The sequence below is a fragment of the Campylobacter concisus genome (genome assembly GCF_003048445.1).
GTDB classification, from domain to species: domain Bacteria; phylum Campylobacterota; class Campylobacteria; order Campylobacterales; family Campylobacteraceae; genus Campylobacter_A; species Campylobacter_A concisus_BF.
The window spans coordinates 1-95,396 of the sequence record NZ_PIQW01000011.1 but is presented as its reverse complement, the minus strand read 5'-3'; the positions used below and the strand labels follow the sequence as shown (position 1 = coordinate 95,396).

The 95,396-nt window shown below is 40.2% G+C and carries 85 protein-coding genes, 1 other RNA gene and 4 pseudogenes; 65 read left to right on the top strand and 25 right to left on the bottom strand.

Features of this window, described 5'->3' with window-relative positions:
- Window positions 1–568 precede the first annotated feature (568 nt).
- Window positions 569–2,065 (bottom strand): C69 family dipeptidase, encoded by a 1,497-nt coding sequence (locus tag CVT14_RS08020; protein WP_021088714.1) that lies wholly within the window; start codon window positions 2,063–2,065, stop codon window positions 569–571.
- A gap of 200 nt (window positions 2,066–2,265) precedes the next feature.
- Here CVT14_RS08020 and rpmI point away from each other — a divergent pair, with 200 nt between their 5' ends.
- Both rpmI and rplT read left to right on the top strand, forming a co-directional pair.
- Window positions 2,266–2,457: a 50S ribosomal protein L35 gene (rpmI, locus tag CVT14_RS08015; RefSeq protein ID WP_012000969.1), complete on the top strand. Its 192-nt coding sequence runs from the start codon at window positions 2,266–2,268 to the stop codon at window positions 2,455–2,457.
- A 100-nt stretch (window positions 2,458–2,557) separates the two neighbouring features.
- Entirely contained in the window at window positions 2,558–2,914 is a 357-nt protein-coding gene (gene rplT / locus CVT14_RS08010; RefSeq protein WP_004317321.1) for a 50S ribosomal protein L20, read from the top strand.
- Window positions 2,915–3,336: 422 nt separating this feature from the next.
- Here the strand turns inward: rplT and dapF are convergent, their stop codons facing one another.
- Entirely contained in the window at window positions 3,337–4,080 is a 744-nt protein-coding gene (dapF, locus tag CVT14_RS08005) for a diaminopimelate epimerase (RefSeq protein WP_107850081.1), read from the bottom strand.
- Between the two features lie 75 nt (window positions 4,081–4,155).
- Here dapF and CVT14_RS08000 point away from each other — a divergent pair, with 75 nt between their 5' ends.
- Window positions 4,156–4,776 (top strand): DNA alkylation repair protein, encoded by a 621-nt coding sequence (locus CVT14_RS08000; RefSeq protein ID WP_107850080.1) that lies wholly within the window; start codon window positions 4,156–4,158, stop codon window positions 4,774–4,776.
- Here the strand turns inward: CVT14_RS08000 and coaE are convergent.
- Window positions 4,766–5,368 (bottom strand): dephospho-CoA kinase, encoded by a 603-nt coding sequence (gene coaE, locus CVT14_RS07995; protein ID WP_107850079.1) that lies wholly within the window; start codon window positions 5,366–5,368, stop codon window positions 4,766–4,768. The genes CVT14_RS08000 and coaE overlap by 11 nt on opposite strands.
- Before the next feature lie 79 nt (window positions 5,369–5,447).
- Here coaE and purM point away from each other — a divergent pair, with 79 nt between their 5' ends.
- From purM to CVT14_RS07980, 3 genes are read left to right on the top strand one after another with little or no spacing between them, the layout of a single operon-like run.
- The gene (gene purM, locus CVT14_RS07990; protein ID WP_107850078.1) at window positions 5,448–6,431 is read left to right on the top strand and encodes a phosphoribosylformylglycinamidine cyclo-ligase; all 984 of its coding nucleotides are present in this window, start codon (window positions 5,448–5,450) and stop codon (window positions 6,429–6,431) included.
- Window positions 6,431–6,721, top strand: a complete 291-nt coding sequence (locus tag CVT14_RS07985; protein ID WP_107850077.1) for a hypothetical protein — start codon at window positions 6,431–6,433, stop codon at window positions 6,719–6,721. Before purM ends, CVT14_RS07985 begins: the two co-directional genes overlap by 1 nt.
- A 1-nt stretch (window position 6,722) precedes the next feature.
- Window positions 6,723–7,142 carry an RDD family protein gene (locus CVT14_RS07980; RefSeq protein ID WP_107850076.1) on the top strand — a complete coding sequence of 140 codons (420 nt, stop codon included), beginning with the start codon at window positions 6,723–6,725 and terminating at the stop codon, window positions 7,140–7,142.
- A gap of 295 nt (window positions 7,143–7,437) precedes the next feature.
- Here CVT14_RS07980 and CVT14_RS07970 read toward each other — a convergent pair whose 3' ends face one another.
- Complete coding sequence (locus CVT14_RS07970; protein ID WP_009295127.1) at window positions 7,438–7,872, bottom strand: hypothetical protein; 435 nt, start codon at window positions 7,870–7,872, stop codon at window positions 7,438–7,440.
- Window positions 7,873–7,985: 113 nt separating this feature from the next.
- Here CVT14_RS07970 and ffs point away from each other — a divergent pair.
- An RNA gene (ffs, locus tag CVT14_RS07965) (signal recognition particle sRNA small type) lies at window positions 7,986–8,083 on the top strand.
- Here the strand turns inward: ffs and CVT14_RS07960 are convergent.
- From CVT14_RS07960 to dnaA, 5 genes are all read right to left on the bottom strand, one after another.
- Entirely contained in the window at window positions 8,070–9,305 is a 1,236-nt protein-coding gene (locus CVT14_RS07960) for an HD domain-containing protein (RefSeq protein WP_021085664.1), read from the bottom strand. The genes ffs and CVT14_RS07960 overlap by 14 nt on opposite strands.
- Entirely contained in the window at window positions 9,305–9,922 is a 618-nt protein-coding gene (gene queF, locus CVT14_RS07955) for a preQ(1) synthase (RefSeq protein WP_234403120.1), read from the bottom strand. The genes CVT14_RS07960 and queF overlap by 1 nt, the downstream gene beginning before the upstream one ends.
- A gap of 17 nt (window positions 9,923–9,939) precedes the next feature.
- On the bottom strand, window positions 9,940–12,249 hold the full coding sequence (gene gyrB / locus CVT14_RS07950) for a DNA topoisomerase (ATP-hydrolyzing) subunit B (RefSeq protein ID WP_021087013.1): 2,310 nt from the start codon (window positions 12,247–12,249) through the stop codon (window positions 9,940–9,942).
- A gap of 17 nt (window positions 12,250–12,266) precedes the next feature.
- Complete coding sequence (dnaN, locus tag CVT14_RS07945) at window positions 12,267–13,334, bottom strand: DNA polymerase III subunit beta (RefSeq protein ID WP_107850074.1); 1,068 nt, start codon at window positions 13,332–13,334, stop codon at window positions 12,267–12,269.
- Between the two features lie 153 nt (window positions 13,335–13,487).
- Window positions 13,488–14,798: a chromosomal replication initiator protein DnaA gene (gene dnaA, locus CVT14_RS07940; RefSeq protein WP_002940543.1), complete on the bottom strand. Its 1,311-nt coding sequence runs from the start codon at window positions 14,796–14,798 to the stop codon at window positions 13,488–13,490.
- A 122-nt stretch (window positions 14,799–14,920) separates the two neighbouring features.
- Here dnaA and ruvC point away from each other — a divergent pair, with 122 nt between their 5' ends.
- From ruvC to CVT14_RS07905, 8 genes and pseudogenes are all read left to right on the top strand, one after another.
- Window positions 14,921–15,400, top strand: a complete 480-nt coding sequence (ruvC, locus tag CVT14_RS07935; protein WP_087581269.1) for a crossover junction endodeoxyribonuclease RuvC — start codon at window positions 14,921–14,923, stop codon at window positions 15,398–15,400.
- Window positions 15,401–15,416: 16 nt separating this feature from the next.
- A complete protein-coding gene (locus CVT14_RS07930; protein WP_107850073.1) occupies window positions 15,417–16,106 on the top strand; it encodes an MOSC domain-containing protein in 690 nt (229 codons plus the stop codon).
- 105 nt (window positions 16,107–16,211) lie between these two features.
- Window positions 16,212–16,946: pseudogene (locus CVT14_RS11075) on the top strand (cache domain-containing protein); the annotation flags it as partial.
- A 54-nt stretch (window positions 16,947–17,000) separates the two neighbouring features.
- Window positions 17,001–18,137 carry a methyl-accepting chemotaxis protein gene (locus CVT14_RS11070; RefSeq protein ID WP_413784379.1) on the top strand — a complete coding sequence of 379 codons (1,137 nt, stop codon included), beginning with the start codon at window positions 17,001–17,003 and terminating at the stop codon, window positions 18,135–18,137.
- Window positions 18,138–18,242: 105 nt separating this feature from the next.
- The gene (luxS, locus tag CVT14_RS07920; protein ID WP_012140684.1) at window positions 18,243–18,758 is read left to right on the top strand and encodes an S-ribosylhomocysteine lyase; all 516 of its coding nucleotides are present in this window, start codon (window positions 18,243–18,245) and stop codon (window positions 18,756–18,758) included.
- A 1-nt stretch (window position 18,759) separates the two neighbouring features.
- The gene (locus CVT14_RS07915; protein ID WP_107850071.1) at window positions 18,760–19,866 is read left to right on the top strand and encodes a DNA adenine methylase; all 1,107 of its coding nucleotides are present in this window, start codon (window positions 18,760–18,762) and stop codon (window positions 19,864–19,866) included.
- A gap of 64 nt (window positions 19,867–19,930) precedes the next feature.
- Window positions 19,931–20,161 (top strand): hypothetical protein, encoded by a 231-nt coding sequence (locus CVT14_RS07910; RefSeq protein WP_021088739.1) that lies wholly within the window; start codon window positions 19,931–19,933, stop codon window positions 20,159–20,161.
- Window positions 20,161–20,436 carry a type II toxin-antitoxin system YafQ family toxin gene (locus tag CVT14_RS07905; protein ID WP_012140681.1) on the top strand — a complete coding sequence of 92 codons (276 nt, stop codon included), beginning with the start codon at window positions 20,161–20,163 and terminating at the stop codon, window positions 20,434–20,436. The genes CVT14_RS07910 and CVT14_RS07905 overlap by 1 nt, the downstream gene beginning before the upstream one ends.
- 47 nt (window positions 20,437–20,483) lie before the next feature.
- Here CVT14_RS07905 and thyX read toward each other — a convergent pair whose 3' ends face one another.
- From thyX to CVT14_RS07880, 5 genes are all read right to left on the bottom strand, one after another.
- Entirely contained in the window at window positions 20,484–21,113 is a 630-nt protein-coding gene (thyX, locus tag CVT14_RS07900; protein ID WP_035169738.1) for an FAD-dependent thymidylate synthase, read from the bottom strand.
- 92 nt (window positions 21,114–21,205) lie between these two features.
- Window positions 21,206–23,650 carry a flagellar hook protein FlgE gene (flgE, locus tag CVT14_RS07895; RefSeq protein ID WP_021088768.1) on the bottom strand — a complete coding sequence of 815 codons (2,445 nt, stop codon included), beginning with the start codon at window positions 23,648–23,650 and terminating at the stop codon, window positions 21,206–21,208.
- 117 nt (window positions 23,651–23,767) lie between these two features.
- Window positions 23,768–24,040, bottom strand: coding sequence for a type II toxin-antitoxin system RelE family toxin (locus tag CVT14_RS07890; protein ID WP_021088726.1), 273 nt, complete (start codon window positions 24,038–24,040; stop codon window positions 23,768–23,770).
- A complete protein-coding gene (locus CVT14_RS07885; protein ID WP_021088839.1) occupies window positions 24,040–24,330 on the bottom strand; it encodes a hypothetical protein in 291 nt (96 codons plus the stop codon). Before CVT14_RS07885 ends, CVT14_RS07890 begins: the two co-directional genes overlap by 1 nt.
- A 38-nt stretch (window positions 24,331–24,368) precedes the next feature.
- Window positions 24,369–25,736, bottom strand: a complete 1,368-nt coding sequence (locus tag CVT14_RS07880; RefSeq protein ID WP_021088800.1) for a Na+/H+ antiporter NhaC family protein — start codon at window positions 25,734–25,736, stop codon at window positions 24,369–24,371.
- A 119-nt stretch (window positions 25,737–25,855) separates the two neighbouring features.
- Here CVT14_RS07880 and pyrE point away from each other — a divergent pair, with 119 nt between their 5' ends.
- From pyrE to CVT14_RS07795, 18 genes and pseudogenes are all read left to right on the top strand, one after another.
- Window positions 25,856–26,464, top strand: coding sequence for an orotate phosphoribosyltransferase (pyrE, locus tag CVT14_RS07875; protein WP_002940584.1), 609 nt, complete (start codon window positions 25,856–25,858; stop codon window positions 26,462–26,464).
- Between the two features lie 198 nt (window positions 26,465–26,662).
- Window positions 26,663–27,517 (top strand): annotated as a pseudogene (locus CVT14_RS11065) (cache domain-containing protein); the annotation flags it as partial.
- Between the two features lie 351 nt (window positions 27,518–27,868).
- Window positions 27,869–28,058: pseudogene (locus CVT14_RS11060) on the top strand (methyl-accepting chemotaxis protein); the annotation flags it as partial.
- A 485-nt stretch (window positions 28,059–28,543) separates the two neighbouring features.
- Window positions 28,544–29,233 carry a response regulator transcription factor gene (locus CVT14_RS07865; protein ID WP_107850069.1) on the top strand — a complete coding sequence of 230 codons (690 nt, stop codon included), beginning with the start codon at window positions 28,544–28,546 and terminating at the stop codon, window positions 29,231–29,233.
- Window positions 29,223–30,650, top strand: coding sequence for a DUF3365 domain-containing protein (locus CVT14_RS07860; RefSeq protein ID WP_107850068.1), 1,428 nt, complete (start codon window positions 29,223–29,225; stop codon window positions 30,648–30,650). The genes CVT14_RS07865 and CVT14_RS07860 overlap by 11 nt, the downstream gene beginning before the upstream one ends.
- Window positions 30,651–30,745: 95 nt before the next feature.
- Window positions 30,746–32,812 (top strand): cytochrome C, encoded by a 2,067-nt coding sequence (locus tag CVT14_RS07855; protein WP_103601250.1) that lies wholly within the window; start codon window positions 30,746–30,748, stop codon window positions 32,810–32,812.
- A gap of 44 nt (window positions 32,813–32,856) precedes the next feature.
- On the top strand, window positions 32,857–33,615 hold the full coding sequence (locus tag CVT14_RS07850) for an FKBP-type peptidyl-prolyl cis-trans isomerase (protein ID WP_107850067.1): 759 nt from the start codon (window positions 32,857–32,859) through the stop codon (window positions 33,613–33,615).
- Window positions 33,616–33,634: 19 nt separating this feature from the next.
- Entirely contained in the window at window positions 33,635–34,306 is a 672-nt protein-coding gene (locus CVT14_RS07845) for a 4Fe-4S dicluster domain-containing protein (RefSeq protein WP_035143353.1), read from the top strand.
- 1 nt (window position 34,307) lies between these two features.
- Window positions 34,308–35,237, top strand: coding sequence for an NrfD/PsrC family molybdoenzyme membrane anchor subunit (nrfD, locus tag CVT14_RS07840; protein WP_107850066.1), 930 nt, complete (start codon window positions 34,308–34,310; stop codon window positions 35,235–35,237).
- Between the two features lie 16 nt (window positions 35,238–35,253).
- The gene (gene ccsA / locus CVT14_RS07835) at window positions 35,254–37,872 is read left to right on the top strand and encodes a cytochrome c biogenesis protein (protein ID WP_107850065.1); all 2,619 of its coding nucleotides are present in this window, start codon (window positions 35,254–35,256) and stop codon (window positions 37,870–37,872) included.
- A gap of 8 nt (window positions 37,873–37,880) precedes the next feature.
- Complete coding sequence (locus CVT14_RS07830; RefSeq protein ID WP_107850064.1) at window positions 37,881–38,702, top strand: SEL1-like repeat protein; 822 nt, start codon at window positions 37,881–37,883, stop codon at window positions 38,700–38,702.
- Window positions 38,702–39,241, top strand: coding sequence for a hypothetical protein (locus tag CVT14_RS07825; RefSeq protein WP_107850063.1), 540 nt, complete (start codon window positions 38,702–38,704; stop codon window positions 39,239–39,241). The genes CVT14_RS07830 and CVT14_RS07825 overlap by 1 nt, the downstream gene beginning before the upstream one ends.
- Window positions 39,238–39,696 (top strand): nitrous oxide reductase accessory protein NosL, encoded by a 459-nt coding sequence (locus CVT14_RS07820; RefSeq protein ID WP_107850062.1) that lies wholly within the window; start codon window positions 39,238–39,240, stop codon window positions 39,694–39,696. The genes CVT14_RS07825 and CVT14_RS07820 overlap by 4 nt, the downstream gene beginning before the upstream one ends.
- 1 nt (window position 39,697) lies before the next feature.
- A complete protein-coding gene (locus CVT14_RS07815; protein WP_021084005.1) occupies window positions 39,698–39,883 on the top strand; it encodes a hypothetical protein in 186 nt (61 codons plus the stop codon).
- Window positions 39,873–40,982: an ABC transporter permease gene (locus tag CVT14_RS07810; RefSeq protein ID WP_107850061.1), complete on the top strand. Its 1,110-nt coding sequence runs from the start codon at window positions 39,873–39,875 to the stop codon at window positions 40,980–40,982. The genes CVT14_RS07815 and CVT14_RS07810 overlap by 11 nt, the downstream gene beginning before the upstream one ends.
- A complete protein-coding gene (locus tag CVT14_RS07805; protein ID WP_107850060.1) occupies window positions 40,979–41,647 on the top strand; it encodes an ABC transporter ATP-binding protein in 669 nt (222 codons plus the stop codon). The genes CVT14_RS07810 and CVT14_RS07805 overlap by 4 nt, the downstream gene beginning before the upstream one ends.
- Entirely contained in the window at window positions 41,644–42,597 is a 954-nt protein-coding gene (locus CVT14_RS07800) for a hypothetical protein (RefSeq protein WP_107850059.1), read from the top strand. Before CVT14_RS07805 ends, CVT14_RS07800 begins: the two co-directional genes overlap by 4 nt.
- Window positions 42,594–43,103 carry a hypothetical protein gene (locus tag CVT14_RS07795; protein ID WP_107850058.1) on the top strand — a complete coding sequence of 170 codons (510 nt, stop codon included), beginning with the start codon at window positions 42,594–42,596 and terminating at the stop codon, window positions 43,101–43,103. The genes CVT14_RS07800 and CVT14_RS07795 overlap by 4 nt, the downstream gene beginning before the upstream one ends.
- Window positions 43,104–43,153: 50 nt before the next feature.
- Here CVT14_RS07795 and CVT14_RS07790 read toward each other — a convergent pair whose 3' ends face one another.
- From CVT14_RS07790 to rsmA, 5 genes are all read right to left on the bottom strand, one after another.
- Entirely contained in the window at window positions 43,154–43,885 is a 732-nt protein-coding gene (locus CVT14_RS07790; protein ID WP_107850057.1) for a tetratricopeptide repeat protein, read from the bottom strand.
- Between the two features lie 195 nt (window positions 43,886–44,080).
- Entirely contained in the window at window positions 44,081–44,854 is a 774-nt protein-coding gene (locus CVT14_RS07785) for a pseudouridine synthase (protein WP_107850056.1), read from the bottom strand.
- Between the two features lies 1 nt (window position 44,855).
- On the bottom strand, window positions 44,856–45,809 hold the full coding sequence (locus CVT14_RS07780; RefSeq protein WP_107850055.1) for a KpsF/GutQ family sugar-phosphate isomerase: 954 nt from the start codon (window positions 45,807–45,809) through the stop codon (window positions 44,856–44,858).
- 9 nt (window positions 45,810–45,818) lie between these two features.
- The gene (locus CVT14_RS07775) at window positions 45,819–47,972 is read right to left on the bottom strand and encodes a ribonuclease J (protein WP_199907330.1); all 2,154 of its coding nucleotides are present in this window, start codon (window positions 47,970–47,972) and stop codon (window positions 45,819–45,821) included.
- Window positions 47,938–48,780 carry a 16S rRNA (adenine(1518)-N(6)/adenine(1519)-N(6))-dimethyltransferase RsmA gene (rsmA, locus tag CVT14_RS07770; protein ID WP_103613551.1) on the bottom strand — a complete coding sequence of 281 codons (843 nt, stop codon included), beginning with the start codon at window positions 48,778–48,780 and terminating at the stop codon, window positions 47,938–47,940. Before rsmA ends, CVT14_RS07775 begins: the two co-directional genes overlap by 35 nt.
- A 106-nt stretch (window positions 48,781–48,886) precedes the next feature.
- On the opposite strand from rsmA, the gene CVT14_RS07765 reads away from it, so the two are divergent.
- From CVT14_RS07765 to rlmN, 4 genes are read left to right on the top strand one after another with little or no spacing between them, the layout of a single operon-like run.
- Window positions 48,887–52,165: a DEAD/DEAH box helicase gene (locus tag CVT14_RS07765; protein WP_107850054.1), complete on the top strand. Its 3,279-nt coding sequence runs from the start codon at window positions 48,887–48,889 to the stop codon at window positions 52,163–52,165.
- Window positions 52,166–52,167: 2 nt separating this feature from the next.
- Window positions 52,168–52,923 carry an imidazole glycerol phosphate synthase subunit HisF gene (hisF, locus tag CVT14_RS07760; protein ID WP_107850053.1) on the top strand — a complete coding sequence of 252 codons (756 nt, stop codon included), beginning with the start codon at window positions 52,168–52,170 and terminating at the stop codon, window positions 52,921–52,923.
- Entirely contained in the window at window positions 52,923–53,603 is a 681-nt protein-coding gene (locus tag CVT14_RS07755; protein ID WP_107850052.1) for a purine-nucleoside phosphorylase, read from the top strand. The genes hisF and CVT14_RS07755 overlap by 1 nt, the downstream gene beginning before the upstream one ends.
- On the top strand, window positions 53,600–54,745 hold the full coding sequence (gene rlmN, locus CVT14_RS07750; RefSeq protein ID WP_107850051.1) for a 23S rRNA (adenine(2503)-C(2))-methyltransferase RlmN: 1,146 nt from the start codon (window positions 53,600–53,602) through the stop codon (window positions 54,743–54,745). Before CVT14_RS07755 ends, rlmN begins: the two co-directional genes overlap by 4 nt.
- Before the next feature lie 218 nt (window positions 54,746–54,963).
- Here the strand turns inward: rlmN and CVT14_RS07745 are convergent, their stop codons facing one another.
- Both CVT14_RS07745 and CVT14_RS07740 read right to left on the bottom strand, forming a co-directional pair.
- Complete coding sequence (locus tag CVT14_RS07745; protein WP_021089919.1) at window positions 54,964–55,278, bottom strand: hypothetical protein; 315 nt, start codon at window positions 55,276–55,278, stop codon at window positions 54,964–54,966.
- Window positions 55,279–55,422: 144 nt separating this feature from the next.
- The gene (locus tag CVT14_RS07740; protein WP_107850050.1) at window positions 55,423–56,343 is read right to left on the bottom strand and encodes a pseudouridine synthase family protein; all 921 of its coding nucleotides are present in this window, start codon (window positions 56,341–56,343) and stop codon (window positions 55,423–55,425) included.
- Window positions 56,344–56,531: 188 nt separating this feature from the next.
- Here CVT14_RS07740 and purB point away from each other — a divergent pair, with 188 nt between their 5' ends.
- On the top strand, window positions 56,532–57,863 hold the full coding sequence (gene purB, locus CVT14_RS07735) for an adenylosuccinate lyase (protein ID WP_107850049.1): 1,332 nt from the start codon (window positions 56,532–56,534) through the stop codon (window positions 57,861–57,863).
- A gap of 341 nt (window positions 57,864–58,204) precedes the next feature.
- Window positions 58,205–60,580 carry a ribonucleoside-diphosphate reductase subunit alpha gene (locus CVT14_RS07730; RefSeq protein ID WP_107850048.1) on the top strand — a complete coding sequence of 792 codons (2,376 nt, stop codon included), beginning with the start codon at window positions 58,205–58,207 and terminating at the stop codon, window positions 60,578–60,580.
- A 61-nt stretch (window positions 60,581–60,641) separates the two neighbouring features.
- Here the strand turns inward: CVT14_RS07730 and CVT14_RS07725 are convergent, their stop codons facing one another.
- A complete protein-coding gene (locus CVT14_RS07725) occupies window positions 60,642–61,085 on the bottom strand; it encodes a hypothetical protein (protein ID WP_103609384.1) in 444 nt (147 codons plus the stop codon).
- Window positions 61,086–61,388: 303 nt separating this feature from the next.
- On the opposite strand from CVT14_RS07725, the pseudogene CVT14_RS07715 reads away from it, so the two are divergent.
- The 12 genes and pseudogenes from CVT14_RS07715 to CVT14_RS07655 all read left to right on the top strand — a co-directional run bounded on the left by CVT14_RS07715 (window position 61,389) and on the right by CVT14_RS07655 (window position 71,366).
- Window positions 61,389–63,671 (top strand): annotated as a pseudogene (locus CVT14_RS07715) (ribonucleoside triphosphate reductase).
- Between the two features lie 87 nt (window positions 63,672–63,758).
- Window positions 63,759–64,433: an anaerobic ribonucleoside-triphosphate reductase activating protein gene (locus tag CVT14_RS07705; RefSeq protein ID WP_107850044.1), complete on the top strand. Its 675-nt coding sequence runs from the start codon at window positions 63,759–63,761 to the stop codon at window positions 64,431–64,433.
- An 83-nt stretch (window positions 64,434–64,516) separates the two neighbouring features.
- Complete coding sequence (locus tag CVT14_RS07700) at window positions 64,517–65,662, top strand: iron-containing alcohol dehydrogenase (protein ID WP_107850043.1); 1,146 nt, start codon at window positions 64,517–64,519, stop codon at window positions 65,660–65,662.
- A 29-nt stretch (window positions 65,663–65,691) separates the two neighbouring features.
- Window positions 65,692–66,333 carry an NAD(P)H-binding protein gene (locus CVT14_RS07695; RefSeq protein ID WP_107850042.1) on the top strand — a complete coding sequence of 214 codons (642 nt, stop codon included), beginning with the start codon at window positions 65,692–65,694 and terminating at the stop codon, window positions 66,331–66,333.
- Window positions 66,330–67,085: an SDR family NAD(P)-dependent oxidoreductase gene (locus CVT14_RS07690; RefSeq protein ID WP_107850041.1), complete on the top strand. Its 756-nt coding sequence runs from the start codon at window positions 66,330–66,332 to the stop codon at window positions 67,083–67,085. The genes CVT14_RS07695 and CVT14_RS07690 overlap by 4 nt, the downstream gene beginning before the upstream one ends.
- A 15-nt stretch (window positions 67,086–67,100) precedes the next feature.
- Entirely contained in the window at window positions 67,101–67,502 is a 402-nt protein-coding gene (locus CVT14_RS07685; RefSeq protein ID WP_021089941.1) for a hypothetical protein, read from the top strand.
- A gap of 5 nt (window positions 67,503–67,507) precedes the next feature.
- Complete coding sequence (locus tag CVT14_RS07680) at window positions 67,508–68,074, top strand: flavin reductase family protein (RefSeq protein WP_021089933.1); 567 nt, start codon at window positions 67,508–67,510, stop codon at window positions 68,072–68,074.
- A gap of 10 nt (window positions 68,075–68,084) precedes the next feature.
- Entirely contained in the window at window positions 68,085–69,521 is a 1,437-nt protein-coding gene (locus CVT14_RS07675) for a subtype B tannase (protein ID WP_199907329.1), read from the top strand.
- Window positions 69,522–69,571: 50 nt separating this feature from the next.
- Window positions 69,572–70,087 carry a hypothetical protein gene (locus tag CVT14_RS07670; protein WP_107850040.1) on the top strand — a complete coding sequence of 172 codons (516 nt, stop codon included), beginning with the start codon at window positions 69,572–69,574 and terminating at the stop codon, window positions 70,085–70,087.
- A 13-nt stretch (window positions 70,088–70,100) separates the two neighbouring features.
- Complete coding sequence (locus CVT14_RS07665; protein ID WP_021089947.1) at window positions 70,101–70,781, top strand: putative quinol monooxygenase; 681 nt, start codon at window positions 70,101–70,103, stop codon at window positions 70,779–70,781.
- A gap of 76 nt (window positions 70,782–70,857) precedes the next feature.
- Complete coding sequence (locus CVT14_RS07660; RefSeq protein ID WP_021089925.1) at window positions 70,858–71,139, top strand: YciI family protein; 282 nt, start codon at window positions 70,858–70,860, stop codon at window positions 71,137–71,139.
- Window positions 71,136–71,366, top strand: a complete 231-nt coding sequence (locus CVT14_RS07655; protein ID WP_021089949.1) for a DUF2798 domain-containing protein — start codon at window positions 71,136–71,138, stop codon at window positions 71,364–71,366. The genes CVT14_RS07660 and CVT14_RS07655 overlap by 4 nt, the downstream gene beginning before the upstream one ends.
- Window positions 71,367–71,404: 38 nt before the next feature.
- On the opposite strand, the gene CVT14_RS07650 is transcribed toward CVT14_RS07655, so the two are convergent.
- A complete protein-coding gene (locus CVT14_RS07650) occupies window positions 71,405–71,695 on the bottom strand; it encodes a DUF5339 domain-containing protein (RefSeq protein ID WP_021089936.1) in 291 nt (96 codons plus the stop codon).
- A gap of 110 nt (window positions 71,696–71,805) precedes the next feature.
- A complete protein-coding gene (locus CVT14_RS07645) occupies window positions 71,806–72,450 on the bottom strand; it encodes a ferritin family protein (protein ID WP_012140636.1) in 645 nt (214 codons plus the stop codon).
- Window positions 72,451–72,586: 136 nt separating this feature from the next.
- On the opposite strand from CVT14_RS07645, the gene CVT14_RS07640 reads away from it, so the two are divergent.
- The 11 genes from CVT14_RS07640 (at window position 72,587) to CVT14_RS07590 (ending at window position 86,031) form a co-directional block, all read left to right on the top strand.
- Window positions 72,587–72,784 carry a hypothetical protein gene (locus tag CVT14_RS07640; protein WP_012140635.1) on the top strand — a complete coding sequence of 66 codons (198 nt, stop codon included), beginning with the start codon at window positions 72,587–72,589 and terminating at the stop codon, window positions 72,782–72,784.
- Window positions 72,777–73,046, top strand: coding sequence for a type II toxin-antitoxin system YafQ family toxin (locus CVT14_RS07635; protein WP_103617457.1), 270 nt, complete (start codon window positions 72,777–72,779; stop codon window positions 73,044–73,046). Before CVT14_RS07640 ends, CVT14_RS07635 begins: the two co-directional genes overlap by 8 nt.
- Window positions 73,047–73,180: 134 nt before the next feature.
- A complete protein-coding gene (locus tag CVT14_RS07630; protein WP_103567132.1) occupies window positions 73,181–73,837 on the top strand; it encodes a thiol:disulfide interchange protein DsbA/DsbL in 657 nt (218 codons plus the stop codon).
- 8 nt (window positions 73,838–73,845) lie between these two features.
- Window positions 73,846–74,466 (top strand): protein-disulfide oxidoreductase DsbI, encoded by a 621-nt coding sequence (gene dsbI, locus CVT14_RS07625; protein ID WP_107850039.1) that lies wholly within the window; start codon window positions 73,846–73,848, stop codon window positions 74,464–74,466.
- A 47-nt stretch (window positions 74,467–74,513) separates the two neighbouring features.
- Window positions 74,514–76,163 carry a sensor histidine kinase gene (locus tag CVT14_RS07620; protein WP_107850038.1) on the top strand — a complete coding sequence of 550 codons (1,650 nt, stop codon included), beginning with the start codon at window positions 74,514–74,516 and terminating at the stop codon, window positions 76,161–76,163.
- Window positions 76,164–76,166: 3 nt separating this feature from the next.
- A complete protein-coding gene (locus tag CVT14_RS07615) occupies window positions 76,167–76,856 on the top strand; it encodes a response regulator transcription factor (protein WP_107850037.1) in 690 nt (229 codons plus the stop codon).
- A gap of 60 nt (window positions 76,857–76,916) precedes the next feature.
- Window positions 76,917–77,099: a hypothetical protein gene (locus CVT14_RS07610; RefSeq protein ID WP_103574714.1), complete on the top strand. Its 183-nt coding sequence runs from the start codon at window positions 76,917–76,919 to the stop codon at window positions 77,097–77,099.
- 269 nt (window positions 77,100–77,368) lie between these two features.
- Window positions 77,369–80,260 (top strand): retention module-containing protein, encoded by a 2,892-nt coding sequence (locus CVT14_RS07605; protein WP_107850036.1) that lies wholly within the window; start codon window positions 77,369–77,371, stop codon window positions 80,258–80,260.
- 130 nt (window positions 80,261–80,390) lie between these two features.
- On the top strand, window positions 80,391–84,524 hold the full coding sequence (locus CVT14_RS07600; protein WP_107850035.1) for a hypothetical protein: 4,134 nt from the start codon (window positions 80,391–80,393) through the stop codon (window positions 84,522–84,524).
- A 150-nt stretch (window positions 84,525–84,674) separates the two neighbouring features.
- Window positions 84,675–85,211: a hypothetical protein gene (locus tag CVT14_RS07595; protein WP_107850034.1), complete on the top strand. Its 537-nt coding sequence runs from the start codon at window positions 84,675–84,677 to the stop codon at window positions 85,209–85,211.
- An 85-nt stretch (window positions 85,212–85,296) separates the two neighbouring features.
- Window positions 85,297–86,031 carry a hydroxymethylpyrimidine/phosphomethylpyrimidine kinase gene (locus CVT14_RS07590; RefSeq protein WP_107850033.1) on the top strand — a complete coding sequence of 245 codons (735 nt, stop codon included), beginning with the start codon at window positions 85,297–85,299 and terminating at the stop codon, window positions 86,029–86,031.
- 35 nt (window positions 86,032–86,066) lie between these two features.
- Here CVT14_RS07590 and ilvD read toward each other — a convergent pair whose 3' ends face one another.
- Complete coding sequence (ilvD, locus tag CVT14_RS07585) at window positions 86,067–87,740, bottom strand: dihydroxy-acid dehydratase (RefSeq protein WP_107850032.1); 1,674 nt, start codon at window positions 87,738–87,740, stop codon at window positions 86,067–86,069.
- A gap of 275 nt (window positions 87,741–88,015) precedes the next feature.
- Between ilvD and CVT14_RS07580 the strand changes: the two genes are divergently transcribed.
- The 3 genes from CVT14_RS07580 to CVT14_RS07570 all read left to right on the top strand — a co-directional run.
- Complete coding sequence (locus CVT14_RS07580; protein WP_107850031.1) at window positions 88,016–89,422, top strand: hypothetical protein; 1,407 nt, start codon at window positions 88,016–88,018, stop codon at window positions 89,420–89,422.
- A gap of 159 nt (window positions 89,423–89,581) precedes the next feature.
- Entirely contained in the window at window positions 89,582–93,883 is a 4,302-nt protein-coding gene (locus CVT14_RS10655) for a hypothetical protein (RefSeq protein ID WP_159071750.1), read from the top strand.
- Window positions 93,884–94,197: 314 nt separating this feature from the next.
- The coding region (locus CVT14_RS07570) for a retention module-containing protein (RefSeq protein WP_199907328.1) at window positions 94,198–95,396 on the top strand (1,199 nt) is incomplete at its 3' end.

Genomic DNA, 95,396 nt, shown 5'->3' with positions numbered 1-95,396 from the left:
CAAGCAGACCCCGGCATACGCCCCCTAGAACGGCCGCGTGGGCGCGGAGATGTCTATAAGCGACCGAGGGGGGGGTTTGGGGGCGGAAGGGGCGACGTTTTGCGTCGCAAGCTCGCAACTGCAAGCAGACCGTAAGTAGAAACCCCTTCTGCCACCAAAAGCCAAATTTTCACTATCACAGCTCAAACAATAAATTTAATCACCCAAAACGCGGTGGATGACACCCACTTCTTCTTAAACTAAAGTAAAATTTATAAAAAACCCTACTAAAAAGGTCCTTGCCAAATTTCAGGCACTGCTTAGCTTTGCTATTAAAAATGCAGTTACAATGCAGCGGACCTGCTAGCAAAAAGGGATTTATCTCAATGTGAAAAAATGTAAAATCATTTAAAAATTTGCGTGTTTTTTGAAAATCGCTGATATGTTTTTTGCCGAGATTAATGAGCTTTACGCATGGGACAAGGCATCAGCGTTTTTCCTTTGTAGTGAATTTTTGTCGCATTATAAACGCTCTTTGCCAAATTTTTGTTTAAAGTTTGGGCGCTACTAAATTTCGCGCCCAGAGTTTTTAGTCTTTTTTGCCTTTATTTAGGGATTTTAGTTTAGCATCCATATCAGCTGTAAGCATCGTAAAGACCTTATTTGTAAGATCTTTAGTTAGATCTTTTGCCTCTTGCATAGTCTTTTGGCTAAATTCATTCAAAAGTTTGTCCGCTTTTTTCTTATCTTTTTTATAAAGTTTTACGTACTCATCTTCAAATTTAGCCTGTTTTACCGCCAACTCTTTTTCAAATTTAGCGTATGCCTCTTTTACCACTGGCGAATACTTCTCATAGTCAGTCATCACAAGGGTTTGAAGCTTTCTATAAACCCAGTATATCGAAGTGTCATCAGCGTCGTATGAGCCATCAGAGTAGCCTTTTATAAAGCCATCAAGCCCCTCGTAATACGGCAAATAAACGCTAAGATCAGCCATACCAAGAGCGACGTAGGTCACACGACCGATCTCTTTTGGTAGCCATGGGCGCACCTGCATGACGTGAGACTCATACGTTCTAAAGACGCTTATAGCACGGTAGATGTTTTTCTTATCTTCATCTTTGCTAGCGTAGTTATCAAACGGCGTGCCGTCGTAGTGGGCTCTCATCGCAGCTTTTAGATCTTCTACACTTAGTTTTTTCTCTGGTTTTAAAAATACTGGAAATTTCTGACCATCAGCGAAGTCTTGTTTTAAGCTTGGGTTAAACATGCTTTGAACCCAGCAAACACGTGGGTAGTTGTAAGTCACATCTCTCTCATCGTCCCTTGTATAGGCCTTTGTGAAGTTAAATTCGCCATCTTTTGCAGGGTCGTAAGTCTTGTTGTCGATCGCAAATTTGATGACATCTTTTGCGCCCATGAAATTTGGATCATTCTCTTTATAAGCGTGAAGTCTGCCTTGGTTTGCAGTGACGAAGTACTCATCTTGTGGGATCTTCGAAGCGATCCATTTGTGGCCTGTGCCAGTTTCAAAGTACCAAAGCTCGTTTGCATCGATAAATACCACGCCAAAGCCCTCTCCAGCGCCTTTTGTCTCTACTATCTCGCCAAGAAGCTTAACGCCCTCTTTTGCACTCTTCATACGCGGCAAAAGCACGTCAGGGATGTCATCTTCTGTGATACCGGTCTCTTCGTTGTATGGATCAACTTTTAAAAGCTCATCTTTTGCGTAGATGGTCTCAGTGCCACTTAGTCCAACGCCAGCCTCGTTGTAGCCGACTGCTCCGTGAAGTTTTGTGTGTGAGTTTGCGATAGTTGTGTATCTCATGCCATCTTTTGGAAGCGGATATGTAAAGTCATTTGCGCCGTCATGGGCCTTTGAGCTGTGCATGCCAGTTTGGTTTTTCGTAGCTGGATGTATCAAAAAGACTTGCGCCTTTATAGCCTTGCTATCTGCGCTCCTAGCCACTAACATAGAGCCGTCGTTTGAAGCTTTATCTCCTACTAAAATGGTAGTGCATGCCAAGCTACTTGTGCCTAAAATCGCACTCATAGCGACGATTGATGCAAGAATTTTCCCTTTCATTTTTACTCCTTAGTAAAATAAATTTCTTATATGTGATTATATTTCAAATTTAATAATTTAGTTCTAAATTTTAAAACTTTTTTAAGTTAAATGTAAATTTATCGCAAATTTTCTCTAAGTGAAATTTAAATTTTCTAAAGGATTTTTCGCTATAATCCAAATCTTACGCACTTGCGTATAAAATTTCAAAAAGGATTAGCATGCCAAAGATGAAAACCGTTCGCGGTGCTGCTAAGCGCTTTAAAGTAGGTAAAAATAAGATAAAAAGAGGCTCTGCTTTTAGAAGCCATATCTTAACAAAAAAACCTAGTAAGCGTATGAGAGATTTGCGTGGCCCACAATACGTGGATAGCACAAATGTCCCAGCCGTTCGCAAAATGCTCGGCGTATAAGCAGCTGTAGATTTAAGTTTTTGACAAAAAAGTCATTCAAACTCCCCCAAATTTAGGGGCAAGACTCACTTCGTGAGCGCCAATTTGTAAAAGGATAAATATGGCAAGAGTAAAAACAGGCGTAGTTAGAAGAAGACGCCATAAGAAAGTTTTAAAGCTAGCACGTGGCTTTTTCAGTGCTAGACATAAACACTTTAGAAAAGCTAAAGAGCAACTAGAGAGAAGTTTAGTTTACGCATACCGCGACAGACGCCAGAAAAAACGTGATTTCAGACGTTTATGGATTGTTCGTATCAACGCAGCTTGCAGACTAAACGACATTAGTTATTCAAGATTTATCAACGGCTTAAACAAAGCTAAGATAGAGCTTGATAGAAAAATTTTAGCTGATCTAGCTATGAATGACGCGAAGGCATTTGCGGCACTTGCAAAACAAGCAAAAGATGCTTTGAAATAAACCTTTTCTCCGCTTTGGCGGAGATCTTCTTTTTTATACACTTTAAAATTTAATAACAAAAACTCTAAAAACTCTTTGTTTTACACAAAATTTGATATGAAATTTAGCCCGCGACTTTTACAAACTACTAGCCAAATTTAACTACCAGCAACCAAAATAACTAAATTTCAATACTCGTATCAAAGCAGTGTTTAAAAGCTCCACTAAATAAAATTTCGGCAGAGATTTTTACACCCCACTAAATTTCATATAAATTTATTCTCGAAATATTTAAGTAGCTAAACTCTTAAATGGTTTGTATTTAAATTTTAATCAATACCAATATAAATTTAGCTAGCTGTTGGGCGTAAATTTAGCGATATAAATTTGAAATTTTACTTGTTCTGATTAACCCAAAGCAAGCGTAAAACTCACTCTAAAAGCTAAATTTCAATACTCGTATCAAAGCAGTGTTTCACCGCTCCACTAAATAAAATTTTACCTTTTTCCAGCCTAAGACCAAGCTCCTCGCCGCTTTTTGGATAGACTTTTAGGCATTGCGGTGCGTTTAAATTTAAAGTAGCGCCGTAAAAGCAAGCTGCCATGCCAGTGCCACAAGCTAGCGTCTCGTCCTCCACGCCCCTTTCGTAGGTTCTCACCTTTAAAACACCGCCATCAAATTTGGCTAAATTTACATTTGCATTGTATTTTTGACGAAGCGCCCTGCACTCTTTGACGTCAAATTCATCTAAATTTTGCGTGAAATTTACAAGATGCGGCACGCCAGTATCGTAAAAGTACCAAGTTTTGCCATTTTCATTTAGCGGTTCGCTTAAGATTTTTGGACTTGTTAGCACGACCTCGACGCACTCATCTTTCACGCTTGCCATCACCTCGCCGCTGCCAGTTAGCAAGGCAAATTCGCTCGAACTTACAAGGCCGTTTAGATAGGCATATCTAGCAGCCGCACGCGAGCCGTTGCCACACATAGCAGCGTAGCTTCCGTCGCTGTTGTAAAATTCCCATTTCACGCCCTTTTCGTAAGGCAAAAGCACGATGAGCCCGTCAGCTCCCACGCCGTTTGTCCGGCTACAAATTTGCCTTGCAAGCTCGCTTCTATCTTTGCTTAAAAATGTGTGAAATATGACAAAATCATTGCCACTAGCGTTGTACTTTGAGACTTGCATGAGCTGTCCTTTTATTTTTTGCGTGATTTTACTAAAATTTAGATAAGAGTTATTAGTAATTTTAAAGGAGCCACCTTGAAGAGCTACATCTTAAATTTAGAAAAAGAGTTTTCTTTGATAGAAAATGGCTTTAAAGAGCAAGAAACTAGGGCTTTGGCTGACTATAAAACAAATGGAGCTGAGCACTGCAAAGAGCTGGCGCGTCTAGCATACAGCTCAAAGCTCTATCAAGTCAGGATGTACGCCGTCTTTCTCTTTGGATACCTATCGGATCGTGAAGAAATTTTGACGTTTATGAGAGATCAGGTTTCAAAGGATGAAAACTGGCGAGTTCAAGAAATTTTAGCAAAGGCGTTTGATGAGTTTTGTAAAAAAGTTGGCTACGAGCAAGCACTTTTAACCATCGATGAGTGGCTAGAAAATGGCAACACAAATGCAAAAAGAGCCGTAACAGAGGGCCTTAGGATATGGACTAGTAGGCCCTATTTTAAAGATAACCCAGATGAGGCCATTAGGCGGCTTTCTAGTCTAAAAAATAGTGCGAGCGAGTATCTTAGAAAATCAGTTGGCAATGCCTTAAAAGATATAAGTAAGAAATTTCCAAATTTAGTAAAAGCCGAGCTTGATAGCTGGGATTTGGGTAGTAAAGAGGCCATGCAAACATATAAATTTGCTAGTAAATTTATCAAGAAATAGCGCCGATCTGCTTTAAAAATTTCTCTAGCTCCAGCTCTAAATTCTCCCTGTCATTGCTATTATCGATAACAAATTTTGCCATTTTTTTCTTTTGTTCGATGTCCATCTGAAGCTCTACTCTAGCCTTTGCATCCTCTAAGCTTAGAGCGTTTCGGCTCATTAGACGGCTTAGTAAAAGCTCTTTTGGCGCGTAGATCACAGCTACATTTTTAAACTCAGCGTAACGCTCTTTTTTTTCAAAAAACAAAGGGATATCGACAAAATAAACCCGTTCCAAGCGCTCAAGCTGCGAGGCCTTTGATAAAATTTCAGCCTTTATCTTTGGATGCAAAATTTGCTCTAAATTTTTAAGCTTTTTTGGCTCACGAAAGACGATGGCGCCCAGTTTTTTGCGATCTATCTTGCGAGCCTCATCTAAAATTTGCTCGCCAAAAGCTTCTACTATCTCGCCTTTGCAAAATTCAAGCTGCTCGTGAGCGATAAGGTCTGCATCGATCACGCTAAATCCTCGCTCTTTTAGTAAATTTACAACCGTGCTTTTGCCGCTGGCGATCGAGCCTGTGATGACGTAGGCGTTTGGAAATTTCTGCAAAGTCGCTCCATTTTTGAAAATTGATAACAATTTTAGCAACTTTTGGCTAAAGTTTTAAAAAATAACCAAAAGGGCGAAAATGATAAGTTATAAAGATGCCGGAGTCGATATAGATGCTGGAAATAGCTTTGTTGAGGCGATCAAGCCTTTCGTAAAATCTACGCAAACACCAAACGTCATAGGCGGCATCGGGTCATTTTCAGGTGCGGTCAGACTGCCAAGCGGATATAAAAATCCAGCTATTTTAGGCGCCACAGACGGCGTTGGCACGAAGCTACGTCTTGCTATCGACGCTAAGAAATTTGACGGCGTTGGCGAGGATCTAGTCGCTATGTGCGTAAATGACCTCATCTGCAACTTCGCCACACCACTCTTTTTCCTCGACTACTACGCGACTGCAAAGCTTGAGATAGAGAGTGCCAAAGAGGTGGTGAAAAGCATCGCAAATGGCTGCAAAAAGGCACAGTGCGCGCTGATAGGCGGTGAGACAGCCGAGATGCCGTCGATGTATGAAAAGGGCGACTTTGACCTTGCCGGATTTGCCGTGGGTATAGCTGAGGCTGACGAGATCGATAGGAGCAAATTTGTAAAATCTGGTGACGTTTTAGTCGCACTTCCTAGCAGCGGCCTGCACTCAAATGGCTTCTCTCTTGCAAGAAAAGTAGTAAGCGAGCTTGGACTTAAATTTGACGAAAAAGTGGGCGATAGAGCGCTCATCGACGTGCTTCTTGAACCAACTAGAATTTACGTGAGCGATTTTTTAAAATTAAAAGATAAGATCACAGCAATGGCGCATATAACGGGTGGTGGCATAGTTGAAAACTTGCCTCGCGTCTTTCCTGCTGGACTTGGTGCAAAGGTGCAAAAAAGCGCTGTAAAAACGCCTGAAATTTTTAAAATCCTCGCGCAAAAAGTAGAAGAAAGCGAGATGATGAGGACATTTAACATGGGCGTTGGCATGATCCTTGTTGTGCCTAAAGAAAACGTAGATGCTGTGCTAGCAAATAGCGATGGCTACATGATCGGCGAAGTGATAAACGGCAAGGGCGTTGAGCTAGTTTGATGCACACAAATAGTGTAAAACGCCTGCAAAAAACCAAAAATAAGAGCTTTTTTGACCTTAGTGTCTATCAGTTTTTAGGCATGTTTGGCGTGCTAGAGAGCGATATCAAAAAGCTTGATTTTTATGAGTATTGGTGTGAGGTCTCGCGAGGATCAGGCATGCTACCTATCATGCAAGACAACGACGAGGACGGCGATCTTTACGATGAGAGCTGCGAGGTGATCGACTGCCTTATCTACCTATATGATTGGGAGAAATTTAGCCGTATCTACATAAACACAGGAAAATAACTTGGCAAAGCAAAAGGCAAAAATCGCACCGATCTGGGCTAGAGTAAAGGCCTCTATCATCGATCTTTTTATCATCGGTATGCCAATATTTTACGCCACGACCTATCTTTTGCTTGACGGCAAAGAGGCGTTTTTGCAAAACCAGCTTGCGATCTTTGGCGCAAATAGCCTCATCTCATTTATAATGTGTCTATTTTTTAGCATAAAGGCACAGACTCCAGGCTACAAAGCGCAAGAAATTTATCTCATAAATTTACAAACCGGTAAAAAGCTAAGCCTTTTTCACGCGATCTTGCGCCAAATTTGCTTTGCATTTGCTGGCTTTAGCATCATCGGACTTTGCCTTTGCTTTTTTAGAAAAGACAAGCTAAATTTACACGACATCATAACCCACTCAGCCGCCGTGCAAAAAGCAGCTTAAATTTACTTCGCTCCGTGCCAAAGTAGGCGTTTTTTGCCTAGCTTTATGTCGATACTCTCTTTTATAATGGAGCAGATATACTCTTTAAAAACCCTATATCTCTTGTCCTTTACAGGGTAGCAAACAAGTGCCACTAAGAAGTTACAAAACAGGCTAATCTATGCTCTTAATTTTTTATCTTGGCAACAGCTTTATCACAAAATAATGCACATTTATCAATGTAAATTTTACTGATGGGGTATTGTTATTTTATTTGCTATCTTAGAAAGATTTTTGATTAAATTTAGGATGAAATTTAAGCGCTTTGCGAGTAGAGTTTGACCTCATTTATCAAAAACTCATAGACCCTTTGCTGGACTAAAATTTCCTCCTCGCAGCCACTCATCAAGCGGCGAAGGTGCGAAAAGTCTATCTTTTTAGCATATCTTTTGTGATCTTTCATATCTTTATCTATGCTTAAAAGAAGCGTGTCAAGCGTGATCCTATCGTTTCTTTTGACCCTTGCCACGTACTCTCTAACGGTTTGGATTAAGAAGTCTTTTCTAGTCTGATCGTTTTCATAAATTTCATTTACGATGTCATTTAAAATGAAAAAATCATCCTCGTCTGGGTCAAATTTAGCCGAGATAATTGCAGCAAAAATTTTGGCACGAAACTCTAAAGACTTGTGATGATAGACAAAAAAATCTCTAAAGGCCGATAAAAAACGAAGTTTGATCTTTCCTGACATTGCCCTACTTTTGGTGAAATTTATGTGAGATTATATACTCTTAAAGCTAAATTTTTAAAAATGTAACTATAAAACTAAATTTAAGTATAGTTTTTGTATGATTGCAAAGCTCCTTCTTAGACCTGTGCAATGCTTTTTATGAGCACCGCTTCAGGGTGGGAACACAGCAGAGCACTTGTATTAAGTGTGTGCCGCAGTCATCTGAGAGGGGGTCTTTCTAAACCAAAATGCTCATTAAAATCATCGCAAATTTCTAAAAAATCCACTCCGTCGATCTTAGGTTTTTCGCTAAAAAATTTATACATATTATTAAAGCCGTCAGTTAGCTCTTTTGACTTGACACCGTAGCTTATAGAAATCCCAGCCTCGATGTAGGCTGAGAGCTTGTCGCAGTATTTTAGCGCTTTGCCGTCAATCGGGTTAAATTTATCCTCATTTACGTTCTCCATAGTACCTTCGTGGCAGATGATCTTGCGCTCATAAGTCCTATTTTCAAACTCATCTTTTATAAATTTCTCGCCATCTTTTCTGATGCCAAGAATGTAGCTAAACTCATCTTTGATCTTTTCAGGCACAAATGGCAAAATCCTCTCATCAATAAGCCTCATCTCATACTCGCTGATGATCTCATTTAGCCCCTTTACGCCGTATTTTACAGGGCTTATGATATCTCTTGTAAGGCTCTCTGGTAGGTCGTGGAATAGTGCGCAAAAGAAGTTATTTTCTAGCCGTTTTTTGCAAGCTTTTGCTTTTAGCGAGTAAAAGTAGCTAAGTATCGCAACAACTAACATATGTCCTAATACCGCAGTTTCAGGGATACGAGGCGTTTGTGCCCAGCGCTTTTGAAACCTTAGCCTGCCACTTAAATCAACAAGACGGGCTAATTTTTGATTCATAGCGATCTTTCTAACGCCAATTAGCTCGTAATAATCCTCCATCTCCTCCTCAACCTTCGCCTTAAGCTCGTCGATGTCACTTAAAAACTGGCTCGTTTGATAGACGATAGAAAATTCCCACCTCGTGGCAAGATAGCTCGCTGCTTTTAGTATAAGGCGCTCTTTTTCGTGAGTTTTGTCGTTTTTATAGTGGTTTTTAAATCTCTCCAAAAACTCGCCACCCTCGATATCTGAGATGAGCGTCTCAAGGTTGCTTAAAACCCAGCTATTTATCTGCTCTTTTTTCGTCTTTTGGATGTGGTGAAAGACGTCAGGGCGTATGTCTGTGACTACGACCCTGCTTAAAAACTCAAAAATCCCAGCCTCGATGATGTAGTTCATGTCGGCATTTTGCTCTTGTTTTGCTATGAAATAAGCGATGATAAATTTATGAGCCTGTTTGTCAAGCTCGACTAAATTTGTCATCTTTGGATAGTCGTTCCAACGTGATATAGATGCTGCTTTAAAGATATGTTCTATAAGCTTAGCACTTATCATTATTTATCCTTTTTGACTACTTTTGGCTTCTTATCATCGGCATAGCTTATCTTTCTAAAGCCCTCTTTGTTTGAGCTTCTTCTTGGCTTGTCATCTTTTTTAAATTTATCATCTCTGCTGCCTCTACTGCTAGCGCGATCGCTTGTGCTACGTCTCTCGCGCGGCTTGTCGCTAAAGCTTCTCTCCCTACTTCTTGGAGCATATTCTTTCTCTTCAGCTGGCTTTTTTACCACTAGATCAGAGCTGATCTCGATAACTGTATGGACATTTCCACGTGGGTTAAAATCCCCAACTATCTTCATAAATTTAGGCTCAAGCTTTTTCTCTAAAACAGAGTAAATTTCATTTATACTATCTTCGTGGCTGATATTGCGGTTCATAAAGCTATTTATATAAAGCTTTATCGCTTTTAGCTCGACAACTAGCTTATTTGGGATATACTCAAGGTATATGGTCGCAAAGTCAGGATAACCAGAGCGAGGGCAAAGGCAGCAAAACTCAGGCAGAGTGATCTTTATGATATAGTCCCTTGTTTGCTTATTTTCCCAGACCTCAAGGTCACTCTCTACGTCAAATTCTTTTAAAATTTTCTCGCCATACTTCATCTCTTCGCTCATTTTTTATCCTTTTTCTTTTAAATATCCAAGTGTTTAACGTCTTTTGCGTGGTCTTGGATGTAGTTTCTTCTTGGCTCGACCTCATCGCCCATGAAGAGATTAAACGTATCAGAAGCGCTTATAGCGTCGTTTATATCGATCTTTAAAAGTCTTCTGTTCTCAGGGTTCATCGTAGTCTCCCAAAGCTGCTCAGGGTTCATCTCACCAAGACCTTTGTAGCGCTGGATATATGCACCTTTTTTCGCATTTTTCTCTACTTCATCAAGCACGTCTATAACGTCACTATGCAAGTCTAGGCCGCGCTCTTTTATCTTTTGGCTGATGTAAAGCGCCTCTTCATAGAGTGGATTTGTGAATAAATTTTCATTTACCACAAGCTCTTCTAGGCCACTTTCAGTTTGGACATAAATTCTAACCTCATCTTCGCTAACGTAGTGGTTTAAGATGTTGTGACCCTCAGCTTTTAAGAAGTCTCTTAAAATTTCAAAAATTTCATTGTAGCTTTTTGAAACTATGTCTGGATTTTCTATCATATAGCGGATCGCTGAAAGGACGTTAAAGCGTTTTTCAAGCTCTTTTAAGACGCTTCTATAAGCTGCAACGATCTTTAAGAAATCAATCAAATCCGCACTGCCAATGCCCTCTATATCAACGCCCTCGATGCCAGTTTCGATAAGAAATTCATTTAGTGCTTTTTCATCTTTTAGATAAATTTCTTTCTTACCTTTTTTATAGCGGTAAAGTGGCGGCTGAGCTAGGTAGATGTGGCCGTTTTCTACAACTTTATTTAAAAATCTAAAGAAAAATGTTAAAAGCAGTGTCTGGATGTGGCTACCATCGACGTCGGCATCGGTCATGATGATGATCTTATGATATCTAAGCTTCTCGGCGTCAAATTCATCTCCGATACCGCAGCCTAGCGCTGTTATCATATTTTTTATCTCGTCAGACTTTAAAATTTTATCCAGTCTTGCCTTTTCAACGTTTAGAATTTTACCCTTAAGCGGCAATATCGCTTGGAAAACTCTATCACGTCCCTGCTTTGCAGAACCGCCCGCAGAGTCGCCCTCCACTAGATATAGCTCGCTGATAACTGGGTCTTTACTCTGGCAGTCAGCTAGTTTGCCAGGGAGCGTGCCTACGCTCATGCTCTCTTTTTTACGAGTTAGATCCCTAGCTTTTTTAGCAGCTTCTCTACCACGAGCTGCCATTAGAGCTTTATCCATTATCGCTCTTGCTTCGATAGGATTTTCTTCAAAATACTTTGTAAGCACGTCAAAAACCATCTTTTGAACGATAGGTTTTACGTAGCTTGAGCCTAGTTTGCCCTTTGTTTGTCCCTCAAACTGCGGCTCTGGCACCTTTACGCTTACAACTGCGATAAGTCCCTCGCGGATATCTTCGCCAGTTATCTTTGTATCTTTTTCACGTGCAGCAGCGTTTGCTTGAACGTAGTTTGTGATAACTCTTGTAAGGCCCGCTCTAAAGCCAGCTTCGTGCGTACCGCCATCTGGAGTTTTGATATTATTTACAAAGCTTAGTAAATTTTCACTATAAGTGTCATTATAAAGCAGCGCAAAATCAACCATAACATCATCTTCACCGCCGCTAAATGAGACAGCTTTGCTGACAGCGTTTGCCTTGTTCATATCAGTTACAAAGCTCTCAAGTCCGCCCTCAAAATGAAAGCTCTCGCTTCTGCCATTTCTTTGATCTTTGAAATTTATAGTTATCTTTGGGTTTAGATAGGCTAGCTCACGAAATCTTTTTACTAAAATTTCATCGTCAAATTCAGTCACTTCAAATATACTATCATCTGGCCAAAACTCAACCTGCGTACCTGTGCGGTTTGTAGTCTTTATAACTTCAAGATCGCTTTGTGGGATGCCTTTTGCAAATTCTTGTCTATGAAGCTTGCCATCACGTTTGATATTTACGATTAGCTTTTTAGAAAGGGCATTTACGACAGATACACCAACGCCGTGAAGACCACCAGAGACTTTATAAGTGTCCTTGTCAAATTTACCACCAGCGTGAAGCACAGTTAGAACAACAGTCGCAGCTGAAATTTTCTCAGTCGGGTGCATATCTACTGGGATACCACGACCATTATCACTAATGATCGCTGAGCCCTCACGTGTAAGCTCAACATCTATCGTATCGCAGTATCCTGCCATCGCTTCGTCGATAGAGTTATCAACGACTTCGTAGATCATATGGTGAAGACCGCTTATGTTAGTATCGCCTATATACATGCCTGGGCGCTTCCTGACCGCCTCAAGACCTTTTAGTACTTTAATATTTTCTGCGCCGTAATTATTTTCCATCATAAACCTTTTTTAACTTATATATTTAATGGACTTATAACCGTTAAAAGCTCTTTTGAGCTAACAACGAAAGGTAAATTTTTATCTTTAAATCCAAACTCAAATTTCTCATCTTCTATGCTTTGTAAGAAGTCTATTAAATTTCTATTTTTTACATTTATGCTGATATCTTCTTCAAGTCCAGTTTGAAACTCTATCATCGTTTTGGCTTCTGAGTTGTCCTCTATGATGCTCTCAAATGTGATGCTCTCTTTTGAAAAAGTTATCTTCATCTGATCGCTTAGCATAGAAATAGTCTTGATACCCTCAACCATCTTATCTCTGCTTAGCTCAAATCTTATAGCAATATCTTTTGGTATAACGCGCTCATAGTCAGGGAATTTGCCATTTATCAGCTTTGTGAAAAACTCAAAATTTTGGCTTTGTGCGATGAGGACGTTTTCATCATAGTAAATTTCTATCTTGTCGAAAAATAGCTTTTGAATTTCATTTATCGCTTTTTTAGGGATGATCAGTGAAAACTCATTGCTCGCTTCATTTGCAAATTTAAATACAGCTAGCCTTTTTGTATCGGTGCCTACTATATTTATATAGTTTTGTTTTATATCTAGTAAAGCGCCGTTTAGCTCAAATTTAGGGTTATTGCTATCAATGCATGGCAAAATTTTCTTTAAGCTTCTGCCTAACATTATGGCGTCTATGTTAAATTTAGCCTTGCCTTCTATCGTTGGAAACTCTGGGAAGTCTTCAAATTTATACATAGGAAGTTTGTATTTTGAGTTTTTTTGCTTGATGTAAAGATAGTTATTAACAGTTTCAAGCGTCACCTCTTCATCTTTTAGGCTTTTTATGATGTCAAGTAGCTTTTTACCATTTGCAGTTGCATAGCCCTCATCAACGATCTTTGCGTTGCTTAGTTTATATGCTAGTCCTATCTCGTGATCAGTCGCTTTTATGTTTAAAACCCCATCTTTAACTGAAATGTAGATGTGAGAAGTGATAGCACTAAGATCTCTTTTTTCGAGATATGGATTAGTGTTTGTTACTATGCTCTCAAGCATATTTTTGTTTATTAAAACCTTCATTAAATACTCCCTCTTATTTTTAATTTTCTTTTTGTTGTATTAGTTGGTAGCGTGAAAGTGTGAAAACCATCTTTTCTCACGCCAGCATCGTTATTTAAAATGTGAAAAGAATTTTTCATTTCTTCACATTTATTCACGAATTTCATTCTGTTTTTATCCTTTTGTTAAAATTTTGTTCTTTATCTCAGTCACTCTGAGGTTGAAAATTTCGTTGCTCTCCATGAGCTCGTTTATCTTTTTTATATTGTGACTAACGGCGCTATGGTCTTTCATACCAAAATAGTTTGCAATTTGTGGCATTGAATTTGTAGTGAGCATCTTTGCAAGGTAGATGATGATGCGTCTAGCCTCGACGATGTTTTGCACTCTTGACTTGCTTTTTATGTCGCTTGGCTTGATATTTAGCTCTTTGCTAACGATCTCTATAATGGTCTCTAAATTTATATTTTCATGCTTCTCTTTGATGAGATCTTTTAGTGTGTTTTTAGCAAATTCAAGCGTTATCTCAACTCTCATCAAGCTTGCATAGGCGTTTAAATTTATGATAGCGCCCTCGATCTCACGGATATTATCGCCCATGTTTGTAGCGATGTAGTCGATCACTTCTTTGTTTAGATAAATTTTGTCAAATTCACATTTTTTGATGATGATGGCTATCTTTGTATCAAGCTCAGGTGGCGTTATATCAGCCATTATGCTTTGTTCAAACCTAGACTTTAGCCTCTCATCAAAGCCTTTTAGTATCTTTGCAGGGCGGTCTGAGGTCATGACGATCTGACCTTTTTTGGCGATGAGCTCGTTAAAGGTGTTGAAAAACTCCTCTTGAATTTTATCGGTCTTGCCAAGAAACTGCACGTCGTCTATTAGTAAAACGTCGCAGTTTCGGTACTTTTCACGAAATTTAGTCATCGAGTGGCTATTTAGATGCGTGGTAAAATCAATCATAAACTGATCACTCGTCACGCAGATGACGACCTTGCCTTGATCTAGGCAATAATTACCAACTGATTGAAGCAGGTGCGTCTTGCCAAGGCCAGTTGTGCCATAGATAAAAAGTGGGTTGTAAAGCACGCCAGGCTTGTCCGCGACTGCTTTTGCGTTTAGAAATGCAAACTGATTTGAGTCGCCGCAGACAAAATTTTCAAATGTATATCCAGGGTTTAAAATGCTGCTTTGCGCCTTGATCTGCTTTACATTTACTTGATTTTGCTTTATGTTTTTTAGCTTTGTTTGGCTAGTTATCTCGACTTCTGGCTTTTTGCCGGTTTTTACTTCGTAAAGGTAGGCTATCTTTTCTGCGTATCTAGTTTTTATAAATTTAGCCATCAACTCACTCGTGGCGTTAAAAACTATAAAATCTTCGTTTGAAGCCTTTTCGTTAAATTTTAATTGTTTGATGTAGCAGTCAAATTCATTAGCGGATATTTTTGTCTGTAAAAGCTCTAAAATCTCGTCTGCTAGCAAATTTAAACCCTTTTGAAGTAATTAATTTTATTAGCGATTTTATCTTAAATTTAATAAAACCTTTGTTAAACTCCGACAAACTTTTTCACGGCGTGAAAAAGTCGTGAAAAAGTATTGAAAAGATTGTGATGAAAATTTTAGGAATCGATCCAGGCACGAAAAATTGCGGTTACGCGATACTTGAAAAGAGTAAATTTAAAACTATACTTCTTGAAGCTGGGCTTATAAAGATAAAGCCAAACACGCTTCAATACCAAATAACAGAGCTTTGCGAGGGGCTTGATCTCATCTTTAAAAACCATAAATTTGACGAGGTCGCGGTAGAAGACATATTCTTTGCCTACAACCCAAAAACGGTCTTAAAGCTCGCTCAGTTTCGCGGGGCACTTAGTCTTAAAATTTTGCAGCTTCATGGCGACTTTGCCGAATACACGCCACTTCAAGTGAAAAAAACGGTCACTGGCAAGGCAAAGGCTGATAAAGAGCAGGTGGCATTTATGGTGAAAAAAATTTTAGGCATAAATAAAGAGATAAAACCGCTTGATATCACCGATGCGATCGCGATCGCGCTAACTCACGCGAATAATTTAAGAATAAACTAAATTTAATAGGAAAAATATGGCAACACTAAAAGCTTTACTAATAGGAGGCGTGAAAAACTACGGCTCGCAAAATGCAACTGATAAGTTAAATTTACCTTGGAGCTCAGCTATTTTTAAAGTAGCTCAAAATGGCGAAATTTTCGCAAATGAGCTTGGCTTTGAGGGCGATAGCGTCGCTGATACGAAGCACCACGGCGGCCCTGAAAAGGCTGTTTTTGCAAATTCGTTTGCAAACTATGCCGAGTGGGAGAAATTTTTAGGATTAAAAAACATAGCTTATGGGGCGATGGGGGAGAATTTATGCGTTGATGGGCTTGATGAGAGCTGCGTCTATGTGGGCGATATCCATAAGGTGGGCTCGCTTGTTCTTCAAGTCTCGCAGCCTAGAAAGCCATGCTTTAAGCTCTCAAAAAGATGGGGCAATGAAAATATGGCTACTCACATCTTTGAAACAGGCCTTACTGGCTGGTACTACCGCGTCCTTACGCCAGGCTCGTGCAAAGTGGGCGACGTGATAGAGGTTGTAGAAAGTGATCCAGTTCATATGAGCATTTTAGAGATAAACAGGCTCTTTTACGCGCCAGGTGAAAATTTAAATTTACTAGAGAAATTTAACGCCCTCACCACTCTTACAAATGGCTGGCATGATGATATGAAAAGACGCATCGAGGGAATTTATAGTACTGAATTTATGAGAACACTATAAACATTTATATTTTTGCTCCGATTTTGTTTTGCAAATGAATTTCAAACAAAATTTAAAGGAGCAGAGGTGTTTCGTTCTATCACAAATAAGATAGCACTCGCCTTGATGATCTTACTCATCATCTCGTTTTGCGCTATCTCGGCGGTTAGTTATTTTACTTCAAAGGACAAGATCGTTGAGCTTGTCAGTGGCAAAGAGGATCAGGTCCTCAAAGATATAAAGAGTGTTGCAAACACTTTTTTTGATGAAAATTTAGAGTACGTCAAGAAAATTTCATCAGCAGTTGAAGGCGCTCAAAGTGGCGATGAGATAATGAACTTTGTCTTATTAGAAAAAAAGGTCGCAAACTCTGCGGTGAAATATGTCTATTACGGCGATGAGGATGGACACTTCTTTCAGTCAGATGGTAAAAGAACAACCGTAGCTGATAACTACGACCCAAGAACTAGAGGCTGGTATAAGAGCACAAAAGAGAAAAATAAAGAAATTTATACCGAGCCAAGGGTCACTTCTACAAACGATCTTGTTGTAAGTTTCACCGCTCCAGTTACTAAAAATGGTAAATTTATTGGCGTTGCTGGTATAGATGTAGATGTGAAAAAAGTTAGCGACAAGATCATCGAGATAGGCAACACTGGCGATGGCGGATATGCTTATGTGATGAGAAAAGATGGCACTATGCTCTTTTCTGACGTAGTTTCAGAGGTTGGTACTATCTTGCCAGCTACAAAGGTCGTCTCAGAAAAATATGCCAATAAAGAATTTGACGAAAATGGTCTGATCTCATATAAAAACTCTAAAAACCAAGATGTAACGGCTAAAATTTTGCCTATCAACGATGATGGCTGGCTTGCAACCGTTGCCATAGGTGCGGATACATTTTCAAACCACACTATGCCTATCTTAAAAGCTCAACTAATGCTTGCAGTACTCTTTATAGTCATACTCTCAGCCATTGTTTTCGTGCTACTAAAACGCTCGCTTAAGCCTATCAGCGTTATCCAAGAGAAGCTTTCTGATACCTTTAAATTTATCACTTATGAGAGCAGCACCGCTCCAAGCAAGCTAGATATCCACACGACTGATGAATTTGGCGTGATGAGCCAAGAGATAAACAAAAATATAGACAAAGTCATAGCTGGCATCAAAAAAGATAACACCATGCTTGAAGAGCTAAATGTAGCTGCAAATAATATGATAAGAGGAAATTTAGGCGTCAAACTAAGTGAGAATCCAAACAACCCATCTCTTATCAAGCTAAAAGATCTGCTAAATACCTTCTTTAGCTCTATCAGTCAAAATTTAGGCAGCGTCATAAATATCCTAAAAGCCTACTCAAACAATGACTACACCGCTAAGATCGAGCTAAGAGATGACATAGAAGCTGATCTAAAAGCTATGATGGTTGGTATAAATAACGCAGGTGACGCTATAAGCGCTATGCTAAATAGCAACCTAAATCAAGCTCAAATCTTAGAAGAAAAGGCAACTATGCTTGCTGAGTCTATGAGAAATTTAACTGATGGTGCGAGCAAACAAGCTGACTCTATCCAAGAGAGCGCGGCTGCGGTTGAGCAGATGAGTAGCTCGATGAATGCTATCTCACAAAAGACAGGGGACGTCATAAGACAAAGTGAAGAGATCAAAAACATCATCGTCATCATCCGTGACATCGCTGATCAGACAAATTTACTAGCCCTTAACGCTGCCATAGAAGCAGCAAGAGCTGGCGAGCATGGACGTGGCTTTGCGGTCGTGGCTGATGAGGTTAGAAAGCTAGCTGAGCGCACACAAAAAAGTCTAGGCGAGATCGAGGCAAATACAAATGTATTGGCTCAGTCAATCAACGAGATGAGTGAATCTATAAAAGAGCAAGCTGAGGGCATAAATATGATAAATAGAAGTGTTGCTCAGATAGATAACGTCACAAAAGAAAATAGAAGCGTTGTTAGTAACACAAACGATGTAACTAGCGAGATAGACGGCATGGCGAAGGTCATACTAACAGACGTTAGAAAAAATAAATTTTAATACCCCAAACTATTCAAATACTACTAGGCTCATGTAAATTTACGTGGGCCTTTAAATTTTAAATCTTTTTTACGCTAAAATTACCAAAAATTTAAAGGAGAATATATGCCACTACTTGATAGTTTTTGTGTAGATCATGTGAAGATGAAAGCCCCAGGAGTAAGACTAGCAAAGAGTATGAAGACCCCAAAAGGCGATGATATCAGCGTTTTTGACTTGAGATTTTGCAAGCCAAATGAGGAAATTTTGCCAGAAAAGGGCACTCACACTTTAGAGCACCTATTTGCTGGCTTTATGAGAAACCATCTAAATGGCAATGGCGTGGAGATCATAGACATCTCGCCGATGGGTTGCAGGACTGGCTTTTATATGAGCGTGATCGGCACACCTAGCGAAGAAGCTGTAAAAAAGGCATGGCTTGCTTCGATGAAAGATATCTTAGAGGTTAAAGATCAAGATAAGATCCCAGAGCTAAATAAATTTCAATGCGGCACTTACAAGATGCACTCACTTGATGAAGCGCACGCCATAGCAAGCAAAATTTTAGCACAAGGTCTAGTCATCATAAATAACGATGAGATCAAGCTTGACGTTGATGCTATGGGACTAAAAAAGCACTGATTTGAAACCAGCTAAACAAGAAAATCAAGCCTATCTAAAAGAGCAAATTTTAACCTATCTTGGTAACAAACGCTCTCTTTTAGGTTTTATCGAGCGAGGCGTAAAATACGCAAAAGACGAGCTTAAAAAAGAGAAGCTTAGCTGCTGCGACCTCTTTAGCGGAAGCGGCGTGGTGGCTAGGTTTTTAAAGCAAAATAGCGAATTTCTAGTCGCAAACGACTTGGAGCTTTATAGCTTCATCACAAACTCATGCTACCTGCAAAACGCCACAAATGAGCTAAGAGATGAGATAAATTTTTGGCAAAAAAAGCTTGAAAAAGAGATAGAAGAAAACCTTTGTGAGGGCTTTATAACAAGGCTTTATGCCCCGCAAGATGACGAAAATATCGCATTTGGCGAGCGGGTCTTTTACACAAAGAAAAATGCCATATTCATTGATACCGCAAGAAGGCTCATAGATGAGATATTGCCAGAGGAGATGAGAAAATTTTTCATAGCTCCACTACTTTATAATGCAAGCGTGCATGCAAATACGAGTGGAATTTTTAAAGGTTTTCATAAAAATAAAGAGGGCATCGGTCAGTTTGGAGGACATGGGCAAAATGCCATCTCAAGGATCACCTCTGATATAAATTTGACTAAGCCTATTTTTTCAAATTTTAGCGTGCCATTTGAGGTCTATCAAAAGGACGCAAATTTACTGGCAAAAGAGCTTGATGGGCTTGATCTAGTCTATCTTGATCCGCCTTATAACCAGCATCCATACGGCTCAAACTACTTCATGCTAAATCTCATCGCAAGCTATGAAGAGCCAAGTAAAATTTCAAAAGTTTCAGGCATCGCAAAGGACTGGAACAGGTCAGTTTTTAATAAAAAATCATCAGCGAGCGAGGCATTTTTCGAGCTCATAGCAAATTTAAAGGCGAAATTTGTGCTTATCTCGTTTAACTCAGAGGGCTTTATCAACCAAGATGAATTTGATAAAAATCTAAATAAAATGGGAAAAGTTCATCTACTTCGCCAAAAATATAATGCCTACCGCGGCAGCAGAAATTTAAAAGCTAGAAACATCCACGTAGACGAACTTCTCTACGTTTTACAAAAGTAAATTTAGACAAAAACACAATAAAACAAAAAATGATATAATCCCCAAAAAAACAAAAAGGCATGCTATGCAAACAATAACAATAATAGGCGATAATATCAGTCAAAAAGCTATTGAGGCATTTAAAGCGATGGCGCAAGCTATGGATCCTAAATATAAAATCAAGTATGTCAATAGTTCAAAAGAGCAAGAGATACCGACAGAGCAGACATTGCTTGATTTAAAAAACGCAAAAAGTGTTGGATTTTACAAAAATCATGATGACTTGATCAATGAAATAAAACAAGAAAATCATTGATGAGAATTTTAGAAATTTTTAGCACTTATAAAAAGGATTTGAAGTTAGTTTTAAAGCAAGGATGGGATGAAAAAGCGATTTCAAAGGTGGTTTTTCAACTACAAAATGATGAAAAATTAGCTGATGATTTAAAAGATCATCAGCTTACTGGAAGTTTGAAAGAATTTAGAGAGTGCCACGTTTTTGGAGATTTGGTAATAATTTATCAAAGAGATGATGAAATTTTAAAGCTTTTTAAAATAGGCAGGCACCAAGATATTTTTAAAAGATACTAGAACACTTTTTTACATATCTAAATTTATACTTTGGTGCTGCTTTGCACTTAATTTTGCTCATCCTCTGGCAAGCACTTCTCAAAGATAAATTTATGCTCATTTGGCAAGGCGTCGTAGATAGCATTTGCTAAATTTCTTATCTCCCAAAGGGCTGACTTTGAGCTTCTTAGAGAGATGAAATTTTGCAAGCTTCTAGCATTTATACTCCATGTAAGCTCGGTTTTATAGCACTCTGGCAAGCAGTATTTAACTATATCAAGGCTCTTTGTAGTTGAGGCTAAAATTTCACGTAAATTTTCAAGCGCTTTTATACTCGCGTTATCGACCATTTCGTCGTTTGTTAGCACTATAAATTTAGCCGCACGCTCAAACTGCCCTACTTCAAATTTCTCCTCCTTTTTTAGCTCTTTTAGCGTGTAGCGGGTTGATTTGACGCTTAGGCTTGCTATGCGGTGACGGGCTAGCTCTTGAAGCAATGCGCGCGAGATGCCTTGGATGTAGAAGTTGTAGTAAAGGTGCTCTAGTGTTGAAGCATGTTTAAATTTATTACCCACCCTGTCTATCAGTTCGACATCTTTTTCGCCGCCATTATCGCCTTTTTCAAAGCTTTGCCAGCATGTGCGGATCGCGTGAGAGCAGATATTTAGTGGAGTGTGATTTAGAAGTGTTACTTGCATATTTTCTCTTTTTGTGAAATTTTTTAGCATTTTACAAAAAGAAGCCTGATTTTATTTGTAAATTTAAAAGGGAGTGAGAGCCCCCTTTGTGATTATTGTTTTAGTTGAAGAAGTGTGTTTAACATCTCATCGCTTGTTGTGATCGTTTTTGAGTTTGCTTGAAAGCCTCTTTGGATGACGATAAGATCTGTTAGCGCACGGCTTAGATCGACGTTACTAGCTTCTAGTTTTGAAGCCGCGATCGTTCCTTTATCGCCTGTGCCTGCTGCGCCGATGACTGCTTCGCCTGAGTTTGCAGTTTGTGAAAAGACGTTTCCGCCCTCACTTTGAAGACCCTCGTTGTTTGTAAAGCTAGCAAGTGCAACTTGAGCTAGACCAAAGCTTTGTCCGTTTGTAAATGCACCGATGATAGTGCCAGTTTCGTCGATCTTTAGGTCATTTAGCGTGCCACCTGTGTAGCCATCTTGTGAGATAGACTCAGTTGAAGAGTCTTTATCAAAGCTTGTTAGTCCGTTAAAGTCTGTTCCCAAGCCAAAATTTAAACTAACGTTTTGACCGCTTTGTGAGCCGTTGTTAGCTGAAAATGTTATCGTAGCTGGGTGAAAGCTAGCTAGTGAGCCGTTTGAGTTAAATCTCAATGAACCAGTTACGACGTTGTCTGGACCCTCACCTGTGTAGTTTATCTTAGCAGGCTCTGGCACTTGAATGATCATATTCCACTCTGTACCACCATCTGTTGTAGTGCCTGTCTTTGCCCATCTGATACTAACTGTGTGTTTTGAGCCAAGTGAGTCAAAAATTTCAGCCGTTGAGCCGTGGCTAGACATCATCATCTTACCGCTCGCTCTTAGAGCTTGACCTGGGCTTAGTGCGCCATCAAGTGCTTTCATGATATTTGTAAAGCGAACGTTTTCATTTACTGCTGCGTTGTTTGTGCCTTGAGCTGGTTTTGTAAGACCAGTTGTAGTCATATAAAGGGCTTGATCAGCCATTTCGTTTGTAGGGTTTTCTAGTTGAAATTGACCTAATTTATTTACAGTGATCTTTACGCCGTCGTTTGTATCATCTCCAGCTGCTGCTTGAAGTGCTGCGATACCTGCTGCGTGTTTTTGATCAGGCGTGCCAGCTGCTGCTGCATAAGCGTTGTTATATGCTAGTGCATAAGCTGGATTTGTTATAGCTGCGCCACCTGTGCCTGGAGCTACCTTGTGAGCGGCAGTTGCAAGTTTTGCTGCATCAAGTGCGTCAGAGTTTGCTCTTATTTGACCATCGCCGTTATAATCAACGTGGTTTCTAGCATCCTCTTGCATAGCTGCACGAAGATCTTCTGTTGTAGTGATCTGTCTTGCGATCTTGTCGTTATTTGGGTGAACAGCTGTTGTTTGTGAGCTTGTATAGACATATTGATAAGCTGTGATGATGTCTTTGCTAGCTAGACCGCCAACTGTGTTTCCAGCATTTACTGTTAGGTGGATGTTTTTTGTCTCTTCAGTTGTGCCTGAGTTGTTTCTGTTTATAAGCGTTAGCTTGTTACCCTCTGAAATTTCAGCTCTAACGCCAGTTTTATTGTACTGAGCGTTGATAGCAGCTGCAACATCACTGATACTTGTCATCGTGCCAGCTTGAGTTTTGATATTTTGTCCATTTAGTGTTATATCAAGTGTAGCTGGTGGGTTGATCTGACCGATGTTTTGTGCTAGAGCGCTACCTACGCTAAATTTTTCAGTCTTAGCATTTGCGTAGCTTACCCAGATACCTTGTCCATCTCTTAGTGCAAGTCCGTTTCCAAGCTCGTCAAATGTAACACCAAGATCGACGCCACGCTCTGTTAAAATTTGCTCGTTTCTTGAGTTTGTATAAAATTCGTCGTTGTTTGTATCGTTTTCGTTGTGAACTTCGTTTGCATTTAAAATTCCATCATTATTGTAGTCACGTCCGCCTGCAACTGAGTCAAGTGCGTATATAGGCGTGCTTCTTTGACCGATGCTGTTACCTGAGTCAAGGTTGCCTTTTATTTTAACTTCTGTTGTTGCTCTTGCTGGAGTTGTAAGACCTTCTTTGATGACGATGTTGCTTATAGGGCCAGTTGAATCGATAGTGCCAGTCTCATCATCTCTAGTCCAGCCTTGAACGATGTAGCCGCTATTATTTACGAAGTTGCCAGCCTTATCACGGACGAAGTCGCCGTTTCTTGTATAGTATCTTGTCGTTCCGCCATCTGGAGAGACGACAAAGAAGCCATTTCCTTGAAGAGCAAGGTCGGTTTGCTTATCAGTGGCTGTTAGTGTGCCTTGTGAGAAAATTCTTGTAGTTGAGTTTATAGTCGTTCCTAGACCTATTTGCATAGCGTTTTGACCGCCTAGCTGACCTTGTGGAGCGGTAGCTACTCTTGGAGTTTGGCTTAGTATATCAGCAAAATTTGCGCGGTTGTATTTAAAACCATAGGTATTGACGTTTGCGATATTGTTGCCTTCTACGTCCATGGCTATCTGGTGGGCTTGTAGGCCTGAAACACCAGACCAAAGTGATCTCATCATGAGCTTATCCTTTTTCTCGTTTTAAAATTTTTTATGATCTTTCTAAAGCAAAAGATGTTCCAAAATTTATATCGGCAAAAAGAGAAAAATTTGAAAATTTTTGTGTGATCGTATTTTTTAGTATGCTTTTTCTCGTGATGAAATTTCTATTATCTCAATAGTTAAAATTTCATCTTGCTTAAGCCCTATTATGCGGTAATGTATGCCAACTCTCCAACGCCAGCGATTATCATAGCCTTGCATCTTTTCTGCGTTGTTTGTTGCAAAAGGATTTTCTACTTTTTCGAGCTCTTTTAGAAAGGTACGTATTTTTAAAGCTGCTCTTAGATCACCTTTTGAAATTTTATCTAGTTGCTTGTCAGCAGAGCGCTTAATGACTATTTTATACACTAAACGCCCATTTCAGTTTTAACTTCGGCTATTAGTGCTTCTTGCTCCGCTTTTGAGAGTTTTTTAAATTCTATATCGAGTTTTTTTATGCTTGGAGACTTTAAAAGTTCATAATCTTTTGGCTCATCAAGTTTGCTTTTTATCTTTTTTTTAAGATAAAGGATTAGTTCTGATTGTTTTTTTAAAGTATCTTGCAATGAATTTAGTTTTTTTTCTTCTTTTTCAAGAGAATTAAACAATGCTTTACGTGTCATCGTCTCGTATTTTGCATAATCAATATTTGTTTGCATCGCATTTTCCTTTAAATTTTTTAATGATTTTAACACATTTATCCAAGTATCATGGCTCCTACGATGCCACCGATGATAAGTGGGATGTTGAAAAATATAAATGTAGGCACGCAAGTATCATATATGTGGTTGTGCTCACCATCAGCATTTAGACCGCTTGTCGGCCCAAGTGTGCTGTCGCTTGCTGGGCTTCCAGCGTCGCCTAGAGCTGCTGCTATACCAACTAGCAAGATGATAGCTGGCACGCCAAAGCCAAGGCTAAGGCAAAGTGGCACGTAGATAGAGGCTAAGATAGGTATCGTACCAAAACTAGTGCCTATGCCCATCGTGACTAAAAGTCCGATAAGTAGCATCAAAAATGCTCCGCCTATCTTGCCGCCAGATACCAAACTAGCGTATTTTACAAGCTCGTCTATACCGCCACTCTCTCTTAAAATAGTGCCATATCCCGCAGCAACAAGCATGATAAATGCGATGAAGCCCATCATAGCAAGGCCATTATCCATGATCTTATCTACTTTTTTATATTCGATGCCACCAAAAACGACCATGACCAAAAGCCCAAGTAGCGCGCCAAGTGGCAAGAGCGAAGTGTAAATTTGCACAACAAAGGCGACAACCGCACCAGCTAAGACCGCCCACTCTTTTTTAGTCATTTCAAGGCTTTTTGCGCGCTCGATCTCATCAAGCTCAGCCTTTTCAAATTTAGAAGTTTTATAAATCCTTTTTTTACTATAAAAAAGTATGGCTAAGATGAGCCCCACAAACATCGATGCACCGCCTATCCACATGACTGAAGAAATGTCTGAGATGGTTGTGTTTATGCCGTTGTTTGCTAGCTCTTTTTTAAGGATATTGTGAAAAAGCAGACCAAAGCCGACACTAATGCTAACATATGGCGCTTGAAGTCCAAATGTAAGAGCACAAGCCACCGCGCGTCTATCTATGCCCATTTTGTTCATAAGGGCAAGAAGTGGCGGGATCAAGATAGGTATGAAGGCTATATGAACTGGGATCAAGTTTTGAGACAAACAAGCGATAAATGCGATAGTTAGCGTAAAAATGACCTTGTTTGAGCTAAGAAATTTACTCATTGCATTTATCAAAATGGCTGTTAAATTTGTATTTGCTATGGCAGCTGCAAGAGCACCTAGCAAGATGTAGCTAAGCGAGGTCTCAAGGTTGCCTTGCATGCCGCTTATGAGGCTTTGCGTGGTCTCTTTTAAGGCCGTAAAAAAGCTCTCAAAACCGCTTGCCAAACCACTTTCAAATCCACTAAAACCATGCTTATACATAACCCCAGCAACAAGCGCAGAGATGAGGATAGAAAGCAGGATGTTAAAGCGCAGCAAACATAGCACCGTCATCACCAAAATGCTAAAAACAACAGGGTTAAAGAGAAGCATGAGTGTCCTTTTTGTATGAGTACAAGAATTATACAAGCGCACGGCTTATTAAATTTTAAAAAGAGTGGCTTAAGTGGGTATGTGTTAAGATTTTTGGCAAATTTTAAAAGGAAAAAGCGATGGATTTAGAGAAAATTTATAAGGACGCTGGGGCGTATTTAGAGGGGCACTTTTTGCTAAGTAGTGGCAACCACTCGCAGTTTTATCTGCAAAGTGCAAAGGTACTTGAAGACCCTGCTCTTGCAGCAAAGCTAGCAGATGAGCTAGCGCGCGTGATAGAGAAATTTGGCATTAAATTTGATAGTGTTTGTTCTCCTGCACTTGGTGGAATTTTAGCTGGATATGAGCTAGCTCGCGCGGCGAAAAAGCGTTTTATATTTACAGAGCGTGTTGATAGAGTGATGAGCCTAAGGCGTGGCTTTGAAGTGAAAAAAGGCGAGAAATTTATAGTTTGTGAAGATATCATCACAACTGGCGGCTCAGCGCTTGAAGCAGCGCACGTGATAGAGAGCCTTGGGGGCGAGGTGGTTGGCTTTGCGGCACTTGCAAACCGCGGATTTTGTAAGGTTGCAAATTTGGGCAATGAAGCTAAGGCAAATGCAAAACTGCCAAGTGATAAGCCATTTTTTGCTTTGGGGAATTTTGAATTTGAAATTTATGAGCCAGAGCACTGTCCGCTTTGTAAGAGTGGTAGCAAGGCGATTAAGCCTGGAAGCAGAGGCAACTAAAGGCTACTAAATTTTACTTAAATTTTACGCTCAAAGCTTAAGATAATAATATTTGTAACTTATTCGTTATTTTGGGCTTTGAGTAAATTCTCTCATCAAATTTATTCTTTTTTTCTTAAATTTCAAAAGTTAATTTATAATTAAGATTTGAATGTATAAAATGGCACGTAAATTTTTAGGAGATCCCAAAATGCAAGGATGTGTGCTATGAAAATATCTACAAAGATAATTCTCACTTTTGTTTTCTCAGTTTTGCTTGTCAGCTGTTTGCTCATCTTTTTAAATAGCAAATTTTCAAGCGATCTAACTCAGTTTTTCACCCATAAGTCCTACGACGAGCTGGTAAATGCCAGAAAAGAAAATTTAAAAGATGACGTCGAGACGATAAATCAAATGATGCGTGAAATTTATAATGGTGGCAAAGAAAAAGGGCTAAGCGACGATGAGATAAAAAAAGAAATTTTTAGAGTCGTCTCAAAGCTAAAATTCTTTAGCGATAAGACTGGCTATATCTTCATCTACGACTACGACGGCGTTGTTTTGATGCACCCTGAAAAGCCATCGCTTGTTGGTAAAAATTTAATCGGCTTAAAAGATCCAAAAGGGCTATTTCTTATAAAAGAGCTCATCGAAAAGGCTAAACAAGGTGGCGGTTTTGTTACATTTGGCTGGGCAAAAAAAGAGGGCGAGGAGCCAGTGGAGAAGCTTGGCTATGCTGCAAATTTTGAGCCATATAAGTGGATGCTAGGAAGTGGCGTATATGTCGATGATTTGGCTGATGAGATAGAAAAGACAAAGGTCGTGCTAAACGAGCAAAATAGCCAAAATACAAAAACCTTTATCATCGCTTGTGCCCTGATCACGGTTGTTTTGATAGCTGTCGTGCTATTTATCTTAAGTAGGGCGATCATCAGACCTATAAAAAATATCGTTGCAAATTTAACTGAGATGTCAGATGAGATAAAAAGTGGCAAGGGCGATCTTACTAAAAAGCTTGAAGTTAGTGGCAAAGATGAAATTTCAAACATTAAAAGCTCGATAAATGATCTAACAAGCGAGCTAAGATCTGTTATAGAAAGTGTTAAAGGCCTAGCACATGAGAACTCATCTATCGCCGAGCAGCTCTCATCTACCTCAGCTCAAACCACAAATTTAACCAACAAATCTTCACTAATCGTCACAGATACGACAAACATGGCAAAAACCATGTCAGAAGAGATAAAAAGCTCATTTGAAGAGGCTAAGAAGAGCAAAGAAAATCTTGAAAGAACCTGTCTATATATAAATGAAGTTTCAAACGATGTTTTGGGGCTTAGTAAAAATGTAGATGAGGCCGCAAATAGCGAAATTTCACTCGCTAGCTCTATGAAAAGCCTAGCTGATCAAGCTAAAAATGTAAAAGATGTCTTAAACATCATCGATGACATTGCTGATCAGACAAATTTACTTGCTCTAAATGCTGCCATAGAAGCAGCGCGTGCAGGTGAGCATGGACGTGGCTTTGCAGTCGTGGCTGATGAGGTTAGACAGCTGGCTGAACGCACGCAAAATAGCCTAAGCGAGATAAATGCGACTATAAATTTAATCGTTGAAGCGATATCAAACTCAAGTCAAACCATCGGCGATAACGCTAAAAAAGCTGGCGAGCTTTGCAAAAAATCAGCCCAAATCAATGAAAAAATAGAAAACATGAACCAGCTAATGAACGAGAGCGTTAGCTTAAATGAGACCTCTACGAAGGACTATTTAGAGACTGGAAATAAGGTCGAAGAGCTTATAAAAGGCATCGTAAATATCGATGAAATTTCAAAACAAAACTCAAAAAGTATGGATGAAATTTCGCTTGCAGCCGCTCATCTTTCAAAGATGACTGATAATCTAAACACTAGCCTTTCAAAATTTAGAACCTGATAAATTTAGCCAAATCTTTGGCTAAATTTAACTTTCTCTTTTAAATTTATCACTTAAGTAGTGAGCCGATTTTTTACTTTAAGCTTACGATCATGATGTAAATTTATGAAATAATTTTTATTTTGTGTTATTTAAGTCGGCATTTTGGCTTAAGAGATGAGATGACGTATGCAAGAGAATGATATTTTAGATGTTTTATCAAACAAAAAGGTCCTTTGCTTAGAGGATGAAGAGGCTATTTTGCGAAATATCTGCGCCTCGCTGGAGCTCTTTTTTGCAGAGGTTAAAGGCGTTACAGACGGCTTTGATGCGCTTGAGCTTGCAATGAGTGGGGCATATGACGTGCTAGTGCTTGATATCAGCGTGCCAAATATCGATGGTCTTGAGATCGCTAAAAAAGTAAGAGCTATCAATCAAAAAATCCCTATCGTGATCTTATCAAGCCACGTCGAGCAAGAGTATCTGTGGCGCGCGGTTGAGCTAAAGATCACAAGATATCTCGCAAAACCATACGATAAAAAATCTTTCATCAAAGCGCTTGAAGATGTGGCATTTGAGCTAGTTGGACGCACACCAACTATCAGGCTAAATGACGAGCTTGAGTATGATTTTGGCAAAAAAGCGCTTTACGTAAATGGCGAAATTTCTCATCTAAGCAAGAGCGAGAGCAAGCTTTTGGAGTACTTTTTAAACAACAAAAACCAAACTATCACTTACGAGCAAATTTTTGACTACATCTGGGACTACGAGCAGCCGACAAAAGAGGCGATAAAGACGATCGTAAAAGAGCTTAGAAGAAAGCTAGGCAAAGATGTGATCAAAAATTTATACGGTGTGGGCTACCTTTGTGAGATATAAATTTCAGCTAATTGTCGGTGCTTTTATCTTTGTCTATCTGCTAGTTTCGGCACTTGTTTTAAATTTCTACAACGATCTTGCGATGAAAGACGCTAAAAAAGAGGCGTATTATGTTTTAGAGGGCATAAATTCAGTAAGAGAATACATCGCTGGAGTTCAGCGCCCGCTAATCGAGCAGTTAAAGGAGCAGGGCATCTTAAAAGAGGACTTTTTTGACGAGAGGCTTTTGTCATCTTCATATATAAGCCGTGAAATTTACAACATCCAAAAGAAAAAATACAACCTTGAATTTGACTACAAGCTAGTTGCCATCGCTCCGCTAAATAAAGCCCACGAGCCAAATGAATTTGAAGCTGGCGTCTTGCACGGCTTTAAAGAGAATAAATTTAAAGAATTTGTAAAGATAATAAAAGATGAAAATGGCTCACAGCTCTTTGTGGGTCTGCCTATAAAAAACCAAAGTCCAAGCTGTCTAGCCTGTCATAGCAGCGCAAATGCCCCACAACAAATGCTAGAAAAATATGGCATGGAGGGCATAGAGATCCCAGACGTGAACGAAACAGTCGCGATGATCTCGTTTAAGATACCAATCCGCGCCATTTTTACCTACCACTTGCGAGAAGTCATCGTCATAATGAGCGCCATAACGCTTATCTTTGGGCTATTTTTACTACTTGTTTATAAGATGCATAGGCGAGGCGAGGAGAGCAAAAAGCAGACTGAGCAGCTAATGATACATCAAAGCCGCCTAGCCTCTATGGGCGAGATGATAGGCAATATCTCGCACCAGTGGAAGCAACCACTTGCTCAGATAAGCTCAGCTTTAATAAATTTAGAACTCTATCAAGAGAGAAAAAAGCTCGATGAGGCGAAAATTTATGAGTTTATAGAAGAGACAAGCAAACAGATAAATTTCATGTCAGAAACAGTTGATGACTTTAAAAATTTCTTTAGTCCAAATACCTTGGGAAAAGAGTTTAAGGTGCTTGAAGTGATAAATCAAACGATAAAAATTTTAAACGCAACGCTTAAAAAGTACCAGATCGAAGTGCAGCTTGACGTGAGAGAAAATTTTGAGGTATTTGCAAATTTTAATGAGATAATCCAAATTTTAATAAACATCATAAACAACGCCAAAGACGCATTTAAACAAAGCTACACAAAGCCAAGAGTGATAAAGATAAGCGCCTTTTTAAAAGATGGCAGAAAGAATTTATGCGTGCAAAATAACGCAGGAGCGATAAAAAATTCATTTTTAAAGGTCATCTTTGAGCCACACTTTAGCACAAAAGAGAGCGGTAGCGGGCTTGGGCTATATATGAGCCGCCTTATCGCTCGCAAAAACAACGCCCTAATCTTTGCTAAAAATGTGGATGAAAACCACGTTGCATTTACAATTAGTTTCGAAAATTTATAATTTGTTAATTTTCCCCCTTTTCTGCCCTTTTTTGGTGTTAAGATTATCAGTATGAAATCATTTTGATTTTAGGATAAAAATTCAAAGGAGGAGACGTGAGAAACTTACACAAAGCCTTAGCAGGCTTACTCATGGGTGTTAGTATCTTTGCTTCACAAGCCTGTTGCGAAGAGCATAATATGCAGATGTCCGATAAAGCACGTGATGTTATCGCAAATCCTAAAGGCACACTGCAAAGTAGAGGTGTTGTCTCCTTGCAAGACTACGTCGTAGAAGAGCAAGAGATGTATAACTGGCTATTTAAAAACCACCCTATTTTTACAAAGTATGGTGGCAAAACCGTCGGCAAAATGGTCGTTCATGACCGTGGCTTAGAGTGGCTTGCCGAGGGACATGGCTTTGATATGTCAAAGCTTAGTAAAAGAGATGGTGGTAAGGGCTATAGCTCTATGATGTATAGAATTCCAGCCACTTCATCGCTTCAGTTTCCTAATAAATTTGTAGGTCCAGAAAAGTGCGGTGAGTGTCACCCAGCTCAGTATGAGGTCTGGAGCAGATCTCGCCACGCAACTACTATGCGCTTCCCTGGCGAGCACCCAGAGGTTAATAACAACCTAACTGAGCCAGTATTTGACAAAGATACCGCCTCTATCCTTCCAAAAGGTATCACTCCAGATGTCATCTACGCAACCGTTGGTCACTTAAGAACTAAGATGGGCTACGTCGATGCATGGCTACTTCGTGGTACTTACTACGTTGAGGGCGGTTTGCTAAGAGATGGCACAGGTCAGATCGTAGCTGGCGGTAACCAATGGCAAAGAACATGGGCGTTAAATTTAGACGACGCAACTGTTAAAAAGATAAAAGAGCTTGTCCCAGAATTTCCTGGCACTCTTGAAGAGTACGGCGATAATGGCGGATATGTTAGAGGTCTTGCCTCATACGCCGCAAAACATAAAAAGTCTATGTTTTTCCAAGCAAACTCATCATATTGTGAGGTTTGCCACCCAGTTAAATTTGACTTTAAGTCAAAAGCAGAATTTTACGCAGCACTTGGTAATGCCAAAGAGCTTCAAAAACACACTATCTCAAAAGGCGTAAGCTGTGAGGAGTGCCACGGAGCTGGCGGTCACCTTGATGGAGCTACAAATTTTAGAACATCAAACTGCGAACGCTGTCACCAAAGATTTAACTTTAGTCCAGATCTAATGCGTGCTAACCCACTTAATAACGGCAAGCTAGATCTATCTTTAAGCTCTAAATTTAAATCAATGGGACCAGGATGCGGCTCTGAAGGCTCTCAATCATACTTTACCGCTCACTACGATAAAGGCATGAGATGCGTCACTTGCCACGATCCACACGATAACACAGGTAACGTTGTAGGCGATAAGAGCGTAACTGGTATGAACTACAACCCAGATCAAGGCTATCTAAGTGCGTTCTACACTAAACCAAAGATCAAAAAAGATTGTAAAGATTGTCACGAGACTCAAGCATATATCGCAGCAAAAGCAGATACTCACAAAAACAACACTTGTGCATCTTGCCACATGCCATTTATGATGAGCTGCGAGAATTTCTACGCTGTTCAGTTCCAAGACAACGCTGGCTTTGATACTCAAAGACGCTCTCACATCTGGAAGATCATGGTCGATCCAAAAGAGAAATCTCTAGTACCTGGCGACGCTGCTAAAGGTCCAAGAGATGCTAAAGATTGGCACTTTGAGAGAGATAAAAATGGACACAACTATGTTGATTTGATGTGGGCATGCGCTAGAACATCTTGGGCTGATAAAGATATGAAAGATAATAAAGGCTGCCATAGCCCAGTGCTATCTGAGCTAAAACCAACACTTCATTTCAAAAACCAAAAACAAGTTTATGATGAGGTTATGGGATGGCAAACTCCAGTTAAAAATGAATTCTCAGAGGTCAAAATAGGCATCGAGGGAATTTACTCACTACTAGAGACTAAAAAGCTAGATCCAAGTGATAAAGCAAGAGTTTATGAGCTTGTCCAAAACGCTCAAGAGATCATCGATATGGTCGAAAAAGATGGTTCGTGGGGTATGCACGGATTTAAATTTACTAAACAAAGACTAGATGCATCTAAAGAGTATATAAAAGAAGCTCAGAGAATTCTAAACAAAAATTTATAGCATTTAGGGGCTAGTTTTAGCCCCTTTAATCTTAAGGGTTTGAAATGAAAAATGCGTTTTTAAAATGTTCGCTACTTCTTAGCCTAAGCGTGGCTAGCCTCTTAGCAAATGTCGATACAAACGACTCTTATGCCATAGGCGCAACAAGTGGCGGATATGTTTTAAAAGGACTGCTAGATCAAAAACAACTAGGTGTTGGCTATGACGCTGATGCAGTCATAAAAGGCTTTAGCGATGCGCTAAAGAGCGAGCTAAAACTAAGTGATGATGAGATAGCAAAGCTACTAAACAAAAGGGCTGAAAGCTTAGAGAAGATAGTAAAAGAAAAAGAGGCAGCCAAGCTAAAAGAGAATTTAGCCCAAGGCAAAGCCTATATGGAAAAAAATGCAAAAAACAAAAATGTAAAAACAACAAAATCAAATTTACAATATGAGATCATAAAAAGTAGCTCAAAAGGGGCTACACCAAAGCCTGAGAGCATCATCATAGTAAATTATAAAGCAAGCTTTGCTGGTGGCAAGGTCTTTGACGAGACAAAAGAGGCTCCAGCTCATCTTTCGATGCTAAATTTGATCCCTGGACTTGAAGAGGGTCTCATGCTTATGAAAGAGGGCGAGAAGTTTAAATTTGTCATCCCGCCTGAGCTTGCATACGGCGATAGTGGCATGGAGGGGATACCTGGTGGCGAGACTATCGTTTTTGAGATAGAGCTTATTAAGGTCTTAAAGCCTGGCGAGCTAGCTGAGGCGGCAAGAAAAATTCATGAAAAAGAGCAAAATGAGGGCGTTAAAAAGCCTCATTAAGGCATAAATGGAGTTAAAAATGCAAAATCAAAATAGCAGAAGAGCCTTCTTTAAACGCATGGCAGTTGTGGCTGCTGGTGCTAGCGTGGCAAGTAGTGGTTTTGCTTTTAAGAGTGAAGAGAGTGCGAAAAAACCACATTTTGGCATGATATTTGACCAAAACAAATGCGTTGGCTGCACGGACTGTGAAGTGGCATGTAGAAAAGTAAATTTAGTCCCAAAAGGACAGATGAGACTTTTTGTAGAGGATAAGACTGATCCAAAAAATTTGCTTGATAAAAGATATGTAAGAGTATCTTGTCAGCAGTGTGAGGATGCGCCTTGTGTGGCTGTTTGCCCAACAAAAGCCTGTCACAAGGACATAAAAACTGGCATCCAAACTACAAATATAGATGACTGCATCGCCTGTAAATACTGCATCGTAGCCTGTCCTTACGACGTGAGATATATCGATAAGTTTAGTCACTCAGCCCAAAGCTGTAACTTCTGCATAGATACAAATTTAAAGGATAAAAAAGATCCAGCCTGCGTTGAGGCATGCAGATATGAGGCTTTGGTATTTGGCGATTTAAACGATGAGAGCTCGCACATTAGCCAGCTTTTAGCTGTCAAAGATAGCATAAGGCTAAGAGCAGAACTTGGCACAAAACCAAGCCTTAGATATATTCCTAAAGTAAAAGCGGGGGTGTAAGATGGATGGTGCATTAAATTTCACTGCGACATTTTCGCACGCAGTTGAGTGGGGCTGGCCGATTGCTGTTTATCTTTTGCTAGCTGGTATGAGTGGCGGAGCGCTAATAGCTGCCATACTTCTAAAGCGCTACAAAAGGCAGGAGAGCTTTAGCCCATTTTTCAAGGCTGCTTCGCTTTTGGCATTTGTTAGCATCATGCTTGGTATGGTTTGCTTGATAGCTGACCTTGAAAAGCCACTTTTGTTTTGGAAAATTTTGATTAATTACAACTTCACGTCAGTTATGTCTATCGGTGTAGCTGGACTTTGTGTCTTTATACCGCTTAGCTTTTTGATGTGTCTATACGCTTTTAATGCGGAGCTAAAGCCACTTTGCGGCTTTTTTGATGGCGTGATGAAAATTTTATCGCCACTTTATCCGCTTTTAAGTGCGCTTTGCCTGCTTTTTGCGGTTATCATTTGCGCATATACAGGCTTTTTGATCTCGGTGCTTATTAGATTTCCACTTTTAAACACCGCTGTTTTACCAGCGCTTTTCATAGCTTCAGGACTAAGTGCTGGCATAAGTGGTAGCAGCTTGATAGCAGCACTATTTTTCAAAGAAGATCCACACTCAAGCGACCTTGGCTCGCTTCATGGCGTGGAGTTTTACGTCTTATGCGCTGAAATTTTACTCATTTTAATGCTTTTTGTCTCACTTTTGCTTGGCTCAAGCTATCAGCAAGGCGCAGCAGTTGCATTTTATAGTGGCGTTTGGGCAAATTTCTTCTGGCTCGGGGTTGTTTTAGTTGGCTTTGTTTTGCCTCTTGTTTTAAATTTCGCACTTGGCAAGATGAAATTTAGCTTCTACCTTGGCTCATTTGCAGCAGTCGTTGGCGTTTTATTGCTTAGGGTTTTTATACTTTATGCAGGACAGACTTATAGCATTTAAGGCTTAAGGGCAGGTGATGAAAATTTTAAACATTTATCGCTTGTCTTTAATATTATTATTTATCCTTGCTTTTGGTGCAGGGGTGGCGACCTTTTTGGAAAATTTTTATGACACACAGACGGCTAGAGTGCTTGTTTATGAAGCGCTCTGGTACGAGTGCGTCATGGCAGCTTGTGCCATTTGCTTAGCCATTAGCATCGTAAAAACCAAGATGTATAAGAAATTTGGCGCATTTTTGATACATCTTGCTTTTATTCTGATCTTCATCGGTGCTGCGCTTACAAGATACTTTGGCGAAGAGGGTGTATTGCATCTTAGAGTAGGCGAGAGCGGCAACTATATGCAAAGCACAAAGCCCTATTTAAGAGTACAAATTTCAAATGAAAGCTTTGAATATCCATTAAAACTTAGCCTGCTTGGCAAAAACGACTTTCGCTTCAAAAAAGATATAAATGGCAAAGAATTTGAGATAAAGATAACTGGCTACAAAAAAGATGAGAAAAACGCTCCAGCCACGCTTAGCATAGAGGCTGGCTTTGCTAATGAAAAGAGCAAGAGCGCCAAGCTAAAAGGTGGCGCTGGATATGATCTTGAGCCAAGCATTTTAAGCTTTGATGGGCAAGAGGCGAAATTTTACTTTAGCTCACGAGCGATAAATTTACCATTTACACTAAGGCTTGATAAATTTATCCTAGAGCGCTACACAGGGCTAAATAGCCCATCATCTTACACGAGCAAAGTAAGCATCGCAGGTGCCGAGCATGAAATTTCACTAAATCACCCACTAAGCATCGTGGGCTATAAAATTTTTCAATCATCATATGACGCTGACGAGCTTGGAAGCGCCTTTGAGATCAGCTTTGATCCTGGCAAAGTGCCAACTTACATCGGATATTTTCTGCTTTGCCTTGGCTTTGTGGGAAATTTATTTAGCAAAAAGAGCCGATTTTTTAGACTTTGCAACTTCATAAAAGGCACTCAGCTTGCATTTTTGGCTCTACTTTTACTAAATGCCACGCCAAATTTCGCAAGCGATGAAGCCATAAATTTTAAAGCTCATGCAGATAAATTTGCCAAAATTTTAGTTCAAACTGATAGCAGGATCGCCCCAGCTAGCTCTTACACAAGAGCAGTTCTTAGCAAAATTTCAACCAAAACCACGCTCTTTGGGCTTAGTAGCGATGAGCTCATGCTCTCTTTTGCCATCTCGCCACAAGAGTGGATGGATAAAAGGATGGTAAAGATCACAAGCGATCGTGTGGGCGAGCTTCTTGGCGTTAGTGAGAAATTTGCTAGTTTTAAGGACGTTTTTAACGAAAATGGCGAGTATAAACTGGCTAAATTTGTAGAGGCTGCAAATGAAAAATCCGCCTCAAAAAGAGATAAATTTGATAACGACGTCATTAAATTTGACGAGAGGCTAAATGTCTTATACCTTGCGCTAAAGGGCGAAATTTTAAAATTTATCCCAGCTAAAAATGGTGATACTATCACGTGGCTAGGCGTAAATGAAGCCTTTAGCAAAGATGAAATATCAAACGAGTTTAAAAGCGTTTTAGGAGCTTATATAGAAAATTTAAGCCTTTGCGTAAAAAGTAGCGAGTGCGCGAGTGCCGATAAGAGTTTGGAGCAAATTTCAAACTATCAAAGAAGCACTCTAGACTCTCTTGCGCCAAGCGAGGCGAAAATTAGCCTTGAAGTGCTTTATAACCAAATGGAAATATTTAAATTTCTTATCTATTTTTACATGATCCTAGCTCTTGCTTCGCTCGCTCTTGGCTTTTATAGGCTATTTTTTGGGAGGAAATTTAGATTTGAAAGAGCGCTTAGCCTTGCATTTTTCACTGCCTTTGCGGTGCATGCTCTAAATTTAGCCCTACGCGCTTACATCTCAGGTCACGCACCTTGGAGCGATGCTTATGAGAGTTTAGTCTATATCTCACTTATAAGCGTGCTAGCCGGAGTGCTATTTTTCAAGCATCAAAGCTTCGCACTAGGCGCTGCTTCGCTCTTTGCAAGTGTTAGCTTGCTGGTTGCTCATCTAAATTTTATAAATCCACAAATAACAAATTTGGTCCCTGTTTTAAAGTCATTTTGGCTTAGCGTGCATGTAAGCGTCATCACCGCAAGCTACGGCTTTTTGGGCTTTGGCTTTGTACTAGGGCTTGTGGGGCTTATCTTAATGGCTCTAAAAAATGACAAAAACGAGCAAAAGCTTAGCGAACAGATAAGATACCTAGCCGCTACTGACGAGCTAAGCCTTATCATAGGACTTAGCTTGCTAACTATCGGAAATTTCTTAGGCGGCATCTGGGCGAATGAGAGCTGGGGCAGATACTGGGGCTGGGACAGCAAAGAGAGCTGGTCATACATCACGATCATCGTCTATGCCATAGTGCTTCATTTAAGATTCATACCAAAGCTAAGGGGCGTTTTTACCTTTTTAACAGCTAGCGTGCTATCATTTGCTTCGGTGCTTTTTACATATTTTGGAGTAAATTTCTACCTTAGCGGACTTCACTCATACGCAAATGGCGAAAGTTTTGGCGTTTCTGGGCTGATATATTTGATCTTAGCAACTCTTGCTTTGCTGATCGCCCTAGCTTATCGTGGCAGAGATATAAAAGTAGTTTAGGAGATATGATGAAGAGTTTGGTTTTACTGACTGCTAGTTTGTGCGTTTTAAATGCTGGCTACATCAAAGAGGCTTTAAACGCAAAAGATGATCACAATAAACTAGCACAAATTTATGAAGATGCTTGCGATAAAGAGAAAAAGGCATCAGGCTGCTACAACCTAGCTGTGCTTTACAGCAGGGGTGATGGCAACGTCAAAAAGGATGAGGCAAAGGCAGCGATGCTTTATGAAAAGGCTTGCGATCAAAATTTCTCTATGGCTTGCAGCAACCTTGGCTATGTATATGAAAAGGGCAAAGGCGTAGAAAAAGACCTAGCAAAAGCGGTCAAACTATATGAAAAAGCATGCAGCGACAACGAGGGCTGCACCGAGCTTGGCTTGCTTTATGCAAACGGCACCGGTGTAGAAAAAGACATAAAAAAGGCAAAAGAGCTCTATGAAAAGGCTTGCAAGGCAGGGGACGGCATGGGATGTAGCAACCTTGGCTACCTATACGCTCAGGGCGAAGGCGTCGAGAAAGACTACGCAAAAGCTAAAGCAAACTACGAGATGGCTTGCGCAAACGAAGCTGGCATAGGATGCGACAACCTTGGCTTTTTATATGTTTATGGGCAAGGGGTTGATCAAAATCTTACAAAAGCGACAAAGCTTTACGAGCAAGCGTGCATATACGCCTATGAAAAGGGCTGCAATAACTACGCTATCATGCTAGCTGAGGGCAAAGGCGTGAAAGAGGATGTGGAAAAAGCACGTGAAATTTTTACTAAAAGCTGTAAAAATGGCCTAAAAGAGGCGTGCGAGAATTTAGAAATTTTAGGAAAGAATTGATGAGTTTTAAAAACTGGGGCAACATGCAAGCAAGCCTAGAGGCACTATATGTGCTAGATAGCGCCCTGCTAGAGCCTGGTGAGGAGCACTTAAGGCTCATTTCTAAAAGAGAGGATGAAAATAGCCTAAGATACGTGATAGATAACGGGCATGGCGATCTACTCGACGTGATATTTACGCGTGAGGCGGTGCTGGTTAGAGGGTTTGACCATGAAAATGAGCTAAATTCGCTTAGCATGGCAGATAAAAGCGTGATAGAGCAAATTTATGGTGGCGAGGCTGCTAAATTTCGCTCTTACTTCTTGCCAGATGAGATAGAGCAGACGACCTTTTTTATCTGGTATGACGGGGCGGAGCATCAAAATTTAGTCGGTGGCAATAACGGCGGACGCTGGCTGCTTGGTTATGCCTTCGATGATTTTGCTAAATTTAGCGAGTTTGTAAAGGGCTACTACGAGATAGAATTTGATGATGAGATGTTAAAAAAGCTCTATGAAAAGGGCGAGTTAGAAAAAGAGAAACTAAAGGAGATAAGATGAAATTTATAGCTTTGTTACTTAGTGCGGTTTTTGCCTTGTGGGCTGGAAATTTGACGAGTGATGCAAACATAAACGCCTATAAAGGGGCAAAAGAGCACATCGAGCTACCAAAGGATGCAAGATGTGCGGTGTGTGGCATGCCTATAAAAAACAAGCAGTGGGCGACGCTTATAAAGGCTGGTGGCAAGGACTATTACTTTGATGGCGTAAAAGATATGGCGCACTTTTACTTTGCAGATGAGGTGGCGAAAGAGGCTTACGTGAGCGATTATTACACGCTTGAAAAGATTGATGCAAAAGATGCGTTTTACGTTCATGGCTCAAACGTTTTTGGACCGATGGGCGAGGAGTTTATCCCGTTTAAAGACGAAGTAAAGGCAAATAGCTTTATGAAAGATCACGCTGGCAAAGGTGTCATAAAATTTGACGAGATAAAGACATTTATCGGTAAATAAAGTGAAATTTCTAGCATTTTTGGCGTTATTTTTTGGACTCTCTTACACGCTCTTAGCGGCGCACTACCTTAGCTTTGACCACAAAGCAAAGCAAGATGAGCTAAGAGAAATTTCAAAGATAACAAGGGCAAATTTAGCTTCTAGCTTTAGCCTAAAAGAGCAAAAGGGCTTTGTCTATGATAAGTAGAAATTTCATAAACTACGCTGTGGTCCTGCTCTTTAAAGACAAAAAGGACCACCTCTTTAGCTTTTGCCTCTTTACGCTCATTATCTTTGTGCTAAGCTCGGTGCTTTTCATCTCTGGCTCGATCCAGCATGATCTTATAAGCTTAGTAAAAGATAGATCAAGCATCGTTGTTAGCGCGTTTCGTGCTGGTAAAAACGACCTCATGCACCCTGGCTACATCTACGATATCTCAAAGATCGATGGCGTGGCTGACGTTAGAGGCGTGGCGGAGGGAGAGTACTACTTCGTGCAAAAGCGCGTCTGGTTTCATCTATATGAGGATGATAGCTTGAAAGAAGATGAGATGATAGTTGGCGAGGGCGTAAAAGCTGCTATGAACGAGCTTTACTACGACGAGAGCTTTAACTTCTTAACAGAAGAGCGCATGATACCAGTAAAGATAGTAAAAACCATGCCAAAACAAAGCGCTCTTATCACAAATAACGCCATATTTTTGCACCCAAAAACCTTGCGAGCTATCTTAAATTTAAAAGATGAAGAATACACAAAGCTCTATGTCGATGTGCCAAATAGCGAAGAGATCAGCCAAGTGGCATTAAAGATAGAAAATTTATATCCAAATTCATTTGCCATTAGCATAGAAGACGAGGTAGCAAACATTAGACATCTTTACTACTATAAGGGCGGAATTTTTATGAGCATTTATGTTAGCGTTATGCTCATTTTTTTCGTGCTGCTTAAAAACCAAATTTCACTTGCTTACGGCAGTAAAAAGCGTGAGATAGCCATTTTGCGAAGCATCGGCTTTAGTATAAAAGAGATCATTTTTTTAAAATTTATACAAAATTTCATCGTTAGCGTTAGCGCCTTTTTGCTTGGTGTTATGTTAGCTTATATCTTTGTGTTTGTCTTTAACGCCCCGTTTTTAAAGGGGATATTTTTAGGCGATGAGCTTTTAAATTTTACAAATTTCACGCCTATTTTGGAGTTTGATAAGCTCTTTTTGATCTTTGTCTTTGGTGTCATACCATTTTTGGCATTTGTTCTTATCCCATCGTGGCGTGTGGCTTGTGGCGACATAAATGAGGGGCTAAAATGATAAATATAAGAGGCGTTAGCCTAGTTTATAACCAAGGCAAACAAAACGAGTTTTGCGCCCTAAAAAATATAAATTTAGATGTTAATAACGGCGAGTTAGTGATACTAAAAGGCGTTAGCGGAAGTGGTAAAAGCACCCTGCTCTCGCTCATAGCCCTACTTCAAAAGCCAACTAGCGGGGAGATTTTGATAGACGGCACTAACATCGCAAAGCTGCCTGACGCATTTTGCTCCGAGTTTAGGCACAAAAGGCTTGGGCTTGTCTTTCAAAATTTTAACCTCATCGAGGGCTTAAGCGTCTATGAAAATTTGTTAGCTCCGTTTGCTCTAACAAATTTCAAGGCAAACATGCGTGAAGAGATGATAAAAAAGGCTCTAAACCTTGCAAATATCTCTCACAAAAGAGATGAAAATGTATCAAATTTAAGCGGTGGCGAGCGCCAAAGATGTGCGGTAGCTAGGGCTTTGTCAATGGACGCTGATATCATTTTGGCTGATGAGCCAACGGCAAATTTAGATAGACAAAATGCGCGTGCGTTTTTAGGCCTACTTGAGTCATTTAAAGCGCTTAAAAAAAGTGTCATAGTCGCGACTCACGATAGCATTTTTGACGAGCTGAGCGCTACAGATAGGGTTGTAAGTTTGCAAAACGGAGAGATAGTATGAGCGTATTTTTGTCAAACGCCGTTATCGCCTTTTTGTTAGCGGAGTTTGTGCTGTTAGTTTTGATGGGCATTTCGCTATTTTACGTCGTTAGGATCGTGAGGTCGTGGGACTATAACGCGCTAACATCGCTTCAATACTCACTTGAAAAGCAAAACTATCTTGTAAATACGATCTTGCTCTTTAGCGTCTGCACAAAGATCGTTTTGTTTATATTTTTCGCACTTTGTCTAAACGAGCTCTCTGACATCGTGCCAGGGGCTATGTGCTCGGCTGGCGTGATCGGCTCAAATAAATTTGGCGGCATCTTGATGCTCACTAAAATTTTGCTCATCTTTGGGCTTGGTATCTGGCTGGTTATAAATAGGCTCGACTTGCAGGCTCTAAATTTCCCATATTTAAAGAAAAAATATGCTATTTTCATCTGCCTTTTTGTGATGATGCTGCTCGAGCTTGGCATAGAAATTTCGTTTTTTTATAATATCCCGCTAAAAGTGCCAGTCTTTTGCTGTTCTGTCACTTTTCAAGCTCCAAAGCTGCCATTTGGCTATACAAATTTTGGCTTAGTAAGCGCCTTTTTCGTGCTATTTTTTGTCATTTTGGCGCTAAATTTCTTAAAGCAAAGTATGGCAAGCTTTGTGGCAAATTTGCTATTTTTGGTGCTTAGCTACTACGCTATCACCTACTTTTTTGGCCTTTATGTTTACGAGCAGCCAAATCACAAGTGCCCATACTGCATGCTAAGAAGCGACTATTTTTACGTTGGCTACCTTATCTGGGGCAGTTTGTTTTTGGGCGTTTTTTATGGCCTTATGCCATATCTTGTGGAGATCATCACAAAGATAAACTACTCGCACAAGCTTAAATTTTCATCGATATGGCTAAGTGTTTGCGTGCTGATCTGCTCGCTTTACGTGCTCAAATACTATCTTTTAAGAGGATTTTTATTTTGATAAAGCAAATTTTTTCTCTTTGTTTGTTGGCTCTAGTCTTAGCCGTGCTTGCCTATAATGCTGACATAAGCGATGATAAAATTTTAGTTTCACATAGCGACAAATCAGAGCCGATCGAGCAGCTTACGCCAAATAAATATATATGTTATGAGAGCAGAACGCTCATCGCTGATAACAACGACACAGCCCAGGCGATCATGCCAAATGGCGACATCTACTTCTTTAACGACATCACAAATTCTTTCATCTGGTATATGGCGCAAAAGAGCAAAGATAAGATCAAGTTATATGTCTATTCAAGAGATACAAACCGCTACATCCCAGCGCAAAATGCCTGGTACTCGAGGGCCGATATCACGCCGATGGGATACGGCATAGGGGCGTATGAGTTTCACACTTACGGCATAAACGACAACTACTTTAAAGAGGTCTTGCTCTACGCAGCACGTGGCGAAACGCTGCTAAATCCATACATAAACATCCTACTTTCAGAAAATAAGATATAAATTTAGAGAAGCACTAAATTTGTTAGAGCTCACTAGGTTGTTTTTGGGTATTAAAAGCCTTTTTCATTTAGTTTTTTATAGGCGTCACATCCATTTTGATCTCCTAAATCACATGCTTTACCAAAATACTCTTTCGCAGTGTGGTAGTTTTGTCTTAAGCCTTGTCCTTTTTCATGTATAACTCCCAAATTAAAGCAACCTGTAGCATGTCCACTATTGCAAGCTTTTTTATATAGCTCAGCTGCTTTATAGTGATCCTGTCTTAGGCCCTGTCCGTTATCGTATAAAACTCCCAAGTTATAACAACCCTTAATATCTCCACTATTACAAGCTTTTTCAAATAGCTTGGCTGCCTTGCGATAGTCTTGTTTTATTCTAAAGCTATTTGTATATAAAAGTCCTAAATTGTAACAACTCTTAGAAAAATTACCATTACAAGCTTTTTCAAATAGCTTGGCTGCTTTTAAATAGCTCTGCTCTACTCCTATACCATTTTCATACATAACTCCTAAATTAAAACAACTGACAAAATTCCCACTATTGCAAGCTTTTTCATATAATTCTGCTGCTTTTTTATAGTCTTGTTTTACTCCTTGTCCAGCATCATATAAAAGTCCTAAATTGGCGCAACCACCAACATTTCCACTATTACAATCTTTTTCAAATAATTCTGCTGACTTTGTATAGTCGCCTTTATCATAAGCTTTAAGTCCGAGTTCTAAAAGATCCTGAGAAAATCCAATAGTTAATAAAAACATAGATAAAAACACTATCTTTTTCATTTTTTGCTCCATTTTTACAAATTTCTTAAACGATATTTTGTCCTTTTAAAACTTAGATTATTGTTAATTATCCATTTATCTTTTAGTGGATACGCAAAGCAAATTTATACGTCGTTTAATAAATTTTTGTGATTTTGGTGTGTATTTGTAGAAACATGTCTGGCTTGTCTCTTTGTTAGAGAAACAAGCCTAATGTTAGTATCTAACGTTATTAACTTTTAAAAAGTCTCTTAGGTCTTCGTATTCGCTGTTTTCGAAGTAGCGCCATTTGCCAGGCTTTAGCATATCAAGGCTAACACGCCCAAAACTAACACGTTTTAGATCCATTACTTCAAGGTCAAAGTAGCCAAAGAAGCGACGAAGCTCCCTATTTTGACCCTCATTGATGATGACCTTTAGTTTTGTGTAACCACCGCTTGAGCCAAAGACCTTGTAGGCTAGAAATGGCTTAAATTCCATTGATTTTATAGTTGTTTTTGCGTGCGCGCCTTTGGTGGCGTCCTTGGCGAAAAAGCCATTTGTCATCGCTTCTATCACCTCTTTTGTTACCTCGCCTTTTACTTTTAGGTAGTATTCGCGCTCTAAGTCGCTATTCATTAGTGCTGTGGCGATCGCCGGGGCGTCAGTTAGTAAAAGTAGCCCCTCGCTTGCGTAGTCTAAGCGCCCTACGCTAACAAATTTGGCAAATTTCTTATCTAACGTGTCATATATCGTCTTTCGTCCGCGGTCATCTTTCTTGCTAACTAGCTCACCCTTTTGTTTGTGATAAACGATAACGGTAAATTCCTTTTTTAGCTTTATCAAACGGCCATTTATACGCACTTTGTCATCTTCATCCACGTTTGTGGCAAGGTCGCTAACCACACGTCCTGCTATGCTAACCTTGCCAGCTTTTATCAGCTCATCTGCCTCACGGCGTGAGTAGTTTGTATTATGTGAGATAAATTTATTTAGTCTTGTTTTTTCCATTTTATAGTCCTAAATTTGCAAGGTCGTGGATGTGTAAAACACCCACAGGTACGCCATTTTCTACGACGGCTAGAAGCTGGATTTTATACTTTTCTATGAGGGCTAACGCATCTACGGCTAACATCTCTTTGTTATCTATCTCTTTTGGATGCAAGGTTGCAAATTTCATCGCTGGCTCTTCTAGGTCAAAGTCCTCTCTCATAAGCGCGCGCCTAAGGTCGCCGTCACTTAAAAGGGCATTTAGCACGCCATCTTTATCAACTATTAAAACCGTGCCAAGCTTGCCATGCGTCATCGTATCGATCGCACTTTTTAGGGTTGCATTCCAGCGGACTATCGGTAAATTTTCGCTTCTCATCACATCTTTGACCTTTAAAAATAGCCTCTTGCCAAGGCTGCCACCTGGATGAAAATTTGCAAAGTCCTCTTTTTTAAAGTCTCTCTTTTGCATCAAACAAACAGCTAACGCATCGCCAAGAGCTAACGTTAGCGTGGTTGATGCCGTTGGAGCAGCATTTAGTGGGCACGCCTCTTTTTCTACATTTATATCTATAAAAGCATCGCTAAATTTACCAAGTGAGCTTGATATGCTTCTTGCCATGGCGACGATTTTCACGCCAAAGCGCTTTACATGAGGCAAAATTTTGACAAGTTCATCGCTCTCGCCACTAAAGCTAATGGCTAACAAAACATCGTCCTTTTCTATCATGCCTAGATCTCCATGCATGGCCTCTGTCGGGTGTAAGAAAAAGCTTGGCGTGCCGGTGCTTGCAAGCGTAGCAGCGATCTTTGCGCCCACATGACCGCTCTTGCCTACGCCCGTGACTATGACCTTGCCCTTTGCGTTATATATCAAATTTACAGCATCTTCTATCTCTACGCTTTTAGCGTGTCTTAAAAGCTCATTTGCTTCTATCTCTAAGACTTCAGCTGCGATTTGGTTCATTGTCTGCATAAATTTCCCTTACATTAGATAGATGATCGGCACGATAGTTGGGTACTTTTTGACCTTTCTAAAGATGTGCTTTCTGATCACTTGGCGCACTTGTGACTCAAGCAGTCTGCTATCTTTCAAAAGCTCCTCTTTGACGTTGCTTAGGTATTGCTCCAGCACGCCCTCCATCTCTTTTCTAAACTCAGCGTCTTGCTTGTCGCCCACAAGGCCGTAGCTGATGACGCGAGGCTTGTTGATGAGCTTTGCGCCGTGGCGTGAAATTTGAGCGATTATCATGACAACCCCTGCTTCTGCTAGGTTTTGTCTGTCGATCACGACGTCATCTGCGATTTGTTTATTTATTTGATTGTCTATAAAGACTTTGCCAGTTTTTACAGTTTTTACACGTTTTAGGTATTTTTGACAAAGCTCCATTTGGTCGCCGTCGCTCATTAGATAGATATTTCGCTCATCCACACCACAGCTAATGGCTGTCTCTTTGTGCTTTGCGATGTGGTTGTACTCGCCATGCACTGGCAAGAAAAATTTTGGTTTTATGAGGCGAAGCATCAGCTTTTGCTCTTCTTGCGCCGCGTGACCGCTGACGTGGATCTCGCTAAAGTCTTGGTAAGCGACACTTGCGCCTGATTTTAGTAAGAAATTTAGCACCGTTGAGACGCTGTTTTCGTTGCCTGGGATCGCTTTTGAGCTGATTATGATCTGATCGGTCGGCTTTATCTTTATATATTTGTGCTCATCTGTCGCCATGCGGTAAAGCGCACTCATAGTCTCGCCCTGAGAGCCAGTAGTTACGATAAGCACCTCGTCATCTTTAAATTTACCAACCTCGTTTGCATCGATAAAAATTTTCTTATCAAGCTTGATGTAGCCAAGCTCCATCGCAGTGTATAAATTTCGCTCCATTGATCTGCCGATGACACAGACTTTGCGGTTGTATTTTAAGCCCCACTCGATCGCTTGATAGACGCGGTGGATGTTTGAGCTAAATGTGCTCATTATGACGCGGCCTTTTGCCTTTGAAAATATCGCGTCAAAGGTCTTGCCAACGCTACTTTCGCTCTTTGTAAAGCCCTCTTTGTAGCTGTTTGTGCTATCGCTTAATAGACAAAGCACGCCACGCTCGCCATAATACGCTAGTCTGCCAAGGTCTGTTGGATAGCCATCTATCGGCGTGTGGTCGATCTTGAAGTCGCCTGTGTGGATGATCGTGCCAGCCTTTGTCGTGATAGCAAGTGCGGAGGCGTCGATGATAGAGTGGGTGATGTGTATCCACTCGACCTCAAAGTCACCTATGAGATATGGCTTTCTTTTTTCGACCGATCTAAAGAGTGAGCGCTCTTGTTTTAGTCCGTGCTCTTCAAATTTATTATTTATCATGCCAAGCGGTAACGGTGTGGCGTAGATAGGAAATTTAAACTCTTTGTAAAAATAAGGCACCGCGCCGATGTGATCCTCGTGTGCGTGAGTGATGATGACGCCTTTTATCTTATCTTTTATCTTGCGAACGTAGTCGAAGTCTGGTATGAGGATATCCACGCCGTGCATGCTCTCACTTGGAAAGCTCATGCCGATATCGACGATGATGGCGCTGGTTTCTGTTTCAAATATCGTCATATTGCCACCGATCTCGCCAAGACCGCCAAGTGGTGTTATGCGAATTTTATGCTCGCTTGAATTTAGATATTTTAGTGGCTCAAGTCTTAGCTCGTGAGTGGCTTTGTTTGCCTCCATCGCGCTTGCGATGTCTTGCTGCCACTGCTCGTTGCCATTTAGCTTTGCGGGTAAATTTTTCTTTGGTTTTTTAGCCTTTTTGGGCTTCTCTTTTTGCTCTTTTGCCTCGTTTTTAGCCTCAGCTTTTGGCTCTTGTTTTGGTTTTTCTTTTTGCTGTTTTTGCTCTTTTGGCTTATTGTTTTCGCCATTTTTGTTTTGATTTTTATTGTTTCTTTGCTTTTTTGGGCGAGGATTTTGACCCTTTGGCTCGGCATGCGCTTCATTTTCAGCTTGCTCTGCTGCAAAGAAGTTATCTATCACGCTTTTGCTTGCTAGTGAGGTTTGCTCGGTAGTTTCGCCATCTTGTTTTGGCTTATTTTTTGGTCTAAATCTTCGTCTTTTGTTGTTTTTGCTTTGGTTAGTTACAACTTTCTCTTCGTTTTTGTCGTTCATTATCTTCCTTTAATCTTTCAAATACTTTTAGATAAGAATCGACATCTAGTTCGTGTGGACGTAAATTTTGAGCTAAGCCTAGGTCTTCAAAAATTTCTTCTAACGCCTTTTTGTCAAAATTTGTAGATAAATTTTTCAAAAGCGTCTTTCTTGGCGAAGCAAACGCAGCTCTTAAAAATGCTTTAAAAGCCTCGTATTGTTTTGCATCTTTGAAAATCCCGTCTTTGCCAAAAATCTTTTTTGTTTTTTGTAGTTTGATGACTGAAGATGTGACCTTTGGAGGTGGATTAAAAAGCTTTGCATCCACATCAAACAAAAGCTCACACCTGCCTTGAAGTGAAGCGAGGATCGATAAAGCGCTAAATTCTTTATCCTTGCTCTTTGCACTAAATTTAAGAGCAACCTCTTTTTGTATCATCACAATAAGCCCAAGGCATTTTTCGTCATCTATCGCATTTAGGATCATCTTAGTAGCAACGTAATAGGGTAAATTTGCGACCAAAAAGTAGTTCTGGCTACTTAGTCCGCCCTCTTCTTGCCACTGCTCTAAAGCATCTTTACAAAAAAGTTTTAATTGTCCATTTTGGATCTCATTTGCAAATTTGACCTTTAAAATTTGAAACAGCTCACAATCTATCTCAAAAGAGGTCGTCTTATAAATTTGCAAAAGTCTAAATGTCAAATCACCTAAGCCAGGCCCAATCTCAACGACGTTTTCTACGTCCTTGGGTATCGCTTGGATGATCTTATCTAGTGTCGCTTTGTCTTGTAAAAAATTCTGTCCAAAGTGCTTTTTTGCCTTTATCATAGCCGCGATATTAGCCAAAAATTACTTATACAATGATTACAAGTTTAGTTTAATCATATATAAAATGGACTATAATCACTAAATAACAACAAAATAAGGCGCAAATTTGAGTAGGCCAAATACCTTAAAATACTTTTTATTATCACAATATTTAGAGCCAAAAACCTTAGACGAGCCAAAAAAGACAAATAGCAAATTTAAAAAATCAATGGACCTTGATATCGCAAATTTCGATGAGAAATTTATGCAAATTTTAAGGGCATTTGACAGGTCGCTTTTAAAAAATGGTGTAGAAATTTCGATTTATGGTGGCATTTTTGAGACGGACTTGCTCGCCCTTGCGATATCAAAGCTAGCAAAGGTGAAATTTGAAAAAGAGCAAATTTTAGAGGAGCTGCGCTCTGAGCAAACGAGCTTTGAAAAGGCATTTTGTTATAAGCTTAAGCTCTCTGGCGATCTAATTTTTTGCAAAAATGAGCAAATTTTTGCTTTAAAAGATGCAAATTTAGATGATGAGCTAAGCCCATTTTTCACGCCAAACTCATCAAATGAGCTTTTTATCTCAACGGCTCCTTGGGCGATGGTGCACCTAAACCACCTAAAAGAGATCAGCCAAAACGACTTTAACAAAGAGTGCGAGCACATCAAGGATAAAATTTCTATCCACAAAGAGAAAATGAGGCTTAGCGACTATGTAAAAGCAGTCCATGAGGAGCTAAAAAGCTCGCTAAAGACGCCATTTTGTAAAGACGCGATCAGGCTTGAAGTAAGGATCGCTGATCCAAATTTTAAAGAGAACGACGCCCTTTTAAATAGCTTTTTTATAGATGATATAAATTTACTTATCAAATTTTACGAGTCAGGCAGGACGCACGAGCTGACGGATCAGTTTTTAGACGAGGGCAGTGAGAATAAATTTGAGAGGCTTGACGTTAGAGATGAGCTAAATCAAAGGGCGGTGAGGGACTTTTTTAAGGCTGAGCGCTACCCAAGATCGGCTTTTGCGAGTGATTTTGCACTAAATTTCTCACAGCAAATGGCGCTAAACAATATCATAGAGAAATTTAAAGAAGGCAACGGCGGGATTTATAGCGTAAATGGCGCTCCAGGCACGGGGAAAACGACACTTTTAAAGGACGTGATGGCTGAAGTGGTGACGCTTAGGGCGATGAAGCTCGCGCAAATGAGCAGGCACGATATCTTTGAGCCAGTTTATGACAGCGACGAAAAGGCGCTTTATTTTAGGCTAAATGACGAACTGCAGGGTTACGAGATGGTCGTTAGCTCTTGCAACAATGGCGCTGTTGAGATTTTGAGCAAAGAGCTAAGCCAGCTAAAGAGCATAGGGGATTATAAGGGCGAGATTGATTATTTTAAATTTATAGCCACAAGGCTGCTCTCGGCTGATGAAAAGACTGAATTTGGCGAGAAGTCCTTTATCTCAAAGCCAGCTTGGGGGCTTTTTTGCGTGGCGCTTGGCTCAAAACAAAACAAGTCAAATTTTGTTTTTAACGCAATTAACGGCGTAAAGATCGAGGCTGCTCACAGCCAGTATGACAAGATCACAAAAGAGTATGGCGAGTTTTTGGAGCAAGATGGCTTTTTGATGGGGCTTGGCAAATATCTTGCGGTGGGCGAAGGCGTAGATGACTTTGACGTGGCAAAGGAGAAATTTAACCTTGCACTTCACGAGGTAAATTTACTTTTTAGCGAGATCAGGATCAAAGAAGAGGAGCTAAAGAGCCTTAAAACAGAGCTGGCTGACATCGATAGAAGGCTAGAGAGCTATAACTCGGCTAAGCAGATAGAGGAGCTTTTATCTCCGATTGAGAGTGAATTTGTTAGCGTTAGTGGCGAGCTTGAAGATAAAAAGGCTGAATTTAGCGAGCTAACAAGACTTGTTAGTCAAAATGAAGCGTTGCAGGAGTATCTAAGCACGCCAGAAAAGCCGCCATTTTTTCTCTTTCAGCAAATTTTTAAGACAGAGGCCTTTGAAAAGTATAACGACGAGGCGTTAAAGGTTGGCGAGATAAACCGCCAGATAGCTGAGCAAAATTTAAAAGCTAGCAAGCAAAATGGCGAGAGCAAAGAGAAAAACGAGGCAAGGCTAAATGAGCTAAAAAGCGAGATAGCAGGGCTTGAGAGCAAGGCTGCGGAGCTAAAGACTAAGATAAATCTTTACAAAAGGCTACAAAACGACTTTTCTAGACGTCAAAAGATACTTGGCAGGAGCGAGGAGCTAGATATCTATCTAAGCGGCAGCTTTAGCGAGAGTAATGAGGAAATGCAAAAGAGCATGCCATTTATGATGGAATTTGGTATAGACCAGAAATTTCACAAGACGAAGCTTTTTAAGGCTAGGATAGAGCTTTTCAAAGAGGCGCTAAATTTGCACAAAGCTGCCATTTTTGCCTGCAAAGAGGCTGTTAGGACAAATTTACGTGCCCTTAGCGTTATCTTTAACGATGAAAAGATGGCTGAGAAAAACGGCTTAGAGGCAAAGCATAGACGCGAGATCATCAAGGGGCTCTTCTTGCTAACGCCTGTTGTTAGCTCGACTTTTGCTTCGTTTAATAACACCTTTAAAGACTTTTTAAATGGCGATATAGGCATGCTTTTGATAGACGAAGCAGGGCAGGCAAATTTAACTAACGCGTTAGGTGCCTTACTCCGCTCAAAGATGGCTGTGGTAGTAGGCGACCCGCTTCAGCTTGAACCAGTCGTAACACTACCAGTTAGTTTAAATAACGCGATACTTAGCTACTGCGAGGCAAAAGAGGAATTTAACTTGCTTAAATCCTCTGTGCAACTAAGAGCCGACAAAGCACAAAAGATCGGCACATATATAAAAGGTAGTGGCGAGAGTATCTGGGTCGGCTCACCACTGATCGTGCATAGAAGGTGCGCTAACCCTATGTTTGAGATATCAAACGAGACTACATACGACGATATGATGATACTTGGTAGAAGCGCGGCTAGTAAATTTGCAAACACTAACGTGCAAACAAAGTGGATAGACGTTAGAAGTGAAGAGTGGATAGGCAACTACAATAAAGCCGAGGGCGAGGTGCTTAAAGAGCTCTTGGCAGGCGAGCTAGCTAGCCAAAATTATAACATCAGGATAATAACGCCATTTAAAGATGTTTGTAGAAATTTAAAAGGTGCAGGCACTATCCACACTATGCAGGGCAAAGAGGCTGATGTTATTGCCTTTGTGTTAGGTGGAGCGACAAAGGGTGCTAGAGCGTGGGCTGCTAGCAAGCCAAATTTGCTAAACGTGGCGCTAACAAGAGCAAAAGAGGTTATTTATATAATTGGTAACCGAGAAAATTGGGCTAGTTTGCCATATTTTGAGGTGGCAGCTAGAAAGATAGACAAAGGATAAATTTGAATCATTTTGCAAAACGCATAATCCCATGCCTCGACGTAAAAGACGGCAGGGTAGTAAAAGGTGTAAATTTTGTTGGACTTGTCGATGCTGGAGACCCAGTCGAGATAGCTAAAAGATACAACGACGAGGGCGCTGACGAGCTTTGCTTTTTGGATATCACAGCCTCTCACCTTGGCCGTGATACGATAGTTGATGTAGTAAAAAAGGTCGCAAGCAAGCTTTTTATACCCCTAACCGTTGGCGGTGGCATACGCACGATCGATGATATCTCGCGCCTTTTAAATGCGGGCTGCGACAAGGTGAGCCTAAACTCATCGGCGATAAAAGATCCAAATTTGATCGACGAAGCGGCTAAGAAATTTGGCTCGCAATGTGTCGTCGTGGCGATCGACGCTAAAAAGATCGAAAATGGTTATAGCGTTTTTATAAATGGCGGCAGGATCGATACTAAAAAAGATGCTTTTTCTTGGGCAAAAGAGGTTGAGTCGCGCGGAGCAGGGGAGATATTACTAACATCTATGGATAACGACGGTGTCAAGCAGGGCTTTAGTCTGGAGCTAACAAAGATATTTAGTGCGCTTTCTATACCGATTATCGCAAGTGGTGGCGCTGGCAAGATGGAGCATTTTAAAGAGGCTTTTGAAGCCGGGGCTGATGCGTGTTTGGCGGCTTCGATATTTCACTTTGGCGAGATAGAGATAAAAAAACTAAAAGAGTATCTCAAGGCAAATGGCGTTGAGGTTAGGCTTTGATGTTAGTTATCTCGGCTGGAAAAAATGAAATTTTTGACTTTGCCTTGCCGATGGGGGTGGGGCTAGTCGATATGGCGATAAATTTGACAAAGTTTTTGCAAAAAAGATCGTGCATTGGAGCGGATGAAAAGGGTATAAATTTAAAAAACATTGATCCACACTATCTTGCAAAGATCGAGGCTAAATTTGCAAACTCATCAAACCCAGAGCTGCAAAATTTAAGCCAAAATTTGTCAAAAAATCCAGAGCGAAATTTATATCAGATGCCAGAAAAGATAGTTTTTGTTGGCTCAGCTGGCCTTTATAAAGATGGTGAAATTTTGCAAATTTATGAAAGCTCGGTTGGGGCAAATGTTGAAATTTCTAGCATAGAAAATAGATCTTATTCGCCTATCGAGTGTGAAATTTCTTCTATCGTTTCACGTGGAACTATCAAAACAAATTCATCAAATTTCATAACGACAGATAAAAATTTGGCTCATAAGATGTTTGAAAAGGGATATTTTTTAGAAAATATGGAGTTTTTTTCTGTTCTAAAAGTGGCTCAAATTTTTAAAATTCCAGCTTACGGAATTTTTGTAGCGACAAATTTTTGCGATAAAAATGCGCATGCTGATTTTATAAAAAATCACTCTGCGGCTAAAGAGCTACTAACAAAATATGTAAAGGAAAATGTGTGAAAAATTTGCTTGATCTTAGTATCGAAGAGTTAAAAGAGCTAGTCTCTCCCTCGTTCAGAGCGACGCAAATTTATGAATGGATATATAAAAAAAATGCGACAGAATTCGGCCAAATGCTAAATTTACCAAAGGATATGCGTCAGGACTTGGCTGAGAAATTTTATTTTGATCCTTTAAAATGCGTGAAATTTGAGCAAAGTAGTGATGGCTCGATCAAGTATCTTTTTGAGCTAAAAGATGGTCTAAAGATAGAGAGCGTTTTGCTACCGATGAAAGAGGAGGTTAGCGACGAAGATGGCAAAGTCAGTCGCCATGCTCGTTATACCGTTTGTGTTAGTTCGCAGGTTGGCTGCAAAATGGGCTGCGCTTTTTGCCTAACAGCAAAGGGTGGGCTTGTTAGAAATTTGACTGCTGGCGAGATAGTAGGGCAAATTTTATGGATAAAAAGAGAGAATAACATACCATATGAGAGGCGCATAAATGTCGTTTATATGGGTATGGGTGAGCCACTTGATAACCTTGCTAACGTTAGTAAAGCGATCAAAATTTTAGCTCTAAATGAGGGTCTAGCCATATCGCCACGCCGTCAAACCGTTTCAACTAGCGGCCTTGGCAGTCAGATAAAAAAGCTTGGCGAGATGGATCTTGGGGTCTTGCTGGCCATATCGCTACATGCTGTTACTAACGAGCTTAGAAGCCGCCTGATGCCGATAAATAAGGCGTATAATATCGAGGCTGTTATGGACGCTGTTAGGGGATTTCCTATCGATATGCGAAAGTGTGTGATGTTTGAATACCTTGTTATCAAGGACTTAAACGATAGTGTTAGTGACGCAAAAAAGCTGGTTAAACTGCTGCATGGTATCAAGGCAAAGGTAAATTTGATCTACTTTAACCCGCATGAGGGGAGTGAATTTGGACGGCCTGAGCTTGCTAGTATGTTAAAATTTCAAGAATATCTAAGGGATCATGGCGTCACTTGCACGATCAGACAGAGCAAAGGACTTGATATAAGTGCAGCTTGCGGACAGCTAAAACAGCGAAATGAAAATCCAAAATTCAGAGCTAACGTTAGCGATAAGAGTACAGCTAAAGCAGAAGAAAAACCAACTAACGATAAAACTAACGTGAGTAAAAAATGACAGCTCTTGATATCGCTGAGATCATTTTTATAGTAATAGTTGCTGGTGTTGGACTTGGGCTGATCCTAAAAGTTTTAAAAGAGGAAAGATAAAATTTATAGATTTTTTACTCGAAAATTAAATATGCTTGTTGGATTTTACAAGATATGTTGGTGAAGTAAAATTTATCTTATTTATGCAAAAAAAGATTAAAATACTTCACCTTTTAAAATTATTTTTTAAAATAATCCTATTATTTTAGCAGCTATAACAGGTATTGGTGCATTGTTTGTTTCAAAGGCATTATTTGAGTTACCATATTTAGGTTTTGCCTTACCTCCAGAAATCACCCATGCATCATTTGAACTACCATATTTTGGCTTTAATTCTTTACCATCAAATGTCCAAGCTGCATTTGAATTGCCATATTTTGGTTTAAACTCCTTGCCATCCCAAATCCAAGCTGCATTTGAATTGCCGTGTTTAGGTTTTAATTCTTTGCCATCCCAGACCCATCCATCACATTCTTTGCCATTCCAATTTAGCTTTAACATATTCTCTCCTTTGTGAAAAATGATAAAGAAATGTTACTTGTTAACATCTTAATATAATATAAAAATAGTCAAAATGTTTTTGTTTTTACCTATGTTATTTTGTAATAATAATGAGCAAAATTCATTGATATAAAAAATATAAAATCAGACTACAATAAAGCCCTCTTTTGCAAATTTATAAAACTCACTTTCGGCGTCAAAATTGCTTTTTATGGTGTAAAAAATTTCATCAAATTTAAATGAAATTTCGTCTGAGTGAAGTAAGAGCCTTTTTGCTCCAGTTAAATTTATCCGTTCATGCTCGCTCATCTCTTTGTCTAAAATTTTCTCGATCTGCGGACGTGACAAACCATAAAGTGGTTCGCCAAGTATCTTGTGTTTCACATGAAACAAATGTAAGCGAATTTGATGCTGCCTGCCAGTGAGCGGGATAGCTCGCACCAAAGTCGTATCGATATCGTCAAAATACTTTATAGGCAAAATTTTAGTCACCGCACTTTTTCCATTTTCACAAATTTGCATTCGCATTTTCACATCGTCATAGTTGTTTGCCAGATCCATCTTAGCATCGATCATAAATTCTCGCTCGATCTTGCCTTGCACCATTGCGACGTAGCATTTAGAAACCTCTCTGTTTTCAAAGATTTTCTTTAGCTTTATCGTAGAATTTCTATCTTTTCCAACGACTATCACGCCACTTGTTTCGCAGTCCAGCCTATGTGCTACGCTCGCTTCTCGTCCAAAAAGTGTGTAAATTTCATCATTTAGCGAGTAGTCGCAGTGCCTACCATTTGGGTGGCTCAGCATCCCACTTGGCTTGTCAAATACCGCAAAGCTCTCGCACTCAAAGATCGGCTTAAGCCCCTTTGGCTCCGCCTCATAGTCGATCAAAAAAACATCGCCACACAAAACGGCATTTTTTTCACTCACGACACTGCCGCTACAGATCAGCCTGCCTTTATCGATGAGACGCTGGGTTTGGCTCATATTAAAGCCGTTTTGCAGTAAAATTTCATAAGCTTTTTGATGATCTGCAGTAGTGATAAATTTATTTACATAGGGCAAAAATGATCCTTCTGAAAAAATGAGCGAGCTATCTTAAGCCCAAATTTATAAGCGTATAACCGACATTTCAGCCCGGATTTTATATAATCAAAACTTAAATTTAGAGAAATTGCACGACGTGATTTCTGGCTCAAAAAGCCAAATTTATACTTTCAGGACAAAAGCAAACTAACATAAAAGGTTCAACAATGGTCGAAAGATACTCACGCAAAGAGATGGCTGAAAAGTGGAGCATACAAGCAAAATACGACGCTTGGCTCAAGGTAGAAAAAGCTGCTGTTAAAGCTTGGAATAAGCTTGGCTTCATAAGCGACAGCGACTGCGAGAAAATTTGCAAAAATGCTAAATTTGAAGTGGCTCGCATCGACGAGATAGAAAAGACGACAAAGCACGACGTCATCGCATTTTTAACAAGCGTCAGCGAGAGCCTTGGCGATGAGAGCAGGTTCGTGCACTACGGCATGACCTCAAGTGACTGCATCGACACAGCCGTCGCACTTCAGATGAAAGAGAGCTTGGAGCTCATCATCAGCGACGTAGAGGAGTTCATGCAGGCGGTCAAAAACAGAGCAAACGAGCACAAGCACACGCTTATGGTCGGCAGAAGCCACGGCATCCACGGCGAGCCGATAACTTTTGGCCTTGTGCTTGCCATCTGGTACGACGAGATCGCAAGAGCACTAAAGCTCATCAAAGACGCAAAAGATACGATCAGCTACGGTAAGCTTTCAGGCGCTATGGGAAATTTAGCCCACGCTCCGATGGAATTTGAAGAGCTGACATGCGAGGAGCTCGGCCTAAAAGCAGCCCCAGCGTCAAATCAAGTGATCCAGCGCGACCGCTACGCCCATGTGGTGAGCGCTATCGCAGTGCTTGCCTCTACTTGCGAGAAGATCGCAGTCGCCGTTAGACACTACCAAAGGACCGAGGTTTATGAGGCGGAGGAGTACTTTAGCCCAGGACAAAAGGGCTCAAGCGCCATGCCGCACAAGCGCAACCCAGTCCTTAGCGAAAACATCACTGGCCTTTGCAGGGTGCTACGCTCATACATCACGCCTTCTCTTGAAAACGTCGCCCTTTGGCACGAGCGCGACATCAGCCACAGCTCGGTTGAGAGATTTATCCTGCCAGATATGTTTATCACGGCTGATTTTATGCTGGTTCGCATCAAAAATTTGATAGCAAATTTGGTTGTCTATCCAGAAAATATGATGAAAAATTTAAATTTAACAGGCGGTCTAGTCTTTTCGCAACGTGTGCTTTTGCAACTGCCGCAACGTGGAATTTCTAGAGAGGACGCCTACAAGATCGTTCAGCGCAACGCCATGAAGGTCTGGGCGGACTTGCAAGAGGGCAAAAAAGCGATAGATGAGCAAGGTCACAGCCTATTTTTACAAAATTTGCTAGCCGACGAGGACCTAACTAAGAGCCTTAGTAAAGATGAGATCAAAGAGTGCTTTGACTACAACTACTACACCAAAAACGTTGATAGAATTTTCGCCAGAGTTTTTGGCAAATAAATTTAAACGCAAGGGGTAAATTTAGCCCCTTGTAACTACCTTAATCACAAACAGCTTTAGCGTATCCATCGCAGCCGTCACGAGTAAATTTAGCCACTTTGCCCCAGCCACAAATCAACCGCTACCTTTTTAAATTTATTTGTCAAATTTATCAGCAATGGCGGCCGTTTAACCTACTCATCACACTTGGCGTTTTTGCACTGTTTGTTTTTGCACACGAGAGCTTTGGCCAAAGCACTTGATAAGCTCTATTTTTATTATTTTTTATTTATTTGGCAAAGAGAGTTTTTATATCTTTTTAGATAAAATCTCAAATTAAAATTTAAAACGGAGAGATATTTTTGAAAGTTATAAAACGTAATGGCAGAACAGAAGAGCTTGATATCAGCAAGATCAAAAAATATACAAACGAAGCGGTTTTGGGGCTTAGCAACGTAAGTCTTAGCGAGCTTGAGGTAGATGCAAAAATTCAGTTTAGAGATATGATAACGACTGAGGAAATTCAGCAAACTCTTATAAAAACAGCAGTTGATAAGATCGACATCGACCGCCCAAACTGGACATTTGTCGCTGCGAGGTTATTTTTATTTGACCTTTATCACAAAGTGACTGGTTTTAACGGCTACAACCACCTAAAAGACTACCTCGCAAAGGGCGAAAAGGTAGGCCGCATCATCCCTGGACTAAAAGAGAAGTACGATCTTGAGGATCTAAACGCCTACATAAAGCCTGAGCGTGACCTTCAGTTTGCATACCTTGGTATCAAGACGCTTTATGACCGCTATCTTATAAAAGATAAGAGCGGTATGCCGATCGAGCTACCACAGCACATGTTTATGGCGATTGCTATGTTTCTTGCGCAAAACGAGCTAGACAGCCAAGGTTGGGCTAAGAAATTTTACGACCTCATCTCTAAATTTGAAGTGATGCTAGCCACCCCAACGCTCTCAAATGCAAGGACTACACGCCACCAGCTAAGCAGCTGTTACGTAGGCAGCACGCCTGATAATATCGAGGGCATTTTTGATAGCTACAAAGAGATGGCGCTGCTTTCAAAATTTGGCGGCGGTATCGGCTGGGACTGGAGCAAGGTACGTGCGATGGGCGGCAGTATCGACGGACACAAAAACGCAGCCGGCGGTATCATACCATTTTTAAAAGTGACAAACGACATCGCAGTAGCGGTCGATCAGCTAGGCACTAGAAAGGGCGCGATCGCTGTTTATATCGAGCCTTGGCACATGGACGTGAGCGATTTTCTCGATCTTCGTAAAAACTCAGGTGAAGAGAGACGCCGTGCACACGAGCTTTTCCCTGCACTTTGGATAAACGACCTATTTATGAAGCGTGTCAAAGAAAATGGCCGCTGGAGCCTCTTTGACCCAGCTCAAGTGAGCGACCTTTGCGACCTTTATGGCGAGGAGTTTGAGAAGAGATATTTGGAGTATGAAAACGACGAAAATATCCAGAAAAACACCATCCTTGCAAAAGAGCTTTGGAAGAAAATTTTAACTAGCTATTTTGAAACGGGCATGCCATTTTTATGCTTTAAAGACAATGCCAACAAGGCAAATCCAAACGACCATGAGGGCATCATCAGAAGCTCAAATTTATGCACCGAAATTTTCCAAAACACAGCGCCAAACTACTATAAGATCAAGATCACTTATGAAGACGGCGGTGAGGAGCTATTTGACGAAGAAGAAGACGTCACCGTTGATAGTGGCATAACTAAAAAGGCCAAAAAGCTTAGCGCGCTTGATAGCCTAAAAGGCAAGCAAATTTTCATCGTAGAAAAAGAGAGCATCGAGGGCAAAACGGCAGTTTGCAACCTTGCTAGTATAAATTTAAGCAAGATAAACAGCAAAGAGGACATCGAGCGTGTCGTGCCGATAGCTATCAGGATGCTTGATAACGTTATAGACCTAAATTTCTACCCACACAAAAAGGTAAAACACACAAACCTATCATCTCGCTCGATCGGCCTTGGCGTCATGGGCGAAGCGCAAATGCTAGCTGAGAAAAACGTAAAATGGGGCAGCTATGAGCATTTGGCGCTAATTGATACCATAATGGAAAACATAAGCTTCAACGCGATCTACGCTAGCTCAAATTTAGCCGTAGAAAAGGGCATTTATCCAAAATTTGAAGGCTCAAAATGGAGCAAAGGCATCATGCCAATAGACACCGCGAACGAGAACGCAAAGGCTCTTTTAAACGACAAAGGCGGGCTATTTGACGAAAATGTCTGCGACTGGGACAAGCTAAGAGAAAAGGTTAAGCGCGACGGCATGAGAAACGGCTACCTAATGGCGATCGCTCCAACTAGCTCGATCTCGATCCTTGTTGGCACTACCCAAACTATCGAGCCAGTCTATAAGCGCAAGTGGTTTGAGCACAACCTAAGTGGCATGATCCCAAATGTCGTGCCAAATTTAAGCCCAGATACTTGGCAGTTTTACACGCCAGCTTACGAGCTTGATCAAAGAATTCTTATAAAAGCAGGCGCGATCCGCCAAAAATGGATCGATCAAGGTCAAAGTCTAAATATCTTCATGAGCTTAGACAAAGCAAGCGGCGGATATCTAAGTGAAATTTACACGCTTGCATGGGAGCTTGGACTAAAATCAACCTATTATCTACGCTCTGAAAGTCCAGATAGCGAAAAACTAAACGATGTAGCAGACCGTTCGATTGAGTGTGAAGGATGTCAGTAGTTAAATTTAAGAGAGAAATTTCTCTCTTAAATTTTTTAAATTGTCTATTAAATTTATAAATTTACGGAAGTGTCACAAAGCTTAATTTTATACCAAGCTCATCTGCTAGCTTGCTTAGCTTCTCGCTCTTTTCTATTCCTGCTGATATACAAAACTGCATACCATTTACGTTACGCTCTTTTAGTCTCGTAAAGACATTTGACATGAGTGACTCCGTTTTCATCCCACTTTCGCCGTAGATGACAAAGGCATCCACACCTTCTTGTATTTTATCCGTTAGATTGTTGTAAAAACCTCCGTCGTTGTTTGAAACACTAGTTGTTGCGCTAGCTATTGCGTCAGCAAGAAAGCCACGACTTGGTACTAGCATAATGACTGTACTATCTGATTTTAGGGCGCATTTTGCAAAGCTTTTCATCATGCCATCTTCGGGTGATTTTACGCCGTTGGATGATGCACAGCCAGCCAAAAGTAGACCTAGGGCGAGCATTGTGATTTTTTTCATTGAAACTCCCTTTTTTGAAAATCGACTAATATTAACATAAATTAAATAAAGATCTATATGGAAGAAAAATTTAAATCTACTATTTTAAAAACTAAAATTAAAATAATTATTTAAGTAAAAATAATCAAATTTTAGTTTAAAATGCCTAAAAAGCGTAAAAATATACTTAATAAAACTCTCTAAAATTTTATATTTTTTGATAAATATTATTAAACAAAATAAAATAAGTTTTCTATATTTTAAGCTTTCTTGTCCTATACTTTTAAACTCCATATCAAAAAAATAATCAGAAAAGAGCAAGTGATGCGTGAAATTTTAAAACGAGATGGCACAAGGCAAGAATTTGTAGCATATAAGATAGTAGATGCTATAAAAAAGGCATTTGCCAGCGAAAATAAAGCTTATGACGAGCAAGTTTTTACAAATGTAGTCCAAGATATCTTTCAAAAATCAAGTGCGATAACAGTCGAAGACATCCAAGATGCGATAGAAAAAGAGCTATTTGACGGCGGACATTTTGAAGTTTTAAAGAGCTTCATGCTCTACCGCCACACCCACAAGCTCCAACGCGAGCAAATTTTAGGCCTAAACGAAGATACGACCTATATAAACTCAACCCAAACTATAAATGAATATATAAACGGCACCGACTGGAGAATTTCTGCAAACTCAAACACCAGCTACTCAAACGCAGGCCTTATCAACAATACCGCTGGCAAAGTCATAGCAAACTACTGGCTAGACGCTGTTTATAGCAAAGAAGAGGGTCTTGCTCACAGAAACGGCGACTACCACATCCACGACCTTGACTGCCTTACAGGATACTGCGCTGGCTGGAGTTTGCGAGCATTGCTAAATGAAGGCTTTAACGGCGTTCGTGGCAGGGTCGAGAGCAAGGCACCAAAGCACTTTAGAGAGGCGCTTTATCAGATGGCAAATTTCTTAGGAATTTTGCAAAGCGAGTGGGCGGGCGCTCAGGCGTTTTCTAGCTTTGACACCTACCTTGCGCCTTACGTTTTCAAAGACGATCTAAGCGACGCCGAGATCAAAAAGGCGATAACTAGCTTTATTTTCAACCTAAACGTCCCTGCGCGCTGGGGACAAAGCCCATTTACAAACGTAACCATAGACATCACTTGCCCAAGTGACCTAAGGGATCAGATACCAACGAGCGATGATATACACCTCTTTACAAATGTAAAAGATGAGAAAATTTTGAAAAAAGCAAACGAGCGTGGCAGAAAAAATTTGATCGATATGACCTACAAGGACTTCGAGCCTGAGATGGCACGCATAGACAAGGCATTTTACGAGGTCTTGACAGCTGGCGACAAGTGCTCACAGCCTTTTACATTCCCTATACCAACGGTAAATATCACAGAGGATTTTAACTGGGATAGCGAAGTGGCGGACGTGCTCTTTGAAAATACCGCAAAAATGGGCTCAAGCTACTTTCAAAATTTCATCGGCTCGCAATACACTTATGACGAAAATGGCAACAAGATAGAAAACGAAAACGCCTACAAACCAGGTCACGTGCGCTCTATGTGCTGCCGCTTGCAGCTTGATCTAAGAGAGCTTTTAAAGCGCGGTGGCGGTCTTTTTGGAAGTGCTGAGATGACTGGCTCGATAGGCGTCGTCACTATAAATTTAGCCCGCCTTGGCTATAACTTCAAAGGCGATAAGGTCGCACTTTACAATAGACTAAGCTACCTTTTAGACCTAGCTAAATCAACCCTAGAGAAAAAGCGTAAATTTATCCAAGAGATGTATGACAGAGGGCTTTATCCTTATACAGCTAGGTATCTAAAGCACTTTAACAACCACTTTAGCACGATCGGCATAAATGGCATGAATGAGCTACTTAGAAATTTCACTGGCGATAAAGAGAACATCTCAACTAAATTTGGACGAGAATTTTCCCTTGAGATGGTTGGCTTTTTACGTGATAAGATAAGGACATTTCAAGAAGAGAGCGGAAATTTATACAACCTTGAGGCCACACCAGCTGAGGGCACGACATACCGCTTTGCCAAAGAGGATAAAAAGCGCTATCCAGACATCATCCAAGCAGGCGAGGGCGATAATATCTACTATACAAACTCAACCCAGCTACCTGCAAATTTCACAGACGACGCTTACGAAGCGCTTGATCTGCAAGATGAGCTACAAAGCGCCTATACTGGCGGCACCGTCTTTCACCTATATATGAAAGAGCGCATAAGCTCGGCTAAAGCTTGCAAAGAGCTTGTAAAGAGTATAATCTCAAACTACAAACTCCCATACATCACGATAACGCCAGTCTTTAGCGTCTGCTCAAAACATGGCTACATAGCTGGCGAGCATGAGTTTTGCCCACTTTGTGATGCAGAGCTTATAGAGCAAGAGAAGAAAAAATCCAAATAAGGAGAGGAAATGACAGAAAAAGAAATTTTAGAAAAACTGCAAGACAAACGCACAAGATGCGTGGTTTATACTCGTGTTATGGGCTATCACAGACCAGTTGAGAGCTTTAACCTCGGAAAAAAAGGCGAGCACAAAGAGCGAATAAAATTTGACGAATACGCAAGTTGCTGCAAAAAGTAACACAAAATCTTAAAAAATAGTATAAAATACGTTTTTTTAAAAAAAGGCACATTCTCTGTGCCTTTAAATTTCACATAGGTTTTAAATTTGCAAAAAATTTTTAGTATAACGCCATTTACGACGCTTGACTATCCTGATAAAGTAGCTGCCGTCATCTGGTTTGCAGGCTGCAATATGCGCTGTGGATACTGCTACAACATCGAGGTTGTAAAGTCAAATGGCACTATAAGTCTAAGTGAAGTTTGCGACTTTTTAGACCGCAGGATTGGCAAGCTAAATGGCATCGTCTTTAGCGGTGGAGAATGCACAGCGAATCCTTTATTTTTTGATTTAGCACGTGAGGTAAAAGCGCGCGGCTTTAGCTTAAAGGTTGATACCAACGGCTCATATCGTGACGTCTTGAAAGAGGCGATAGATGAGGGGCTGATTGATTACATCGCGCTTGATTTTAAAGCTCCAAAAGAGAAATTTATCGGCATAACTGGCTCAAATTTATATGAGAAATTTGCCGCCACGCTTAGATATCTGCTTGAGATAAATTTTAAATTTGAAGTTAGAACGACCGTGCATGCGGACTTGCTAAGCGAAAAGGATATCTCTGAGATGTCTGAGCTACTTTTTGAACTTGGGTATAGAGGGGATTATTTTTTACAAAAATTCTTTAACACTGGCGAAAATTTTGGAGGCTTAGGCGATCCAAAAAACAGCTTCGATCCAGATAAGATCACATCAAAACTACCTATCAGACTAAGAAATTTCTAAATTTAGCGCAGATAAAAATAGCTAAAAATAAGAAAATTTAACTAAAATTTATAAAAATCACAAAAGCAAATAAGGAGAAAACTATGCAAAATTTTAGCTTTTTAAACCCTACTAAAATAGAATTTGGCAAAGACAAAGAGCAAAACATCGGCAGATATATGAAAGAATTTGGCGCAAAAAAGACGCTCATCATCTATGGCAGCGACAGGATCATGCAAAACGGGCTTTTTGACGTTGCCACAAAGAGCCTAAGCGCAAATGGCATCGAGTTTTGCAAGATAGGTGGCGTGAAGTCAAACCCAGTGCTAAGCAAGGTAAATGAGGCTATAAATTTAGCTAAAAAGCAAGGCGTCGATAGTGTGCTAGCTATAGGCGGTGGCTCGGTGCTTGATAGTGCTAAGGCTGTGGCTGCTGGTGTGAAGTATAACGGCGATGTTTGGGACTTTTTTACTGGCAAGTGCCCAAAAGAGGCGCTTATGATCTTTGATATCATAACGCTTGCTGCAACTGGCTCAGAGATGAACGGCGGCGCAGTCGTCACAAACGAAGCCACAAAAGAGAAATTTGCCATGCACGGCGCTTGTCTTTACCCAAAGGTATCGGTGGTAAATCCGCTTCTTCAAGCAAGCGTTAGCAAGGAGTACTTGGTCTATTCAGCCTCTGACATCATCGCTCACAGCATCGAGGGCTACTTTACGGCGAGCGTTCAGCCTGAGATCATAAATTTATACATCGAAGCAAACATCAAAACGGTCATGAAAACGACTGAAATTTTACTAAAAGAGCCAGAAAACTACGATGCTAGAAGCGAGTTTGCTTGGGCTGCGACGATGGCGCTAAATGGTCTAACTTACGTTGGCACGGCTGGCTACTCTTATCCAAACCACATGATCGAGCACGCCATAGGTGCGGTGGTTGATTGCGCGCACGGGGCTGGGCTAAGTGTCGTTATGCCAGCTTGGATGAAGTGGTATAAGAGTAGAAATTTAAAGGCATTTAAGCGCTTTGGCAAAGAAATTTTTGGCGTAGATGACGCAGACGAGGCTATTAAAAAGCTAAAAGAGTGGTTTAGCAAGATCGGCACGCCAACAAGCCTAATTGAGATAGGCGTTGATGAGTCAAATTTAGACGAGATCATGGCGCTAGTTTATGACTACGCCAAGGGCAGGGGCTTGGAGCAAATTTATACAAAAGAGGCCATAAGCGAAATTTTTGCCTTAGCGAGATAGAATTTATCCAAAATTTACAAAGGATAAACATGAAAAAAGTCGCCCTTATCGCAGGAGCCAGCGGCGCTGTGGGAAGTGAAATTTTAAAAGATTTATGTGGGAGTGAGCACTATAACAAGGTGGTCGCCCTTGTTAGGCATGAGCTAGAATTTACCCATGAAAAGCTTGAAGTAAAGATAGTAAATTTTGATGATTTTAAAGATGAGGTGCCATTTATCGCTGATGATGTTTTTTGCGCGCTTGGCACGACGATGAAAGCGGCAAAGCACAAAGAGCAGTTTTACAAAGTCGATGTGACCTATCCGATAAATTTCGCTAAATTTGGCTTGGAGTGCGGCGCAAAACGCTTTGTCTTGCTCTCGGCTGCAGGTGCAAACAGAAAGTCAGGCTCATTTTACCTAAAGGCAAAAGGTCAGGCAGAAGCAAAGATAAAAGAGCTTGGATATAGCTCATTTCACATCGCTAGACTGCCACTTATCGAGGCTGAGAGAAAGGACTTTAGACTTGGCGAGTATCTAGCGATAAAGGCGTTTAAATTTATCCCAAAAGGCTTTTTTGACGAGTATCGTCCGATGAAGGCAGCTGACATCGCTAAAGTGATCGTGCAAGTAGCACAAGATGACCACAGCGAGGGTGTGAAAATTTATAGCCCAGTGGAGTATGTGAAGTGAAAAGATACATCGCCATCACTGGAGCAAGCTCAGGCATAGGAGCGGCCGCGGCAAAGGCATTTGCAAGGCGCGGGGAGAATTTGATCCTTATCGCAAGGCGGGGCGAGCTTTTAGAAGAGCTAAAAGGCGAGATAGCTAAATTTGCAGATGTCGATGTGGTGATAGAGCTTTGCGATCTCTCAAAGCAAGAAAATGTCCTAGCTCTTTGGCGTAATTTAGAAAAATTTGAGCTAAAAGCGCTTATAAACAACGCTGGCTTTGGCGACTATAACAAGGTCGGCGAGCAAAATTTAGAAAAAATCACGCAGATGATAAATTTAAACATCATCTCACTTGTCACGCTCTCAACGCTCTTTACTAAAAAATATAAAGACAAAGATACGCAGCTTATAAACATCTCTTCGATAGGCGGTTACAAGATAGTGCCAAACGCCGTCACATACTGCGCTAGCAAATTTTTCGTAAGTGCCTTTAGCGAAGGACTTTACCACGAGCTAGCACAAGATAAGCAGGCAAAGATGCAGGCAAAAGTGCTGGCCCCAGCTGCTACAAAAACAGAATTTGGTATGGTGGCGACTGGTAAAGAGGGCTACGATTACGACAGATCATTTAAGAGATATCATACTAGTGAAGAGATGGCGGAGTTTTTGCTGCGCCTTTATGATAGTGAGTATTGCGTTGGCTCGGTCGATAGAGATAGCTTTGAGTTTTCACTGCACCAGCCTAAATTTGACTATGCGGTCAAGTATTAACAAAAAGGAAAGACAATGAAAAAACTTATGATTATAGCGGTGGCTGGCTTACTAGCCTTTAGCGGATGTGCGAAAAAACAAGCAGAGCCAGCTCCACAAAATGCTCCAGAGCCAAAGATCGAAAGTAGCGTAGATAGCCACGGCTGCATGCCTTCAGCAGGACAGAGCTACTCTGAGTTTAAAAATGGCTGCGTACAGGTATTTAACGTAGCTGACGTTCGCTTGGACGACCCAGATAACAAGACTTTGGCAGTTTATGGCATATTTAACAAAAAGAAAAATAAAGTAGAAATTTTCTGGGCTAGCCTAGGCAACGAGAGCCAAATTTTAAGCAAAAAAGGCAAGAAATTTGTATCTGAAGATGGTAGCATACAGCTAGAAAAAGCAGGCAAAAAATATAAAATTTCTAAAAAATAAGCAAAATGCCACTACAAAAAGTTGATATAAACAAGGCCTACCGCCTCATCAACCACGGCCCAACGCTCATCATCTGCGCAAGCCACGACGATGTCGTGGACGCGATGATCGCCTCTTGGGTCTGCCCGCTAGACTACGACAAGATAACAGCAGTCGTAGACTCTGGCTCATTTACCCGTTCGCTTTTTGAAAAGAGCGGTAAATTTGGCCTTTGTGTGCCATTTTTCAAAGATACCGCCCTTGTCGCAAGACTAGGCACGACCAGCATGCACAGCGACAAAAACAAGCTTGCTGGCGTGGAGATGTTTTACGAAAATGGCGTGCCTTTGCTAAAAGAGTGCGCAGCCTACATGGTTTGCGAGATCATCAAAGACGCCAAAAACGAGAGTGAGTTTGACCTCTTTAAGGCCAAAGTCGTGGTAGCCTACGCCGATACGCGCGTTTTTGAGGGCGGCCACTGGAAATTTGAAAATTTAGATGACGAGCTAAAGACACCTCACTACGTAGCTGGCGGGCAGTTTTATGCTGACGGGACGGCGAAATTTGAGGAAAAGGCAGCCGTTATCGGTTAAAGGACGAAGTATGAAAAGTGCAAAATGCCTAGTTTTAGCGGTTTGCTTGGCTGGGGCGTGCTTTGGAAATGAACTTAAATTTGATGAGAGTAAATTTGAGCTAAAAAGCGTGCAAGTTGGCGAGAGGACGCTTAAATTTAGAGCTTATGAGGGCATAGTCTATGTGGCAAAGCCAGTTAGCGACTATCAGGTGCTAAATTTTTACGTGCCAGAGGGTAAATTTAGCGACCAAAAAGGGGCTATCTTTATGCCAAACGCGATCGGCGGCTACATGAGCGCCAAACCACAAAAGCCAGAAATCCAAAACGAAAAACCAAATGCCACTCTTGAAGCGCTTCTTAGAGGCTACGTCGTGGCAAGCGTTGGCGCTAGGGGCAGGACGCTAAAGGATGGCGAGAAATTTATCGGCAAAGCACCAGCTGCGATAGTCGATCTAAAAGCGGCCGTTAGATATCTTAAATTTAACGACAAATTTATGCTAGGCGACGCAAATAAGATCATCTCAAACGGCACGAGCGCAGGCGGCGCGATGTCGGCACTTCTAGGCACTAGCGCAGGGGCAAAAGAGTATGAGCCATATCTTAAAGAGCTAGGCGCTGCAAAGGCGGACGATCAAATTTATGCCGCCTCTATCTACTGCCCTGTGACAAATTTAGAGCATGAGGACGAGGCGTATGAGTGGATGTTTGGGGATTTGGATGAATTTGAGAGGATTGATTTTTCAAGCTTTGATGCGAGCACTTTTAACGACAGGAGCAAAAAGCCAAAGATGATCGCAGGCGAGCTAAACGCCACGCAAAAAGAGCTCTCACGCGAGCTAAAAACTAAATTCCCAGCCTATCTAAACTCGCTAAATTTAAAAGACGCCAAAGGCCACGCGCTAAGCCTTGATGAAAACGGCGAGGGCAGCTTCAAAGAGTATATAAACGCTCTCATCTCAAAGGCTTTTACCGCTACAAAAAGCAGCGACAAAAGCACGCTCACGCCTAAATTTATAACTCTTGACACGCAGGGTTGCTCGCTTGGATATACATTTAAGCTTGAAGACTTTATCGCCTCGCTAAAACGTGCTAAAGCGGTGGTTGCCTTTGACGGACTTGCGCTAGAAAATCCTGAAAACGATCTCTTTGGTGATAGCAAAACGCCTGCAAAGCACTTTACTAAATTTGCAAAAGAGCGAAGTGGCGGCGAGATGGCGGATGCTGGCGTCATAAAGATGATGAATGCGATGAACTACACTAAAAACAAAGAGGCGGCGAAATTTTACCGCATAAGGCAGGGGACAAACGACACTGACCTAGCCCTTGCCGTGCCTGCTATGCTCGCACTCTCGCTTAAAAATGCTGGCAAAGAGGTTGATTTTGAAGCGGTCTGGGGGCAAGGACACGGCGGCGACTACGACTTAGACGAGCTTTTTGCTTGGATGAAAAGAGTTTTAGAAAAATAAATTTAAAGGAGAGGATATGAGAAATTTAAAAATTTTCAAGGAGAATGAGAATGAAAAATAAAGCATTAATTGCAGTATTTGTTACAGCATTTGTTGGTTGCATAAATTTAAATGCCTATGATGGATCTGATGTTTTTAATAAACATTTAAGAGGAGAAGCTAAAGAAGAAGTTGTTGATTGTGATGATCCAAAAAATAGACCTAATTATATTGGTGGTTCAATAGTAAGTGGTAAAGAAGAGTGCGGTGTTAATCGTGGCACTGCTGCTAGAGCTAAACGTGAACTAGATATGACTATCGGTAGAAACCCAGTCACTGGTAAGGTCACATCAAAAGCTGAGCTACTAGGTGGCGACAAAGCTACAAACAACCTTGAAAAAGCGCAAAAGAGCTATGGCGACAAGAAATTTAAGCTAGAAGAGGCAGAAAAAGCCTATGCTGATAATCCAAGCACCAAAAACTCTAACCGCTTAGAAAAAGCACGTAAGGCATTTAAAAAAGCGCAGATCTATCTAAAAGGCGCAGAAGAGATCAAAGCTAAGGCTGATATGAAAAAGGCGAAGTGATAAGGGGAATTTGATGTTTAAAAAGCTATTTTTACTAGCGGTTTTGGCGGCTTTTGCCTTTGGGGCGGAGGCTAAAGTGAGCTTGCAGGAGTTGCTTTCAACGCCAAATAACAAGACCTTGTTAAAGCAGCTTGGTAGGGAAAATATACTAAGCTCAAAGAGCGAGCCAGACACGCAGGCGATCTTTTTTGCGAGCGCAAAGAGCAAGCCAGAGCTATTTTATCTGATCGAGTTTTACAAGGACGAGGCGGCTTATAAAAAGCATATAAGCTCGGCGCACTATAAGAAATTTGCAAGTGCGAGCGCTGAAATTTTGGCTAGTAAAAAGGCTATAAGCTTGAAAAAACGGGCTACTTTTTATAAAAATTTAACCCCAGAGCGCCTAAAAGATGCCTACTTTCACATCACAAATTTAAGCCTTTTGGCAAAAAGTGATGCGAAATTTGAAAAGCTAGTGAAAAAATATATGCAAAAAAGCGTAGATGAGGGAGCTTACGCGCAGTTTGCCTTTAGTCAAAAAGACGCGCCTAACAAGTGGGTGCTGGTTGAAATTTACAAAGACGAAGCTGGCTTTGAAAGCTACCGCCACAGCGAAAACTACAAGGCTTACGCCAAAGAGCGAGCTGGGCTGATAGATGAATTTGACGGCTTTGGTTTAAAAAACGAGACCTCATTTAGCAAGGTAAAATTTTAGGAGATTTATGAAAAGATCTGCTTTTGCCATTTATAAGGCTGGCGGATCTATTTGCAAGTAAATTTAAAGGAAAAAGATGTTTATCGTTACTATTAGTTTAAAAACAGATCTCATACCAAAAGAGAGGGCTGAGGAGCTTTTTGCCGAGCATAGAGGGTGGTTTATAAAGTATGTTGATAGAGGAAATTTCTTGCTTCTTGGGCCATTTGTGGATGATGAACACGCAGGCGTCGTAGTCGTAGATGCTAAGGACCGCAAAGAGCTTGATGAAATTTTATCTCAAGATGTCTATCATGCGCCTGGATATGCTGAGTATAGTGTTAGAGAATTTAAGGCTATTATGGGCAAGATTTCATGATACCGGTGAAATTTTATAGATATGTCTTTACTTTTATAATGTCAGCATTTATGGCGCTTATAATGTCCTTTATGTTGACATATTTTAACCTAGGCTTTATTGACGGCTTTGTGCAAATTTGGCTAGCAGCTTATCTAAAAGCCTTTATGGTCGCCTATCCTGTGATATTTTTCATAGCGCCACTGGCTGCAAAACTAGCAAATTTGATATGTAAAAGTGAGAAGTAAATTTAAAGAGTGGCTAGAGAGCCTAGCCACGTGAAGGTTTATTTTAAAAGACCTTGTTTTTTCATTTGATCCATTACTTGAGCAAACATCTCTTTAGCTTGTTTGCAAGTAGCGTCTTGTTGCTCTTTTGGAAGTGCAGCAAGTTGATCCATTGATTGTTTCTTTTGATCCTCATACATTTTTACTTGTTGCTCTTGACCAGCTTGTTTGTAAGCTTCGACCATCTTATCGATGTCTGAGAAGTAAGACTTGCAAGTATCTGTAAGATCTGCAGCGTTTAGGCTTAGTGCAAAGCCAAGAGTGGCTAAAACTAGAAGTGATTTTTTCATATTTTCTCCTTGTGAAAATTTAAGGAGATTATATAACTTTTTTATTTTAAATAGATTTAAATTTATTAAATTTAGCCAAGACAGGCGACTTGGCTAAATTTTTTGGCTTTTTAGCCTAAGAATTCGCGCTTAAAATACTCTTTTGGAGCTTTGCAAAGCGGGCAAGCGCCTGGAGCTTTTTTGCCTCTGTGAACGTGTCCGCACACCTCACAAACCCAGATATCTTCTTCGTCGCTCTCAAAAAAGCCCTCTTCATCAAGCATCTTTTTAAGCTCTAAATACTCTCTTTCATGCTCAACTTCGACCTTGCCGATCGCGTTAAATAGCCTTTCAACATCTCTTAGCTCTTCTTCTTTTGCGATCTTTGCAAAGTCTGGATACATCGTCGTATGCTCGTAGTTTTCGCCAGCTGCAGCGTCAAGTAAATTTTTATCCATCTTATCGATCGGATCGTTCATCATCTCGTGATATTTCTTAAACTCAGCCCTTGCGTGCCATTTCTCGTTTTCAGCTGCCTCGTAAAAGTGTCTAGCTATCGCGTGATAGCCCGCTTCTTTGGCTAGGTCGCCGTAAAGCTCATACTTGTTTCTAGCTTGTGACTCGCCAGCAAATGCCTTCATCAAATTTACTGCTGTTAAATTTTCAGTGATGCATTTCATCTCTTCGCCGCAACAGGTTAGTGTGCCGCCGCCAACTTTTTGAACCTCGATCTCGTTGCCGCATTTCTCGCATTTGTATGTTTCATACTGTCTCATTTTGACTCCTATTTTGATAAAATTTGACCGGATTATAACCAAATAATTAAAATATGTAAATAATAATTTTTATTGATAACGTATATTATTTTTATAAATTTGAAGTTATAATAAGACAAAAATTTAAAGGCATAAGATGACTACAACGATTGATTTTAAAAATGCTGACTATGGATTTATCGAGCTTATAAAAGAGATGGCTAGGCAAGCAAATGTAGAATTTGAGCAAAGAGATAAGGTCTCAAGGCTTGACAAAGCTATCAAAGAGATCGAAAATGGCGAAGTAGAGAGATTTAAAACATTTGAAGAATTTGAAAAGAGCCTTGATGCTTGAGATAGAGTATTCAAAGAGTTTTAAGAAAGCTTTTAAAAAGCTAAATGAAAGCGAAAAAAAATTAACTAAAGATATCATCTGGCAATTAGCAAATAACGAGGAATTAGCATCAAAGTATAAAGATCACGCTCTTATTGGAAGCTATAAAGGCTTTAGAGAGTGTCATGTTAAGCCAGACTTGCTCTTGATATATAAAAAACAAAACGAAATTTTACTTCTTACATGCGTTGAAGTAGGAAGCCACAGCGAGCTTTTTCAATAAATTTAACAAAAAACCAAATCCATCATCATAAATTTAAAATAGACAAATTTCAGCCAAAATTTATTCTAGCGTTAAAAGTGCGGTTGAGCTTGGTTGTAGAATAACTCAAAGTAAATCATCTAAAGGAGATCATCATGAGTTTTCTATCTAAATTTAGTAAGGCTATCTTTGCCGTTGCCGTTGCTGGTGCGATCAGTGCGAGTGCATTTAGCGAGGGCGAGGACTACGTCAAGCTTGAAAAGCCACTAAGCGTCGGACAAAATACGTTAGTTAAAGTTTTTAGCTACGCTTGCCCATTTTGCTACAAATACGACAAGAGCGTCACTCCAAAGGTAGTTGAGAAAATCCCTGGCCTAAAATATGAGCCATTTCACCTAAAGACAAAGGGCGATTACGGTGAGGTTGCGAGCAAGGTTTTTGCCGTGCTTATCACTATGGACGAGGCAAAAGGTGTTAGCTTATTTGATGAAAATTCGCTATTTAAAAAGGCTAAATTTGCCTACTACAAGGCTTATCACGACAAAAAAGAGCGCTGGGGCGATGGCAAAGACGTTGAGGGTTTTTTAAAGACTGGACTTGATGCAGCTGGTGTTAGCAAAGCAGACTACGAAAAAGAGCTGGCTAATCCAAAAGTGACTGAGCTACTTAAAAAGTGGGATGAGAGCTATGATGTGGCTAAAATTCAAGGCGTGCCAGCATTTGTCGTAAATGGCAAATACCTCATCATGACAAAATCAATCAGCTCACTTGACGGCATGGCGGCACTCATCGAAGAGCTTCTTAAAAAATAAGGCGCCACATGAGCTTTTTTAAAAAAATGGCTAAATTTCAAGACTCACGCATCTCTTGGGCGATCTTAGTCTTTGTGAGCATCGCGCTTGTTATCATTGCGCACTCGCTCTTTCAAAATTACGCCTATATGCCACCTTGCGAGCAGTGCGTCTATATACGTTTTGCCTTTTTGTGTATGGCGCTTGGCGGCGTGATAGCTATCATAAACCCTAAAAATTTACTCTTTGCTCTAGTTGGCTACGTCTTTGCCTTTTGGGGAGCGGTGCAGGGCATAATGTATAGCGTAAAGCTAGCCAAAATCCACGACGCAGTGCATGGCGATGATCCTTTTGGCGTGCAGGGCTGCTCGACTGAGCCGCACTATCCATTTGGTTTGCCGCTTGAGAAGTGGGCGCCTGACTGGTTTATGCCTACAGGCGACTGCGGATATGACAGCCCTATGGTGCCTGATGGCGCGGTGCTAAGCGATCTGCAAAAGAGCATAGTGGATCTTTACGCAGATGGCTGGTATCTTGTGCCGTCGTCTAAATTTATGTCGATGGCGGATTGTACGCTGCTTGGATTTGGCGTTTGTTTTGTTGTGCTTGCACTTATGCTTGTTTCAAAGCTTTTATCTTTTAAGAAATAAATTTTAGTTAGCCCTATTTTTGGGCTAACTTAGGATATACTGCGCGCATGGGTATTAATTTAAAATCACAAAATATTAAAATTTATGCGATCATCTTGCTAGCAAGCCTCTTTGTCGTGCTTCTTGGGCTAAACAGCTACAACAATGCAAAAGAAAAGATCATCGAACTATCTGATAAAAACAACATCGCAGTTAGTAAAAACATCGTTAGCAACTTTCAAATTTGGCTTGACGAGCGTCTAAATTCGCTCGTCCGTGCGTCAAAATTTATCCAAAACTCTGGCATCATAGATGACGATGCTAAGGTGGCAAATTTCATAAAGCTCTTTAAAGAAAATGCAAAAGAATTTGATCTCATGCAGCTTCTAAGAGAGGATGGCGAGATCTTTGTAGATGGGCAAAAGATCTCAGAAGAGGTGATGTCAAAGCGCGAGCGAGCGGGGCTTATCTGGTATGTCGAGACAAAAAATACAAATGCCCCAAGCGTAAATTTCATGCAAAATCACAAAATTTTAAAAGACTCAACTTTAAATTTATGCGTGCCAGTTGAAAAAGACGCGAAATTTGAGGCGGCACTTTGCGGTGTCGTGCGCATAGGCACTATCTTTGATAGCATCAAAAACTTTAGTCTTGCGCCAAATTCCTACTCATTTTTAGTAACTCACAGCGGCGAGATCCTCACATCGATGGCTGATGCGACGCTTAAAAGAGAGATAGAGGAGAAATTTAAGGAGCTATTTTTAAAAGATGAGGACATCACTAGCCTAAAGATAGGGCAAAATTTGATCCAAGTAGCCGAGATACCGACGATGAACTGGTTTATCGGAGCTGGCACAAACAACGAAGAAGAAATTTTAGCCATGACAAGAGAGGCGCTAAAAAACGCTCTAAATTTACTCTTTGCCTTCGTCGCACTTGCATTTTTGGCAAACAGCCTGCACAACTTCATGTATAACAAGATAAAAAAGGTGCAAGACGAGTACGAGACCTTGCTAGCGCACAGAGCCAAGATGAGCGAGGCTGGGGAGCTTATAAGTGGTATAAGTCATCAGTTCATCCAGCCAGTAAATTCGCTAAAACTTATGCTAAGCTCGGCGATAATGCTAAAAAAAGAGGGCAAGCTAAGTGATGAGGAGCTTTTAAATTTATTAAAAAAAGGGCAAAGCTCGATCGAGCTTCTTTCAAAAACAATCGAAATTTTTAGAAATTTTTACAAAAGCGCTGAAAATGTGAGCGAATTTGACATACAAACAAGCGTTAGAAATTTAATAACACTTATGCACACAGAGCTTAGCCGTGCAAATGTGAGCGTGAAATTTAGCGGATTTGAAGAGATGAAGGTTTGCCAGATAGAAAACATCATCCAGCAAATTTTACTAATCCTAATCCACAACGCAAAGGACTCACTAGTTGAGAGCTACAAAGATGAGCCGCTAAAGCGCGTGATAGAGCTAAAATTTAGAAGCTTTGAAGATAAGTGCTACATCGGCGTTTATGATAGTGGCGGCGGCGTAAGCTACGAGATGAGTAAGAAAATTTTTACCTGGCTAAACACGACTAAAAAGCAAGGAAATGGCATAGGGCTTTACTTCGCTAAAAAGCTCGCACGTGAGAAGCTAAATGGCGATATCACGCTTGCGCATAACATAAAGCCAACGATTTTTGAGCTAAGCTTTGAGAAGAATTTAAAGGGTTAAAAGATGCAAGAGGCACTAGAAATTTTAAAAAAAGTATCTATCTTAGTAGCTGAGGATGACGAGATGGCAAGGGAGCTCATCATCACTGGACTTAAGCCATACTGCGGTCAGGTCGTAGGCGCAAAAGATGGGCAAGATGGGCTGGAGAAATTTAAAAAACAGGGCTTTGACATCGTGATGAGCGACATTCACATGCCAGTGCTAAATGGCTTTGAGATGATGAATGAGATAAAAAAGCTAAAACCTCATCAGAAATTTATCGTCTTTACCTCGTATGATAGCGATGAAAATTTGATCAAGAGCTATGAGCAGGGCGCGACCTTGTTTTTGAAAAAACCTATCGATATAAAGGATCTTAGATCGATGCTGATAAGCCTAAGCTTCGAGCGAGATGAGAAGCTGGTGCGCCTAAGCGATGAGGTAAGTATAAATTTAAAAAGAGAGAAAATTTATAAAAACGGCAGCGAGCTATACCTTAGCTTCTTGCAAAATAAGATATTTTGGCTATTTGCTTACAACCTAAACAAGCTTGTCACCTACGAGATGATAGAGGAATTTGTCTATGAGAGCACCGAGGTGAGCAAGGTTGCGATACAAAATGTCGTTTTGCGCCTAAAACGCGAGCTTGGCGTGAAATTTAAAAATATCAGCGAGAGTGGGTATATCTTAGTCGCTGAATGCGAAAAAGCATAAATTCCAAATAGCAAAATTAATATATTTATCTAAGAATATCTTAAAAGTAGTGATAAATTTATGTCACTACTAGCTAAAATTTATAGAAAAAGAGATGAAAATTTGCAAAATTTGATAGATAAACTTAAGAAAATTTATGTCACAAGTGGAGATAAATTTATGATAGTTATAAATAAAAAACATTTTGATATAAAAAGGCTAAATTTAGTGGTAATAAGGCTAGATAAAGGCTTTTTGAATTAAGAATTTATGCGTTTAAAATGAAAAAATTTTGTGACATTTTTGGGTTATTTTATCAACTACTATGCCATTTTGATGAACAAAAGCTTAAAAATTTAAAATTTATAATAGATAAACATAAAAATTTTTACATATTTATAAAAAATTACACATTATTAACCCCTAAACTTAGGCTTTTCTTAAGGGTATTGTACCAAAGTACAATATAACTAAATTTTTTTCTTGGCTAAAATCTTGATATAGATCAATAAAATCCAAAGGGAGGCACTAAGATGCAAAAGTTAGGCGTTATCAAAAATATCCTAGGCGGTGAAGTCGTAGCTGTTGATAAAAGTGGCAACGAAAGAGTCTTGAAGGTGGGCGATAGCATTTTTGAAGGCGAAACGATAAAAGCTAATGGCTCTACAAAAGCAGTGATCGCAGCAAACGACGGCAAAGAGGTCAGCTTGCAAAATGGCGAAAGTCTGAGCCTAGACAAAGAGGCAAATGCACTTAGTGACAACCCAGAGATAGCCTCTATCCAAAAAGCCTTGCTAAACGGCGCAAACATCACAGACCTTGAAGAGACTGCAGCTGGTGGCAACCAAGGCGGTGGTAATGCTACTGGAGATGGCGTGAGTTTGGGAGCTGCAAGCTTTGCTGAGGGTGGCCACTACTCAAATATCAATGAAAACTATAGAAATTTAACCGATGCAAATAGAGCTTTTCAAACCCCAGAAAACTCAATAGGTGGATATAACGATGCAGGTACAGATGCAGATACGACAACTCCTATCTCGCCAGCTACACCTGTCACGCCGAGTACTCCAAGCACTCCAGTAACGCCACCAACTCCAAGTACACCAAGTACTCCTGGCGTCACTGTAACTCCAGGCACCCCTTCACCTGCTAATCCTCCAGTCATCACGCCTCGTCCTGGCGCAGTAGAGATCACTACTAGCATCGATCCTGCTAATAGTGAGGTAAGAGAGAGCGGCGCAGGAGCAAACGGCGAGGGCAGACGCTATCTTGTTTATAAACTAGGTCTATCAGGCACTCCAGTAAGCCCAAGTGGCGAGACAACAGACCTTGCTCTAAATTTCATAGGTGGCACTAGAGGAGAGGATTATGCAAATTTGATCGAGTACTCGCTAAATAACGGCGCTGCTGGAAGTTGGGTAACTCTAAATGCCAACAACACAATACCAGGCGTAAACGTAGAAGATATCTCAAAAGTGCAAGTAAGGATAAAGGTGCTTGATGACTATGGACAAGCAAATTTAGACCACCATAACCAAAATGAAGGTAGTAGGGCAGAAATTTATGGCGTAGATGATAACAATAGCCCAGTAAAAAACGGTCTCACTCAAGGTGTTGAGAATTTTGGCGTTTATAAAGAAGGTGTAAGTCTAAGCGTCACTCCAACTAGTAGCTATCTACTACCAACAACAGCCGCAAATAGAGCCGAAGGCTACATCATCGATAATGATGATAATCTAGAGATAACAAGCGATCTTAGCTATGCAGATGGCAACAACTACCGCATAAAAACCTTAGATGGAGATGATACGGTAACTATAAAAGCAAATGTTAAAGGTACTCAAATCAACACCGATGATGGAGATGATATTGTAAATTTTGATAAGGCTGGTATTGCGTTTGGCAGTGATAATATTGATGAGCATGCAAGTATCAATATGTATGAGGGTAATGACACTGTAAATATAAATGAGGCTATGAAATTAGGCAAAGCTCATATAAGTCTCGATTTTTATGAAAATAGTACAGGCAAAGATACTCTAAATATAAATGCAGATGTCACTGGTTTAGGTACTACAAATAATAGCTCTTTTTATCTTGGCGGTGGCGATGATGCGATAAATATCAAAAACGCAACCGTAAGTGGGGTAAATATAGATGCTAGCAAAGGCGCAGATACCATAAGTATAGATAATGCCACTATAGAAAAGACAAATATCTTCTTGACACATCGCGATAAGTTAAACGAAGCTGATAAGGTTGATATAAACGACGCTACCTTTATAGGCTCATCGATAGGCGTTTATAACTCTTCTTATAATGGCGAAATGGCTGATTTAAATAATGATCAAGTGATAAATGTGCGTGGCAAGACAAGCTTTATAAACACAGGCGCTAGTGATAGCGGTGGGCTTAGTGCAACTCATGTAAATATAAATGGCACTGATAGCGATAAGATACTTTTTACAGGTGCTTCAAGCATTCATGGCAAAGAGATCAATATAGATCATGCACTATTTAGTCATGGTGGCGAGATAGGAAATCACGTTGGCGATCAAGGCAGAAACTACTTTTCAGATGCTACTGTAACACTTTCAAATACCCAAACGGATGATAAAGTTGGTTTTAGATTTGATGCTGGAAATGACACTTTGACATTTAATGGCAACAACACTTTTGGCAATGGCACTGAAGGTTCAGGCGCTGGTATAGACATGGGCGGTGGCAACAACACTATAAATTTCGTGGGTAAAAATAGTGCTGCTAGTTTAATTTTAGAAACCGGGGATGGAACTGATACTATAAATATAGGTGGAGAAACTAGCTTTGGAGGAACATTTACAGGCAGTACTGATGGCTATACCTTTAAACAAAGGGTTAGCATATCAACAGGCTCAGGCGATGATACGATAAATATCGACAAAGGCGCTGTTTTAAAAGCTGCGACAATAAATACTGGCGATGGCAATGATAATGTAAAGTTAAATGGAGAACTACAAGACACACCTGATTATTGGCATTCTACTAGTAGCATAGATCTAGGTAATGGCGATGATACGCTTCATATCGGAAAAGATGCAATAATGGGAAGTGGTACAACTATCAAGGGTGGAGCAGGTACTGATACACTAGATATTGCTGGAAATATCGACTTTAGCAAGGTAGCTGGCTTTGAAAAAGTTAGCCTTGGTGGCAGCGAAAACAACGTAACGCTAAATTTAACTATAAATGATGTGCTAAATATCACAAATGGCAACGGCACTAACCGCACTCTAAGGATAGATGGCGAAAATGGTGATCAAGTAGATATGTCAGCCTTTAGCAAAGGTGGGGTAAATTCTGAGGGATACAGAGAATTCTCAGCAACGTCTAATGGTACGACATTTACCATCGAGATAAAAGACGAAATAGTCTCACACTCTTAAATTTCATGCCCTAGTTTCCCAAAACTAGGGCAAATCCTTACAAAATTTCAAAATTTAGTACCATAGTACAATTTACAAATCTTTTTCAAGATATTAAAATACGTTCAAAATTTTTAGATAAGGAAGTAAAATGGCAACAAGGATAGGCGTAATCAAAAGCATCTCACAAGGAGCAAATGTAATCGCAACTGCAAAGGATGGCACACAAAGAGTGTTAAAAGTAGGCGATGAAATTTTTCTTGGTGAGACTATACAAACAACTGATATTGACTCAAAAGTAGTCATAACTGCAAACGATGGCAAAGATATTGCGATCATCGGAAAAGATACCCTAAATTTAGACAAGAGCGTAGCTCACAACGATAGCTTTGGCGACGATAGCGTAGCTGATGTAAGTGCTATACAAAAAGCACTTCTTGATGGTGCAAACATCACTGATCTTGAAGAGACTGCAGCTGGTGGTAACCAAGGTGGTAATGCTGGCGGAGACGGCGTAAGCTTAGGTGCAGCTAGCTTTGAAGAGGGTGGTCACTACTCAAATATTACTGATGATTATAGAAATTTACCTGATTCAAGCAGGGCTTTTCAAACTCCAGAAAACTCAATTGGCGGCTACAATGACGGCAATGACGCAGGTGATGTAACTCCTGTTGCACCAGTCATACCTCCAATCAGCGTTGATATCAAAACTTTAACTGATGATCTTGGCACTATAACTGGTGATTATAGCTTAGACGCGCCAAGCGTACCTCGCACAAATGACGCTACTCCAACCATAAGTGGCACAGTAGATCCAGCTGCTGTAAGAGCGGTTGTTAGCGTGCTTGATAAGGACGGACACGAAGTCTTTACAAAAACTCTAAATCCAAGCGATTATGCTGATGGTAAATTTAAATTCACAACTAATGAGTTAAGTGTAAATGGTAGCCATGATGGCGATTATAAAGTAGAGATAACAGCTACAGGAAGAGATGGCAAGACTGCAACTGATAGTGGTAGCTTTGTACTTGATACGCTTGCAAAAATAACTATAAACGTTGAAACAGAGATGAGCCTTGTAAAAGAGTCTGAGATGAGTAGCGGACTAAAAGGAAATTTCTGGTTTAACCACATCTATGAGCCAGGCGTAAGTGGCACTGAGCTAAGACCTTATGCTTTTAATAATACAACATACGCTCATAATGGTATGAAACAAAATGATTTTGTAGAATACTATATGAATAAGACTAAGCCTTGGGCGAGCTTTAAAGCAAAAGAGCTAAATTTCCAACAAGGCAAAGGTGATAGAGACAACACTGATAATGATGCTGGAACAGTCTCAGGACTAGACGGTGCTCATAATATGGTCGGCAAGATCGATCTTGATGGTAATGTAGTAACTCCAAGTAGCGAGTGGGTAGCTCCAAATTTCAAAGCGCTTGAGTACTTCATAGACAACGCAAAAGGTAGCGATTTTCATATCGTAAGAGATGCTCCTAATGGCAAAAATACAACAGCTGGTGCGATGGTAAATTTAAAAGGTACTATGTATCTTGAGCCAGGGGATTATAAATTTGACGCAAAAAATACTGATGATAGCGTGAGATTTAAGGTTGATGGTAAGACTATGGTTGATTATGACACTATCCACTCAGAAAATAGAGCCACAGTTACAACTTTACACGTTGATAAAGCAGGATACTACGACTTTGATATGAGCTATGCAAACTACATCTTTTGGGGTAAATTAAAACTAACAGTTTCAAAAGATGGCGGACCTGAGAGCATACTTGGTTCAGAGGCAAGTGGCATAAAACTAAATTCAACCGACTTTGATAGCTACGTAGATACAGTAACAAGAAATGTCTATAAAGTAACTCAAAAGATCACAGGAACAGTTAGTGACGTAGAAGACGGACAGATCGTGACTGTGACATCAAGCACCGGCGAGAGCCATACAGCAGTTGTAAAAGACGGTAAATACGAAGTTGAGTTTAAAACTAGCGATCCAAAAGCGACATACACAGCTAAAGTTAGCGACCTTGTAGGCAACGAAGCAGAGGCAAAATCAACTAAGCTAAATGTCGCTAACACAGACCTAATAGATGCGACCGATGATGATGCAAGCAGTGTAAGTGCGAATACAAATACAGGTATAAACGACGCAACTAAATATTATAAATATACAACTGATGACATCGCTCAAACTGATAAATTTTCAACCAACGCGCCACTACCAGTACTAAGCGATAAGACTCCGACATTTACGGGCAGCATAGATAGCAGCGCAACTAAAGCGATCATCACTGTACTTGACAAAAATGGACATGAAGTCTTTACAAAAGAGCTTAGCCAAAGCGAATTTGCAAATGGTAAATTTGAAGTCACATCTGATAATTTAGAGGATGGTAGCTATAACATCAAAGCAACTGCTGTCTTTTCAAATGGCGACAAGAGCACGATAGTTAGCGAATTTGTAGTTGATAAGACGCCAGTTACTATAGAAAACATCAAGATCATCGAAAATGACGAAGAGGGGCAACACCATACGATCAATTTTAACCTCAAAAACTATGAGGATGGCGATAAGATCGAGAGTATAAAAATAGTAACAGCTGATGGAACTACTAACGTAATCTCTGTTGGCACAACTAAGCCAACTAATGGTGTGCTAAGCTTTGAGTACGATCACAAGATAAAACTAGGCGATAAGATCGAAGTTGAGATGACTGATAAAGCTGGTACAAAATATACTCATGTAAATGAAATTTTAGTTCCAACTATGACACAGTTTGAAAACGGCAATGATACAACTACAAATGCAAACAACCGCTCGGCTGAAAAAATTTGGGGCACTATGGATATGAGTGAGAGTGGCCTTAGAGCTGATGGCTCAAGGATCGTTTCAAATGACGCTATCCCATACCTAAGAGCTGTGATCCCAGAAGATGCAACAGCTGGTAATGCTAGCAATAATCAAACTGTAAGTGAGTTTTTAAATAGTGGTAGAGGCATAGCATGGGGTACTGGCGATGTTAGATTTGTAGCAACTAACGTTGATAAAGGTGTTTCAAAAGATCTATTATCTCAAGCGATAGAAAAACCAATAGGCAATGTAACGCCTGATCACTACGACAGACTTACAGGCTATAATAACAGACTTGATGCTGCTGGCAAGATGGCTGATGGCGTTTATAAAATTTCTATCGATGGTAAATATCAAGGTGGAGATGAGCTACTTTACAACTCTATCAGATTTACGATCGATGCAACAGCTGCAACGATAAATGACTCAAATTTACACTACGATCCAGCCGCAAATAAAACCACATGGAGTGGAAATTTAAGTGAAAATGGAGTTGGCGCAAGCTATACGCTAAAACAGCACTTTGAAGAAGCGGTAAAAGGCATAGCTTTAAAAGACAGCATCACTTTAAAAGACGCTGCTGGCAACACTATCGTTGCAGATTCTGTAAAGCTTGACGAAAATGGAAATTTCGAAGCTGTATTTAACGGCGATGTAAAAGCAAGTGATGTCTATCTACAAATTTCTGATATCGCTAAAAACACAAGAGTAGTTGCAGAAAACAACAACGATAACGTTATCACAACAAGTGAAGGCAACGACATCATCAATGTTGGAAATGGCGATAACATCATACACGCAGGACGCGGTGAAAATGAAATTCGCACAGGCAATGGCAACAACGTAATCATTACTGGCGACAACAATGACGTCATAACCACAGGAAGTGGCAACGACTACATTGACGCTGGTAGAAGTGGCTATACTGGCGCAAACAAAGGCGATCTAGTAAATGCTGGCGCTGGCAATGATAAGGTTGTATTTACTTTTGATAATCCAAGAGCAGCTCTATCTCAAAGTCTAGATGGCGGAGAGGGCACAGATACGCTTATCATGCGTCCAGTGGCAAAGGATGGCACTATCGACTTTGACAAGATAGATAATAAGTCTTTAACTAATGCGATCAAGAATTTTGAAGAGATCCAGCTTGGCATGGATGAGCATGGCAATGACAACCAAGATGTTAAGCTACTAAATTTAAAAGCAGATAATGTATTTAGCATCACTGATGATGTAAATACTATCTTAAAAATAAGCGGCGACAACAAAGATAGCGTTTCATTAAAAGGATTTACTGAGGCTACAAATCAAAGTGGTGTTGAGCATGGATATACAAGATATGAGGGTCAAACAAGCTCAGACACTCCAAAAACTATCTATATAGATGTCGATAACGATATAAACAAACAACTTGTATAAAATTTGGGCTTTTTAGCCCAAATTCTTCTTTTAAATTTCTATTTTTACTCCCAAAAAACGCCTTTAAAATCCATCTTTGTACCAAAGTACAATATACAAATTTAATAAAAAACACTAGAATAAATCAAAAAACAAAAGTAAGGAATAAAGATGGCAGCTGTAGCCGGCAAGGTAAAAAGCGTCACATCTGATGTTATAGCGATAGATAAAAACGACCGTGTAAGAGTTCTAAACGTAGATGATGAGGTTTATATCGGAGAGAGTATAAAGGGCGAGAGCCAAAGTGCAAGCGTGACTATCACTGCAACGGATGGCAGCGATATATCGCTAAATGGATATGACACGATATGGCTTGATAGTAGTGTGGTAAGTGCTGATACTAGCGCTGAAAATAGCATCGATACTGACGCACTTTTTAGAGCGCTTCTTGGAGAAAACTACGCTGAGATACTTGATCAGATGAATGAAAAAGTGGAAGATATGTTTGCAAAAACGCAGCCAAATGAGGCTGAAAATAGCTCAAATAGCCTTGAGGACAGTGAAAATTTAGCAGACAAACATAGCGCAAATGATGAGATTTTATCTGACTCAAATGAGCTAAAAGTAGATAACTCTTACGAGCATGCAAATTTTGACGCAACTACGATATATATCGAGATCGATAACGATCTAAATAAACTTTCATAAAATTTGAGCCGCTTGGCTCAAATTTCTTATCCTAAAAATTAACTAATATCCCTTATAATAAGCCAAAATTTACAAAAGGAAAACGATGAAGAAAATTTTAATCATCGCAGGCTCATGCAATAGCGGCACAGCAGGGCTTCAGGCTGATATAAAGACATGCGCTAGGCTAAACTGCTATAGCGCAACGGCGGTCACTTCGCTAGTTGCTGAGACCACAGACGCGGTAAAAAGCGTAGTTTGTCTTGAATTTGGCTTTGTTAAAGACCAGCTTAGTACGCTTGCGGAGGAATTTAGCTTTGATGCCATAAAGATCGGTATGCTCTTTAGCGAAGAGATAATGGACGTTGTGCATGAGTTTTTACTCACTCAAAAGTGCAAGATCGTGCTTGATCCAGTCTGCGTCTCAAAGAGCGGCCACAAGCTCATAAAAGATAGCGCAGTAGAGAAGCTAAAAGAGTTAATGGCGCTTGCCACCGTCGCTACGCCAAATTTAGACGAGGCAAATGTCCTTTTTGGTGGAAATTTTAAAGATCTGCCTTGCGATATCATCGTGAAAAAGCATGTAAGCGAGGATAGCAGTATAGATACTCTTTATAGAAAAGATGGCTCACTGCAAAATTTCAAAACGTCACTTGCTAGCCCGCTTGTGATGAGTGGGACTGGTTGCACTTTCTCAACGGCGCTTGCTTGCTACCTTGCAAAGGGCAAGAGCTTAGAGGAGGCTATAGGGCTTTCAAAAGAGTATATCTGCTCCATTATAAAAGAGAGTATCGACACAAAGCTAGGCAAAAACCGCCTACTTTGGCACGGAGCGAAGTAAATTTAAGCCTAAAATTTAGGCTTAAATTTGGTAGTTTATGCCTCTAATATCGCTCCGTTGCTTGCGTTTGTGACTAGTTTTTGATACTGCCTTAGCCAGCGAGATGTTAGCGCCTTATCGACTGGCTTAAATTCTGCTCTTCTCTTTGCGATCTCAGCCTCGCTTAGGCGAACGTTTATCTCGTATTTATCGACGTCTATATCGATGATGTCGCCATCTCGTAGCAAGCCTATCATGCCGCCTTCAGCTGCTTCTGGGCTTACGTGGCCGATGCTTAGACCCCTTGTCGCTCCGCTAAAGCGGCCATCTGTGATGAGTGCCACGTCCGCGCCAAGGCCTCGTCCCATGATGAGTGAAGTAGGGCTTAGCATCTCTTGCATGCCAGGGCCTCCGCGTGGGCCTTCGTAGCGGATGACGACGACGTCGCCTTTATCTACTTTGCCACTTGAGATGCCAGCTATCGCTTCATCTTGTGAGTTAAAGCAGACCGCTTTGCCACTAAATTTACGCTCGCCAACGATGCCAGCTGTCTTGATGACACAGCCTTGCTCGGCTAAATTTCCAAACAAAATGGCAAGTCCGCCAACTTGAGAATAGGCATTTTCTACCTTATGAATGATGCTTTCGTCTTTGATGTCGCTGGCACGTACGCGCTCGCCCAAAGTTTCGCCGCTAACTGTTAGGTTGTCCAAATTTAGCATGCCGTGGTCTCTGCGTGAAATTTCTTTTATCACTGCATTCATGCCGCCAGCTCTGCCGACATCCTCCATGTGCACGTTTGGCAAGCTTGGGCTGATCTTAGCGATGTGAGCGATGTTTTGACTGATCTTGTTTAGCTCTTTTATGTCTAAATTTACGCCAGCTTCTCTTGAGATAGCTAGCATGTGAAGGACGGTGTTGCTGCTGCCACCCATCGCCATATCGACGACAAGAGCGTTGCGGATCGCCTTTTCATTTAGTATGTTTCTTATCTTAAATTTCTCATCAAGGGCGATCTGGCAGATCCTGCGAGCAGCCTGCCTGATGAGCTCCTCGCGCTCTGGGGTTAGCGCTAGGATAGTGCCGTTGCCAGGGAGCGCTATACCCATCGCTTCGCAAAGCGTGTTCATAGAATTTGCCGTAAACATACCGCTACAGCTGCCACCACTTGGACATGCGTTACACTCGATATCTCTTAGCTCGGCCTCGTCTATCTCTTTGGTCTCAAATTTACCAACCGCCTCAAACGCAGTCGCAAGGTCGATCGGCCTGCCATCTTTTGTGTGGCCTTTTCTCATAGGGCCGCCGCTTACAAAAATGGTTGGGACATTGACCCTTAAAGCGCCCATAACCATGCCAGGGACGATCTTGTCGCAGTTTGGCATACATACAAGCGCGTCAAGTGCGTGAGCGTTCATCACGGTCTCGATCGAATTTGCGATGATCTCACGGCTAGGTAAGCTATATAGCATACCCTTATGCCCCATCGCTATGCCATCATCCACGCCTATGCAGTTAAACTCAAACGGCACACAGCCATTTTTTCGAATTTCATCTTTTAAAATTTGTGCGTATTTGTTTAAGAAAAAGTGCCCAGGGATAATCTCTATAAAGCTGTTTGCAACGCCGATAAATGGCTTGGCAAAGTCCTCGTCTTTTAGCCCAGTCGCACGTAAAAGTGAGCGGTGTGGGGCTCTTGTGTAGCCTTTTTTGATTATGTCGCTTCTCAAATTTGATCCTTTTTTTAAAATTTGAGAGGATTTTATCACATCTAAAGTATCAAAAATTTTAAAGCTTGGCCGCACAGGGCAGCCAAGTAAATTTTAATATTCATCAAAGAATTTTTGAATTTCTTTGGATCAAAAAATATTGCTCTACTTTTAAAGTTTTTTCAAAATATCTATATATCGATGTTTTTATTTGCAACTAATATAATTTATATTTCAATGTGATTTAAAAACGCTTATTAAAATCCAAAAGTCAATTTTTTTAAGAAAGGATTAATATGAGCGTAGAAGTAGCCGACAAAGATGGGTTAAATTTAAGCGGTGGTGTGAGCCAAAATGGCGGGCAAAATGACCCTCACGTGACTATCGTAGAGGAGATAAAGACGCTTGAGATACTTGAGCCCAAGAATTTTCTTGCTGAGCTATACGGACGAAAGGTGGCAGAGGCGAGGCCAAAAGCGCAGGATCAAATTTTAAACATTGCAGACGCAACCACGAGTGCAAACGATGTGCGTTTTGACAATGGCAACGACATAGTCGATATGACAAGATCTATCGTAAATGATGCCAAGATAGACGCAGGAGATGGCGACAACAAGCTAAGAATTCACGATAATATCGAGGTTAGAGGGCTGAGATTTGACGCTGGGGCTGGCAATGACGAGATAGAGATAAGAAACAATGTTGGCATAAAAGATCATACGCTTTTATACACAAATGACGGCGATGATAGCGTGAAAATTTATGGTGCGACGATGGAAAATGCTGCCATTCATACAGGTCTAAATAACGACATTATAGACATCCAAAGATCTGAGATCAAAAACGGCGCAGATATAAGGCTTGGCGGAGGAAATGACACTATAAATACCGACTGGGTGGGCTTTTTTGGTGATACGAAAATTTCTCTTTCTAGCTTTACTAGTCCAAACGAAGTAGATACGCTAAATATGGACAACACTATCTTTAACGGACACACTACGATCGAAGCGAATGATGGCGAAAAGACCACTATGAATATAAAAGTGTGCGGTGGAGACGGCGAGATAGATATAAAAGGCTCGCATGCAAATTTAGACCACACACCGCTTTTTGATATGAATTTTCTTGGGCCAAAATTTATGGGTGACGTTAAATTTGACGGCAGAAACAACAAGGTCAATATGCATATAGACGACTCAGAATTTCATGGTAAAAATAACGAATTTTACTTCTCAGATAATCAAAACGATACTTTAAATGTGACATCAGCTATCATAAAAAATTCTAAATTTTATCTAGGTGGTGGTGACGATACAGTTAGTTTAACTATGACAAGAACAGATATAGATAATAATACTCAAATATTTGGTGGCAAGGGATATGATACGCTTGTACTTGATAATAATATCGACTTCTCAAAGGTCTCTGGCTTTGAAGAATTAAAAGTAACGAGCGGTGCTTATGTGACATTAAATGGCAATGATGTGGCTCATTTGAGTGACATTTTAGATAATGGCTCTAATGTAGTTAAATTTAGTGAAGCCCATGGCACTGTAAAACTTAATGGTTTTAGCGAAACTAGCGGAGCAGAAAATGGCTACCACAGATATGAAAGTGCCTATAATACGCACTTAGCAGACGGTAGTGATCGTCAAGGTACAGTCTATATAGATATAAAAGAGGACATTCACGTCGATCTTTAAATTTTAGATCCCTTTTGGGATCTTGCTTACATTTATCAAAACTTAAATTTTAAAACCCACTGCAATAGCGTAATCTTAAGAATTAACATCATATTTACATTACTTTATATTTAAAGGAAATATTTATAATGTGTCAAATTGATTTTAAAGGAGGCAGCGATGGCTGTTAAAGTAGGTGTTATTAAAAACATTCTTGGCTCCAAGGAAGTAGTAGTTATAGACAAAAATGGCAACGAAAGAGTTGTTGTCGCGGGAGATAGTTTATACGAGGGCGACGTTGTTAAAGCAAATGGCGCAAAGGTAACTATCGCATCAAACGACGGCAAAGAGTTCGAGCTAAAAGATGGCGAAACTCTAAATTTAAATAACGACCTTAGCTCAGACAAAGAGGTAGCAGCTATACAAAAAGCCCTTTTAAAAGGTGAAAATTTAGCAAATCTCGAGGAGAGTGCCGCTGGAGGCAATAGCGGTGGCAGAGGCGGAGATGGCGTGAGCCTTGGCGAGACAAGGTTTGAGCATGGCGGTCATGAAAGCTCTGATGTATCAGCTAGCTTTAGATCACTTTCAGATACTTTTGGCGCTGTAAAACTAACTAACCAAGAGGTAAAAGGTGGCGGTAGTGATGTTTTTGATGGTTCAGATAGTGATATAAATTCTGCCATTGCACCTGTAGCCCCAGTTGAGCCATCACAACCAGAAAATCCAACTCCAACTCCGCAGCCTAAACCGGTTGAGCCAGTAGAGCCTAAACCTGAGCCAACTCCGGAGCCAAAACCAGAACCAAAGCCAGAGCCGACCCCAGAGCCTAAGCCTGAGCCAAAACCTGAACCAACTCCAGAGCCTAAACCTGACGAGAGCAAAGATATAGTTAAAAATATCTCGGTTGAAAACAAGTCAGAATTTGGCTATGAAAAGAGCTCAGACCCAAGAAGCTCAAATGATAAATCATACCTAGAGTACAACCTAAAAGGCGAAGTAGCGGAGGCTGATGCTGATAAAAAGGTAGATGTGACGCTTAAATTTGGCGGAGAGGCAACTGCTGGCAAAGACTATGAAAACGCAGAGTACTCACTAGATGGTGGTAAAACTTGGCAAAAGCTAGATGATAGTGGCGTGATAAAAGATGTAAGAGCTGGCGATATAAATAAAGTAAGCGTGCGTGTTGAAGTAGCAAATGATCACGACCAAAATGAAGGCACGCTTGATCCATCGGAGAAAATTTTCACAGATGCAGATAAGGGTGTAGAAAATAATGGCTACTTTAAAGAGAGCGTTTCGCTAGAAGTTAGCATAGGTGGCTTAAAAGCATCAAATAGCGAAAAGATTGTAGATAATGATCATGATATCACTGTAAATAACCAGTTTAATAATGATAAATCTTTTGACGTTACATTTAAAGATAATGGCGACAATACACTAAATTTCAAAGATGCGACGATAAACCACAAAGCTGGTGACGTTGCTAGCACTATAGTCTTTGGCGATGGCAGCTATCTTAATGAAGGTAAAGATACCATCAATGCTGATAACTCAAATTTAAACTGGCTAAATATCAACACCCAAGGCGGAGATGACACCATAAATATAAATGGCGGAAGGCACGAGAGACTTCACGTCGAAACTGACGCAGACAACGACACTGTAAATTTAAACGGCGGAACTTACATAGGCACCGATCCTTATCAAAGTGGCTTCACGCTTGATAGCGGAAATGATGTGTTAAATTTAAATGGTACAAAAGAAGATCATGTAAAAATGACAGATATGTACCTAAGAACTGGCTCTGGCGATAGAGATGAGATAAATATCAAATATACTGAGATGGACTCAACATACAAAAATTCAGCCAACCACATCATCGCCGAATCAAAAAACAATACCGTAAATGTTGAAAACTCAACTTTAAAGGGCATCAACATAGGCACAGAGACCAACACAGGCACTGATGTAAATAGAAATCCACTAAATTTCGATCTAAATTTAAAATCATCTACTCTTGATGATGTCAATCTTAACACCAACTACAAAACTCACGTGGTAGTCGATGGAGATACAAAGATAAATGGCAACTTCCCAGAAAATGCCACAAAGTGGAATTTTGCAGATACAGATGATACTTTAGAGCTAAGATCAGGCACTTTAAACGATATGACGGTTAATCTTGGCAACGGCGAAGATAAAGTCGTCGTCTCAAAAGCTATGAAGCTTGATGGATACACCATGATAAATGGTGGCACCAACTATGAGACCGACACACTTGTGATTGATGGTAATGTTGATTTTAATAAATTTAAGAGCTTTGAAGAGCTACAAGTGACTGGCAACGAGAAGGTCAGCCTAAAACTAGAAGATCTATATGATATGCTTGACATTAAAAATAGTGATAGCAAACATATCTTGGCAGTTACAGAGGCAGCTGGTGGGGTAGAGCTAGCAGGCTTTAAGCTTTCAGAGTATGGAAGAGGTTTAAAAGAAGGCTTTACAAGATATGAGAGCGACTTTAGTTTTCAGGAAAATGGCAGATCATATACTATCAAAGGCTATATAGATGTAAAAGATGGTATCAATGTCGATCTTGGTGCTAAGCCAGAGCCTACTCCTGTTGAGCCAGTCGAGCCTGTAAATCCAGCTCCACAACCTGAACCTAAGCCAGAACCAAAACCTGAGCCAAAACCTGAACCAAAACCAGAACCAAAACCAGAACCTACGCCTGATCCAAATGGCAAAATAGTAAGCGATCTAAGAGTAGAGACCATAACTAAAGAAGTTTCTGAAAAACCAGGAAATGACTCATATCTAGAGTATGGCATAAGAGCCAATGTAGATAAAGCAAACGCCGATAAAATGTTAAAAGTTTTTTTTGGCTTTGGCGGAAAGGCAGATCATGGTAAAGACTATGATAATGTTGAGTACTCAATCGATGGTAAGAACTGGGAGCTGCTACCATTAAAAGATTATAGCGCCACTATAAATGTAAAAGCAGGTGATATAAATAACCTAACCGTACGTGCAAGAGTACTGGACGATGACAGATTAAATGAAGGTAAGTTTGATCCTACAAATAAAATTTATAAAAATGCAGAAGGCATTGAGGGCAATGGCGAATATAAAGAAAGTGTCACTTTAATTGTTGAAGTAGATGACACTATCACATCAGCAGATGAGTATATCGTGGACAACGACAGAGAAGTAACTATACCTATAGGCTATCATAGTACAAATCCTTTTGATATAGAATTTGCAGGTGATGGTAGAAATATACTAAAAATAAAATATGGTCATTCTATCCTTGGAAGCTTAGATCAAGAAGGAACTAACAAGATAAATTTTGGTGACGAAAAACTTAGCGGAAAAGACGAATTAAGTGCTGAATCTGTAAATTTAATAAAAACTGATATCAATACTTATGGTGGTGATGATGTTATTAATATACGTAGCTCTTATAATTTAAAAGAAGTAAATGCAGATATGGGTGCTGGCAATGATGTTTTAGGATTAAGCATTCTGGATAATTCTGTCGGTAATATAGAAAATAGTAAATTTAAACTTGGTAGTGGTAGTAATACTGTAAATATCGGAGGTGCTGAACTAAAAGATGTGATCTTAGATATGTCATCAGATGACAAGGATGCGGTAAATACGATAAATTTTGATTTTGGTGATTATATGAACGTGATAGACAAACCTGCAAGATTTACTAGTACAACTCCAAAAGATGTTTATGATATCGATGTTTCATCTGCGCACAATACTTTAAATTTGGGTTGGGCATACCTTGATGGTGTAACTATAGGTTCAAATCGCTCTGAAAAGGGTACATTAGATATAAAAGGAGATATTGCTGACTTAAAGGGTGTAAATATCGAATCTGGAAACAACGAGACGCATATAGACATTGACTATGCACGTATAAATTATAGAGCACCCGGTCAACCCGATCAAGAAGTTAAATCATCAGAGTGGAATTTAAGCCCTTATAATGATACTATCAAGATAGATGAAGGGTTTATAAATAAGCTAAAAGTAAATCTTGGTGCAGGCGATGATAATGTCTTTTTATCAATGAAAACAAACAACAGTAGTTTACAAATGGATGGTGGCGATGGCTATGATGTAGCTACAATAGAAGATTATATAGGAGGCTATAATAACAAATTTAAAGGTTTTGAAGAGCTAAGGATAACTGGCAATGAAGCTTATCGTATAGGTACGAGAAATGTATTTATAAATGATGTTTTGCAAGATGATAATAACCACACGATAGATGTCTATCTATCAAAGATCAGCCAGGCAAATGGTGGTGTAAAACTTTATGAAAAATATCATAAAGCTGATGGAGCAGAAGAGGGATATCAAAGGTATGAATTTAAAAATGAGAATTTTACCGATGATAGCACAGGTGAAAAATATACTCAAACAATCCATGTAGATATAAAAAACGATATCCACGTCGATCTTTAAAATTTAGACCCTTCTTGGGTCTAAATTTCTTTTTATATAAATTTACAAATATTTTTTATAAATTTTATTATCCTTTTAAAATTTACTACAATCAAATAAAAATATTTATAACTTAAAATATCATTAATAAATTCTTACGCGAAAATTAAATTTTATATAAGTGTTATATAAATATCACCTTATAATTACAAAAAATTCTATAAATGTAACATATAACAAAAAAATATAACTATATTGTACCTAGGTACAATTTACAATTTCTCATAATAGTTATAAAATAATGCCAAAATTAAATTAGCCCAAAAGGAATGAACATGGCAAAGAAATTAGGCACAATCAAGTCTATATCAGGTTCTGCTGAGGTTATCGCAGTAGATAAAAGTGGTAATCAAAGAGTACTAAAAGTTGGTGATAGCCTTTATGAAGGTGAGACGGTAAAAACAACTTCAGCTAATTCTAAGGTTGTGATAGCGACAAATAATGGAAAAGAGCTATCAATGATCGGTGAAGATACACTAAGTCTCGATCCAAAGGCAACTGCTGCTGATTCACAAGTAGCAGCACTTCAAAAAGCATTGTTAAATGGTGCAAATTTAGAAAATCTAGAAGAGACAGCAGCTGGCGGTACGAGCGGTGGCCGTGCTGGTGATGGCGTTAGTCTTGGTGAAACCAGATTTGAGCATGGTGGGCATTATTCAAATGTAAGCACTAGCGCTAGTGCGATAAATCCTTTAGGAGCTTTCGGTTTTGCTAGCCCAGAAACAGGCGTAAGAGGTGGCCTAGATAATGGCGGCACTGGTGGCGGTACGGGTTTTTATATCGACACTACAGCTCCAGTAGTAACTATAAATTCTATTAACCCAGTAGATACAAACAACCCAGCAGATGGCAACCCAGACAAAGGAATTGTAAAAGGTCATTCAGATGAGCCAAATGCTCCAGTAGTAGTAAAAGATAAAGATGGCAAAATAATTGGTAGTGGTACAACTGATGATAAAGGAAATTTCGAAGTTACAACTGATCCAATCAAACCAGGTGATAAAGTAACAGTAGAAGTAACTGATAAAGCTGGCAACACAGGCAAGGGTGATGGCACAGCTGGTAATACAGTTTACACAGATACAACTCCTCCAACAGTTGAAGACGTTAAAGTAACTCCAGTAGATGAAAACAACCCAGCAGATGGCAACCCAGACAAAGGAATTGTAAAAGGTCATTCAGATGAGCCAAATGCTCCAGTAGTAGTAAAAGATAAAGATGGCAAAATAATTGGTAGTGGTACAACTGATGATAAAGGAAATTTCGAAGTTACAACTGATCCAATCAAACCAGGTGATAAAGTAACAGTAGAAGTAACTGATAAAGCTGGCAACACAGGCAAGGGTGATGGCACAGCTGGTAATACAGTTTACACAGATACAACTCCTCCAACTGAGCCAACAATCACATTTGTTGAAGATACTAATCCAAAAGATGGCAAGCTAAATAAAGCTGAAAACGGTAGCGATAGTGA

Coding starts and splice junctions, on each gene's coding strand:
- CVT14_RS07685 (WP_021089941.1), top strand. CDS start 67,101: ATGAAAAAACTTATGATTATAGCGGTGGCTGGCTTACTAGCCTTTAGC.
- CVT14_RS07960 (WP_021085664.1), bottom strand. CDS start 9,305: ATGATAAGTGCTAAGCTTATAGAACATATCTTTAAAGCAGCATCTATA.
- CVT14_RS07695 (WP_107850042.1), top strand. CDS start 65,692: ATGAAAAAAGTCGCCCTTATCGCAGGAGCCAGCGGCGCTGTGGGAAGT.
- nrfD (WP_107850066.1), top strand. CDS start 34,308: ATGGATGGTGCATTAAATTTCACTGCGACATTTTCGCACGCAGTTGAG.
- luxS (WP_012140684.1), top strand. CDS start 18,243: ATGCCACTACTTGATAGTTTTTGTGTAGATCATGTGAAGATGAAAGCC.
- CVT14_RS07670 (WP_107850040.1), top strand. CDS start 69,572: ATGAAAAATAAAGCATTAATTGCAGTATTTGTTACAGCATTTGTTGGT.
- rplT (WP_004317321.1), top strand. CDS start 2,558: ATGGCAAGAGTAAAAACAGGCGTAGTTAGAAGAAGACGCCATAAGAAA.
- CVT14_RS07755 (WP_107850052.1), top strand. CDS start 52,923: ATGTTAGTTATCTCGGCTGGAAAAAATGAAATTTTTGACTTTGCCTTG.
- CVT14_RS07605 (WP_107850036.1), top strand. CDS start 77,369: ATGCAAAAGTTAGGCGTTATCAAAAATATCCTAGGCGGTGAAGTCGTA.
- CVT14_RS07905 (WP_012140681.1), top strand. CDS start 20,161: ATGAGAATTTTAGAAATTTTTAGCACTTATAAAAAGGATTTGAAGTTA.
- ccsA (WP_107850065.1), top strand. CDS start 35,254: ATGAAAATTTTAAACATTTATCGCTTGTCTTTAATATTATTATTTATC.
- CVT14_RS07820 (WP_107850062.1), top strand. CDS start 39,238: ATGAAATTTATAGCTTTGTTACTTAGTGCGGTTTTTGCCTTGTGGGCT.
- CVT14_RS10655 (WP_159071750.1), top strand. CDS start 89,582: ATGGCTGTTAAAGTAGGTGTTATTAAAAACATTCTTGGCTCCAAGGAA.
- CVT14_RS07680 (WP_021089933.1), top strand. CDS start 67,508: ATGCCACTACAAAAAGTTGATATAAACAAGGCCTACCGCCTCATCAAC.
- thyX (WP_035169738.1), bottom strand. CDS start 21,113: ATGCAAGTAACACTTCTAAATCACACTCCACTAAATATCTGCTCTCAC.
- CVT14_RS07580 (WP_107850031.1), top strand. CDS start 88,016: ATGAGCGTAGAAGTAGCCGACAAAGATGGGTTAAATTTAAGCGGTGGT.
- dsbI (WP_107850039.1), top strand. CDS start 73,846: ATGAGCTTTTTTAAAAAAATGGCTAAATTTCAAGACTCACGCATCTCT.
- rsmA (WP_103613551.1), bottom strand. CDS start 48,780: ATGATAAAGGCAAAAAAGCACTTTGGACAGAATTTTTTACAAGACAAA.
- purM (WP_107850078.1), top strand. CDS start 5,448: ATGATAAGTTATAAAGATGCCGGAGTCGATATAGATGCTGGAAATAGC.
- CVT14_RS07775 (WP_199907330.1), bottom strand. CDS start 47,972: ATGAACGACAAAAACGAAGAGAAAGTTGTAACTAACCAAAGCAAAAAC.
- purB (WP_107850049.1), top strand. CDS start 56,532: ATGGTCGAAAGATACTCACGCAAAGAGATGGCTGAAAAGTGGAGCATA.
- CVT14_RS07725 (WP_103609384.1), bottom strand. CDS start 61,085: ATGAAAAAAATCACAATGCTCGCCCTAGGTCTACTTTTGGCTGGCTGT.
- CVT14_RS07810 (WP_107850061.1), top strand. CDS start 39,873: ATGATAAGTAGAAATTTCATAAACTACGCTGTGGTCCTGCTCTTTAAA.
- CVT14_RS07600 (WP_107850035.1), top strand. CDS start 80,391: ATGGCAACAAGGATAGGCGTAATCAAAAGCATCTCACAAGGAGCAAAT.
- pyrE (WP_002940584.1), top strand. CDS start 25,856: ATGGATTTAGAGAAAATTTATAAGGACGCTGGGGCGTATTTAGAGGGG.
- CVT14_RS08020 (WP_021088714.1), bottom strand. CDS start 2,065: ATGAAAGGGAAAATTCTTGCATCAATCGTCGCTATGAGTGCGATTTTA.
- CVT14_RS07655 (WP_021089949.1), top strand. CDS start 71,136: ATGATACCGGTGAAATTTTATAGATATGTCTTTACTTTTATAATGTCA.
- CVT14_RS07805 (WP_107850060.1), top strand. CDS start 40,979: ATGATAAATATAAGAGGCGTTAGCCTAGTTTATAACCAAGGCAAACAA.
- rpmI (WP_012000969.1), top strand. CDS start 2,266: ATGCCAAAGATGAAAACCGTTCGCGGTGCTGCTAAGCGCTTTAAAGTA.
- CVT14_RS07825 (WP_107850063.1), top strand. CDS start 38,702: ATGAGTTTTAAAAACTGGGGCAACATGCAAGCAAGCCTAGAGGCACTA.
- CVT14_RS07610 (WP_103574714.1), top strand. CDS start 76,917: ATGTCACTACTAGCTAAAATTTATAGAAAAAGAGATGAAAATTTGCAA.
- dapF (WP_107850081.1), bottom strand. CDS start 4,080: ATGCAAGTCTCAAAGTACAACGCTAGTGGCAATGATTTTGTCATATTT.
- CVT14_RS07650 (WP_021089936.1), bottom strand. CDS start 71,695: ATGAAAAAATCACTTCTAGTTTTAGCCACTCTTGGCTTTGCACTAAGC.
- flgE (WP_021088768.1), bottom strand. CDS start 23,650: ATGATGAGATCACTTTGGTCTGGTGTTTCAGGCCTACAAGCCCACCAG.
- CVT14_RS07850 (WP_107850067.1), top strand. CDS start 32,857: ATGAAAAATGCGTTTTTAAAATGTTCGCTACTTCTTAGCCTAAGCGTG.
- CVT14_RS11070 (WP_413784379.1), top strand. CDS start 17,001: ATGCCTATCTTAAAAGCTCAACTAATGCTTGCAGTACTCTTTATAGTC.
- CVT14_RS07635 (WP_103617457.1), top strand. CDS start 72,777: ATGCTTGAGATAGAGTATTCAAAGAGTTTTAAGAAAGCTTTTAAAAAG.
- CVT14_RS07630 (WP_103567132.1), top strand. CDS start 73,181: ATGAGTTTTCTATCTAAATTTAGTAAGGCTATCTTTGCCGTTGCCGTT.
- CVT14_RS07865 (WP_107850069.1), top strand. CDS start 28,544: ATGCAAGAGAATGATATTTTAGATGTTTTATCAAACAAAAAGGTCCTT.
- CVT14_RS07615 (WP_107850037.1), top strand. CDS start 76,167: ATGCAAGAGGCACTAGAAATTTTAAAAAAAGTATCTATCTTAGTAGCT.
- CVT14_RS07590 (WP_107850033.1), top strand. CDS start 85,297: ATGAAGAAAATTTTAATCATCGCAGGCTCATGCAATAGCGGCACAGCA.
- CVT14_RS07970 (WP_009295127.1), bottom strand. CDS start 7,872: ATGTCAGGAAAGATCAAACTTCGTTTTTTATCGGCCTTTAGAGATTTT.
- CVT14_RS07675 (WP_199907329.1), top strand. CDS start 68,085: ATGAAAAGTGCAAAATGCCTAGTTTTAGCGGTTTGCTTGGCTGGGGCG.
- dnaN (WP_107850074.1), bottom strand. CDS start 13,334: ATGAAGGTTTTAATAAACAAAAATATGCTTGAGAGCATAGTAACAAAC.
- gyrB (WP_021087013.1), bottom strand. CDS start 12,249: ATGGAAAATAATTACGGCGCAGAAAATATTAAAGTACTAAAAGGTCTT.
- CVT14_RS07700 (WP_107850043.1), top strand. CDS start 64,517: ATGCAAAATTTTAGCTTTTTAAACCCTACTAAAATAGAATTTGGCAAA.
- CVT14_RS07880 (WP_021088800.1), bottom strand. CDS start 25,736: ATGCTTCTCTTTAACCCTGTTGTTTTTAGCATTTTGGTGATGACGGTG.
- CVT14_RS07645 (WP_012140636.1), bottom strand. CDS start 72,450: ATGAGACAGTATGAAACATACAAATGCGAGAAATGCGGCAACGAGATC.
- CVT14_RS07640 (WP_012140635.1), top strand. CDS start 72,587: ATGACTACAACGATTGATTTTAAAAATGCTGACTATGGATTTATCGAG.
- CVT14_RS07660 (WP_021089925.1), top strand. CDS start 70,858: ATGTTTATCGTTACTATTAGTTTAAAAACAGATCTCATACCAAAAGAG.
- CVT14_RS07985 (WP_107850077.1), top strand. CDS start 6,431: ATGCACACAAATAGTGTAAAACGCCTGCAAAAAACCAAAAATAAGAGC.
- CVT14_RS07595 (WP_107850034.1), top strand. CDS start 84,675: ATGGCAGCTGTAGCCGGCAAGGTAAAAAGCGTCACATCTGATGTTATA.
- CVT14_RS07790 (WP_107850057.1), bottom strand. CDS start 43,885: ATGAAAAAGATAGTGTTTTTATCTATGTTTTTATTAACTATTGGATTT.
- CVT14_RS07665 (WP_021089947.1), top strand. CDS start 70,101: ATGTTTAAAAAGCTATTTTTACTAGCGGTTTTGGCGGCTTTTGCCTTT.
- CVT14_RS07785 (WP_107850056.1), bottom strand. CDS start 44,854: ATGGAAAAAACAAGACTAAATAAATTTATCTCACATAATACAAACTAC.
- CVT14_RS07800 (WP_107850059.1), top strand. CDS start 41,644: ATGAGCGTATTTTTGTCAAACGCCGTTATCGCCTTTTTGTTAGCGGAG.
- CVT14_RS07780 (WP_107850055.1), bottom strand. CDS start 45,809: ATGCAGACAATGAACCAAATCGCAGCTGAAGTCTTAGAGATAGAAGCA.
- CVT14_RS07845 (WP_035143353.1), top strand. CDS start 33,635: ATGCAAAATCAAAATAGCAGAAGAGCCTTCTTTAAACGCATGGCAGTT.
- queF (WP_234403120.1), bottom strand. CDS start 9,922: ATGAGCGAAGAGATGAAGTATGGCGAGAAAATTTTAAAAGAATTTGAC.
- CVT14_RS07830 (WP_107850064.1), top strand. CDS start 37,881: ATGAAGAGTTTGGTTTTACTGACTGCTAGTTTGTGCGTTTTAAATGCT.
- CVT14_RS07620 (WP_107850038.1), top strand. CDS start 74,514: ATGGGTATTAATTTAAAATCACAAAATATTAAAATTTATGCGATCATC.
- CVT14_RS07745 (WP_021089919.1), bottom strand. CDS start 55,278: ATGTTAAAGCTAAATTGGAATGGCAAAGAATGTGATGGATGGGTCTGG.
- CVT14_RS07885 (WP_021088839.1), bottom strand. CDS start 24,330: ATGCAAACAAATATTGATTATGCAAAATACGAGACGATGACACGTAAA.
- CVT14_RS07910 (WP_021088739.1), top strand. CDS start 19,931: ATGCAAACAATAACAATAATAGGCGATAATATCAGTCAAAAAGCTATT.
- CVT14_RS07930 (WP_107850073.1), top strand. CDS start 15,417: ATGGCAACACTAAAAGCTTTACTAATAGGAGGCGTGAAAAACTACGGC.